At 71.8% G+C, this 110664-nt stretch carries 106 protein-coding genes, 13 tRNA genes and 2 pseudogenes (1 of these 121 cut by a window edge); 57 read left to right on the plus strand and 64 right to left on the minus strand.

What is annotated here, in order from left to right; translation table 11 throughout:
* Positions 1-67: pseudogene (locus ACZ6S4_RS09050) on the plus strand (AAA family ATPase); the annotation flags it as partial.
* A 94-nt stretch (positions 68-161) separates the two neighbouring features.
* On the opposite strand, the gene ACZ6S4_RS09055 reads toward ACZ6S4_RS09050, so the two are convergent.
* The 8 genes from ACZ6S4_RS09055 to ACZ6S4_RS09090 all read right to left on the minus strand — a co-directional run bounded on the left by ACZ6S4_RS09055 (position 162) and on the right by ACZ6S4_RS09090 (position 8855).
* On the minus strand, positions 162-1745 hold the full coding sequence (locus tag ACZ6S4_RS09055; RefSeq protein ID WP_465474374.1) for a regulator: 1584 nt from the start codon (positions 1743-1745) through the stop codon (positions 162-164).
* Positions 1742-2395, minus strand: coding sequence for a cysteine hydrolase family protein (locus tag ACZ6S4_RS09060; protein WP_465474375.1), 654 nt, complete (start codon positions 2393-2395; stop codon positions 1742-1744). Before ACZ6S4_RS09060 ends, ACZ6S4_RS09055 begins: the two co-directional genes overlap by 4 nt.
* Positions 2396-2398: 3 nt before the next feature.
* Positions 2399-3091 (minus strand): biuret amidohydrolase, encoded by a 693-nt coding sequence (biuH, locus tag ACZ6S4_RS09065; RefSeq protein WP_451913033.1) that lies wholly within the window; start codon positions 3089-3091, stop codon positions 2399-2401.
* Positions 3088-4746 carry an allophanate hydrolase gene (locus ACZ6S4_RS09070; RefSeq protein ID WP_465474376.1) on the minus strand — a complete coding sequence of 553 codons (1659 nt, stop codon included), beginning with the start codon at positions 4744-4746 and terminating at the stop codon, positions 3088-3090. Before ACZ6S4_RS09070 ends, biuH begins: the two co-directional genes overlap by 4 nt.
* 31 nt (positions 4747-4777) lie before the next feature.
* Entirely contained in the window at positions 4778-5413 is a 636-nt protein-coding gene (locus ACZ6S4_RS09075; protein WP_465474377.1) for a GntR family transcriptional regulator, read from the minus strand.
* A 64-nt stretch (positions 5414-5477) separates the two neighbouring features.
* Positions 5478-6839 (minus strand): DUF1996 domain-containing protein, encoded by a 1362-nt coding sequence (locus ACZ6S4_RS09080; protein WP_465474378.1) that lies wholly within the window; start codon positions 6837-6839, stop codon positions 5478-5480.
* Between the two features lie 181 nt (positions 6840-7020).
* Positions 7021-7977 carry an ABC transporter substrate-binding protein gene (locus ACZ6S4_RS09085; RefSeq protein WP_465474379.1) on the minus strand — a complete coding sequence of 319 codons (957 nt, stop codon included), beginning with the start codon at positions 7975-7977 and terminating at the stop codon, positions 7021-7023.
* Between the two features lie 134 nt (positions 7978-8111).
* The gene (locus ACZ6S4_RS09090) at positions 8112-8855 is read right to left on the minus strand and encodes an esterase family protein (protein WP_465474380.1); all 744 of its coding nucleotides are present in this window, start codon (positions 8853-8855) and stop codon (positions 8112-8114) included.
* A 147-nt stretch (positions 8856-9002) separates the two neighbouring features.
* On the opposite strand from ACZ6S4_RS09090, the gene ACZ6S4_RS09095 reads away from it, so the two are divergent.
* Both ACZ6S4_RS09095 and ACZ6S4_RS09100 read left to right on the plus strand, forming a co-directional pair.
* Positions 9003-9206 carry a hypothetical protein gene (locus ACZ6S4_RS09095; protein ID WP_465474381.1) on the plus strand — a complete coding sequence of 68 codons (204 nt, stop codon included), beginning with the start codon at positions 9003-9005 and terminating at the stop codon, positions 9204-9206.
* A 230-nt stretch (positions 9207-9436) separates the two neighbouring features.
* Entirely contained in the window at positions 9437-9901 is a 465-nt protein-coding gene (locus tag ACZ6S4_RS09100) for a DUF1707 SHOCT-like domain-containing protein (protein ID WP_465474382.1), read from the plus strand.
* A gap of 754 nt (positions 9902-10655) precedes the next feature.
* Here the strand turns inward: ACZ6S4_RS09100 and ACZ6S4_RS09105 are convergent.
* Together ACZ6S4_RS09105 and ACZ6S4_RS09110 are read right to left on the minus strand one after the other, a co-directional pair.
* Positions 10656-11198 carry a hypothetical protein gene (locus tag ACZ6S4_RS09105; RefSeq protein WP_465474383.1) on the minus strand — a complete coding sequence of 181 codons (543 nt, stop codon included), beginning with the start codon at positions 11196-11198 and terminating at the stop codon, positions 10656-10658.
* 34 nt (positions 11199-11232) lie between these two features.
* Positions 11233-11865, minus strand: a complete 633-nt coding sequence (locus ACZ6S4_RS09110; protein ID WP_465474384.1) for a dihydrofolate reductase family protein — start codon at positions 11863-11865, stop codon at positions 11233-11235.
* A gap of 18 nt (positions 11866-11883) precedes the next feature.
* On the opposite strand from ACZ6S4_RS09110, the gene ACZ6S4_RS09115 reads away from it, so the two are divergent.
* A complete protein-coding gene (locus tag ACZ6S4_RS09115) occupies positions 11884-12237 on the plus strand; it encodes an ArsR/SmtB family transcription factor (RefSeq protein ID WP_465474385.1) in 354 nt (117 codons plus the stop codon).
* On the plus strand, positions 12234-12695 hold the full coding sequence (locus ACZ6S4_RS09120) for an SRPBCC family protein (RefSeq protein WP_465474386.1): 462 nt from the start codon (positions 12234-12236) through the stop codon (positions 12693-12695). Before ACZ6S4_RS09115 ends, ACZ6S4_RS09120 begins: the two co-directional genes overlap by 4 nt.
* A gap of 75 nt (positions 12696-12770) precedes the next feature.
* Here the strand turns inward: ACZ6S4_RS09120 and ACZ6S4_RS09125 are convergent, their stop codons facing one another.
* Positions 12771-13451 carry a VOC family protein gene (locus ACZ6S4_RS09125; RefSeq protein ID WP_465474387.1) on the minus strand — a complete coding sequence of 227 codons (681 nt, stop codon included), beginning with the start codon at positions 13449-13451 and terminating at the stop codon, positions 12771-12773.
* Between the two features lie 135 nt (positions 13452-13586).
* On the opposite strand from ACZ6S4_RS09125, the gene ACZ6S4_RS09130 reads away from it, so the two are divergent.
* Both ACZ6S4_RS09130 and ACZ6S4_RS09135 read left to right on the plus strand, forming a co-directional pair.
* Positions 13587-14531 (plus strand): ATP-binding protein, encoded by a 945-nt coding sequence (locus ACZ6S4_RS09130; protein ID WP_465474388.1) that lies wholly within the window; start codon positions 13587-13589, stop codon positions 14529-14531.
* 61 nt (positions 14532-14592) lie between these two features.
* On the plus strand, positions 14593-15216 hold the full coding sequence (locus ACZ6S4_RS09135; protein WP_465474389.1) for a hypothetical protein: 624 nt from the start codon (positions 14593-14595) through the stop codon (positions 15214-15216).
* A 17-nt stretch (positions 15217-15233) separates the two neighbouring features.
* Here ACZ6S4_RS09135 and ACZ6S4_RS09140 read toward each other — a convergent pair whose 3' ends face one another.
* Positions 15234-16013: an SGNH/GDSL hydrolase family protein gene (locus ACZ6S4_RS09140; protein WP_465474390.1), complete on the minus strand. Its 780-nt coding sequence runs from the start codon at positions 16011-16013 to the stop codon at positions 15234-15236.
* 76 nt (positions 16014-16089) lie between these two features.
* Between ACZ6S4_RS09140 and ACZ6S4_RS09145 the strand changes: the two genes are divergently transcribed.
* Complete coding sequence (locus tag ACZ6S4_RS09145; protein WP_465474391.1) at positions 16090-16512, plus strand: SRPBCC family protein; 423 nt, start codon at positions 16090-16092, stop codon at positions 16510-16512.
* Between the two features lie 162 nt (positions 16513-16674).
* Entirely contained in the window at positions 16675-16815 is a 141-nt protein-coding gene (locus ACZ6S4_RS09150) for a hypothetical protein (RefSeq protein ID WP_465474392.1), read from the plus strand.
* Between the two features lie 30 nt (positions 16816-16845).
* On the opposite strand, the gene ACZ6S4_RS09155 is transcribed toward ACZ6S4_RS09150, so the two are convergent.
* The 7 genes and pseudogenes from ACZ6S4_RS09155 to ACZ6S4_RS09185 form a co-directional block, all read right to left on the minus strand.
* Positions 16846-18123, minus strand: coding sequence for a DUF1501 domain-containing protein (locus tag ACZ6S4_RS09155; protein WP_465474393.1), 1278 nt, complete (start codon positions 18121-18123; stop codon positions 16846-16848).
* Positions 18124-18128: 5 nt separating this feature from the next.
* The gene (locus ACZ6S4_RS09160) at positions 18129-19667 is read right to left on the minus strand and encodes a DUF1800 domain-containing protein (RefSeq protein WP_465474394.1); all 1539 of its coding nucleotides are present in this window, start codon (positions 19665-19667) and stop codon (positions 18129-18131) included.
* A 201-nt stretch (positions 19668-19868) separates the two neighbouring features.
* A pseudogene (locus ACZ6S4_RS09165) lies at positions 19869-21221 on the minus strand (UDP-glucose dehydrogenase family protein); the annotation flags it as partial.
* Positions 21222-21247: 26 nt separating this feature from the next.
* Entirely contained in the window at positions 21248-22804 is a 1557-nt protein-coding gene (locus ACZ6S4_RS09170) for a glycosyltransferase family 39 protein (protein ID WP_465474395.1), read from the minus strand.
* 7 nt (positions 22805-22811) lie between these two features.
* Positions 22812-24893 (minus strand): acyltransferase family protein, encoded by a 2082-nt coding sequence (locus ACZ6S4_RS09175; RefSeq protein WP_465474396.1) that lies wholly within the window; start codon positions 24891-24893, stop codon positions 22812-22814.
* Complete coding sequence (locus ACZ6S4_RS09180; RefSeq protein ID WP_465474397.1) at positions 24890-26479, minus strand: glycosyltransferase family 2 protein; 1590 nt, start codon at positions 26477-26479, stop codon at positions 24890-24892. The genes ACZ6S4_RS09175 and ACZ6S4_RS09180 overlap by 4 nt, the downstream gene beginning before the upstream one ends.
* 411 nt (positions 26480-26890) lie before the next feature.
* Positions 26891-27481, minus strand: coding sequence for a dienelactone hydrolase family protein (locus ACZ6S4_RS09185; protein ID WP_465474398.1), 591 nt, complete (start codon positions 27479-27481; stop codon positions 26891-26893).
* A 64-nt stretch (positions 27482-27545) separates the two neighbouring features.
* Between ACZ6S4_RS09185 and ACZ6S4_RS09190 the strand changes: the two genes are divergently transcribed.
* A complete protein-coding gene (locus ACZ6S4_RS09190; protein ID WP_465474399.1) occupies positions 27546-28130 on the plus strand; it encodes an ArsR/SmtB family transcription factor in 585 nt (194 codons plus the stop codon).
* A gap of 95 nt (positions 28131-28225) precedes the next feature.
* On the plus strand, positions 28226-29209 hold the full coding sequence (locus tag ACZ6S4_RS09195; RefSeq protein ID WP_465474400.1) for a trypsin-like serine peptidase: 984 nt from the start codon (positions 28226-28228) through the stop codon (positions 29207-29209).
* Here ACZ6S4_RS09195 and ACZ6S4_RS09200 read toward each other — a convergent pair whose 3' ends face one another.
* From ACZ6S4_RS09200 to ACZ6S4_RS09215, 4 genes are all read right to left on the minus strand, one after another.
* Complete coding sequence (locus ACZ6S4_RS09200; RefSeq protein ID WP_465474401.1) at positions 29210-29920, minus strand: hypothetical protein; 711 nt, start codon at positions 29918-29920, stop codon at positions 29210-29212.
* A 72-nt stretch (positions 29921-29992) separates the two neighbouring features.
* On the minus strand, positions 29993-31075 hold the full coding sequence (locus ACZ6S4_RS09205; protein WP_465474402.1) for a hypothetical protein: 1083 nt from the start codon (positions 31073-31075) through the stop codon (positions 29993-29995).
* A 64-nt stretch (positions 31076-31139) separates the two neighbouring features.
* Positions 31140-33152 (minus strand): ATP-binding protein, encoded by a 2013-nt coding sequence (locus tag ACZ6S4_RS09210; RefSeq protein ID WP_465474403.1) that lies wholly within the window; start codon positions 33150-33152, stop codon positions 31140-31142.
* A gap of 8 nt (positions 33153-33160) precedes the next feature.
* Positions 33161-33601 carry a nuclear transport factor 2 family protein gene (locus ACZ6S4_RS09215; RefSeq protein ID WP_465474404.1) on the minus strand — a complete coding sequence of 147 codons (441 nt, stop codon included), beginning with the start codon at positions 33599-33601 and terminating at the stop codon, positions 33161-33163.
* A gap of 82 nt (positions 33602-33683) precedes the next feature.
* On the opposite strand from ACZ6S4_RS09215, the gene ACZ6S4_RS09220 reads away from it, so the two are divergent.
* Positions 33684-34274 (plus strand): TetR/AcrR family transcriptional regulator, encoded by a 591-nt coding sequence (locus ACZ6S4_RS09220; protein ID WP_465474405.1) that lies wholly within the window; start codon positions 33684-33686, stop codon positions 34272-34274.
* A gap of 5 nt (positions 34275-34279) precedes the next feature.
* Here ACZ6S4_RS09220 and ACZ6S4_RS09225 read toward each other — a convergent pair whose 3' ends face one another.
* Both ACZ6S4_RS09225 and ACZ6S4_RS09230 read right to left on the minus strand, forming a co-directional pair.
* Complete coding sequence (locus ACZ6S4_RS09225; RefSeq protein WP_465474406.1) at positions 34280-36586, minus strand: glycoside hydrolase family 65 protein; 2307 nt, start codon at positions 36584-36586, stop codon at positions 34280-34282.
* The gene (locus ACZ6S4_RS09230; RefSeq protein WP_465474407.1) at positions 36579-37451 is read right to left on the minus strand and encodes a PfkB family carbohydrate kinase; all 873 of its coding nucleotides are present in this window, start codon (positions 37449-37451) and stop codon (positions 36579-36581) included. Before ACZ6S4_RS09230 ends, ACZ6S4_RS09225 begins: the two co-directional genes overlap by 8 nt.
* Before the next feature lie 108 nt (positions 37452-37559).
* Between ACZ6S4_RS09230 and ACZ6S4_RS09235 the strand changes: the two genes are divergently transcribed.
* From ACZ6S4_RS09235 to ACZ6S4_RS09250, 4 genes are read left to right on the plus strand one after another with little or no spacing between them, the layout of a single operon-like run.
* Positions 37560-38111, plus strand: coding sequence for a pyridoxamine 5'-phosphate oxidase family protein (locus tag ACZ6S4_RS09235; RefSeq protein ID WP_465474408.1), 552 nt, complete (start codon positions 37560-37562; stop codon positions 38109-38111).
* 56 nt (positions 38112-38167) lie between these two features.
* A complete protein-coding gene (locus ACZ6S4_RS09240; RefSeq protein ID WP_465474409.1) occupies positions 38168-39403 on the plus strand; it encodes an MFS transporter in 1236 nt (411 codons plus the stop codon).
* Entirely contained in the window at positions 39400-40176 is a 777-nt protein-coding gene (locus ACZ6S4_RS09245) for an SDR family NAD(P)-dependent oxidoreductase (protein ID WP_465474410.1), read from the plus strand. Before ACZ6S4_RS09240 ends, ACZ6S4_RS09245 begins: the two co-directional genes overlap by 4 nt.
* Entirely contained in the window at positions 40166-40753 is a 588-nt protein-coding gene (locus tag ACZ6S4_RS09250; RefSeq protein WP_465474411.1) for a TetR family transcriptional regulator, read from the plus strand. The genes ACZ6S4_RS09245 and ACZ6S4_RS09250 overlap by 11 nt, the downstream gene beginning before the upstream one ends.
* Before the next feature lie 5 nt (positions 40754-40758).
* On the opposite strand, the gene lexA is transcribed toward ACZ6S4_RS09250, so the two are convergent.
* A complete protein-coding gene (gene lexA, locus ACZ6S4_RS09255) occupies positions 40759-41403 on the minus strand; it encodes a transcriptional repressor LexA (protein WP_465474412.1) in 645 nt (214 codons plus the stop codon).
* Between the two features lie 119 nt (positions 41404-41522).
* Here lexA and ACZ6S4_RS09260 point away from each other — a divergent pair, with 119 nt between their 5' ends.
* Positions 41523-42395 carry a hypothetical protein gene (locus ACZ6S4_RS09260; RefSeq protein WP_465474413.1) on the plus strand — a complete coding sequence of 291 codons (873 nt, stop codon included), beginning with the start codon at positions 41523-41525 and terminating at the stop codon, positions 42393-42395.
* On the opposite strand, the gene ACZ6S4_RS09265 is transcribed toward ACZ6S4_RS09260, so the two are convergent.
* The 9 genes from ACZ6S4_RS09265 to ACZ6S4_RS09305 form a co-directional block, all read right to left on the minus strand.
* Positions 42383-43309, minus strand: a complete 927-nt coding sequence (locus tag ACZ6S4_RS09265) for a hypothetical protein (RefSeq protein ID WP_465474414.1) — start codon at positions 43307-43309, stop codon at positions 42383-42385. The genes ACZ6S4_RS09260 and ACZ6S4_RS09265 overlap by 13 nt on opposite strands.
* Before the next feature lie 115 nt (positions 43310-43424).
* On the minus strand, positions 43425-44672 hold the full coding sequence (gene fdhA / locus ACZ6S4_RS09270; protein WP_465474415.1) for a formaldehyde dehydrogenase, glutathione-independent: 1248 nt from the start codon (positions 44670-44672) through the stop codon (positions 43425-43427).
* 78 nt (positions 44673-44750) lie between these two features.
* Entirely contained in the window at positions 44751-46196 is a 1446-nt protein-coding gene (locus tag ACZ6S4_RS09275; protein ID WP_465474416.1) for a diguanylate cyclase domain-containing protein, read from the minus strand.
* An 81-nt stretch (positions 46197-46277) separates the two neighbouring features.
* Positions 46278-47486, minus strand: a complete 1209-nt coding sequence (gene manD, locus ACZ6S4_RS09280; protein ID WP_465474417.1) for a D-mannonate dehydratase ManD — start codon at positions 47484-47486, stop codon at positions 46278-46280.
* A 1-nt stretch (position 47487) separates the two neighbouring features.
* Positions 47488-48327 carry an ABC transporter permease gene (locus ACZ6S4_RS09285; protein ID WP_465474418.1) on the minus strand — a complete coding sequence of 280 codons (840 nt, stop codon included), beginning with the start codon at positions 48325-48327 and terminating at the stop codon, positions 47488-47490.
* Entirely contained in the window at positions 48327-49235 is a 909-nt protein-coding gene (locus ACZ6S4_RS09290) for an ABC transporter permease (protein WP_465474419.1), read from the minus strand. The genes ACZ6S4_RS09285 and ACZ6S4_RS09290 overlap by 1 nt, the downstream gene beginning before the upstream one ends.
* Complete coding sequence (locus tag ACZ6S4_RS09295; protein ID WP_465474420.1) at positions 49232-50341, minus strand: ABC transporter ATP-binding protein; 1110 nt, start codon at positions 50339-50341, stop codon at positions 49232-49234. The genes ACZ6S4_RS09290 and ACZ6S4_RS09295 overlap by 4 nt, the downstream gene beginning before the upstream one ends.
* 10 nt (positions 50342-50351) lie before the next feature.
* Positions 50352-51566: an extracellular solute-binding protein gene (locus ACZ6S4_RS09300; protein WP_465474421.1), complete on the minus strand. Its 1215-nt coding sequence runs from the start codon at positions 51564-51566 to the stop codon at positions 50352-50354.
* A 27-nt stretch (positions 51567-51593) separates the two neighbouring features.
* Positions 51594-52583, minus strand: coding sequence for a LacI family DNA-binding transcriptional regulator (locus ACZ6S4_RS09305; protein ID WP_465474422.1), 990 nt, complete (start codon positions 52581-52583; stop codon positions 51594-51596).
* A gap of 242 nt (positions 52584-52825) precedes the next feature.
* Between ACZ6S4_RS09305 and ACZ6S4_RS09310 the strand changes: the two genes are divergently transcribed.
* Positions 52826-54346: an FG-GAP repeat domain-containing protein gene (locus ACZ6S4_RS09310; protein ID WP_465474423.1), complete on the plus strand. Its 1521-nt coding sequence runs from the start codon at positions 52826-52828 to the stop codon at positions 54344-54346.
* 58 nt (positions 54347-54404) lie between these two features.
* On the opposite strand, the gene ACZ6S4_RS09315 is transcribed toward ACZ6S4_RS09310, so the two are convergent.
* A complete protein-coding gene (locus tag ACZ6S4_RS09315; RefSeq protein WP_465474424.1) occupies positions 54405-55070 on the minus strand; it encodes a cutinase family protein in 666 nt (221 codons plus the stop codon).
* 200 nt (positions 55071-55270) lie between these two features.
* Here ACZ6S4_RS09315 and ACZ6S4_RS09320 point away from each other — a divergent pair, with 200 nt between their 5' ends.
* Positions 55271-56467: a PucR family transcriptional regulator gene (locus tag ACZ6S4_RS09320; protein ID WP_465474425.1), complete on the plus strand. Its 1197-nt coding sequence runs from the start codon at positions 55271-55273 to the stop codon at positions 56465-56467.
* Here the strand turns inward: ACZ6S4_RS09320 and ACZ6S4_RS09325 are convergent.
* Positions 56457-57242, minus strand: a complete 786-nt coding sequence (locus ACZ6S4_RS09325; RefSeq protein ID WP_465474426.1) for a helix-turn-helix transcriptional regulator — start codon at positions 57240-57242, stop codon at positions 56457-56459. The genes ACZ6S4_RS09320 and ACZ6S4_RS09325 overlap by 11 nt on opposite strands.
* A 117-nt stretch (positions 57243-57359) precedes the next feature.
* On the opposite strand from ACZ6S4_RS09325, the gene ACZ6S4_RS09330 reads away from it, so the two are divergent.
* Complete coding sequence (locus ACZ6S4_RS09330; protein WP_465474427.1) at positions 57360-57779, plus strand: hypothetical protein; 420 nt, start codon at positions 57360-57362, stop codon at positions 57777-57779.
* A gap of 12 nt (positions 57780-57791) precedes the next feature.
* Here ACZ6S4_RS09330 and ACZ6S4_RS09335 read toward each other — a convergent pair whose 3' ends face one another.
* Both ACZ6S4_RS09335 and ACZ6S4_RS09340 read right to left on the minus strand, forming a co-directional pair.
* Positions 57792-57977 carry a hypothetical protein gene (locus ACZ6S4_RS09335; RefSeq protein WP_465474428.1) on the minus strand — a complete coding sequence of 62 codons (186 nt, stop codon included), beginning with the start codon at positions 57975-57977 and terminating at the stop codon, positions 57792-57794.
* A gap of 76 nt (positions 57978-58053) precedes the next feature.
* A complete protein-coding gene (locus ACZ6S4_RS09340) occupies positions 58054-58620 on the minus strand; it encodes an HDIG domain-containing metalloprotein (RefSeq protein WP_465474429.1) in 567 nt (188 codons plus the stop codon).
* A gap of 139 nt (positions 58621-58759) precedes the next feature.
* Between ACZ6S4_RS09340 and ACZ6S4_RS09345 the strand changes: the two genes are divergently transcribed.
* Both ACZ6S4_RS09345 and ACZ6S4_RS09350 read left to right on the plus strand, forming a co-directional pair.
* On the plus strand, positions 58760-60082 hold the full coding sequence (locus ACZ6S4_RS09345; protein ID WP_465474430.1) for a GH1 family beta-glucosidase: 1323 nt from the start codon (positions 58760-58762) through the stop codon (positions 60080-60082).
* Positions 60079-61302 carry an MFS transporter gene (locus ACZ6S4_RS09350; RefSeq protein ID WP_465474431.1) on the plus strand — a complete coding sequence of 408 codons (1224 nt, stop codon included), beginning with the start codon at positions 60079-60081 and terminating at the stop codon, positions 61300-61302. Before ACZ6S4_RS09345 ends, ACZ6S4_RS09350 begins: the two co-directional genes overlap by 4 nt.
* Here the strand turns inward: ACZ6S4_RS09350 and ACZ6S4_RS09355 are convergent.
* A complete protein-coding gene (locus tag ACZ6S4_RS09355; protein WP_465474432.1) occupies positions 61299-63296 on the minus strand; it encodes a hypothetical protein in 1998 nt (665 codons plus the stop codon). The two genes, ACZ6S4_RS09350 and ACZ6S4_RS09355, sit on opposite strands and share 4 nt — an antisense overlap.
* Positions 63297-63488: 192 nt before the next feature.
* Positions 63489-64334: a transporter substrate-binding domain-containing protein gene (locus tag ACZ6S4_RS09360; protein ID WP_465474433.1), complete on the minus strand. Its 846-nt coding sequence runs from the start codon at positions 64332-64334 to the stop codon at positions 63489-63491.
* A 110-nt stretch (positions 64335-64444) separates the two neighbouring features.
* Here ACZ6S4_RS09360 and ACZ6S4_RS09365 point away from each other — a divergent pair, with 110 nt between their 5' ends.
* Entirely contained in the window at positions 64445-66019 is a 1575-nt protein-coding gene (locus tag ACZ6S4_RS09365; RefSeq protein WP_465474434.1) for a methyl-accepting chemotaxis protein, read from the plus strand.
* Positions 66020-66033: 14 nt separating this feature from the next.
* Here the strand turns inward: ACZ6S4_RS09365 and ACZ6S4_RS09370 are convergent, their stop codons facing one another.
* The 3 genes from ACZ6S4_RS09370 to wrbA are packed head-to-tail and all read right to left on the minus strand — an operon-like array spanning position 66034 to position 68428.
* On the minus strand, positions 66034-67404 hold the full coding sequence (locus ACZ6S4_RS09370) for a PQQ-dependent sugar dehydrogenase (RefSeq protein ID WP_465474435.1): 1371 nt from the start codon (positions 67402-67404) through the stop codon (positions 66034-66036).
* Between the two features lie 56 nt (positions 67405-67460).
* Positions 67461-67814 (minus strand): VOC family protein, encoded by a 354-nt coding sequence (locus tag ACZ6S4_RS09375; protein ID WP_465474436.1) that lies wholly within the window; start codon positions 67812-67814, stop codon positions 67461-67463.
* Positions 67793-68428 carry an NAD(P)H:quinone oxidoreductase gene (gene wrbA, locus ACZ6S4_RS09380; RefSeq protein WP_465474437.1) on the minus strand — a complete coding sequence of 212 codons (636 nt, stop codon included), beginning with the start codon at positions 68426-68428 and terminating at the stop codon, positions 67793-67795. Before wrbA ends, ACZ6S4_RS09375 begins: the two co-directional genes overlap by 22 nt.
* A gap of 147 nt (positions 68429-68575) precedes the next feature.
* Between wrbA and sigJ the strand changes: the two genes are divergently transcribed.
* Entirely contained in the window at positions 68576-69451 is an 876-nt protein-coding gene (gene sigJ / locus ACZ6S4_RS09385) for an RNA polymerase sigma factor SigJ (RefSeq protein ID WP_465474438.1), read from the plus strand.
* A gap of 48 nt (positions 69452-69499) precedes the next feature.
* Entirely contained in the window at positions 69500-70375 is an 876-nt protein-coding gene (locus ACZ6S4_RS09390) for an alpha/beta fold hydrolase (RefSeq protein ID WP_465474439.1), read from the plus strand.
* Between the two features lie 11 nt (positions 70376-70386).
* On the opposite strand, the gene ACZ6S4_RS09395 is transcribed toward ACZ6S4_RS09390, so the two are convergent.
* The 4 genes from ACZ6S4_RS09395 to ACZ6S4_RS09410 form a co-directional block, all read right to left on the minus strand.
* Positions 70387-70878 carry an RBBP9/YdeN family alpha/beta hydrolase gene (locus ACZ6S4_RS09395; RefSeq protein WP_465474440.1) on the minus strand — a complete coding sequence of 164 codons (492 nt, stop codon included), beginning with the start codon at positions 70876-70878 and terminating at the stop codon, positions 70387-70389.
* A gap of 18 nt (positions 70879-70896) precedes the next feature.
* Positions 70897-72033, minus strand: coding sequence for a serine hydrolase domain-containing protein (locus tag ACZ6S4_RS09400; protein WP_465474441.1), 1137 nt, complete (start codon positions 72031-72033; stop codon positions 70897-70899).
* Between the two features lie 96 nt (positions 72034-72129).
* Entirely contained in the window at positions 72130-72708 is a 579-nt protein-coding gene (locus tag ACZ6S4_RS09405; RefSeq protein ID WP_465474442.1) for a hypothetical protein, read from the minus strand.
* 26 nt (positions 72709-72734) lie between these two features.
* Positions 72735-72935: a hypothetical protein gene (locus ACZ6S4_RS09410; RefSeq protein ID WP_465474443.1), complete on the minus strand. Its 201-nt coding sequence runs from the start codon at positions 72933-72935 to the stop codon at positions 72735-72737.
* 165 nt (positions 72936-73100) lie between these two features.
* Here ACZ6S4_RS09410 and ACZ6S4_RS09415 point away from each other — a divergent pair, with 165 nt between their 5' ends.
* The gene (locus tag ACZ6S4_RS09415) at positions 73101-73262 is read left to right on the plus strand and encodes a hypothetical protein (protein ID WP_465474444.1); all 162 of its coding nucleotides are present in this window, start codon (positions 73101-73103) and stop codon (positions 73260-73262) included.
* On the opposite strand, the gene ACZ6S4_RS09420 is transcribed toward ACZ6S4_RS09415, so the two are convergent.
* The gene (locus tag ACZ6S4_RS09420; RefSeq protein WP_465474445.1) at positions 73246-74274 is read right to left on the minus strand and encodes an NADP-dependent oxidoreductase; all 1029 of its coding nucleotides are present in this window, start codon (positions 74272-74274) and stop codon (positions 73246-73248) included. The two genes, ACZ6S4_RS09415 and ACZ6S4_RS09420, sit on opposite strands and share 17 nt — an antisense overlap.
* A 78-nt stretch (positions 74275-74352) precedes the next feature.
* Between ACZ6S4_RS09420 and ACZ6S4_RS09425 the strand changes: the two genes are divergently transcribed.
* The 8 genes from ACZ6S4_RS09425 (at position 74353) to ACZ6S4_RS09460 (ending at position 81478) form a co-directional block, all read left to right on the plus strand.
* A complete protein-coding gene (locus ACZ6S4_RS09425; RefSeq protein ID WP_465474446.1) occupies positions 74353-75168 on the plus strand; it encodes a helix-turn-helix domain-containing protein in 816 nt (271 codons plus the stop codon).
* 13 nt (positions 75169-75181) lie between these two features.
* Positions 75182-75664, plus strand: a complete 483-nt coding sequence (locus ACZ6S4_RS09430; RefSeq protein ID WP_465474447.1) for a GNAT family N-acetyltransferase — start codon at positions 75182-75184, stop codon at positions 75662-75664.
* A 73-nt stretch (positions 75665-75737) separates the two neighbouring features.
* Positions 75738-78455, plus strand: coding sequence for a hypothetical protein (locus ACZ6S4_RS09435; protein WP_465474448.1), 2718 nt, complete (start codon positions 75738-75740; stop codon positions 78453-78455).
* 21 nt (positions 78456-78476) lie between these two features.
* Positions 78477-79154, plus strand: coding sequence for a hypothetical protein (locus ACZ6S4_RS09440; protein WP_465474449.1), 678 nt, complete (start codon positions 78477-78479; stop codon positions 79152-79154).
* Complete coding sequence (locus ACZ6S4_RS09445; protein WP_465474450.1) at positions 79154-79459, plus strand: hypothetical protein; 306 nt, start codon at positions 79154-79156, stop codon at positions 79457-79459. The genes ACZ6S4_RS09440 and ACZ6S4_RS09445 overlap by 1 nt, the downstream gene beginning before the upstream one ends.
* A gap of 44 nt (positions 79460-79503) precedes the next feature.
* Positions 79504-79866: a metalloregulator ArsR/SmtB family transcription factor gene (locus ACZ6S4_RS09450; protein ID WP_465474451.1), complete on the plus strand. Its 363-nt coding sequence runs from the start codon at positions 79504-79506 to the stop codon at positions 79864-79866.
* Complete coding sequence (locus ACZ6S4_RS09455) at positions 79863-80372, plus strand: SRPBCC family protein (RefSeq protein ID WP_465474452.1); 510 nt, start codon at positions 79863-79865, stop codon at positions 80370-80372. Before ACZ6S4_RS09450 ends, ACZ6S4_RS09455 begins: the two co-directional genes overlap by 4 nt.
* Positions 80373-80479: 107 nt before the next feature.
* Positions 80480-81478: a hypothetical protein gene (locus tag ACZ6S4_RS09460; protein WP_465474453.1), complete on the plus strand. Its 999-nt coding sequence runs from the start codon at positions 80480-80482 to the stop codon at positions 81476-81478.
* Here the strand turns inward: ACZ6S4_RS09460 and ACZ6S4_RS09465 are convergent.
* A complete protein-coding gene (locus ACZ6S4_RS09465; RefSeq protein ID WP_465474454.1) occupies positions 81424-82467 on the minus strand; it encodes a zinc-dependent alcohol dehydrogenase in 1044 nt (347 codons plus the stop codon). The genes ACZ6S4_RS09460 and ACZ6S4_RS09465 overlap by 55 nt on opposite strands.
* Before the next feature lie 90 nt (positions 82468-82557).
* On the opposite strand from ACZ6S4_RS09465, the gene ACZ6S4_RS09470 reads away from it, so the two are divergent.
* The 16 genes from ACZ6S4_RS09470 to ACZ6S4_RS09545 all read left to right on the plus strand — a co-directional run bounded on the left by ACZ6S4_RS09470 (position 82558) and on the right by ACZ6S4_RS09545 (position 85967).
* Complete coding sequence (locus tag ACZ6S4_RS09470) at positions 82558-83370, plus strand: isocitrate lyase/phosphoenolpyruvate mutase family protein (protein ID WP_465474455.1); 813 nt, start codon at positions 82558-82560, stop codon at positions 83368-83370.
* Between the two features lie 86 nt (positions 83371-83456).
* Positions 83457-83591, plus strand: a complete 135-nt coding sequence (locus ACZ6S4_RS09475) for a hypothetical protein (RefSeq protein WP_465474456.1) — start codon at positions 83457-83459, stop codon at positions 83589-83591.
* A 58-nt stretch (positions 83592-83649) separates the two neighbouring features.
* Positions 83650-83722: transfer RNA gene (locus ACZ6S4_RS09480), tRNA-Trp, on the plus strand.
* 71 nt (positions 83723-83793) lie between these two features.
* Positions 83794-83867, plus strand: a tRNA-Glu gene (locus tag ACZ6S4_RS09485).
* A 15-nt stretch (positions 83868-83882) separates the two neighbouring features.
* Positions 83883-83952: transfer RNA gene (locus tag ACZ6S4_RS09490), tRNA-Gly, on the plus strand.
* A 71-nt stretch (positions 83953-84023) separates the two neighbouring features.
* Positions 84024-84097 (plus strand) — tRNA-Gln (locus ACZ6S4_RS09495).
* A gap of 5 nt (positions 84098-84102) precedes the next feature.
* A tRNA-Leu gene (locus ACZ6S4_RS09500) sits at positions 84103-84175 on the plus strand.
* A 10-nt stretch (positions 84176-84185) separates the two neighbouring features.
* A tRNA-Thr gene (locus ACZ6S4_RS09505) sits at positions 84186-84258 on the plus strand.
* A gap of 9 nt (positions 84259-84267) precedes the next feature.
* Positions 84268-84340 (plus strand) — tRNA-Ala (locus ACZ6S4_RS09510).
* A gap of 30 nt (positions 84341-84370) precedes the next feature.
* A tRNA-Ser gene (locus ACZ6S4_RS09515) sits at positions 84371-84463 on the plus strand.
* Between the two features lie 10 nt (positions 84464-84473).
* A tRNA-Asn gene (locus tag ACZ6S4_RS09520) sits at positions 84474-84547 on the plus strand.
* A 7-nt stretch (positions 84548-84554) separates the two neighbouring features.
* Positions 84555-84626: transfer RNA gene (locus tag ACZ6S4_RS09525), tRNA-Val, on the plus strand.
* 21 nt (positions 84627-84647) lie between these two features.
* Positions 84648-84722 (plus strand) — tRNA-His (locus ACZ6S4_RS09530).
* A 13-nt stretch (positions 84723-84735) separates the two neighbouring features.
* A tRNA-Arg gene (locus ACZ6S4_RS09535) sits at positions 84736-84808 on the plus strand.
* A gap of 5 nt (positions 84809-84813) precedes the next feature.
* Positions 84814-84887: transfer RNA gene (locus tag ACZ6S4_RS09540), tRNA-Cys, on the plus strand.
* 78 nt (positions 84888-84965) lie between these two features.
* A complete protein-coding gene (locus tag ACZ6S4_RS09545; protein ID WP_465474457.1) occupies positions 84966-85967 on the plus strand; it encodes an MFS transporter in 1002 nt (333 codons plus the stop codon).
* Here ACZ6S4_RS09545 and ACZ6S4_RS09550 read toward each other — a convergent pair.
* Positions 85964-86449 (minus strand): permease-like cell division protein FtsX, encoded by a 486-nt coding sequence (locus ACZ6S4_RS09550; RefSeq protein ID WP_465474458.1) that lies wholly within the window; start codon positions 86447-86449, stop codon positions 85964-85966. The two genes, ACZ6S4_RS09545 and ACZ6S4_RS09550, sit on opposite strands and share 4 nt — an antisense overlap.
* A gap of 78 nt (positions 86450-86527) precedes the next feature.
* On the opposite strand from ACZ6S4_RS09550, the gene ACZ6S4_RS09555 reads away from it, so the two are divergent.
* Positions 86528-87562, plus strand: coding sequence for a hypothetical protein (locus ACZ6S4_RS09555; RefSeq protein WP_465474459.1), 1035 nt, complete (start codon positions 86528-86530; stop codon positions 87560-87562).
* A 61-nt stretch (positions 87563-87623) separates the two neighbouring features.
* On the opposite strand, the gene ACZ6S4_RS09560 is transcribed toward ACZ6S4_RS09555, so the two are convergent.
* Positions 87624-90050: an immune inhibitor A domain-containing protein gene (locus tag ACZ6S4_RS09560; protein WP_465474460.1), complete on the minus strand. Its 2427-nt coding sequence runs from the start codon at positions 90048-90050 to the stop codon at positions 87624-87626.
* Positions 90051-90492: 442 nt separating this feature from the next.
* Here ACZ6S4_RS09560 and ACZ6S4_RS09565 point away from each other — a divergent pair, with 442 nt between their 5' ends.
* Entirely contained in the window at positions 90493-93480 is a 2988-nt protein-coding gene (locus ACZ6S4_RS09565; RefSeq protein ID WP_465474461.1) for an AfsR/SARP family transcriptional regulator, read from the plus strand.
* Here ACZ6S4_RS09565 and ACZ6S4_RS09570 read toward each other — a convergent pair whose 3' ends face one another.
* Complete coding sequence (locus ACZ6S4_RS09570) at positions 93481-93954, minus strand: hypothetical protein (protein WP_465474462.1); 474 nt, start codon at positions 93952-93954, stop codon at positions 93481-93483.
* Positions 93955-94085: 131 nt separating this feature from the next.
* On the opposite strand from ACZ6S4_RS09570, the gene ACZ6S4_RS09575 reads away from it, so the two are divergent.
* On the plus strand, positions 94086-97361 hold the full coding sequence (locus ACZ6S4_RS09575; protein WP_465474463.1) for a TIR domain-containing protein: 3276 nt from the start codon (positions 94086-94088) through the stop codon (positions 97359-97361).
* Here the strand turns inward: ACZ6S4_RS09575 and ACZ6S4_RS09580 are convergent.
* From ACZ6S4_RS09580 to ACZ6S4_RS09595, 4 genes are all read right to left on the minus strand, one after another.
* Complete coding sequence (locus ACZ6S4_RS09580) at positions 97358-98542, minus strand: RNA polymerase sigma factor (protein ID WP_465474464.1); 1185 nt, start codon at positions 98540-98542, stop codon at positions 97358-97360. The two genes, ACZ6S4_RS09575 and ACZ6S4_RS09580, sit on opposite strands and share 4 nt — an antisense overlap.
* A gap of 17 nt (positions 98543-98559) precedes the next feature.
* Positions 98560-98916, minus strand: a complete 357-nt coding sequence (locus tag ACZ6S4_RS09585) for a YciI family protein (RefSeq protein ID WP_465474465.1) — start codon at positions 98914-98916, stop codon at positions 98560-98562.
* Positions 98917-98981: 65 nt separating this feature from the next.
* Positions 98982-99410 carry a DUF6069 family protein gene (locus tag ACZ6S4_RS09590; RefSeq protein ID WP_465474466.1) on the minus strand — a complete coding sequence of 143 codons (429 nt, stop codon included), beginning with the start codon at positions 99408-99410 and terminating at the stop codon, positions 98982-98984.
* Between the two features lie 97 nt (positions 99411-99507).
* Complete coding sequence (locus tag ACZ6S4_RS09595; RefSeq protein ID WP_465474467.1) at positions 99508-100194, minus strand: DNA alkylation repair protein; 687 nt, start codon at positions 100192-100194, stop codon at positions 99508-99510.
* Positions 100195-100317: 123 nt separating this feature from the next.
* On the opposite strand from ACZ6S4_RS09595, the gene ACZ6S4_RS09600 reads away from it, so the two are divergent.
* Entirely contained in the window at positions 100318-101187 is an 870-nt protein-coding gene (locus ACZ6S4_RS09600) for an AraC family transcriptional regulator (RefSeq protein WP_465474468.1), read from the plus strand.
* 3 nt (positions 101188-101190) lie between these two features.
* Here ACZ6S4_RS09600 and ACZ6S4_RS09605 read toward each other — a convergent pair whose 3' ends face one another.
* Together ACZ6S4_RS09605 and ACZ6S4_RS09610 are read right to left on the minus strand one after the other, a co-directional pair.
* The gene (locus ACZ6S4_RS09605) at positions 101191-102036 is read right to left on the minus strand and encodes an alpha/beta fold hydrolase (protein WP_465474469.1); all 846 of its coding nucleotides are present in this window, start codon (positions 102034-102036) and stop codon (positions 101191-101193) included.
* A 21-nt stretch (positions 102037-102057) separates the two neighbouring features.
* Entirely contained in the window at positions 102058-102345 is a 288-nt protein-coding gene (locus ACZ6S4_RS09610; RefSeq protein ID WP_433721002.1) for a hypothetical protein, read from the minus strand.
* Between the two features lie 157 nt (positions 102346-102502).
* Between ACZ6S4_RS09610 and ACZ6S4_RS09615 the strand changes: the two genes are divergently transcribed.
* A complete protein-coding gene (locus ACZ6S4_RS09615) occupies positions 102503-104212 on the plus strand; it encodes an alpha/beta hydrolase (protein WP_465474470.1) in 1710 nt (569 codons plus the stop codon).
* 139 nt (positions 104213-104351) lie between these two features.
* Here ACZ6S4_RS09615 and ACZ6S4_RS09620 read toward each other — a convergent pair whose 3' ends face one another.
* A complete protein-coding gene (locus tag ACZ6S4_RS09620) occupies positions 104352-105095 on the minus strand; it encodes a DUF2306 domain-containing protein (protein ID WP_465474471.1) in 744 nt (247 codons plus the stop codon).
* 128 nt (positions 105096-105223) lie between these two features.
* Here ACZ6S4_RS09620 and ACZ6S4_RS09625 point away from each other — a divergent pair, with 128 nt between their 5' ends.
* A complete protein-coding gene (locus ACZ6S4_RS09625) occupies positions 105224-105886 on the plus strand; it encodes a TetR/AcrR family transcriptional regulator (RefSeq protein ID WP_465474472.1) in 663 nt (220 codons plus the stop codon).
* The gene (locus ACZ6S4_RS09630; protein WP_465474473.1) at positions 105883-106851 is read left to right on the plus strand and encodes a DUF1152 domain-containing protein; all 969 of its coding nucleotides are present in this window, start codon (positions 105883-105885) and stop codon (positions 106849-106851) included. Before ACZ6S4_RS09625 ends, ACZ6S4_RS09630 begins: the two co-directional genes overlap by 4 nt.
* A 9-nt stretch (positions 106852-106860) precedes the next feature.
* Here the strand turns inward: ACZ6S4_RS09630 and ACZ6S4_RS09635 are convergent, their stop codons facing one another.
* From ACZ6S4_RS09635 to ACZ6S4_RS09650, 4 genes are all read right to left on the minus strand, one after another.
* Positions 106861-109626, minus strand: coding sequence for a helix-turn-helix transcriptional regulator (locus ACZ6S4_RS09635; RefSeq protein WP_465474474.1), 2766 nt, complete (start codon positions 109624-109626; stop codon positions 106861-106863).
* Positions 109593-109787 carry a hypothetical protein gene (locus ACZ6S4_RS09640; protein WP_465474475.1) on the minus strand — a complete coding sequence of 65 codons (195 nt, stop codon included), beginning with the start codon at positions 109785-109787 and terminating at the stop codon, positions 109593-109595. Before ACZ6S4_RS09640 ends, ACZ6S4_RS09635 begins: the two co-directional genes overlap by 34 nt.
* 142 nt (positions 109788-109929) lie before the next feature.
* On the minus strand, positions 109930-110544 hold the full coding sequence (locus tag ACZ6S4_RS09645) for an NAD(P)-dependent oxidoreductase (RefSeq protein WP_465474476.1): 615 nt from the start codon (positions 110542-110544) through the stop codon (positions 109930-109932).
* 28 nt (positions 110545-110572) lie between these two features.
* On the minus strand, positions 110573-110664 hold the 3' end of the coding sequence (locus tag ACZ6S4_RS09650; RefSeq protein ID WP_465474477.1) for an inositol monophosphatase family protein. It continues 694 nt past the right edge of the window; only the last 92 of its 786 coding nucleotides appear in the window; its start codon lies off the right edge, out of view; the stop codon is at positions 110573-110575.

The raw sequence follows: 110664 nt of genomic DNA on the forward strand, positions 1-110664 counted from the left end.
CCCGCCCGGCACCGGCAAGACCACCCTCGCCCACCTCGTCGCCGGGACCACCGATCGCACTTTCTTTGCCCTCTCTCCCCCCCCCCCCCCCCCCCCCCCCCCCCCCCCCTTCCTCCCCCCCCCCCCCCCCCCCCCCCCCCCCCCCCCCGGTCGGTGGTTGGTCAGACCGGGCTGGGTTCCGGGCGGGGTGTGGGTACGTCGCCCTCGTGCAGGCGTTCGAGGGCGAGCTCCTCGGCGTCCGGCACCCGGGGTGCGGGCCTGGTCAGCGCGAACAGCACGCACACCACGGTCAGCAGCAGGTAGCCGAGGCTGACCTGCCCGTCGGCGTTCCGTTGGACCTTCTCCGCGTGGATCAGGCCGACGAAGGTCAGCACCGCGCCGGTGCCGGAGAAGATCGCCGCGTGCCAGAAGCGTTTGTCGATGATGAAGGCGACGATCGCGCCCAGCACCAGGCCGGCCAGGATCGCGCCGGAGCCCAGCGTCTTCAGGCCGTCGTAGACCACGCCGGCGCCGGCCAGGGTGCCGATGCCGACGTCCGCCGCGGTGGTGCCGGCCGCCGACAGCACGTTGTCCATCTGGCCGGTGGCCCAGCTCGCTATGTTCGGGATCAGCGCGGCGACCACCGCCGCGGCGTGCGCCCGGGGTGTCGCCTGGAACGCCTGGGCGCCGATCAGCAGGCCGATGTAGAGCAGGATCGGCACGATGGCCGCGGTCGGGAAGATCGTGCCGAGCAGGCCGAACATCCCGAAGAAGCAGAGCAGCGCGATGACCACGCCGGTCGCCATGGAGTAGCCGGTCCGGCCGCCCGCCGCCTTCCAGCCGGGGTGACCGACGTACACGGCCGGCGGGAACGGGGAGCCGAGCACCGAGCCGATGACCGCGCCGCCGCCGTCCGCGAGCAGCACGCTGCGCAGGTTGTAGCGGTCCCCGGCGGTGGCGGCGCTCTCCACGTTGGTCATCGCCTCGGTGAAGTTGTAGACGCCCAGCGGGATCGCGGTGGCCAGCAGCGGCGCCATGTCGCGCAGGCCGTCCACCAGCAGGCCGAACTTCAGGTGCGGGAAGGCGAACGCGATGTCCTTGGCGGCGGCGGTCACGTCCGGCACCGACATCGCCCCGCCGATCCAGCCGATCGCGCTGCCCAGCAGCAGCGCCACCAGGCCGATCGGCAGGTTGCCGGGCAGCTTGACGTCGGTGAGCAGGCCGATCAGCAGCAGGCCGAAGACCGGCAGGGCGATCCACGCGGCCTTCCACATCTGCCCGGCCGGGTTCATCGAGATGAAGGTGATCGAGATGCCGGCCAGGGTGCCGAGCAGGGCGGCCCGGGGTGCGTACTTGCGGATGTACGGGCCGACGAACGCGCCGATCAGCACGATCACCCCGATGATGAACGCCCACGCGATGCCGGCCGTCCACGCCTGGATCGGGTCCTTGGTGTTGAGGTAGATGGGCAGCATGATCACGAAGATGACGATGAACATGTGCGGCACGCTGGGTCCGTACGGCATGGCGGTGACGTCGCTGCGGTTCTCCTTCACGGCCAGCCGCCGGGCCAGGTAGGTGTAGTACATGTTGCCCAGCACCAGGGCGATGCCGAGCGCGGGCAGGATGACGCCGAACACGTCGCCCGGGTCCATGCCGATCACGCCGATGCACAGGCCGGTCAGGGTGAGCACGTTGACCAGGACGTTGACGCCGAAGCCGAAGAACGCGTTGGTGTCACCGCGTACCCAATAGGGGAGTTTCATGGCTGCTCCTCAAGAGTGACGGATGTCGAATCCGCGACCCAGCCGAAGATGCCGCCCTGGGCGGCGATCATCTGCAGGCCGACGCGCTGGAACTCGGGGAAGTAGGAGCCGACGCAGTCGGCCAGCACGAGGCACTCGTAACCGCGGTCGTTGGCCTCGCGGACCGTCGTGTGCACGCACACCTCGGTCGTCACGCCCGCGACCAGCAGGCTGCGGATGCCGCCCTTGTCGAGCAGCTCCTGCAGCTCGGTGGCGTAGAAGGCGCCTTTGCCGGGCTTGTCGACGACGGCCTCGCCCGGCGCGGGCTGAAGTTCGTCGATGATGTCGTGGCCGTACTCGCCGCGGATGAGGATGCGGCCCTTCGGTCCCTGTTGGCCGATCTTGCCGCGCGCGAGTTTGGCCGGTGGGCAGTCGGACAGGTCGGGCAGGTGGCCCTCGCGGGTGTGGATGACCGGCAGGCCGGCCGCCCGCCAGGTGGTCAGGAACGCGGCCAGCGGGGCGATCGTGCGGCGCAGCTGCGAGACGTCGTTGCCGAGGCTCTCGCCGAAGCCGCCCGGCTCCAGGAAGTCCCGTTGCATGTCGATGACGAGCAGCGCCGTGCTCTCCGGGTCGAAGGTGAAGGGGCCGGGCGTTGCCTCGACGGTCGGCACGGCTCAGCCCTCCGTGGCGGCGATGACGTCGTCGGAGGTGGCGACGCAGCCGAAGACACCGCCCTGCATGGTGACCATGTGCAGCGCCGCCGCATGGTTGCCCGGGTCCGTGGCCCCGGTGCAGTCGGACAGGATCAGGCATTCGTAACCGCGGTCGTTGGCCTCCCGCATGGTCGTGTGGACGCAGACATCGGTGGTGATCCCGGTCAGGATCAGGTGCGTGATGCCATGGGTACGCAGCACCAGGTCCAGATTGGTGGCGTAGAAGGCGCCCTTGCCGGGCTTGTCGACGATCACCTCGCCGGCCACGGGCGCGACCTCGGGCACGATCTCCCAGCCCGGCTCGCCCTTGATCAGGATCCGCCCGCACGGTCCCTGTCCGCCGATCTCGGCGCCGATCTGCGCCGAGCGCCATCGCTTGTTGGCCGGCAGGTCGGAGAGGTCCGGGTCGTGACCCTCGCGGGTGTGCACCACGAGCATGCCGAGATCCCGTACGTGGGCCAGCAGGCGCGCGGTGGCGGGCAGCCCGGCCCGGGTCAGTGCGATGTCGTAGCCCATCGCCTCGACGTAGCCGCCGGGGCCGCAGAAGTCGGTCTGCCAGTCGATGCAGATCAGCGCGGTGCGCTCGACCGGCACCGAGCCGTCGTAGGGCCAGAGGTAGGGGGCGGCCTTGACCGGGCCGATGATCGCCGTCATGTGTCCTGCCTTTCCGATGCGGTGCGGTGGACCCGCCAGCCGCCGCCGGCGGTGATGTCCTGGGCTGCGCCGACCGCGTAGGCCTCGCACAGGAAGCCGGTCGCCTCGGTGCCGTCGGCCAGCGCGATGCGGCCGAGCGACAAGGGGGCGGGGATACCGGCGAGCAGACTGCCGACGGTCGCGGCCGGCAGCTGCCAGAGTTCGATGTCGATCGCGCCGCCGGTGTCGTCGCGGACCAGCCCGGGCACGCCGGACGGCAGGCGGTAGAGGCGGTAGCAGGGCGCGGTACGGGCGGCGCCGACCAGCGTCGCCCGCCGCTCGGTCAGCTCGTGGTTGCGCGGTTCGCCGCTCAGGTGCAATCCGACAACGGCGATCGTCATCAGGTCGTCCGCCCGGGTGATCGTCTCGGCGAGCAGCGCCAGCGTCTCGTCGCTGAACGCCGGGCCGAACAACGTCAGGCTCGCGGGCCGGCCGTCGGCGGTGAACCCGTTCGGGACCGTGACGGCGGCCAGGTCGAGCAGGTTCGCGAACTGGGTGTAGCGACCCAGGTCGAGGTTCCGGCCGATCGGGTCGGCCGCGATCTCGGCGTGCGTGTACGTCGTGGCGACGGTCGGCAGCACCAGCACGTCGACGGTGTCCCAGAGCCGGTCCGTCCACGCCTGCAGCTCTCGCAGCCGGTGCACGCCCCGCCACGCGTCGGCCGCGGTGAAGCGCCGTCCGCTCTCCAGCACCTGGCGGGTCACCGGCAGCACCGCGTCCGGATGCCCGTCCAGGAAGTCGCCGAGGTCGGCCAGCCGCTCGGCCACCCACGGCCCGCGGTAGAGCAGGTCGCCCGCCTCCAGCAGAGGCGCGATGCCGACCTCACGGACTTCGGTGAACCGGCCCAGCCCGGCCGCGAACGCCTTCTCCTGCCCGGCGTCGCCGAAGAAGTCCAGCGAGCTCGCCGTGGCGATGCGCAGCTCGGCCGGGTCGCGCAACGGCCGGCTTCCGGTACGCCCCCACGGGTCCCCGTCGGACAGCCCGCGCGCGACCCGCAGCACCGCGACCGCCCGGCTGACGTCGGGCGCGAAGATCGAGACGCAGTCCAGGGAGCGGCAGGCCGGCACCACTCCGAGCGTGCTGAGCAGGCCCCGGGTCGGCTTGAGGCCGACGATGCCGTTGAGCGCGGCGGGCACCCGGCCGGAGCCGGCGGTGTCGGTGCCGAGCGCGAAGTCGACCAGTCCGGCGGCGACGGCGACGGCCGATCCGGAGCTGGAGCCGCCGGAGATCAGGCCGCCGCCGAAGACGCTCTCCGGTGTGCCGTACGGTGACCGCGCGCCGGTCAGGCCGGTGGCGAACTGGTCCAGGTTGGTCTTGCCGACCAGCAGCGCCCCGGCGTCGAGCAGCCGTTGCACCACGGGTGCGGTTTCCCGGGGCCGGTAGGCGAATTCCGGGCAGGCCGCGGTGGTGTCCAGCCCGGCGACGTCGATGTTGTCCTTGACCGCGAAGGTCAGTCCGGACAGGGGCAGGTCGGCGGGAACGGTCGCGGCTCGGGCCCGCAGGTCGGCCTCGTCGACCGTGCTGATCCAGACACCGTCGTCGCCGCGTTCCCGGATGCGCCGGAAGACATCGTTCATTCTGTCGATTGTCGACCGTTTCGTTTCGGCCGACTCCACCTCGTGTAACGGGCGGATTTCCTTGCGTGATCTAGGGCAGATAGGTGCGGGCGCCGTGCCCGTTCAGTGCCGCGATGATGCTTTCGGGATCCCCCTGCTCGACCGCGGCGAGGAGCCGCTCGTGGCGGTGCACGCCGTCCGAGGGCTCGGCCACCTCCGCCTCCCGGCGCAAGTTCACCGCCATGTAAAGCTGGAGGCGGACCAGCACTGACTCGTACAGGGTGCAGAGCTGGCGGTTGCCGCCCAGCGCGACCACCTCGACGTGGAAGCGGCGGTGCGCGTCGGCGATGGCCAGCCGGTCGCCCGCGTCCGTCGCCTTGCTCATGACCTCCAGCGCGGCGTGCAGCCCGGACAGGTCGGCACCGGGCCGGATCGAGGCGACGGCGTGCCGCTCCAGCACGTCACGCACCTCGTAGAGCTCGCGGACGTCGTCGTCGGAGAGGGTGGCCACCCGGACGCCGCGGCGCGGGATGTGCTCCACGAGACCCTGCTGGGCCAGCAACCGCAGCGCCTCGCGCAGGGGTGCCCGGCTGATGCCCAGCCGGCGGGTGAGCTGCTCCTCGACGAGGCGCTCGCCGGGATCGGTGCGGCCACTGAGGATCTCGCGACTGAGCCGGTCGAGGGCGAGGTCGACGAGGCTGTGACTCTCCAGCTCACCGTTGCCCACAGCACGAGTGTGCCAGTACCGGCACGCCCGGTGACACCGGGCGTGCCGGCCACCGCCGTACGGCTCAGAAGTCGCCGGCGGTGTTGCACTTGGCCCGCTGGACCACGCAGTTCTTCACCCGGTGCCCGAGGGCGTCGTTGTCCCAGGCGAGGAACGCGTCGCCGTGCATCGAGGAGGCCATCTTCGAGGCCAGTTCGAAACCGTCGGCCGTGCCACTGGTCGGGTACGCGATCAGGAACGAGATGGACGGGATCGCCACCGGGAAGTTCCCGCCGCACCGGCCGTCATAGGTGTACGCCACGTGCGCCTTGTGGGTCGGGCTGTCCAGGTGCACGCCGTCCCAGCAGTCCGGGAACACCAGCTGGAACATCAGCGTCGCGCCCGGCGCGCAGAGCGGCCAGTTGCCGTCCGCGCTGCGGCCGATCTCGCCGCCCGCACCCGCGCAGTAGAACTGGTTGACCGAGCCCGCCGGGGTGGGGGCCTGCAACCGGGCATCGCCGGCGATCATCCGGAAGCCCTGCGGGAACGGCACCGTGGCGGCGGGGTCGCTCAGCCGGGAGCCGTAGTAGACCACCACGTCCTTGGGCTCGACCACGCGGCCGCGCTCGTACAAGGTGGGGATCCAGTACGCCGAGAGGTCCTCGGCCGGCTTGCAGCTGGTGCCCGCGTTGCGCAGCAGGGTGGCGGTCGTGGTGTTCGCGTCGGTGCTGCGGTTGCCGATGAAGCTGTGCATGTGCGAGGCGCCGGCCATCCCGGGGAAGACGATCGGGTCGTCCGGCTTCGAGTGGCTGTACAGGCAGGACGCGTTGAACTCGGGGACCCGTACGGAGTTGGCCGGCACCGGGCGTGGGGCCATGGCCCGGAACGCGGCGAGCTGGGCCTGCCAGGCGGCCTGGTCCATGGTCACCCAGCCGGCATTGCTCTGCGCGCCGTCGCCGAACGAGAACCAGTTGACGTTGACGAAGTCGCCGCCGGCGGTGTTGCGCATGACGGCGTACACCGTCTGCGGGCCGGTCGGATGGGTGGACGCCGTGGTGGTCAGGGTCGTCCAGTTCTGCCAGCCGCCGGTGGCGGTGATGGCGAAGCGGGCGAGCAGCGGGCCGGTGGCCGAGCCGGTGTGCAGCTCGACGCTGCCCGAGCCGGTGGCCGAGGAGACCCGGGCCGCGACACTCAGCGTGCCCGCTGGGCCCAGGTCCACCCCGTCGTAGCGCATCCAGTCGCCGTCGGCCAGGTAGGACGCGTTCTGACCACCGCCGCTGTCGGCCGTGGCTTCCAGCTGCACGCCGGACTGGGCGGCGAAGGCCTCGGCCTGCACCACGGTGGTGGCCGCGGTGGCGGTGCCCGCCGCCGTGACGGCGAGGGCTCCGGTGAGCAGGGCGGTCAGGGCGGCCCCCAGCAGGGCGCGGCGCTTCCTTGATCGGTCCATGGGCATCCTTCGGGTCGGTGCCGCCGGCTGCCCGAGGGGGATCGGCAGATCGACGGCGGTCGTTCGGGTGTCCGAAGTATCCCGTCGGGAAGCGCTTCCCGATAGTTTCCGCAGCGAGTGTGGGCACAATGTGCGGAAAGTCGATCAGTTTCGGGAAGCGTTTACTCGACCCGGCCCTACCTCAGGGCAGCAGATCATCCAGGACGGGCGGCTTGGTGAAGATGCCGTCCGCCCGGCCCAGCGTGGCCAGCCGCTCCAGCGAGGGCCGGTTGATGTCGTTGGGCCAGCTCGGCAGGATCATCGCGGTCCGGACCACATCGTTGATCTTCGTGTACGTGCCGACCGTCGCCCGGACCTCCTCGGGGTGACCCGCGGCGTACTGCAGCGACTCGTTGACCGCTGCGGCGAAGTTCTTCACCAGCTCCGGGTCCTTGTCGATGACCGCGGTCCCGGTGAAGTACATGGCCACGGTCAGGTCCGGGGCGGTGTCGACGTAGTTCGACGCGATCACCTGACCGCCCTGGGTCAGCACCTCGGAAAGCTGCGGCTCGACCACCCACGCCGCGTCGACCTGCTGGTTCTGCAACGCGGCGGGCATTTCCGAGAACGGCATCGCCTGGAACTGGATGGTGGCCGGGTTGCCCTTGTCCTGGCGTACCGACTGCCGCACGGTGGTGTCGCCCAGGTTCTTCAAAGTGTTGACCGCGACCCGCTTACCGGCGAGGTCCTTCGCCGAACGGATCGGGCTGCCGCCGGCCACGACGACCGCCGAGAAGTCCCGCCCCGGACGCCCGGTCGAGGCGACCCCGTTGGCCACCGCCTTGAGCGGCGCGCCGTCGGTCTTCGCCGCCATCAGCGAGGTCACGTTGCTGAAGCCGAACTGGTATTTACCCGCGAGCACACCCTTGACGATCGGGGCGCCGCCCTGCTCCGGCACCAGCGTCAGATCGATGCCCCGGCCGCTGAAGAAACCCTTCTGCTTACCCAGGTAGATCGGCGCGACGTCGACGATGGGGATGACACCGACACTGACCTTGGTGCCGACGCCGGCCTTGTCCGACTTCTCGTCGTCCGAGCTGCAGGCCGCCGCGGCGAGCAGGGTCGCTGTGAGAGCGACAGCGGCGAGGATCCGGCGCATGGTGAGTCTCCTGGAGGTATGCGGGCGCGGGTGGGCCCGGGAGACCGTACCTCGCAGTAGGCTCCCACGGGGCGGCCGGAACGGTCAGAGGTCGGCACCGACCCGGCCGATGGGCCGCTCCGGCGAATCGCCGCTCAGCAGAACCGGGGCAGATGGTGGGCCAGCTGGGCGCGCCACGACGGCCAGTCATGCGGTACGTCGGGACCCCAGAGGTCGAGCTCGTGCCGCAGCCCCTGCGCGGCGAGCAACTGCGCCATCCGCTGAGTGGACCCGAGGGCGCCGGTGGTGTCCTCCCATTGGCCCTGCCCGCACACCAGCAGCGCCGACACCCGCGACCGCAGCCACTCCAGGTGCTCACCGTGCAGATTGGCGACGTAGTCGACGGGGCTGTTGAAATAGACGGCATCGCCGCGTTCGCCCCAGCTGCGCCAGGCGGCCGGCTCGTAATTGCCGGAAAAACAGAGGGCGAGCGGGAACAGATCGGCCCGTTTCAGGGCGAAATTCAAGGCATGGAACGCGCCCATCGAACACCCGGCCGTGGCGATCTCGACGGCGTCCCCGGAATCGGCCCGCACGTGCGGCACCACAGCATCGACGACCCAAGACTCGTACGAGGCATGCCGGCGGGCCCGCTCCTCGAGGGGCAGGTAGTCGGCAGACCACGTGGCGGCGTCGAAGGAATCGACGCAGTAGAGCTTGACCCGGCCGGCATCGATGAGGTCACCGACCGCGGCGACCATCCCGTTGTCCGCGAACTCGTACGCCTGACCCAGCTCGGTGGGGAAAACCAGCACCGGCCGACCGAAATGCCCATAGACGGCGACGGTGCCGGAGGCGCTGCTCGTCGGGGAGTCGAGTTTCACGGAGTAGTGACGCACCCCGCCGATGTTCCCTGGTGGGCGCGTGGTCACACCCGCGGGTACCCCGCCCGTGTCGGCTGTCACGTAGGCATCCGGCCCGGGTGTCGGTAAGGTGGCCTTAAAGCGCTTTAAAAAGCTCCCCTTCGGCTAGATGAGGAACGTGCCATGCAGCTTGCTGCCAAGATCCACGCTGATTTGTCCCGGTGGCGGGTGGAGCGGTCGGCCCGCCGGCGGCTCAGTGCTGAGCTTGCCGCCTTCAGCAGTGCGTCCGATCGGGTTGAGTTGGAGCAGGTGCTTGACCGGCACAGCAGTGAAGAGGCTCGCGAGGTGCGGGGGATTCTGCTCCGGCAGGACGCTGTGCGCTTCTGACGGCTTTCGGTTTCGCGCTGGCTCCCACGCCGGCCCCTATGCGGTGGCCTCCACGCGGCGGGCGCCCACTGATCGCAGCCATGGCCTGCTGCGGAGGTGACGCCGCCGGGACGCCCGGCCGAGGCCGCCGTGCGGCCGGGTTTCGGCAATCGGGCGACCTGCGTGGCAGCAGGGAGGCCTCCTGGAGCAGGGTGCCGCCCGGTGTGGGATCGGATCGCTAGGCTGTCGCCGTGACGGGCCCTGACGACGGCGATCCAGGCATCGGCGCGTCCGCGCCGGATCTGCTGGTCGGCACTCCCGAGCGCCACTCCGCACAGGGGGCGCTGGAGGAGCACATGCTCGCGAAACGGCTCGATCCGGCCGACTACGAGCAGCGTGTGGAAGCGTCGAAGCTCGCCCGCACCCAGTCGGAGCTGTTGCGGCTGTTTGCCGACCTTCCCGCACCTCATCCGATGCTGCCCACGGCGGCGGTGCCGGCGGCTGAAGCGGATGACGAGACCCCTCCGCCGATCTTCCTCGCCGGCTGCCTGATGCTGGCGCTGGGTCTGCCTGTGGCGGTGGTGCTGGGTTTCGCGTACGGGATCTGGTGGGTGCTCGTCGTCCCCGTTGTGGTGACTGTGGCTATGGCCTACATCGAGCACCTACGCACCGGGGGTCGGAAAGCGGTGTCGGACAGCTCGCCGGAGAGTGCTTGAGTCGCTGTTCCGCTGAGTTGATTACGTGGCAGCTTCACCGGGGAGCTCGGGGCGGTGGTCTTCGGTTCTCGCCGAAGGCGTTGCCCCGCGGCTCACCTTAGTGGCCGCCCCGCGGCTCACCTCAGCGGCCGCCCCGCGGCTCACCTCAGCGGCCGCCCCGCGGCTCACCTCAGCGGCCGCTCTGCGGCTCGCCTCAACGGCCGCCCCGCGGCCCGCCTTCTGCCGCTTTCCTGGCCGCCTCCTGTCCCTCCGTTTCCCCTAATAGTCCTCCGGCCGCCTTCCGGCCCGCCTTCCGGCCCGCCTTCGGGCCCGCCTTCCGGCCCGCCTTCGGGCCCGCCTTCCGGCCCGCCTTCCGGCCCGCCTTCGGGCCCGCCTTCCGGCCCGCCTTCCGGCCCGCCTTCCGGCCCGCCTTCCGGCCCGCCTTCCGGCCCGCCTTCCGGCCCGCCTTCCGGCCCGCCTTCGGGCCCGCCTTCCGGCCCGCCTTCGGGCCCGCCTTCCGGCCGCCATCCGGCCGCCATCCTCGGGGCTTCTGTCGGCCGCCTTCCGGCCGCCATCCTCGGGGCTTCTGTCGGCCCGCCATCTTCGGGGCCCTCTGCCAGCCCGCCATCTCCAGAAGCGTCTGCCGGCTCGCTTCGCGGGCCGTCTATCGGCTTGCTTGCCGGGCCGTCTATCGGCTTGCTTGCCGGGCCGTCTACCGGCCGTCCTCCGCGCCGCCCTCCCGAGTCCGCCATCCGAACCGCAGGCGGCGAGTCGATCAGGCCTGCCGAGCCGCCCCGTCCGCTGACGGCGAGCCAAGCTCAATCGTGACCGGTCCAACCGCCCCCGCCACCACACGCCGCGGCGCCCCGGTCCGGATGATGATCAGCAATGAGAGCCCGGCCAGCCCGAGATTCCCGACCACCGCCACCGCGAAGACCGCCCACGCCGCGGTGGTGAACTCGATGTCGCCGATGCCCGCAGCGAACACGATCGGCGTCAGATACAGGATCACGTCCAGAATGAACAGTCCGCACAGCAGCCGTACCGGCCATCGGAAGCGGGCGGGGTCGCTCTGCAGCGCGAGCCCCCCGAGGATCGCGGCCACCACGGCCGCGACCGTCACCACCGCCTGCACGAAGAGCGCCTCGCGGCGGGCCATGTATTCGCCGGCGACCGTGTCCACGATGCCCAGCACCGGCCCGAGAGTGAAGGCGCTGAGCACCCACGTCGCCCCGCGTAGCAGCACCCCGACTATCGCCCCTGCGTAGAGCATGGCTGCTGTGCCGGGCTCGGTGCCGTCGTGCTGCCCCGCGTCCATGCGGGCAAGCTAGCATCCACCGCCCAACCCGGGGTCAGATGCGCCGGCGTGGGTCGTCGGTGTGCAGCGTGTCCGTCGTCGGTGCTCCCGCCGGCTCGTACGTGTGGATCGCCAGGCCGCTCGGTGTTGTCTCGTGGTGGGTCAGGCGCAGGCCGGCCGGCGTACCGCCGTCGGGGAACAGACGGCGACCTGTGCCGACCACCACCGGGGCGATGATCAGCCGGAGCTCGTCGATCAGGCCGGCCGCCAGCAGGGACTGCGCCAGCCGGGAGCTGCCGTGGATCTGGAGCTCGCGGCCGGGCTGCTGCTTGAGCTCGGCGACCTGGGTCGCGACGTCGCCGGACAGCACAGTGGCCGGCGCCCAGTCGCCGGTACGCAGCGTTCGCGAGGCGACGTACTTCGGCTTGCTGTTGAGCTGGCGGGCGACCTCGTCGTCCGGGTCGGTGGCTTTCGGCCAGTCCCGGGCGAACGCCTCGTACGTCCGCCGGCCCAGCAGGAAGCCGTCCGCCTCGCGGATCCACTCGGTGACCAGGCGCATGAACGTCTCGTCCAGGTGCGGCACGAACCAGCCGCCGCTGGTGAAGCCGTCGGTCGTGTCTTCGTCCGGCCCGCCCGGACCTTGGCTCACGCCGTCCAGGGACAGGAACTGCATCAGGCTCAATCTCATGAGGTAACGTACTACCACATGGTTGTAGATGAGGTCGAGCCGCAGGCGTTGGACGCCGTGTTCCATGCGCTCGCCGACAGCACTCGGCGGGACATCGTGGTGCGCACGTTGCGCGACGAGTATTCGGTTTCGGCGCTGTCCCGGCTCTATCCGATGACCTTCGCCGCCGTGCAGAAGCACGTCGCCGTGCTGGAACGCGCCGCCCTGGTCACCAAGCGCCGCAGCGGCCGCGAGCAGCTCGTCACCGGCAACGTCGACACCGTACGCCGCGCCGCCCGGCTGCTTGATCAGCTGGAGCTGGTCTGGCGTGACCGGATGGACCGGTTCGGCGACGTTCTCGCCGAGGACCCGAACCCCGGAGATTCCGCATGACCGTCACCAGCGTCCACAAAGATCCGCAGACCCGCACGATGACCCTCACCGCCGAGTTCACCGCGAACGCCACGGGGGTCTGGCAGCTCTGGGCGGATCCCCGCCGGTTGGAACGGTGGTGGGGACCGCCGACGCACCCGGCCACCGTGGTCGAGCACGACCTGCGGGCGGGCGGCAAGGTCACCTACTTCGTGACCGGTCCCGACGGGGAACGGCGGACGGGCTGGTGGCAGGTGCAGGCGGTGACTCCGCCGGACGGCCTGGAGTTCGAGATGGGTGACCCGGACATCCCGCCGCTGCTCGTCCGGGTCCGCATCGAGGAGCAGCCGGCCGGCCGCACCCGCATGGTGATCGTGACGACCTTCCCGTCCGCCGACGCGATGGACCAGCTCATCGGCATGGGCTTCGAGCAGGGCCTGTCCACCGCGGTCGGCCAGATCGACGCCGTCCTGACCTGAGCCGCCCGGCAGCCAAGCGCCCGGGCGGCCCCGGCAGAATCGGCCAGGGAGGGCGCCCGGGCGGCCCCGGCAGAATCAGCCAGGGAGGGCGTCCGGGTGGCCGCGGCGGGAGCGCAGCCACGGTCCCAGGCCCTGATCGTCCTCGGTCGCGATGAAGGCGCTGCGGGCGTTGAGCAGCGCCTCGTCCGTGTGGCCCAAGCACCCCCAGACCGTCTCACCCCACGAATCGGCCAGCTTCACCTCGGCGGGCTGCTCGCACGGGGTGCCGTCCGCCAGACCGACCTGGCAGGCCGACGGCGCGCCGCCGCGCCGGCCGATCGCCTCGGCGGCCTGCCGGATCAGGGTGCTGCGGGCGGCCTCGTCGGTGTTCCGGGCCCGGTCCGCCGGCGTCCCGGTGCGCTGGGCGAAGACCACCACGTTGCCGTCCGGGTCCTTGGTGCGGGCTTCGCCGCCGGGTGCGTGGCTGGGGTGGCCGATCAGCTCCACCGGGTGCCCGGCGGCCTCGAATCTTTCCCGTACGGCGGCCAGATCATCCACGTACAGGTAGATGAGCAGCGGCAGCTCGGCCTGGATCACCGGCGGCTGTACGCAGGCCAGCAGCAGCGTGTGGCTGCCGCTCTGCAGGTACGACCAGAGCCCGCCGTTCTCCTCGCCGCTCTGGGTCTCGGTGTAGCCGAACATCGCATAGAAAGCCTGGGCCTGCTCGACATTGCGTACGTAGCAGACCGGTACCGCCGCTGACACCACACCGTTCATACCGGGCAAGATACCCAGCGCACCACGATCGGGGTCGGACCGACGGGTGGAATCGCCTCCGGCCGGGCGTCGACCCGCACCGTACAGGTTATCGTGCTTCGATCCGCGGGGGCTCCGTCAGGACAGGAGTGCGGGTTGGACTGGTTGCTCACGCCGGTGGGCGCGGCGTCGGCTGCCGCGTTGCGCGCCGAGCTGACCGCTTTTCTGCGCCGGCACGCGGAGGACCCGGCCGATGTCGACGACGCCCGGCTCGTGGTCTCCGAGCTGGTCGGCAACGCCGTGCATCACGCCGGCGGCCCGGTGTGGGTCAGCCTGGACTGGTCGCAGGCGCGGCCGTTGCTGACCGTGCACGATCTCGGTCCGGCGTTCGAGCTGGGTGAGCTGTCGCTGCCGGAGACCGCCAGTGAGCGGGGCCGGGGCCTGTGGCTCGTCTCCCAGCTGGCCAAGGACCTCGACGTGGTCGCCAAGCGCGGGCAGGGCAAACGGGTGCAGGCGGTGCTGGCGCTGACCCGGCGTACCGAGGTGTCGTTCGATCCGTTGCGCCGCCGGCTCAATCCGCTGCCCGCCGCGGACGAGGCGGGACCGGCCGGATTCGGCAAGGAGGCGTTCCTGCGGGCGCTGGTCGTCGAGCTGGCCCGGACCGCCGAGGCGGATCAGGGGCCGGCCGCGGTCGAGCAGCTCGTCGCGCAGGTCGGTGCCACGGTCGGCGGGCAGATGGAGGAGGAGTACCGCCGGGCCCGTACGGTGACCGGCCGGCTCACCCCCGAGCAGGTCGCCGACTGCTATCTGCGGCTCAAGGGGGCCATCGACGGCGACTTCTACGTCATCTCCACCGGCCCGGACAAGATCGTGCTGGGCAACCGGCGCTGCCCGTTCGGCGACACCGTGCGGCAGGCGCCGGCCCTGTGCCGGATGACCTCCAGCGTGTTCGGCGGGATCGCCGCCCGCAACCATGACAACGCGGTGGTGCTGCTGGACGAGCGCATCGCCGTCGGTGACCCGGAGTGCCGGGTGACGGTCCTGCTCGGTGCGGCGGCCCGGAACAATCCGGGCGGGCACCACTACCGGGCGCCTTCGTAACGACCGCTGCGCTGCCCCGCCGGTGCCGATCGGTTCGCGGCCGTTGGGTATAACCGGGGCCATGGACGTTGAGGAACTCGCGCGGCTGGTGGGTGAGGTGCCCGGCACCCAGGTCTCGGTCGAGGCCGAGGTGCTGGTCGTGCGGGTGCCGGCGATCGGGGACGAGGCCCGCGTGGCGGCGGGGGACGTGTTGAGCCATGACGTGACCACCGGGCCCACCGGTCAGCCCGTCGTCGTCCTCGGGGTACGCCACGGGCACGAGGAACTCCCGCTGATCGTCACCGTGGACGACATCGTGTTCATGCCGGCGTACGCGGCCGACATGGTCGAGGACCCGCTGATGGCGGTTCCGGCGACGCCCGACCTGGTGGCGTACTCGGAGATGCACCGGGACGTGCGCGCGCTCGGCAAGGCCATCGACGATCCCGACCTGGAGCTGGAGCCGGAGGTCCTGGGGGCCACCCTGCTGGTGCATCGGTGCTTCCTGGCCGGGGCGGTCCGGGTGGGGCTGTGGCCGGTGCGGGTGGCGGCCTGGTGGGAGTACATGTGGGCTCGGGTCGGCAAGGAGCTGCCGATCGGGCCGTTCCGGCCGGATCCGCAGTGGGACCGCCTGATGGCGGCCGTGACCGAGGCCCGCCGGCACGCCGCCGCGGCCAAGGAGACCGAGGCCCGCGCGGTCCCGTGACTTTCCGCTGGAGGGGGTCAGGGCAGGGGGCTTTGAGCGGCCGGCTCGATGAGCTCCCAAACGGGGTACTTCGGGTCGCGGTTGTCGCCCGACGACCGGCCGCGCAGCCGGCGCTGGATCCAGGGCAGGACGTGCTCGCGGTAGTACCGGGCGTTCTCCACCATCCGGCGCCGCGTCCCGGCCGCGCTGCCGGCCGGCTCGGGCGGTTCCGCGTACCCGAGCGCGTGCAGGACCAGGCCGGCGACCCGGCGGTGGCCGGCGCTGTTGAGGTGCAGCCGGTCGGCCGACCAGTACCGGTGGTCGCGGATCTCCTCGTCACCGAAGGCGTCGACGAAGGTGACGTCGTGCCGGGCGCAGAGCTCCCGGGTGGCCGCGGTCAGATATTCGCCGCGCCGGCGGATGGTCCGGCCGAACGGCAGCTGCGCGGTCGGGTCCGCGCCGCTGAGCACCACCGGGCGTACGCCGGCGTCGATGCAGCGCCGGACCGCCTGCTCGATCATGGCCACCAGCTCGGCCAGGTCGACGCCCGCGCGCATCATGTCGTTGCCGCCGCCGTTGAAGGTCAGCAGGTCGGCGGGGGGTTGCAGGGCCAGGGCGGCGTCTAGCTGGGTGGTGACGATGGGCCGCAGCAGCCGGCCGCGGATGGCCAGGTTGGCGTACTCCAGGGTCTCGCCCCGGGCGGCCAGCCCCGCGCTCAGCCCGGCGGCGACCAGATCCGTCCAGCCCCGCACGGTGCCGTCCGGCAGTTCGTCGCCCATGCCCTCGCTGAAGCTGTCCCCGATCGCGACGTACCGCATGGCACCGCCCTTCCTGTCGACTCTCGAGAAGGCTAATGGCATGAAGACGGGCGGACGGGGAAGGGCTACCGGGGTGATGGCTGAACAGAGCGACGCAGACGGGACCGTGCGGGTCGGCGGCTCCTACGACTTCACCGCGCCGGCGGAGGTGGTCTTCGGGGTGCTGACCGATCCCGACCGCATCTCCCGCTGGCTGCCGCGCGGCATGAACACCGAGTCGGCCGGCCGGGACGAGGTGCGGGTCCGGGTGGGTGCGCAGGTCCACCCGTACGGTGTGAAGGTGGTCACCGACCACCTTGAGCTGCAGTGGCACTCGTTGGACAGCACCGGCCCGCACGGCACCGCCCAGGTCGACGACGCACCGGCCGGCGGCAGTGTGGTGCGGGCCGAAGTGGTCGTCCCCGCCGGGCTCGCCGACGACCAGCAGGTCCGCGAGCTGCTCGCCGAGACGATGGTCCACCTCCAGCGCGACGTCAGCGACAACTTCAACGCCGGCTGACCGCGCTCTGTCCCAGGTGCAGGTCGGCGTGGCCGGGCACTACGACTTTCGTCGCAGAGACCGGCCGGGCGAACCCCGCTCAGTGGCGATGTGGCGGTAGCCGCCCGGCCGGGATAGTCGTCTCATCGCGGCGCGCGGCGCCGCCGAGGCGAGGAGCGGGCGATGACGGACAACAGTTACGCGCGGCGGGAGACCGGCGCGCGGGTGGCGATCATGATTCTCAGCGACCCGGCGGTGCTCCGGATCGCCGTGCTGGCGGCCGGCGTCTCGGCCCTGCTGCTGGCCATCGCCGCCGCCCTCTGAGCAGCACGGACCATCCGAGCAACACCGGGCTCACCGGGTCCGGAAGACCCCCGACGTCGTGGTGCGGACGTTGGGGAAGACCGAGCGGGTGTTGGCCAGGCCGCAGCGCTTGTGCAGCACCTCGCCGATGACCGCGCGGTAGTCGGTGGTGACGGCGAGATCGCCGTCGACCAGGTAGCGGTCCGCGAGGCCGGGCCACCGGCCGTGCACCTTGCCGCCCACGACGCCGCCGCCGAGCAGCATCATCGCGTTGCCGTAACCGTGGTCGACCCCGTTGGAGCCGTTCTGGCGGACCCGCCGGCCGAACTCGCTGACTGTCACCACGGTGACCCGCTTCATGCCGGTCGTCCCGAGGTCGGTGGCGAAGGCGGCGAGGGCCGCCGCGAGCTGGGCCAGCTTGTCGTGCATCCGCTTGCCGGGTACGGCCGCACCGAGGTTCTCGTGGATGTCCCAGTCGCCGGAGTCGACGCAGGCCGCCATCAGACCCGCGTTGCCCTTGATCAGCCGGGCCACGTCCTTCAGCGCCCGGCCCAGCGTGTCGTCCGGGTAGACCGCGCCGTTGGCCGGTTGGTACGCCTTGGCCGCCAGCGCCTTCGTGGTCGCCAGCGAGCTCATCACCTGTCCGGCCGGCTGACCCAGCAGGGCCGGGGCCCCGGCGTAGAGCGTCTTCAGGGTGGCGGCCATGGGCTGGCCCGCCTGGTCGCCGTACATCGAGAAGTCGTTGATGGACTTCATGCCCAGGGCGGGGACCGGCCCGGCCAGCGTCCGGGACGGCATCATGCTGCCCACCGAGACGCCGTGGAACGGGCTGGTCGCGCCCAGGCCGCCCAGCATCCGGTCCAGCCAGCCGGTGCGCACCGAGGTGCCCGGCGCGGCCCGTTCCAGCTCCTCCATCGCGGAGAAGTGCGAGCGGTTCGGCTCGGGCTGGCCGACGGCGTGGACCGCACCGAACGTGCCGGCCTTCCAGAACGGCAGCAGCGGCTGGAGCGCCGGGTGCAGGCCGAACCGGTTGTCCCCGCCGAGCAGCTTGGCCTTCGGCACGGCGATGTCCGGCCGGGCCGCGTAGTACGCCGGGTCGCCGGCCGGCACGATCGCCGACAGGCCGTCAAAGCCGCCCCGCAGCGACAGCAGCACCAGGGTGTCCCCGGTGTACTTGCCGGCGGCGAAGGCCAGCTGGGTGGAGATCTGGTCGCCGGCCAGTCCGGCGAACGCCCCGGCGGCTCCGGCCGCCAGCGCCTTGCCGAGCACACCGCGGCGGGTCATGGTGGTGCGCTGGTCGTCCGCGCAGCCACAGATCGGTCCGGTCATCGTCGTCACCTCACCGCGAAGTAGGGAGAGTTCAGCATCAGGGCCACCAGCTGCGCGAAACGCCAGCCGGCGGCGGGGTCGGCCGGCTTGAGCGCCGAGGCCGGGGTCTTGCCGAAGTAACCCGCCAGCGCCGTCGTGTCGGCGGCCGGCAGGGTGCGGCCGAACAGCCGCCGGGCGAGTGCGTCGATCAGCGCGCCGTAGGTCGCCGGCAGCGCGCCGACGAGGTCCTTGGCCAGGTCGGCCGGCCGCTGGAACTCCTTGGGCCGGTAGCCGGCGACGATGTGCAGGTGGGCGTTCCACCGGGCCAGCATGCCGCCGGGGGAGGTCCACGCCGCGGCCACGTCGGGGTAGCCGTTCGGAGGCGCCCAGGACATCGGGGCCTGGCCCAGTGAGCCGATCAACCAGTAGAGCGATTCGATGCCCGCGGTGCCGGTGGCGTCCGGGCCGTAGCCGACCGCGCGCACCGTCGCGACGATGTCCTCGTACGGCGTGCGCACCTTGGCCCCCACGGACGCCTTGAACTCCGCGGAGGTGAACAGGGCCCGCAGCACCGGGACGATCGCGGACTTGTGGTCGAGGTAGACCCGCACGAGCTTGTCCACCAGCTTGGCGGGCGGGTTGTCGGCGACGAAGCGTACGCACAGCTTGGTGGCGATCTGCTCGGCGGTGGCCGGGTGCAGCGCCAGATAGTCCAGCAGGGCCAGGGCTGCCGCCTCGCCCCCGGCCGCGGTGGTGTTGGCGTGCCGGAAGTCGATCACCTTGACCGGGCCGGTGGCGTGCGCGTTGGCGCTGTACTTGTAGTTGCCGGTGTCCCAGTCGACGGTCAGCCCGGTCAGCAGCCGGGCGGCGTTCTTGACGTCGGACTCGGTGTAGCCCAGCCCGACCGTGTGCAGTTCGAGCAGCTCGCGGCCGTAGTTCTCGTTCGGCGCGGTCTTGGTGGAGAAGCGGTTGTCGAGGTAGGTGAGCATCGCGGGGTGCCGGGCCGAGGCCTTGAGCATGTCGGCGAAGCGGCCCAGCGCGTACGGCCGGATCACGGTCCGGTCGTAGTCGTGCCGGTTGTCCCAGACGTCGGCGGAGGGGTTGGTGACGTTGAGGTGGTTGGACCAGAAGTCGACCATCATCTCGAACAGCTGCCGCTCGCTCCAGATGGCCCGGCTGGTGGCCGCGAAGCCGAGCTGGAGCATGGTGTCCCAGCCGTACCGCATCGCACCCGTGCCGACCTTGGCGCGGAGCTCGTCGATCGAGAGCCGGATGAGCGGGAAGCGGGTCAGCAGCGCGTCGCACGCCGGATCGGCGATGCCGGCCGGGTCGAGCTGTCGGTCGAGCCAGGCCGAGGCGCCGAGCCGGCGGATCTCGGCGACCGAGGCCGCCGTGGGTCCGTAGGTGGCGCGGCGCAGCAGGTGCAGCTCGGCGTCCGCCGCGACGTAGGAGGTGGTGGTGCGGGTGGCCGCGGCGGCCTCAGCCGCTGCCGGTACGGCTGCGGTGAGGCCGACGGCGGCGGCACCGGCCGCGGCGCCGGTCACGACGCGGCGGCGGCTGATCAAGTTCTTTGCCCGGGATGCCGTCACACAGGTTGGTTCGGTCAGACCTCTCGGTCCCTTCGCCAACCCGGCCGATGGCTACCGAGCTGCAACGGACCTGGTCGCCGGCCGCGGGATCGACCACCGGCCGGCCGGGCTGTCGTGGTCGAGCGCGGTCCAGTTCGTGGCTGTCCGGGCCTCCGGGGCCGGAGTGGCGGCGCGACCGCCCAGTCCGCGGTACTGCCAGCCGGCCGCGGTCCAGGCCGCCGCGTCGAGGCAGTTCCGGCCGTCGATCACCAGCCGGGTGGCGGCGAGCCGGCCCAGCCGGACCGGGTCGGCCGTGCGGAACTGCGGCCACTCGGTGAGGACGCAGACCAGCTCCGCGTCCCGGACGGCGTCGTCCAGGCTGTCCTCGAAGATCAGCTCCGGCTGGGCCAGGGCGGCGTTGGCCAGGCCCGCCGGGTCGTGGACGTGGACCTCCGCGCCCGCCCGGGCCAGGGCTGCCGCGATCGCGAGCGCGGGCGAGTCCCGTACGTCATCGGAGTGGGGCTTGAACGTCGCCCCGAGCACCGCGACGCGGGCGTGGCCGAAGTGCGGCCCGGCCGGGCCCGGCGGGCAGTCGAGCAGCTCGGCGGCCAGCTGGAGCACCTTGCTGCGGCGGCGCTGGTTGATCAGGTCGACCTCGTGCAGGAAGCGCAGGGCCTCGCCGGCGCCGAGTTCCTGGGCGCGGGCCTGGAACGCGCGGATGTCCTTGGGCAGGCAGCCGCCGCCGAAGCCGACGCCGGCCTGCAGGAAGCGGTTGCCGATGCGCGGGTCGTAGCCGATGGCCCGGGCCAGCTGGGTGACGTCTCCGCCGGCGACCTCGCAGACCTCGGCCATCGCGTTGATGAAGCTGATCCTGGTGGCCAGGAACGCGTTCGCGGCCATCTTGACCAGCTCGGCGGTGGCGAAGTCGGTGACCACCACCGGCACCTCACGGTCCTCCGCGGCGGCCAGCTCGAGGATGCCCCGGTGCGCGGCGTGCAGCATGCCGTCGGCCCACTCCGACCGCAGGCCGGCGACGATCCGGTTGGGCCGGAGCACGTCCTGGACCGCGAAGCCCTCCTGCAGGAACTCCGGCGACCAGGCCACCTCGATCCCCAGCTCCCGGTCGGTGTGCTTGGCGACGAGCTGCTCCACCCACTCGGCGGTACCGACCGGGACGGTCGACTTGCCGACGATCAGCACGCGGCGGGTCAGGTGCCGGGCCAGTCCGGTGACCGCCGCTTCGACGTACGAGAGATCGGCACCCGTGCCGCCCGCCCGTTGCGGCGTGCCCACGCAGATGAAATGCACGTCGCCGAAGTCGGCGGTCTCCTGGTACGACGTGGTGAAGCGCAGGCGCCCGGCGGCGAGGTTACGCCGCAGCAGCTCGTCGAGACCCGGCTCGTGGAACGGCACCGCGCCGGCCGACAGGGCGGCGATCCGCGCCACGTCGACGTCGAAACCGAGCACCTCGTAGCCCAGCTCGGCGAAGCAGACGGCGTAGGTGGCGCCGAGATAACCGGTGCCGACAAAGGTCAGCCGCGGTCGCTCCATCAGTTCTTCCTTCCTCGGGTACGGCGTCATCGCGGGTCCTTGCGGTCCAGCACGAAGATCCGGATCTGCTCGAAGCTGCGGTACTCGCTCAGGGTGTACGCCGTGAGCAGGAAACCCTGGGTCGGACCGGGCATGCCGTCCATCGGGTCGAGGTTGGCCGCCGTCGTCGACACCAGCCAGATCCGCCGGGTGTCACCGACGCACGGCCCGGGGTCGGTGCATTCGTGGGCGCCGAAGGTGCCGTTCTCCTGCGATGGGCGATCGACCAGCACGTCCCGCAGCAGGCCGAGGCGCCGCACCTCGTAGTCGAAGGCCCGGCGGCCGTTACGGGTCGTACCGGCGTAGGCGATGCCGTCACCGGGCTCGGCCACCGTGGCCAGGGCGGCGGCCGCGCTGCGGAAGTCGGGCTCGCCGTAGACCGGGCTGTGCCGGGCCGCCTGCTGTCCCGGTCCGCTGACGAGCAGCACCGCGGCCACCACCAGCAGGCCGCTCAGCGACAGCAGCCCGGTGGACCCGGCCCGGCGGGTGAACCGGGCCAGGGAGAAGCCCAGGGCACCGGCCAGCAGCGCCCACGCCGGGACGGTGAAGAGCAGGTAGCGGTGCAGGAAGAGATGCAGCACCGGGAAGGTGACGTAGCAGAAGAGCGGCGGGAACAGCGCCCAGCTCAGCAGCAGGACCACCGGTCCCCGATGGCGCGACCAGAGCAGCACCGTCGCCGACAGCGCCGCCACGCAGACCACGAGCGCGACCTGCCAGGAGCCGAAGATCCGCTCGGGCAGGTTGGTCAGCGCCGCGGCGTCGGCCTTGATCCAGGCGATGACGCTCGACTGTTGCGAGCCCTTGGCCGCCAGCGGCAGCGCGGCGGTCACCGCGATGAACGCCCCGGCGAACCAGCGCAGCAACCGCAGCTCTCCGCTGACCCGGAAGGCCCGCCACATGAACACGGCGTGGGCCAGCAGCACGGTCAGGGTCACGATGTGCACGAGCCCGGCCAGGACGAGGCCGACGCCGTACCAGATCCAGCGCCGCCAGGTCGGCCGCTCCATCGCCCGTAGCAGCAGCAGCGTCGCCAGGGTGGCGAAGCCGATGGCGAACGCGTACGGGCGGGCCTCCTGGCCGTAGCGCGTCGCCGCGGGCAGCCCGGCGACGATCAGCCCGGCGGTCAGGCCGGCCCCCGTGTCGAACAGCCGGCGGCCCAGCACCGCGACCAGCGCCGCGGTGGCGGCCATGGCGAGCGCGGACGGCATCCGCAGGCTGGTCTCCGAATCGCCGAAGACGTCGATCCAGAAATGCAGGACCAGATAGTACGGCGCCACGACCGCGTCCACATTGGCCAGCAGCTTCGCCAGGTCCCGGAAGCTGAGAGTAGCGGCGTACCAGCTGGCGTACTCGTCGTTCCACATGCTCCGCGAGCCGATGCCGACCACCGACAGGGTGAGCGCGAGCAGGGCCGGCGGCAGCGCCAGTGCCACCGTGCTCAGGACGGACCAGCTCCGCACCACGGGCGGCGGTACGTGCCCGTCCGGTCGGCGCTGCCCGACGATCCGGCGGACGGCGGGGGACAACAGTTGCGCGTCGGTCATCGCTTCCTCATTCGGCCAGTGCCTCGTCCAGGACGCCCGCGAGCTGCTTCGCGTAGACGGACGTCAGGTGGTTGTCGTCGCGGTAGACGACGGTGCCGCCGATGACGGCGGGGCAGATCCTGGGCGTGCAGAACCACGCGGTGGAGTCGACGACCCGTCCGCCGTGCGCCTGCACCAGGGCCCGGACGATCCGCTGCCGGGGCAGGAACAGGGACCGGAACACGTCGAGATGGCACTCGTTGACGGCGTTCGGGTGGGTCGCCAGGCACCGCGGCACGTCGTAGTGCGTGACCGGGGTGTCCGGGATGACGACCGGCAGCGCCCCGGCCCGCTTGATCCGGGTGACCGTGGCGGCCCAGGCCGAGGCCCAGTCCTGGTCGGGACCGGCGCTGGCTTCGACGCCCAGCGGGCCACCCTCGCGGTTGCGGGCGGACATGACCACCACGGCCGGGCGCAACTGCTGGATCCGGTCGAGGGCCCGCAGCCGCCACTGGTCGCATTCCGCGTACGGAACGGTGGTGCCGAGTTTGTTGACCTTGCCGAGGGCGGGTCCGCAGTCGGTCTTCGTGAAGACCACGAGTCGCCAGCCCCGCTTGTGCGCGATCGTGTCGACGGCGTCGAACCACTGCTGGGCGTGCGAGTCACCGAAGAGCACCATGACCCGGCTGCCGGTCACGACGCCGTGCCGCTCGCAGCCCCGGCCGATGTTGTCGGAGACGAACCGGCTCGCGGGTGGCACCAGGCATCCGCCGTCCCGGGGCGAGCTCGACGACGCCCGCGCGAGGGCCGGCGTCAGATCGCGGGGGAGGACCGTCGGGATGATGCTGTCCCGGATGATCTTCTGCAGCTGCGGGACGGTGGCCCTGCCCGAGGCCAGCACGTCGGCGGGCTTGCGGGCGGCCGCCGTACCCGTGGTCCGCGTGCTCGGCAGATGCGGCGCAGCCAGCGCGAGGGCCACGGTCGCCGCGGTCAGCGCGCCGCCCAGGGCGAGCGCCCGGCCGGGGCGCTGCCGCAGGCCGCGATGCTGGTGGATGCGGTTCTCCACGGCGGCCACCGACATGGCCGCCGGCACCAGCGCCGCGACCACCACGGCCACCTCGGCCGCGGTCGTCAGCGGGTGACCCAGCACGTACGGGGCGAGGACCAGCAGCGGCCAGTGCCACAGGTACCAGCTGAACGAGACCCGGCCGAGCTCCTGCACCGGCTTGAGCCGCAGCAGCCGGCGGGCGCCCCAGGACGGGCGGGCGCAGCCGCCGGCGATCGTCAGCCCGGTACCGACGACGGCCACCAGGGGATCTCCGGATGCGACCGCGGCGGCCACCGTCCCCAGCCCCAGCCAGGTGAGCACGGCCGCGAGCGTGGCGGGCAGACCCGTGAGTCGCTGCGCGCCGAGGGCGATCAGAGCGCCGGCACCGAACTCCCAGAGCCGGGCCGGCAGGCCGTGGACGGTCCACGGGTTCGCCGCCGGCTCCAGCCAGAGGGCCAGCGAGGCGGCGCTCAGCACCGTCAGCAGGAGTGCGGCCGACAGCACGCTGGGGCGGCCACGGCGGGCCCAGGCCAGCGCGACCACGATGAGCAGCACCGGCCACACCAGCGCGAACTGGACCAGCAGGGACAGTGGCCCGAAGTGCTGCAACGGCGACACGTCGACCGGCACGGCGTCCTGGGTCGCCAGCCGCAGGTTCATGGTGGCGGTCGCGGCGGCGACGGCGTCCCAGGAGACCGTCGTGCGGTTCGCGGCCGGCATCCAGTGCCAGGCGGCGCCGAGTGAGCCGAGCACCACCACGGTCGCGGCCGGCACCATCCGGGTCGTGCGCCGGGCGTAGAACCGGCGCAGCGACAGCCGGCCGGTCTGCCGCAGCTCCCGGAACGCCCCGGTGGTGAGCACAAAGCCGGAGATCACGAAGAAGAGGTCGATGCCGACCCCGCCGCCGCTCAGGCCGGCCACGCCGACATGACAGCCGACCAGCAGCAGGACGGCGAGCGCACGCAGGCCCTGCACGTCACGCCGGAAAACCGGCCGATCGGGTGCCGGCACCGGCTGAGCCCCCGGACGGGCCCGTTCGAGAAGTCCCGCGGTGCCGGTCATGACGCCACCACCGGGGCGTAGGCGGGCATCTGGCGGGCCCCCGGAATCAGCGGATCGGCGTCCGGAGTGCCCGGCGCGCTCGGGTGCCGTTGCGGGGTGGACCGCCCGCCGAGCAGCAACGGCCAGACGAAGTACAGCATCGGGCCGGCGAACAGCACCGTCGCCCAGAGCTGGTCCAGGCCGTAGTGCACGACTCCCAGCACGATGCCCGACCAGGTGAGCAGCTGGGCGGCGATGAGCCAGATCCGCAGCAGGCGCAGCACCCGCTTGGCGGTCGACGTGCGCTTGGCGGCGCCGGTCGGGACCCAGGCGGCGGTACGGCCGCGCAGGAAGTCGAACAGGGCCAGGGCGTGGCAGAAGCCGATGAGCATCTGGACCCGTACGACGGCCGGTGACCAGCGGTAGTCGGTGACCCGCGGCATCAGCGTCGACCACACGAAGATGGTGCCGATCAGCGGCAGATAGTTGAGCGGCCGGATCTGGTCGGGGAAGCACCACAACATCAGGAAGCCCGGCAGCTGGCTCGTGAAGGCCGCGACGGCGGTGGTGATGTAGTAGAGGAAACCGGTCCAGAAACAGAGCTTCTGCTTGACGGTGAGCGCCGAGCGGTGGAAGTCCGGATCGGCCAGCAGGCTCATGCTGCCGGTGCACCAGCGGTACTGCTGGTTGGCGAAGCCGTCGAAGTTGTCCGGGCAGACGCCCTTGGCCAGATTCACCGGCACATAACGCGTCCGGAAACCGGCCTTCGCCATGTTGACTCCGGTGTGGACGTCCTCGCTGTGCCCGATCTGCGCGAAACCGCCCGACGCCCGCAGCGCACTGCGGCGGTAGACGGCATTCGTGCCCACACAGATGGCCGCATCGACCGCGTCGCGGGCCGGCTGAATCCAGCGGTAGAACATCTCCTGGGTCGCGCCGGCCGAGCGCTGCAACCAATTGAAGTGCTCCTGCTGGACATCGAAGAATTGCGGCGACTGGACGATCCCGACGGCCGGATCGTCGAAGTACGGCGCCAGTTCGCGGATCATGTCGGCGCGCGGGGCGAAATCGGCGTCGAAGACATGAATGAGATCGCCGGTCGAGTTCTCGTATCCGTGGCGGAGGTTTCCGGCCTTCTTCAACTCACCGCGGTTGGGCCGGGAAAGGTAGCGGAAGCCGTACTGCGCGGCGAGCCCGGCAACCTCGTCGCGGCCCGAGTCGTCGAGGACGTGCACGGTGAGCAGGCCCGGCCAGTCCAGGGCGGCGACGTGGCGGTAGGTGTTGTCCAGGATGGCGAGCGATTCACCGGCGGACGGCAGGAAGACGTCGACCGCGGGGTACGCCGCCGGCCGGTACTCCGCCACCAGGGCGTCATGCTCGGCGCGGGAACTGCGGCGCTTGCGGGTGCTCGACAGCAGGCTGATGAGCACGGCTACGACCTGCAGAGCGATCAGCTCGTAGAGCAGGCTGGTCCACATCGAGTTGGCCGCCAGCCGGGCCAGGCCGAACATGACGCCGGCGAAGGCCAGCAGGAACACGCAGAAGATCCAGCGGCCCTGGCGTCCGTAGTAGAGATACTTCTCGTGATCGGAGGGCGGCAGTGGCACGTACTCCACCACCGCCTGGGGAGAGGTGCCGGCCCGCGAGCCTCTCTGTTGCCGAGTCTGTGCGACTACCACCGGTAAAGGCCTTCCGTATGTGATGACGGAGCCGACTCGGGGATAGAGCCATCGAACGACCGACGACCGCAGCTGAGCCGGCGGTCATCAGTCGATCACCCGGAAACAGAGCCTGAATGCATTTTCGCCGACGTTCACCGGACCCGTACGGGTTAATCCGATCGGTCGGCGATAAAGGCACCTGTCGTGGTGCGGTACGGCGGTGCGACCTCCGGTGGATAGCTGACCTGCAAAGACTTCCTCGGTGTCATTCAGTGACGGCAAAAAAACGAAAAAGAGACGGGAGGGTGGTGGTGATGTATGTCACAGTGAGCACTGTCCGATGTGTTCAACAATTTGTCACCCGAGCCGATCGAGAAACTCCACCGAGCGGCGTACGACCAGCGCCGTCGCGTCCGCGTCGGAGGACGGCAGCGAGCTGTCGGTGAACAGGTGCCGGTTGCCGGGGTAGACGAACAGCTCGGCCAGCTCGGGCCCGGCCGTCGCGACCAGCTCGCGGGCAGCGTCGAGGTCACCCTCCAGGGCGAAGATCGGGTCCTGGTCCATGCCGTGGATCTGCACCGGCACGCCCGCCGGCCACGGCCCGAAGGCCCATTCGCCGCTGATCGGCACACAGCTCTCGTAGAGCAGGGCGCCGCGGGCGCCGGGGCGCGTCTGGGCGTACCGCTGGGCCTGGGCCGCGCCCCAGGAGAAGCCCGCGTACACCAGGGGCCCGGACAGCTCGGCCACCGCCCGGTCGGCGCGCTCATCCAGGAGCTGGTCACCGACGCTCCTGACGAAGGCGACGCCCTCCTCGACGCTCGCCGGTCGCTCGCCGTCGAACAGCTCGGGAGTGTGCACGGTGTGCCCGCCGGCCCGCAGGTGCTCGGCGAACGCGAGCACCCCGTCGGTCAGACCCTGCACGTGGTGGAACAGCACGACGTCGGCCATCTCTACACTTCCCCTCATCGGACGACAGCGCTCGAATGATCCACGATAGTAGAACGGTCGAACTTTGTCGGTCAATGAACAGATCCCCGACTACGACCTCGACGAGATGGTCGTGGTCACCGCCCCCGCGCAGCTCCGCGCGCTGGCCGACCCGCTGCGCAGCACCCTGCTGGAACTGGTGCTGGAGCGGGCCGCGACGGTCACCGAGCTGGCCCGGGCGGTCAGCCGCCCCAAGGGCACGGTCGCGTATCACGTGAACCTGCTGGTCGACGCCGGGCTGCTGCGGGTGGTCCGGACGCGGCGGGTACGGGCCATCGAGGAGCGCTACTACGGCCGGGTCGCGCGGACCTACTACATCGGGGCGCTCAACAGCCCCGAGGACAAGCAGGTCGTCGCCGCGATCAACGGGCTCGCCGAGGCAGCGGCCGAAGCCGCCCCGGCCCACGAGGCCGACGAACTGCGGTGCCTGCTCGTGCACGCCCGCATCCCGATCGAGGAGGTCCGCAACTTCTGGGCCGAGGTCCAGGAGGTGGCCCGCCGCTTCGCCCAGATCCCGCGCTCCGGCGACCAGGCGTACGGCTTCGTGGCCGGTCTCTATCCCACCGACGCCCCGACCCTGCCGGACGCGCGTTCCACCACGAAGGACTGATCCTTCCTCTTTAGACCATTCTGTGGGCTTTCGTGACCGTAGGGTGGCCGATTGCCGGGCGCGCGAGGTGCTCCGGCGATCCGAGGGAGTGACGCATGACCCGTCTGGCCGTACCGCTGGCTGTGCTGTTGGTTCTGGGGGTGGGTGCCGGACCGGCCGGCGCCGCGGCGGTGAGCCCGTCGAGCGAACCCGTCGAGTCGGCCGCGCTGATCAACGGGCGGGTGGTCCGTGACGCCGCGACCGCGCAGCGGCTCATCGACGCCTACTGGACGCCGGAACGGATGCGGACGGCCATCGCGGTCCCCGACCCGCGCGTCATCGAGGACCCGGCGCTGGAGCAGCGGGACCGGCCGGGCAACGTCGGTCGCCCGCAGACGGCGGTGCGGCCGGCCGGGCCGTCGGCCGCCGGCGGCACCAGGAGTACGGGCCGGGCGGTCAACCCCTCGGCCGGCGTGGGCAAGGTCTTCTTCACCAAGTCCGACGGCAAGAACTACGTCTGCTCCGGCAGCACGCTGAACAACGAGACCCGCAACCTGGTCTCCACCGCCGCGCACTGCATCCACGGCGGCAAGGGCGGCGTCAACCACGAGAACTGGATGTACGCGCCGCTCTACGCCGCCGGCAAGACCCCGTACGGCAAGTTCGCGGCCAAGTGGTTCCACGCCACCAAGGGCTGGACCCAGCACAGCTACCACTGGTGGGACTTCGCGTTCGTCAACGTGTGGCCGCTCGCCGGAGTACGCCTGGTCGACAAGACCGGTGGCAACGGCATCAGCTTCAACCAGAGCAAGTCCATTCCGGTGACCGTGCTGGCGTACCCGTCGAAGGCGCCGTACGACGGGCAGAAGCAGGTCTCCTGCGTGACCAGCCTGCAATGGGCGGCCGCCGCGCAGGTCAAGGTCTTCTGCGGGCTCACGCCGGGGGCCAGTGGCGGCCCGATGTTCCAGAACTTCGACACCACCATCGGCTTCGGCTTCACCAACACGGTGGTCGCCTACGTGTGGAAGAGCCGCAACTACGGGCCGTACTTCGACAGCGACGTGCTGACCGTCTTCAACCGGGCCCGCAACAAGACCTGATCAGGCGAGCAGCGACTCCCGCATCGTCCGGCCCGGGTTGAAGGCGCCGGCGATGCGGTGCTCGGTGGAGGCGTACACGTCGACGGTGTTGTTGCGGCGCATCAGCTCCCGGACCGGCGGCGGCAGCGGCGGCGGCTCGTCCGGCATGGCCGCGCGCAGGTCCCGGGCGGTCGCGATCAGCCGGTCGGCGAGCGCGGCGCCGTCCACGTCGACCCGCACCCGGCCGTACTCCCAGCCGGCGACGGTGAGGTCGAGCACCTCGAACACGTGCGCCAGCAGCGGCTCGGGGTCGGTCACCCGTACCGTCCGGCGGGCCTGCGCCCCGAGCACCGTGACGGCCGCAGCGACCTGGACGTACGGGTGCAGCCCGCCCGGCAGCTCGAACAGCGACCACCGCAGCTCCGGCCCGGCCGTCTGCCACAGCGGCCGGTAGTTGCGGCGGTCCACCGCGAACCCGCGGCCGGTACGCCGGTAGAGCTCCCCGGCCTGGGTGAACAGATCCCCGTAGGCGGCGTCGGCGAACTCACCCAGGATCCGGACCGCCACGATCAGCCCGTCATCGTCGGTCAGCAGCCCGGCAACCGCCTCGGCCTGCGCACCGAAGGGCGCGGGCACATGCGCGCCGAACCGCTGCCGGACGTCGTGCAGCAGCGCCTCCTGCCGGGCAGGATCCTGCTCGACCCGCCGCTTGCCCAGCTGGAACCACCGCATGTCGCCTCGTCTCCGCAGTCACCTGACGAACGCGGCAATGCTAATGGAACCCACCCACCGGCCCGGCCGCCGTCAGGTGCCGCGGACGGTGAACGCCTTCGAGCTGCCGCCCACGGCGTAAGCGTCACCCGGTGCGTAGACCCGGTACGAGTAGCTCGCCTTGCCCGACGGCGTGGCCACCACGGTGTACCGGCCGCTGGCCCGGACCCGCCCGGTGTTGACGTTCTTCCACGCCCCGCCCGTGTAGCGCTGGAGCCGGATGACCTTGCCCTTGTTGAGTGGGGACACCGAGCCGGTGACGTCGACGCTCGATCCGGCCGGCACAGCGGTCCTGGCCGGTTCGGCGCTGACCTTGTACCGGGTGTAGCGCAGGTGGGCGGCGTCGATGGCGATGATCGTCCGGTTGTCGAGGCCGCCGCCCGACGTCCTGGACGTGCCGGGCACCCAGACGCAGTGCAGCGCTCCCGCCTGGTTGGCGGGCACCGTGCGGCGGAACGTCCCGGTCGAGCCGGTGCGGCCGTCCACCCGGAAGCCGTTCTCGACGCAGCCGTTGTCGTTGCCGATGACCAGGGGTGCGTTCGGCCATGGCCGTCCGGTGTCGGTGTCCCAGACCCGGACGGTCATCACGATCGGCTTGCCGCGGGTGGCGGGCTCGGGGAACGTCATGTCCACGCCCGGCCGGTGCGAGCTCGTCACCTGCATGGTCACCGGGTCGATGACCGTGCTCGGGTCGATGTCCAGCAGGTTCCATTCCTTGTCGTAGGCGGCGACGTGCTTGACGCGCACCGCCCCCTGCCAGGCGCTCGTAACGGCCACCTGCGCCGTCCAGATGCCGTCCTGCGGTGTGCCCTCGGTGAGGGACAGCTCGGCGAAATTGTTGGGCGTCGCGGCGAGACTGACATAGGGGAAGCTTCCGCCGACGCCGTCGCTGGTGGGTTCCACGCCGGTCTCGTCGGTGAGCCGCACCCGGACGCCGACCATCACGGTCTGCAGGCCGGAGACGGTGACCGCCGTACGGGAAAGCTCGATCGATTTGAGCTCCGGCGGTGTGGTGTCCGCCGCGGGAGCGGCGCCGGCGGGGCCGGCCGGCACGAGCACGCCCGGCACGAGCAGGGCCGTGGTGAGAGAGATGGCGAGGAGCAGATGTCGGCGCATGACTGTCACGTCCTGGAGTCGTGCATCACCGGCGGCAGACGTGCCGCGTGTCCACAACGTACGCCTACCGCACGACCTGTGTCCGCCCCCGGGGAAACCGGACGGTGACAGTGGTTCCGGTGGGCTGGTTCGGGGCCAGAGTGATGGTTCCGTGGTGGCGTTCGACCAGGACCCGGCTCAGCGTCAGGCCCAGCCCGGCTCCGGGGATGCCGGCCTGATGGGCGTTGCGGCCCCGGTAGAGGCTGCGGAACATGCTGGCCTGCTCGGCGGCCGGGATGCCGGTGCCCCGGTCGGTGATGGTCAGCACCGCGAGGTCACCGTCGGCCATCAGCGTGACGGTCACCGTGGAGTCGTCGGGGCTGAACTTGACGGCGTTGCTCAGCAGGCTGTCGACCACCTGGCGCAGCCGGTGCGGATCGCCGGGCACGGCCAACCCGGCCGGTACGTGGACGTCGACGGTGATGCGGTGCTCCCGCGCCACCGGGGTGATCGCCTCCACGCCGGCCGTGGTGATCTCGGCCAGGTCGACGTCGACGCTCGTCAGCCGGGCGTGACCGGATTCCAGGGCGGCGAGGTCGAGCAGCCGTTCGATCAGGCTGTGCAGCCGGCCGTTGTTGCGTTCGATGACCTCGATGAGGTTGCGGACCTCGCCGATCGTGGTCTCGTCGGGGGACTCGGCGATCAGGTCGGTGTAGGCGCTGATGGACGTCAGCGGCGTGCGCAGCTCGTGACCGACCAGCGCGATGTATTCGTCGGTGGCCGCGGCCAGGTGTGCGGCGAGTTCCTCGGCGCGGCGCCGTTCGAGGTAGGCGCCGATGGTGCCGGCGATGCCCCGCAGCAGCACCGCGAGCGCCGGTTCGGGCTCCTGCGGGCTCCAGGAGAAGAACGTCAGGACGCCGTTGACCTGATCACCGCTGCGCAGCGGCACGGCCCCGGCGGCGCGGTACTTCGAGGCGGCGACGACCTGCGGCAACAGCGGCGAACCGGGGGCGTGCACGTCCGGGACCCACAGCAGGTCGCCGCGCTGCCAGCAGAGCCCGGCCAGCCCTTCGCCGCGGGCGATGGAGTCCGGCATCGGCATGGGCGTTGCGTTCTCGGCCAGGAACGCGGCGGCGGGCCGCAGTACGTCAGCGGCCGGATCGACCAGCCACAACCGCAGGTAGGGCCAGCCGACGCCGGTGCCGACGGCCCGCAGGATCTCGTCGCCGAGGGTGATCGCGTCGGGGCTGCGCGACAGCACGTCGAGCACCTCGGTCGTGCAGTCCTGGAAGCGCCGCGCACGGTGCTCGGCAGTGACGTCGTGCACCGCGGCGACCGCCCCGGCGACCGCGCCGGTCGCGTCGCGGATCGGCCGCGCGTTGATCGAGAGCCAGTGCTCCTGCCCGCCGGCGTCGCCGGCGAGCACGAGCGCCCCGCGGACGTCTTCCCCGGCCAGGGCGCGCAGCAACGGCATCTCCCCGGTACGCAGCAGCGTGCCGTCGTGGTGGCGCAGCCGGGCACGCCGCGTCCACTCCTCCAGCGGCACCGGCTCGCCCGGGACACCGTCGCCGCCGAACACCTCGTCGAATCCCGGGCTGCGCACCGTCAGCCGGCCATCGATGTCGCACGTGACCACTCGGACGTCGAGGCCCTCCAGCAGCGCTTCCACGAAGGGCGGGTCGGCCGGGCCGGGTGGGGCGGGCCGGGCCGCGGCGCCGCCGGTGCCGGGCGTGGCGTCTGCGCCCAGGTGCCGGCGCAGGGCGGAGGTCAGTTCCTGGACGCTGAACGGCTTGGTCATCACCGTGCTGGCGCCCACCGAGGCCAGTTGCGGGTCGCTGGGTGGCAGATAGCCGGTGAGCAGCATGATCGGGATGTCGGCGAGCGCGGGGTCGGCCCGCAACGTGCGGCAGAACTGCACGCCGTCCAGATGCGGCATGTCGACGTCCGTGACGACGAGATCGGGCCGGCGCCGGGCCACCGCGGCCAGGCCGGCACGACCGTCCCCGACCACGGTGACGTCGTGCCCGAGCCGCCGCACCACCTCGGCGACGAGCCGCTGATGATCAACGTTGTCCTCGGCCAGCACCACCATTGCCATGCCTCATTCTAATCGGGCAAAAGCGAGGAAGGCCCCGTTTTCGGGCTACCGCGCAACACCTCCATCAGCGGCAGCGGATCGAGGTAGTCGCGGTACGACACGATCTGACCGTCCCGGACCCGCAACACCGCGATGACCGTCTGCCGGAAGGGTGCGCCGGTCGTGACGACGGTGCCGTAGGCCTCGTACTCGACGATGATCACCTCCGGGTCGGTGGTCTCGTGCAGCACGACGTCGCGGTATTCGTCGAGCCTGATGAAGGCCTCGGCCGCCGCGGTCAGGTGCTGCCTGATCGCCGCGCGGCCCCGCACCTGTGCGGGCATGCCCGGCGGCCGGAACGGCCACTCGATGAAGCCGTCGGGGGCCATCAGCCCCACGAAGGTCTCGACGTCCAGTTCGCGGCCGGCCCGCAGCACCCGGTCGACGATCTCCCGCGCCGGGCCGGTCATGGCTTCCCCCTCCGCCGGCGAGCATTGATTCAACGACCGTAGAACGAAACACCGACTCAGTCAACGTTCGTAGAATGAGCGGGTGAGCGAACCGGACGCCAAACCGACCCGCGCCGAGCAGCGCCGCCGGACCGAGGAGAGGATCCTCGCCGCGGCTCGCCGGATGTTCGCCGACGTGGGCTACGACCGCACCACGATCCGGGCGGTGGCCAAGGACGCCGGCGTCGATCCCGGCCTGGTCATGCACTACTTCGGCTCGAAGGACGAGCTCTTCGCGCGGGCCGCGAGCATCCCCACCGACGAGCTGCCCGCCGGCAGCGCCGAGCAGCTGGCCGAGGCGTTGCTCGCCTCGCTGGCCGGGCGCCTGGACAGCGAGCCGGTGGGCTCCCTGGCCGTCCTGCGCTCCATGCTGACCAATGCCGACGCCGCCGAGCGCTACCGGGCCGCGGGGGAGCCGCAGCTCAGCAAGATCAGCGCCGCGATCCCGGCCGCCGACGCCGACCTGCGGGCCGTCCTGCTCAGCGCGATCGTGCACGGCGTGATCATCGAGCGGTACCTGCTGCGCCTCGGCCGGCTCGCGGACGCCTCCCCGGAGCAGATCATCGACCTGCTCCGGCCGTGCTTCCAGCTGCTGGCCACGGCACCTCCGCAGGATCAGCACCGGCCCGGATAGCCGCCTCAGGCCTCCAGGGCGTCGCGGCGGCGCTGCGGCGGGCGCGGTGACGGCGGCGCGGCCCGGTCCTCACCGCGGGGGATCGGCCGGGTGACCGGGTCGCCGTCCACGGTCAGCGTCTCGCCGTGGTGGGTGATCTCCACCGGCGGCCCGCTCACCTCGTACGTCGCCTCGGCCGGGGTGACCGTGACCCGCAGGCTGCTCTCGCGCCAGCGCAACCGGAAGCACATCCGGGGCAGATGCTCCGGCAGCCGCGGCGCGAAGCTCAGCCGGCCGCCGTGGTCGCGCAGCCCGCCGAAGCCCATCACCAGCGCGATCCACGAGCCCGCGCACGCCGCGATGTGCAGGCCGTCGCCGCTGGACTCGCCGCCGCCCCGCAGGTCCAGCAGGGCCGCCTCGGCCAGGTAGTCGTGGGCCAGCTCCAGGTGCCCGGTCTCGGCGGCCAGCACCGCCTGCGCCGGCGCGGACAGTGACGAGTCGCGGACCGTACGGGCCTCGTAGTACGCGAAGTTGCGGGCCTTCTCCTCGGTGGTGAACGCGTCCGAGCGCAACGCCATGGCGAGCACCACGTCGGCCTGCTTGATCACCTGCTTGCGGTACAGGTCCAGGTACGGGAAGTGCATCATCAGCGGGTAGTCGTCGTCCTTGGTCTGGGCGAAGTCCCACTCCTGGAGCTTGGTGAAGCCCGCCGCCTGCTCGTGCACCTGCCGCACCTCGGAGTAAGGCAGGTGCAGGTTGTCCGCGACCTCGCGCCAGGCGGCCAGCTCGTCGGCGCCGACGTCCAGGTCGTGGGCCTGCGACGGGAAGCGGGCACAGGCCTCGGCCGCGCCGCGCAGGTTGTGCCGGGCCATCAGGTTGGTGAAGATGTTGTCGTCCATCAGCGCCGTGTACTCGTCCGGGCCGGTGACCCCGGCGATGTGCCACTCGCCGTCGTCGGCCACGTGTGCGACCCGGCACCAGAGCCGGGCGGTCTCGACCAGGATCTCCAGCCCGTCCCCGGCCAGGAAGTCGTCGTCGCCGGTGGCCGCGGCGTAGCGCAGCACGGCGTCGGCGATGTCGGCGTTGACGTGCAGGGCCGCCGTACCGGCCGGCCAGTAGCCGGAGCACTCCGCGCCGCTGATCGTCCGCCACGGGTACGCGGCGCCGGCCAGGCGCAGCTCCCGGGCCCGGTCCCGGGCCGCCTCGAGGGTGCCGTGCCGCCATTGCAGGGCCAGCCCGACACAGGCCGGGTGGGTGTACGTCAGCACGGGCAGCACGAACGACTCGGTGTCCCACAGCGTGTGGCCGTCGTACCCGTTGCCGGTCAGACCCTTCGCCGCGATCGGGTGCGGTCCCGCCTGGGCACCGGCCTGCAGCACGTGGAACAGGCCGAACCGGACGGCCTGCTGCACCTCGGGGTCGCCGTCGAGCTCCACGTCCGCGGCCGCCCAGAACTCGTCCAGATACGCCCGCTGGTCGGCCACCAGAGCGTCGAAACCGAGCGACATCGCCGCATCGCGATCCTGGCGGGCGCGGTCCGCCGACGCCTCGGCGCCCCACGCGTATGCGAGGAACTTGTCCACCCGCAGTGTGCCCTCGCCGGTGATCGTGCAGCGGATCCGGTCCGGCCCGCTGGTCACCGTCTGCGTGCCGGTGGTGTGGTGGCTGACGGCCGAGGCGACCGCGAGGTCACTGCGCCGGGTGCGGTGCTCCAGGACGTCGTCGCTGTGCCGGACCGGCCGCAACGCGTTGTGCAGAGTGGTCGCGGCCCGCGGGTCGTCGCGCTGCTCCGGCTGCTCCTCGTTGGCCAGCAGGTCGGACTCGACGCGCAGCCGCACGCCGGGTCCGGCGGTCACCTCGTAACGGATCGCGGCCACCGACGGATGCGGGAAGGAGACCAGGCGGGTGCTGACGATCCGCACGGCCGTGCCGGCCGGAGACACCCAGGCGACCTCGCGGCGCACGGTGCCGGCCCGCAGGTCCAGCACGCGTTCGTGGGAGACGAGCTCACCGGTACGCACATCGAACGGCTCGCCGTCGACGGACAGCCCGATCAGTTTGCCGTTCGGCGCGTCCACGATGGTCTCGGACAGCTCCGGGTAGCCGTAGCCGGCCTCGGCGTGCTGCAGGTCGCGCAGCTCGAAGAAGGAGTTGAGATAGCTGCCCGGCATGCCCCGGGGCTCGTTCTCGTCCAGGTTGCCGCGCAGTCCGATGTGCCCGTTGGCCAGCGCGAACAGCGATTCGGTGTGGCGGAGCCCGGCGGTGCTGAGCGAGTCCTCGGACAACCCGGTCTCGCGGACGCACCAGGGCTCGGCCGCTGCGAGGTCAGCCACGGGCGGCCGTACCGGAAAGGTCCGGGCGGCCGCCGGCGTGCCCGACGGTGGCGCCCGAGGCCGCGGTCGCCCGGCGGGCGGCTTCCGGGTACGGATCACCGCGCAGCAGCGACGCGGTCAGCGCGGCGATGAACGCGTCCCCGCCTCCGGTGGTGTCGACCACCTTGTCATCGGTGAGCGGGACGTGCACGTCCCCATCGGCCCAGACGAAGAGGTTGCCGTCGTCGACCGCGACGGCGATCAGCCGTGGCCCCTTCTCCAGCAGCTTGCGCGCCGCGTCCCGCATGTCCTCCGGCGGTACGCCGAGCAGCAGCTCCGCCTCCTTGTCGTCGGCGCGCACCACGTCGGCCCGGGCCAGCAGGGCGTCGTCCGAGGTCGCGCCGTCGAGCACCACCAGCCGGCCGGCCTCGTGCCCGATCCGGGCGGCGGCCGCGCACACGTCGGCGGGCTGCTGGAGCTGGACGAGCACGGCGTCCCGCTGCCGGATCGTGTCGGCGCGGTCCTCGACGTCGGCCACGGTGAGCAGCGGCAGGTGCTCGATGTAGCGGTACTCCGTACCGGAAAGAACCTCGACGATCAGCCCGGTCAGCACGCCGCTGCGCCGCACGACGGCCGAGACGTCGATGCCGTCGCGCTCGGCCTGGCCGAGCAGGACGTCACCGATGGCGTCGTCGCCGGCCACGGCGACCAGCGTCGGCCGCACCCCGAGCTGGGCCAGCCCGACCGCCTGGTTGGCGCCCTTGCCGCCGAGCTGCTCGCGCCGGTCGGTGGCGTCGGCGGAGGAGCCGGGCCCGGGAAGATCATCGACGGACAGCACAAGATCCCGGGCGAGCTGACCGACCACGGCCGCAGTTGGTGTCGTCACGGACCGTCTCATACCCGGAACAACGCCGGTTGCACGAACCGGCGGCTGAGAGGCAGCTGACAATCCCGCCCGGGGCGCGGGCGGGCCGACGGCTGGGAGCATGGCGGTATGAAACTGCATGACACCATCGACAGCCGGTTGCGGGAGTTCATCGTCAGCCAGCCCATGTTCTTCGTGGCCACCGCGCCGACCGGTGCCGACGGCCACGTCAACGTCTCGCCGAAGGGGATGGCCGGCACCTTCGCGGTGCTCGGCGAGCTGCGGGTGGCGTACATGGACTTCCACGGCAGCGGGGCCGAGACCACCGCGCACCTGCGGGAGAACGGCCGGATCACGCTGATGTTCTGCGCGTTCGACGGCAAACCCAACATCGTGCGCCTGTACGGCACCGGCCGGGTCGTCACGGCCACCGACCCCGGGTACGCGGAACTGCTGGCCTCGTTCGCCGCCCCGCCGGATCTGCACGGGCTGCGGTCCATCATCGACGTGGCCGTGCACCGGGTCAGCGACTCCTGCGGTTACGCCGTGCCCCTGATGACGTACGAGGGCGACCGTGACCTGCTGACCCGCTGGAGCTCCCGGCGCAGCGACGAGGAGCTGGCCGAGTACCGCCGGCGCAAGAACAAGGCGAGCATCGACGGCCTGCCCGCCTTCGACTGAATCCGCCGGGATATCCGGGTGCGGCCCGGCGGCGCCGGACGTAGGGTTCCCGGCTTGTGGGCAGAGCAGCGGAGATCCTGGTCCCGGCGCGCCTCGGTACGGGCTTCCGCTGGCTGCTCGCGTCGTCCTGGTCGACGAACCTCGGCGACGGTATTGCCACCGCGGCCGGCCCGCTGCTGCTCGCCTCGCTGACCCACGACCCGTTCCTGATCTCGCTGGCCGCCATGCTGCGCTGGGCGCCCCCGCTGGTGTTCGGTCTCTACGCGGGTGTGCTGGCCGACCGCCACGACCGCCGCCGGGTGGTGATGGTGGCCAACCTCGCCCGGGTCGCGGTGCTCGGCGCGCTCACCGTCACGCTGGTCACCGGGACCATCTCGGTCGCCGGGGCGCTGGTGGCGCTGGGCCTGCTGGCCACCGCGGAGGTGTTCGCCGACAACACCGTCACCACGCTGACGCCGATGCTGGTGCACCGGGACGATCTCGCCCTGGCCAACTCCCGGCTGCAGACCGGGCTGCTCACCCTGGACCAGCTGATCGGCCCGTCGATCGGGGCGGTGCTGTTCGCCGCCGGGGTGGGCTGGCCGTTCGCGGCCGAGCTCGTCCTGGTCACCGCGGGCGTGCTCCTGGTGTCGAAAGTCGTGCTGCCGCCGCACGGCCGCACCGCGGACCGGATCCGCGGCGACGTGCGCCGCGACATCGGCGAGGGTTTCCGGTGGGTGCTGCACAACCCGGCGGTGCGCACGCTGGTGCTGACCATCATGATCTTCAACGTCACCTTCGGTGCCGCCTGGTCGGTGCTGGTCCTGTACGCGACCCAGCGGCTGGGCCTCGGCGCGATCGGCTTCGGTGCGCTCACCACGGTCATGGCCCTGGGTGGCCTGGCCGGCACGGGGATCTACGGCCCGCTCACCCGCCGCGTGAGCCTGGGCAACGTCATGCGCGCGGGACTCGTCCTCGAGACGGTCACCCACCTGGCCCTGGCCCTTACCACTTCGGCGGCCGTCGCGTTGCCGATCTTCTTTCTCTTCGGCGCGCACGCGTTCATCTGGCACACGACCTCGATCACCATCCGCCAGCGCGCGGTCCCGTTGCCTCTGCAGGGCCGCGTCACCAGCGTCAACACCATCGGCCTGTACGGCGGGCTGGTGGTCGGTTCGGCCATCGGCGGCACCCTGGCCACCCACTACGGCGTGACGGCACCGTTCTGGTTCGCGTTCGCCGGCTCGGCGGTCTTCGTCCTGCTCCTCTGGCGGGAGACCAGCCGCATCGCGCACACCGATGACGCGCAATGATCGCCTGCGGCAGCGCCCGCGCCGAAGCCACCCGCGCCCGGATCGACAGCGCCGCCCCCGGCACCGGCGTCGACCTCGTCGCGGCCGATCTCGCCGACCTCGACCAGGTCCGCCGGGCCGGCGCCGACATCGCCGGCCGGCATCCGCGGATCGACGTGCTGATCAACAACGCTGGGCTGCACGCTTTCTCGGCGCGCACCACTCCGGCCGGTCTCCCCGAGATGATGACCGTCAACTATCTGGCCCCCTGGGTGCTGACCGAGGCGCTGGGCGCGACGCTGATCGCTGCCGCACCGGCCCGGATCGTCACGGTCGCATCCGAGGCGTCCCGCCGGCACGGCACCCTCGACCTGCCCGCCGATCTGACCGACACCACACCGTTCAACGCCCGGGAGTCCTCCCTCAGGTACGGCCGCACCAAGCTGCTCGACATCATGTTCAGCAACGAGCTGGCCCGCCGCCTGGCCGGCACGGGCGTGACGGCCAACGCGCTCGACCCCGGCTTCAACGTCACCGGCCTCGGCCGCGAGGTGCGCTTCGCGGGCGCGATCGAGCGAGTCCTGAAGGCCCTGCGGGTGGGTGATCCCCGGCGCGGCACGGCCGGCGTCGTCCGCCTGGCCACGGACCCGGCCCTCGCCGGCCGGACCGGCGGCTACTACTCCGCCAAGACGGGAAAGGCCTTCACGGCGGTCGCGCCGGCCGGCGACGCCGCCGCCGAGCGGGAGTTGTGGAAGCTCACCGCGGAGCTGGTGGGCAGCCCCGATGCCGGCTGAGTCGGGCCGTCCCGGCCTGCGGGAACGCAAGAAAGCGCAGATCCGGGACCGGATCCGCGCCCAGGGGCTGCGGCTGTTCGCCGAGCAGGGGTACGCCGCGACGACCACCGACCAGATAGCCGCGGCCGCCGACATCTCGCCGAGCACGTTCTTCCGCTACTTCGCCGGCAAGGAACGCGTGGTCCTGGCCGACGACCTCGAAGCGATCATGCTGGCCGCTCTCGCCGAGCAGCCCACCCACCTGCCCCCACTCACCGTGTTCCGTCGGGCCGTCGACGCCGGCCTGGCCCGCGTCGGCAACGAGGAGGAAGAACAACGCCGCCGGCTCGTCGACACCGTGCCCGAGCTGCGTCAGGCGGAGCTCGACGAGCTGGCCCGCGTCGTCACGGTGCTGGCCGAAGCACTCGTCGCCCGGCTGCGACCCGGCCCGGACGACTTCGAGGCGCGGGTCTTCACCGGCGCACTGACCGGGGCCATCCTCGCCGCGATCCGGGCCGGAGCGACCGGCAGCACGGCTGTCACGCGCGCGGTCGGCTATCTGGAGACCGGCTTCCCCCTCGCCGGCCGGGCCTCGTGAGCCGGTCAGACCCGGCGCAGCACCGAGACCACCTTGCCCAGCACCACCGCGCGGTCACCGTCGATGGTCTCGTACGCCGGGTTGCGCGGCTCCAGGAGCACGTGACCGCCCCGGCGGCGGAAGACCTTGACGGTGGCCTCCTCGTCGATCATCGCGGCGACGATGTCACCGTTGTAGGCCTCGCTCTGGCGCCGCACGACCACGATGTCCCCGTCGCAGATCGCCGCGTCGATCATCGAGTCGCCCCGTACCCGGAGGCAGTAGAGCTCGCCCCGGCCGACCAGCTCGCGGGGCAGCGTCAGGGTCTCGTCGAGGGTCTCCTCGGCGAGGATCGGGCTGCCGGCGGCGATGGACCCGACCAGCGGGAGGGTCACCGTCGTCGCGTCGCCCTCGGCCCGGGCCGGCGGTTCCAGGAACATGCGGACGTCGATCGGGCGGGTGCTGGCGCCACCCCGGCGCAGGAAGTCACGTTCCTCCAGGATGCGCAGGTGGCGGCTGACCGACGACGTCGAGGCCAGCCCCACCGCGTCGGCGATCTCGCGGGTGGACGGCGAGTAGCCGTACCGGGTCGCCCAGTCCCGGATGACGGACAGGATCGCTCGCTGCCGATCAGTGAGTGTGGACGTGTCGAGGTCCTCAGCCAGTAGCACCTCACGATCTTGACCTATCCGCCTCACCGGGGGCCGTCCGGCACGCCCATCTGGCCGGTCCGGGCCGCTGAACGGCGGGGTAGGGTCGGTGCGGGCCCGGGGGCCCACGGAGGTGGATCATGGTGCGGGTGACCCGTCGACTCGCCCTCTGGCAGGCAGATCTCGACGGCGGCGTCTGCGCCGCCCCCGAGGAATGCGTCGAGACCTTGCAGGACCGCGCGGCCATCCCGCTCGTGCTCGAGCACCGGGAGCACGGTGTGACGCCCGCCCGGCAGGTCTTCGAGACCGCCCTGCGCCAGGACGTCGAATGGCAGTTCGGCGACATCGTCTGGCCGGCCGACCTGCGGCCCGGCGTGCTCGTCACCGTCTCGTGGCAGTCCGCCAAGGACGAGATCGTCGTGCGGACGGCTCCGCTGGAAGAGCCGATGCGGGTCGACGGCGTGAACTACTACCACGAGTACGACCCCAGGGTCGTCACCCGCGAGTTCGACGCCGGCAAATCGAACCGTGGCCAGGTGCTGCACGCCGTACGCAAACTCGGCCGCGTCTTCTCCGACGGCAGCGCGGTTCTCGCCGAGTCAGGGCTGGCCGCGCACTGCGGGCTGGGCCGGGGCGCCCGCGGCACGTTCCTGCTGCGCAACGCCGTCGACCAGCTGATCCGCGAGGGCTACCTGACCCGGGTACCGGGCAGCGTCGACAAGGCGGGCTATCCGTCCTATCCCGCCGTCGAGGGCCAGAAGCCGGCCGAGATGCTGTTCTACGCGCCGCTGGTCGAGCCGGCGCCGTACCCGGGTGATCCGGACTTCGCCGAGGGTGAGGGAGCCGACCGCCGCGACCACTGGGTCAACGGCTTCGTCCGCAGACTCCCGCCGGGCGCGCAGCCCTCGGAGAAGCAGGTGACGCTGCACGAGAAGGCGGTCGAGAGCGAGCAGGTGCCGGCCAGCCCGCTCGCCCCCGGCTACACCTTCGTGAAGAAGCATCACCGCACCTGAGTCCGCGCGGTCCGCTGGTGGATCCACCACAGGGCAAACGTGGCCGCGAGAGCGCCGATGGTGAGGTCGTAGCGGCCGCCGAGCCCGATCACGGCGTCGAGCATGAGGAAGAACGCGAGGATCCCGGTGACGACCCACAGCCCGTCGCCCGTTGTCAGGCGGCGGATCAGCGGGACGGCCAGCGCTATCGGGAGCAGGGCGGCGGCTGTGCCGATCGGCCAGCTGATGCCGGTCGACGGGACGGCGTAGACGAGGACGAAGTGGGCCGCCGTCGCAGTGAACGCGATGAAGCCGACGAGGCGAGGCCGGGGCGGGCAGGAGCCCGGAGCCAGCCGGCGGGGGAGACGTGGTGTCAGGAACGCGCACCCGGCGAACAGGACGCACAGGCCGCCGGCCGCGAGCAGTTGACCGGCCGGCTCGCGGGCGAAGTCGGCGTAGGTCAGCACCGGTACGGCCAGGAGAGACAGCGCGGCGACGGCCAGACCGGGGCGGCCGACCCACGGCTGTTGCCGGGTAGCGGGGAAGACCTGTTCGACGAGCAGGACCGACGAGCAGATGCTGACCCCGACGTGGAAGGCGGTCAGATGCGCGGCGATCAGCAGGTTGGTGTGCCAGACCTCGCTGTAGGCGCCGACACCCACGCTGTCCCAGTACCGCGGATCGAACCAGAAGCGGTCGACCAGGGCCTCCTCGTAGACGGCGTACGCGGCGGCCAGCAGGCACAGACCGGGCAGGCCCAGCCGGTGGCGGCAGGTGAGCTCGCGGCAGATGAGCGCGCCGCAGCCGTACAGCGCAATCATCACCGGGAGCCGCCACGGCTGGATCAGGTCGAGCGGCGGCGTCGCCGTCGACAGCGTCTCGCCGAGAAACGGAGCTGTCAGCAGCAGCGCGAGAGCGGGTTTGCGCGCGGTCACGCCTACCAGCGGACCATCGACGGCGGGATCCGGGCTGCCGACTTCCGGCTACGACCGCCTGCCACAAGTCGGGAGCGGGCGGGCCTCTCGGCCCGCTCGCTCCCGGTGCCCGGCGTCAGTTGGCCCGGCTGCTGATCGTGCCGTGCGGGTCGAGGACGTACTTGCGGGCCGCGCCCTGGTCGAACTCCTGGTAGCCGCGCGGGGCCTGGTCCAGGGGGATCGGGGTGGCGTTCACGTTCCTCGCGATCTGCACCCGGTCGTGCAGGATCGCCATCATCAGCTCGTGGTTGTACTTCATCACCGGGCACTGGCCGGTGACGAACGAGTGCGACTTGGCCCAGCCCAGCCCGAGCCGGATCGACAGCGAGCCGTGCTTCGCCGCGTCGTCGACGCCGCCCGGGTCGCCGGTGACGTAGAGGCCCGGGACGCCGATCGCCCCGCCCGCGCGGGTGAGGTCCATCAGTGAGTTGAGCACCGTGGCCGGCATCTCGGTCTGCGCGTTCTCGCCGTGCCCCCGTGCCTCGAAGCCCACCGCGTCCACGGCCGAGTCGACCAGCGGCTGGCCGATCGCCGGGGCGTCGCGGCCGAGGATCTGCTGCACCTGTTCCGCCGGGTCGCCCTGGGACACGTCGACCGTCTCGCAGCCGAAGCTGCGGGCCTGGGCCAGGCGCTCCGCGTTGAGGTCGCCGACGATGACGACCGCCGCGCCCAGCAGGAACGCCGACGTCGCGGCGGCCAGCCCGACCGGGCCCGCGCCGGCGATGTACACGGTCGATCCGGTCGTCACGCCGGCGCTGACGCAGCCGTGGTAGCCGGTGGGGAAGATGTCGCTCAGCATGGCCAGGTCGAGGATCTTCTCCATCGCCTGGTCCCGGTCGGGGAACCGCAGCAGGTTCCAGTCGGCGTACGGCACCATCACGTACTCGGCCTGCCCGCCGACCCAGCCGCCCATGTCGACGTAGCCGTACGCCGATCCGGGCCGGTCCGGGTTGACGTTGAGGCAGACGCCGGTCTTGCGTTCCTTGCAGTTGCGGCACCGGCCGCAGGAGATGTTGAACGGCACCGAGCAGATGTCGCCCACCTTGATGTACTCCACGTCCGGGCCGGTGTCGACGACCTCGCCGGTGATCTCGTGCCCGAGCACCAGCCCTTCCGGTGCGGTGGTGCGTCCCCGGACCATGTGCTGGTCGCTGCCGCAGATGTTGGTGGCAACGGTCTTGAGAATCGCGCCGTGCGGCGTCCGGCGGCCGACGTTGGCCTTGTTGACGCCCGGACCGTCCTTCATCTCGTACGTGGGGTAGTCGCTGTCTCGGACCTCGACCTGACCGGGACCCTGATAGACAACCGCTCTGTTGCCCGTCATGTTGTGCTCCGTTCCTGCTCGCCCTTGCCTGTGGGCCGGACCTCCCATGCTTCTCGCGTCGTAGGTCAAAAAGAACCATCAATATGTACGAGACATGCCGATAGTCGCATCAGGCGCATACGTGGCGCCCTTCTCCCGGTACATGGTCGCGTCGGCGGCGGCCAGCAGGGTGTCCGACGTGGGGTGCTCGAGGTCCGCCGCCGAGGCGTGCCCGACGCTGACGCCGATCCGCAGGTCGTGGCCGTCGTGATGCAACGGTGCCGCGACGGCGCTGCGGAGACGTTCGGTGACCGCGCCGACGTCGTCGACCGCGGCGGAGACCACCACGAACTCGTCGCCGCCCAGCCGGGCCACGGTGTCGGTGTCCCGTACCGTCGCGCGCAGCCGCCGGGCCACCTCGATGAGCACCAAGTCGCCGGCCGCGTGCCCGTACCGGTCGTTGACGGGTTTGAAGCCGTTGAGGTCGAGGAAGTGCACCACCGGGCCGTTCCCGGCCCGCTGCCGCAGCGCGGCGGTCAGCCGGACATGCAGCTCCTGCCGGTTGACCAGCCCGGTGAGCTGGTCGTGGGTGGCCCGGTGGGCCAGCGCCGCGCGCACCTGCTCCTGCTCGCGGACCACCAGGGTGAACCGGATGAGCACGATGACGGTGAGCATGACCATGGCGCTGAGCATGGTGACCCGCTGGATTGCCTGGTCGTCGATCCGCATGTCGTTGATCGAGGGGAGCGCCAGCAGCGAGACGCCCAGGAACACCACCCGGGCCGGGTGCAGGCGCTGGGCGTCGGCCTTGGCCACGCCGGCGGGGTCGTCCGCGTCGCGGTGCCAGAGGGCGGCGGCCAGCATGGCGTTCGCCAGCAGCAGCACGCTGTCCAGCCGGGCGGTGTCGAACTCCGGGAACACCGGCGAGACCACCGAGATCGTCACGTCGCCGGCGAAGGTCACGACCAGGGCCGCGATCAGATACCGGGTCGAGGCGGTGCGTTCGCCGGGGGAGAGCACCACCAGCGCGCCCGCCGCGAACAGCAGCACGTCGCCGAACGGGTAGAAGACGCTGAACAGCACCGCGAGCGACATCGTGTTGCCGGTGACCTCGGGCGCGACCATGAACTGCCAGAACAGCGCAGCCACCACGGTGGCCATGGCCAGTACGTCCAGGGCGGCCTCGCGCAGGCGCCCGGGCGCGCGGAGCCGGACCAGCACCACCATGCCGGCCGCCAGCAGGGGATAGCCGAGCACCCACAACACGTCCGGGGCCGACACGTCGCCCAGCTCGCCGAGGCGCCAGACCAGCACCGAGTAGAGCAGGTCACCGCCGAGCCAGGCGGTCAGCGCGGCGGCCATCAGGGCGTGGGCGGTCCGGTCCCGGCCGGTCCGCCCGCGCACCCCCAGCCAGGCCAGTGCGACGAAGGACACGAAGGCGATCGTGTACGTGACCTGCGCCGTCACCGACCCCGGCAGCAGCACCGTGGGCAGCCCGAAGAGCACGGCGAGCACGGGTACGGCACCCGCGGGCAGACGCTTCACAGAACTCTGATCGGCCGCGAGTCACGCGGGCAAAGCGCTGGACCGCGCAGGCCGGGGAGTGGTCCGGTTGCGATCAGGGGCTCACCAGCTGTGCAGGGTGCCGTCCTCCAGGCGGTTCACCGGCAGGGAGGCCGGCCGGTACGGGTACCTCGCGGCGAGCTCCTCGTCGATGTCCACGCCGAGCCCCGGCTCCTCGGACGGGTGCAGGTAACCGTCGGCGAAGCGGTAGCTGTGCGGGAACACCGCGTCGGTCTCGGCGCTGTGCGGCATGTACTCCTGCAGCCCGAAGTTGGGGATGCTGAGATCGAGGTGCAGCGCGGCGGCCAGGCAGACCGGCGACAGGTCGGTCGCGCCGTGCGAGCCGCTGCGCACGTGGTACAGGTCGGCCAGGTCGAAGATGCGGCGCAGGTGGGTGATCCCGCCGGCGTGCACGACGCTGGTCCGGATGTAGTCGATGAGCTGCTCGGTGATCAGCTGGCGGCAGTCCCAGATGCTGTTGAAGACCTCACCGACGGCCAGCGGGGTGGTGGTGTGCTGCCGGATCAGCCGGTAGCCCTCCTGGAGCTCGGCCGGCACCGGGTCCTCCAGCCAGGTCAGCCCGTACGGCTCCAGCGCCCGGCCCAGCCCGGCCGCCTCGATCGGCGTCAGGCGGTGGTGGGCGTCGTGCAGCAGGCGCAGGTCGGGGCCGAACTCGGCGCGGACCCGTTCGAAGACCCCCGGCACGTGGGCCAGGTAACGCCGGGTCGACCACACCGCCTCGGTGGGCAGTGCGGACCCGGCCGGCTCGTAGTTGCGCGGGTCCGCGGTGACGCCGTACGTGCCGGTGAGGCCGGGCACCCCGGTCTGCACCCGGACCGCCCGGTAGCCCGCGCCGACGAGCCGGCCCACGTCGGTGAGCACGTCGTCGACGGTCTCGGCCGCGGCGTGGCCGTACACGGTGACGCCGTCGCGGCTGCGCCCGCCGAGCAACTGGTACACGGGCAGCCCGGCGACCTTGCCCTTGATGTCCCACAGCGCGGTGTCCACGGCGGCGATCGCGCTCATCGTCACCGGCCCGCGCCGCCAGTACGCGCCCTTGTACAGCAGCTGCCAGGTGTCCTCGATCCGCGCCGCATCCCGCCCGAGCAGCAGCGGCACCACGTGCTCGGCGAGATAGGCGGCCACGGCCTGCTCGCGCCCGTTCAGCGTGGCGTCGCCGACCCCGGTCACGCCGGCGTCCGTCACCAGCTTCAGGGTCACGAAGTTGCGCCCGGGCGACGTCACGATCACCCGCGCCTCGGCGACGCGCATCTCAGTCCCCCTCGTCGCGGACCCGGGCGACCAGCTGGGTCGGGTTGACGAAGCGCAACGCGAGCACCAGCAGCACCAGCATCATCGACGTGTAGATCACCGCCATCGCGTCGATGGACTGCTGGGCCCGGATCCCGGCCGCCGACATCGAGTAGTACAGGGCGACGACCAGCGTCTGCGAGTCCGGCCCGGCGGTCAGGAAGGTCAGCTCGAACATGCCCACGGTACGGACCAGCACCAGGATCGAGGCGGCCAGGATGCCGGGCACCAGCAGCGGCGCCAGGATGCGGGTGAAGACCTGCCGGGTGCCGGCGCCGCACATCCGCGCCGCCCGTTCCACGGCCGGGTCGATCTGCTCGATGAACGGCGTCATGGTCAGGATCACGAACGGCACCGACGGCACCAGGTTGGCCAGCACGACGCCGGAGAGGTTGCCGGCGAAGCCGTACTTGTAGAGCACGGTGGCCAGCGGGATGCCGTAGGTGATCGGTGGCATCAGGATCGGCAGCAGGAACAGGAGATAGAGCAGCCGGCGCCCGGGGAAGCTGCGGCGGGCCAGCACGTACGCGGCCGGCACGCCGATCAGCACCGAGATGCCGACCACCAGCGCCGACACCTCCAGGGTCACGATCAGCACCGGCAGCAGGGTGAACTCGTCCCAGGACTGGGCGTACCACTTCGGGGTCCAGCCCACCGGCAGCCAGGTGTCGAACCACTGGGTGCCGAACGAGCTCACCACCACCGAGCCGATGACCCCGGCCAGGAAGACGAAGAAGGCCAGCACCACGCCCCAGACCAGCCACGCCATCGGGGTGGCCACAATCGCTCGCCGGGCGGCCATCAGCCTTTGCCCCCGGCCGTCGATCCGGTGTAGAGCAACGCCCGCCAGCCCAGCACCGCGGCGATGACCAGCAGCTCGACCACACCCATGAGCACGGCGACCGCGGACGCGAGCGGATAGTCGTAGCGCACGTACGCGGCGTCGTACGCGGCGATCGACATCACCCGGGTCGTGCCGGACGGGTCACCGACCAGCACCGCCGACGGGAAGACGCTGAACGCCAGCACGAACGTCAGGCAGAACGTGGTGGCCAGCCCGGGCGCGAGCAGCGGCAGCGTGATCCGCCGGAAGCGCTGCCAGCGGCCGGCGCCGAGGGTGGCCGCGGCCCGTTCCAGGGTGGGGTCGATGCCCGACAGGTACGACAGCACCAGCAGGAAGGCGAACGGGAAACCGGTGATCACCAGCGAGAAGAAGACACCCCAGTAGTTGTTGGTGAGCCGTACCGGCGCGTCCACCAGGCCGGAGCTCAGCAGGGTCCGGTTGAACCAGCCGGTCGGGCCGAGGAAGTTGAGCAGGCCCTGGGCGGTGAGCACCGTGCCGAGCGTGATCGGCACGACCAGCAGGGTGGTCAGCAACCGCTTGCCGCGGAACCGGCCCCGCATCCGGTACGCGATGGGCACCGACGCCAGCACGTTCAGCAACGCCGCCGGCAACGACAGCTGCAACGTGGTGAGGATCGTGTCCCGCAGGTACGCGTCGGTGAAGAACTCCCGGTACGCCCCCAGCGCCCCGCCCTCCGTGGGCTGGAAGGACAGGCCCACGCCGTACAGGAAGGGGTAGATGAAGAGGACGAGCACGAAGAGCGCCGCCGGGATGAGCAGCAGCAACTGCCGGTCGATGCCGCGCTCGGCGAGGCGGTGCCGCAGCGCCGGCCGGGCCCCGCCCGTGGCGGCGTTGATCGCGGTCATCGCGGGTCCGCCGGGAAGACCAGCAGCCGCCGGGGCTCGACGGTGACGGTGATCCGGTCGCCGACCGCGGGCCGGTCGACGGCCCGCAGGTTCAGCGGGATGCCGCCGGCGGTCCGTGCCTCGACCGCCACCTCGCGGCCCTGATACTCCACGACCTCGACGACGGCCGGCACCCCCGTGCCGCCTTCCGGACCGATCCGCAGGTCCTCCGGCCGGATCCCGGCGATCACCTCGCTGCCCGGCGCCGGTTCACCGACCGGCGTGCCGGTCAGCTGCTGCCCCTCGATCTCCACGGTGATGCCCGCGCCCTGCCGCGCGCCGGCCCGCACCGGCAGCAGATTGCGGTAGCCCATGAAGTCGGCGACGTGCCAGTTGGCCGGCTCGGTGTGCAGCTCCTCCGGCGTGCCGATCTGCTGCACCCGGCCCGCGCGCAGGACCACCAGCCGGTCGGCCAGCGACAGCGCCTCCTCCTGGTCGTGGGTGACGTAGACGGTGGTCAGCCCGAGCGACTGGTGCAGGCGGCGGATCTCCGTCCGCATCTCCAGGCGCAGCTTGGCATCCAGATTGGACAACGGCTCGTCCATCAGCACCAGGGACGGCTCCAGCACGACCGCGCGGGCGATCGCCACCCGCTGCTGCTGACCACCGGAGAGCTGCCCGGGCAGCTTGCCGGCGTGCTCCTCCAGGTGGACCAGCCGCAGCGCCTCGTCCACCCGGCGGCGGATCTCGGCCCGCGGCACCCGCCGCATCTGCAGGCCGAACGCGATGTTCCTGCGGACCGTCAGGTGCGGGAAGAGTGCGTAGTTCTGGAACACCATGCCGAAGCCACGCCGCTCGGGCGGCAGCACGTCCAGCCGGGTCTCGTCCTGCCAGATGCTGCCCCGGGTCAGCGGCAGCAGCCCGGCGAGGCAGTTCAAAGCGGTCGACTTGCCGCAGCCGGACGGGCCGAGCAGCGCGATGAACTCACCCCGCCGGATGGTCAGGTCGAGATCGGCCAGCGCCGCCTGCCCGCCGAAGCTGCGGCTGACCCCGTCCAGGCGCAACGTCTCGAAGTGGCCCGGACGCGTCGCCGGAGTGCTCGCCCGGCTCGTCGCCGCGGCTGTCATGATGCCTCGCTCACTTGGCCACCTTCGCGCCGCCGATCTCGCGGTCCCACCGATCGAAGGCGGCGACCAGTTGCTTGGAACCCAGCGGCACCTCGAGCGGGTTGCCATCGATCAGGCCCGCGTACTCCGGGCGGCCGAACTCCTCGATCGCGGCCCGGCTGTCCGCCGGCGCCATCGCCAGGTCGACGTCCTTGACCGCGGGACCGGGGTAGAAGTAGCCCTTGTCGTACGCCTTGGCCTGCTGCTCCTTGGTGAGCATGTGGGCGAGCAGCAGCAGGATGGCCGACTGCTTGTCGGTCGACACGCCCTTGGGGACGACGGCGTAGTGCGCGTCGGTCACCCAGTGGAAGCCCTGCAGGGTGCCGATCGCCGCTTCCTTGGGCACGGTGCCCAGCACCCGCGGGTTGATGTCCCACCCGGTGGTCGACACGATGATCTTCGCCGAGCCGTTGGCCAGGTTCTTCATCGTCTCGCCGGTGCTCGACGGGTAGAGCGTCACGTACTTGTTCAGCTCGGCCAGGTAGGCCCAGGTCTTGTCCCAGCCGCCGGTCGGGTCCTTGGGATCGGAGTCGCCGAGCAGATAGGGCAGGCCCATCAGGAAGGTACGGCCGGGGCCGGAGTTGGACGGCCGGGCGTACTGCACCGCGCCCGGGTTGGCCTTGGCGTAGGCCAGCAGCTCCGGCGCCGACTTCGGCGGGTTCGGCACCTTCGCGGGCAGGTACTCGATCAGCGGACCGGACGGGTAGTAGGTGACGGTCACCCCGGAATCCCCGGCCAGCTGCTGCATGGCCGCGGCTCCGGGCAGATATTCCTGTACGCCGGGCAGCCGGTCCCGGTACTTGGTGAGCAGCGGGTTCCACAGGCCCTGCTCGATGCCCGCGGAAAGGCCGTCGACACCGGTCAGCACCAGGTCGATGTCGACCCGGTTGGCGTTCTGCTGGGCCTTGACCTTGCCGACCAGCTCGGGCGCCGGCGACTTGGAGAACGTCACCTTGCTCACCACGCCGGAGTTCTTGCTGACGAAGTCGTCGATCATGGGTTGGGTGAGCTGCAGGTTGCCGGCCACGTCCAGGATGTTGAGGGTCACCGCCTTGCCGGGCTTGGCGGGCACTTCCCCATCGGCGTCCTGGGCGGAGCCGCCGGAGTCCGGGGCGCTGCAGGCGGTCAGCAGCAGCAGGGCCGCGGTTGCGGCGGTGACAGCGCGTCTACGGGCGAGTGGTGGCATCGGAAGCCTTCCTCGAGGAGATGAGTCTCAGGCGCTCGGCGCGGGGCCGGTGGAGCCCCGGACCATCAGTTGTGTGCCGAGCTCGCGGCGGGTGCTGCCGAACTTGTCCGGGTCCTGCAACAGGCCCAGCAGCAGGTCGACGCCGGCCCGGCCGCAGCTCTTCATGGGCAGGCCGACGGTGGTCAGCGAGGGGTGCACCATCGCTGACAGGGCGATGTCGTCGAAGCCGAGCACGCTGATCGCGGCAGGCACCGCGATCCCGCGCGCGTTCAGGCGGCTGAGCAGACCCAGCGCGATGACGTCGTTGTAGGCGATGACGGCCGTGACCCCGGCGGCGAGCACTTGGTCGGCGGCGGCGACCCCGCCGTCGAACTGCGGCTGGACCGGACCGACCTCGACCAGCTCGGCCCCGGCTGTGGCGATGGCCAGGCGCAGGCCGCGCACCCGTTCCCGGTTGGACCAGGACGCGCGCGGCCCGGCGACGTACGCGATCCGCCGGTGCCCCAGGGCGGTGAGGTGGGTGACGGCCTGCCGCATGCCGTCGACGTTGTCGAAGGTGATCGCCGGGAGGCGGCCGACCCGGCGGTTGAGCAGGACGACCGGGGTCAGTGCGGCCACGCCCCGCAGCTCCTGCTCGCTCATCCGCGGCGAGCACAGCACGATCCCGTCCACCTGTTTGGCGAGCGTGCGGACCAGCTGGGCCTCGGCGGCCGGGTCCTCGTCGGTGTCGGCGAGGAAAACGGCGTAGTCGGCCTCGCGGGCCCGGGCCTGGATGCCCTTGACGACGCCGGGGAAGAACGGGTTGCCCAGGTCCGGCACGATGAGCCCGAGGTTGCCGGTGCGGCCGGTGATGAGGCCGCGGGCGGCGCGGTTGGGCGAGTAGTCCAGCTCGGCGGCCGACCGCTGGACGCGTTCCCGGGTCTCGGCGCGCACCAGCTCCGGTGTCGAGAGGGCGCGGCAGACTGTGGACGGCGACACCCCGGCCGCCCGGGCCACGTCCTTGATCGTCACCGCCATCGGTTGCCTCCGCATCGTCCGGGGACTGGAGTGCTGCGGAGAGTGTGAAATCCTTTGCGGAGCGTTGTCAATAGATGACCGTCGACGTTTACGGACGCGGCTGAAATCGTTTGCGGTACGTTCCCGGCCGCCGCCCGGCGACAGTAGGGCGTGCCACTCGGACGATGGCAATCCGGCGGCTCATTGGTTAGGGTCACTTCGATGGGTGGCCGCGACCCATCCGCACTTCGGGGGAAGGTGTCGTGAGGCTTTCAGCTCTGTCGGGTGTGCTGTGCGCAGCAGCCCTGGTCACCGCGTCGCTGTCTCTGCCCGTCGCCGCCACCGCGGCTCCCGCCGCCGCCAGGGCCGCCATCCCGTCGGCGCCGTGCGTCCCCGGCGGCGTCACCGCGGCCGACCGGGCCGTAGCGCAGCGCCTGCGGCCGGCGATGACCGGCCGGCGGCTCGGCCCGGCCCTGACCGGATACAACGTCTCCTGCGCCCGATCCATCGTGCGGCACGTGATCGGCCGGGGCCTGCCCGCCCGGGCGGCGGTGATCGCGGTGACCACGGCCATCACCGAGAGCACGCTGCACAACTACACCCTCGCCGTCGACCACGACAGCCTCGGCCTGTTCCAGCAGCGCCCGTCGATGGGCTGGGGCAGCCCCGAGCAGCTGCTCGACCCCGGCTTCGCCACCGGCGCGTTCCTCGACAAGATGCTGCGCACCCATTCCGCCGGCAGCTGGCAGGCCGGCGACATCGGCCAGATCAGCCAGCGGGTGCAGGTCTCGCGCTACCCCGCGGCGTACGGGCCGGAGGCCAACGACGCGCGGCTCATCGTCGGCCAGCTGTGGACCAGCTCGACCTCGACCGGCACGAGCGGCACCGCCAAGTCGCCGACGAAGTCCACGCCCAAGAAGCCGGCCGGGCCCTTCAGCAAGGCCCTGCTGCAGTCCGTGCCCGGTCTGCCCGGCACGTTCGACGACCGGCACCAGGTGCTGCTGGCCGACTGGAACGGCGACGGGCGCTCCGACCTCGTCGTGCTGCAACAGTCCGGCACGACCAGCGGCGCCACCGAGGTGCGCATCGTGAGCGGCGCCAGCGACTTCCAGCACCTGTTGTTGCACACGGCCATCCCGCTGGGCCCGACCGACGCCCGGACCGCTTTCGCCATGACGGACTGGAATTTCGACGGCCGCCCGGATCTGGTGGTGACGCAGAAGTCCGGCACGGCGAGCGGCCGTACGGAGGTCCGGGTCCTCGACGGCGCCTCGTTCCTGCGGCGTTACCTCCAGGAGACTGCCACCGTGCTCGGCCCGAGCGACGACTGCTACGCGTTCGCCGTGGCGGACTGGAACGCCGACGGGCGCGTGGACGTGGCCGTGATCCAGAAGTGCGGGACGAAGAGCGGCCGTACGGAGGTCCGGGTCCTCGACGGCGCGGCGAACCTGCAGCGTTACCTGCAGGACAGCCCCACGCCGCTGGGCCCGACGGACGCCCGCCACACCTTCACCGTCGCGGACTTCAACGGCGACCTCAACCTTGACCTGGTGGTGACCCAGAAGTCCGGGGCCAAGAGCGACCGGACGGTGCTGCAGATCCTGGACGGCGCCTCGCAATACCGCAACCTCCTCGGCAAGCCGATCACCGCGCGCGTCTCCACGGACGACCGGCACAGCCTGTCGGTGCTGGACTGGAACAGGGACGGCCGGCTCGACCTCGTCGTGGTGCAGAAGTACGGCACCGCCGCCGGTCGCACCGAGGCGAAGATCCTCGCGGGCTGACGACGATGGGCCCGGCCACCGGGCCGGACCCATCACCGTCGCCGCTGCCGGCCGGGGGCTACAGCCGGTCGACCGCGAAGTCGGCCGCCTCGTCGGCGTCGTCGGTGTAGCTCAGGTGGGCCAGCACGCTCGCGCCCAGGGGATCGCAGACCACGTCACGGTTCGCGCAGATGTCCAGCGTCCGGTCCGCGTAGACGCCGGTGATGCCCCGGCCCAGCTTGCGCAGCGGGTAGCCGAAGACCATGACCGCCGCGACCCGCGGCTGCACCGCCGCGGGAATGGTGGCGACGACCGGCCCGCCGACGCTCGCCCCCGCGGAGCTGATCCCGAGCGAGTTGCCCACCACGTTCGCGCCCTGCGAGTAGCCGACCAGGACGAACCGCTGGTCGGGGCAGGCTTGCGCCTGATCGGACACGTGGCTGACCAGCGCCCGGTTGCCGGCGGTGGGTGACGTCGGGCTGACGCTCGCCGGGTAGTCGACCGCGTGGCTGGTCAGCGTCGTGCTGGACGCCCGCCGCTGGATCGCCGCGAACACCGGGTCGCCGACGATGAGCCCCAGCCGGCCGGGCTCACTGGTGCCGCGGGCGACGACCACGTCGACGTCCGCGCACGCCGCGGCGGCCGCCGCGGGACCGGCCGCGATCACCGCACCGCCGGCGGCGAGCAGCGCGGCGGTGAGCAAGACGCTGACGCGTCCCCGGCCGCCGGGAAGGGAAAGGCGCATGTGGATCACCTCTGCTTCTGGTGAGGGCTGGTGGAGGCCCGAAGCTAACGAGGCGCCCGACTCCGCTGATACTCACTGACCTGCTCGTATCGGCGCGGGCAGTTATCAGCGCAGTGCGCATCCGCGGGTCCCCGGCGGCATCCGGGCAGCGGTGTTACCCGGGGGTAGCCACTACGCGCGAGATAGGCGAACATCGATTCATGCGGGTGATTCGTGACGCGACGATCATCACCGGGCCGGCGGGCAGCACCGAGGCGGCGACCGTCGCGCGCCTGCACGCGGAGGTGCTGGGATCGGCGGCCGAGATGGTCCGCGAGATCCAGGAGCAGGTCCCCGAGTACGCGACCTCCGACGAGCGCGAGGCCCGGGCCCTGCGGCGCGGCGTCGATCTGGCTCTGCGCCGCTACGTCGAGCTGCTCGACCAGCACGTGGGCCGCGGTGGGCCGGGCCGGGACTGGCGCGAGATCTACCGGGCGGTGGGCGCGAACGAGATGCGGGCGGGCCGCAGCCTGGAGTCGCTGCACGCGGCCGTACGGATCTGCGCACGGGTGGCGAGCCGGCGGCTGCGGGCCTTCGCCGGGCGCCACGCGCTGCCCCCGGCCGTCGTGGCGTGGCTGGCCGAGGCGATCTTCGACAACATCGACGAGGTCGCCCGGGCCTCGGCCGAGGGCTACGCGCGGGCGCAGGAGGCCGAGGTCGGTGAACTCGACCGCCGCAAGCGCCGCCTGGTCGAGCTGCTCATCGCCGACCCGCCGCCCTCGCAGCGGGCGCTGGCCGCCGCGGCCGCCGCGGCCCACTGGCACCTGCCGGGCCGCCTCGCCGTCGTGGTCGTCGCCGCCCCCGGGCCACTGACCCAGCCACCGATGCTGGCGCCGGAGATCCTGTCCGTCTTCGACCACCTCGAACCGTGCCTGATCGTGCCGGACCCGGAAGGCCGGGCCCAGGTACGGGCGCTGGTCAACGGCCTGGCCCGGCACTACGCGGCGGTGGGACTGCCGGTCGAGCCGATGGACGCCGGCAAGTCCCTGCGCTGGGCCCGGCTGGCCCTGGAGCTGTCAGCCAACGGCCGCATCCCGCGCCGGCGCATCATCTGGTGCGCCGATCACCTGGCCACCCTGGCCGTGTTCCAGGACGAGGCGCTGCTCGCCGCGCTGGCCCGGCGTCGCCTGGCCCCGCTCGACGGGTTGCGCGAGGACAAGCGCCGGCTGCTCGCCGAGACCTTGCTGGCCTGGCTGAGTTTCAACCAGAACGCCAACGAGGTGGCCGGCCACCTGCACGTCCACCCGCAGACGGTGCGGCACCGGCTGCGCCGGCTGACCGAGCTGTTCGGCGACCAGATCCGCGACCCGCGGCTGCGCTTCGAGCTGGAGCTGGCGCTGCGCGCGTTCACCACGTGACGAGCTCGTGCAGCGCGCTGCTGGTGGCGGCGTCCGCGGGCAGGAACGCCTCCAGCCGGAGCTCAGCCACGGTGACGTCGGTGGCGGTGCCGAAGTGGGTGAGCGTGGTGATGAGCCGCAGCTCCGGGTCGGCCGGGCCGCCGACGCGCAGGCGCAGCGGCACGGCGAAGCCCAGATGGTCCGGTGTGGACGACCGCGGGGGAGCGAGGCCGGTGAGCTCGGCCGCCAGGTGTCGGAGCTGCTCGGTCGGATTGCGCAGGCTTTCGGCCCGCACCCGGTCGACGACGTGCCAGGCCCACTGGTCGAGGTTGACGATGCGCGGTGCGAGGCCGAGCGGATGCAGGAGCACCCGGGGAACGCTCACCGGCGGCTCGAGCAGCCGCGGATCGACGCCGCGGGTGATCACCTCGAAGCCCGCGTTGGCCGAGACGAGGTCGCCGTGGCGGTCGACGACCACGGCCGGGTACGGCAGGTGGCCGTGCAGGATGCGTTCCAGTGCCGTCCGGACCGGGGCGAGCAGCGGATCCGCCAGATCACTCTGCGGGTAGGCGGGCGCGAAGCCGGCGGTCAGCAACAGCGCGTTGCGTTCGCGGATCGGCACGTCGAGGGACTCGGCCAGCCGGATGATCATCGACCGGCCGGGCGTCGACCGGCCGCTCTCGATGAAGCTGACGTGGCGCTGCGTGGTCCCCGCGCGTACCGCCAGCTCCAGCTGGCTGACGCGCCGGCGCCGCCGCCACTCGCGCAGGGCCCCGGCGGTCGATTCGCTGATCACAGCTCCTGTGTACCGGTTGCAGTACAGATCAGCGATTCCTCGCGGGGAATTGCCGGGGTGCCGGCGCCGCACCACAGTGGTGGTCGCACACCGCATCACCGCGACCGAGGAGCAGCCATGACCGGCCTGGACCTGACGACCTTCACCGACAGCTATGTCGCCGTGTGGAACGAGCCCGACGCCGGGCGCCGGGGTGCCGCCGTACGCGCGTTGTGGTCCGACGACGCGGTGCACGTGCTGCAACCGCCGCAGGAGATCCGGGAGGCCGCTGCCGGGCTCGGCTTCGACCGGCTGGTGCTGGAGGCCCGTGGGCACGACGCGCTGGAACGGCGGGTGACGCGGGCCTACGAGGAGTTCGTCGCGCCGGGCTCCTTCAGCTTCCGCGCCCGCGGTGACGCGGACCGGCTGCACGACCTCGTGAAGTTCCGCTGGGAGATGGTCGGTGCCCCTGGCGAGGTGGCCGCGGTCGGGCTGGAGATCCTGCTGCTCGGCGCGGACGGCCGCATCGTCAGCGACTTCCAGTTCATCGAGGGCTGAGGACGGCCGCCGTCACCACAGCCCGGTGACCTTGGCCAGCCCGCCGCCGGCCGCCGCGGCGGCACACGCGACCAGCAGCGTGGTGCACAGCCGGTTGGTGAGGTGTTTGTTGGCCGCGGTGGGCTGGTCCAGCAATGCCACCACGACACCCCAGGCAGCGGCCAGGGCCCCGATCACCAGGCCGACTGATGTACTCACCGCCTCAGCCTGCCCTGACCGCGTCGAGCCCGGCCCAATAGCCGATGACATGACGGTAAACAGCGGACCCTGTCGATCAGCCCCGTACGCCGGCCAGGGCCAGCCGGTGCTCGACCCGCTCGGCAACCCCGCGCAGGTGCGGCAGCCGTACGTGGTCCACCAGCGCGTTCCACGACGCCGGACCGTGCCGCCGCAGCATCTCCTCGTGCCGCCGGCCGGTGGTCACCCGCCTGCCGTCCGGGCCGACGGTCTGATCGGCATAGGTCAGCGCGTCCGAGACCAGCCCACCGTCGTCGGGGTAGGCGGCGAGCTCCGCCGCGAGCCCTCGGGCGGCGGCGACGAATCTGGCCCCCGAGTGCTGCGCCACCAGGCCGACGATCGCTGCCGGCCAGGCCAGCCGTTCGAGGTGGCGGGCCCCGTCGAGGGGATGGAAGCCGGTCACCACGGTGCGCTCGGCGTAGCCGATGTCGTGCAACCAGGCGGCCGCGACGAGCACGTCCCGGTCGATCTCCAGGGGCTCGGCGAGCTGGGCGGCCCGCGCGGCGACCCCCGCGGTGTGCCGCCAGCGGTTGCCCAGCGGCGCCAGCAATTCGTACGCGAGCTCCTCGGCGGTGTCGGGGAGCGTCGACAGTCCTGCGCGCATGGCTAGATGCTAGGGACCTGGACATGAACGGCAGTTGTCCAGGACAAGACCTCCTGCTGAATCCGGTCGCGGCGACGACTTACCAACCGCCCCAGCGGTCACTAATATGAGCTCCTCTCACTTCTGAGGAGTCGTGGCCATGGATGCGCTGCCCAGCTTCCCGTCGAGCTTCGTGTGGGGCGTCTCCACCGCGGCCTATCAGATCGAAGGCGCCGTCAGCGAGGACGGGCGCGGCCCGTCGATCTGGGACACCTTCGCCCACACGCCCGGCCGGGTCCGCGACGGTGACACCGGCGACGTCGCGTGCGACCACTACCACCGGTGCCCCGAGGACGTGGCGCTGCTCGGCGAGCTCGGCGTCGACGCGTACCGGTTCTCGATCGCCTGGCCGCGCATCCAGCCGGACGGCGCCGGGCCGGTCAACCCGAAGGGCCTGGATTTCTACGACCGCCTGGTCGACGAGCTGGTGGCCCGGGGCATCGCCGCGGTGCCCACGCTGTTCCACTGGGATCTGCCCCAGGCCCTGGAGGACGCCGGCGGCTGGCTGAACCGCGAGACCAGCTACCGCTTCGCCGAGTACGCCGCCGTGGTCGCGGACCGGCTCGGTGACCGGGTCAGCCGTTGGATCACGCTCAACGAGCCGATCGTGCACATGGCCCAGGGCTACGCCTTCGGCACCCACGCCCCCGGCCGGGAGCTGATGTTCGACGCGCTGCCGGTCGCCCACCATCAGCTGCTCGGGCATGGTCTCGCGGTACGGGCTCTACGGGCGAACGGGGCGGCGGAGGTGATGATCACGAACAACTGCACGCCGGTGGTGCCGGCGAGCGACACGGAGGCGGACCTGGCTGCCGCGGCGGTCTACGACGGCTTCCACAACCGGCTCTTCCTGGACCCGGTGCTGCTGGGCGAGAATCCACTGCTGGACGGCGCTCCCTGCGTCCGGGACGGCGACCGGGAGATCATCGCGACGCCGCTCGACGCGCTGGGCATCAACTACTACAACCCGACCCGGGTCGCCGCGGCGCCGGAGGGGTCGCCGCTGCCGTTCGAGATACTGCCGATCGAGGGCGTCCCGACCACCGCGTTCGGCTGGCCGGTCGTCCCCGGCGGGCTGCGCGACCTGCTGGTCGGACTGCACGACCGGTACGCCGGCACGCTCCCGCCGATCTACATCACCGAGAGCGGCTGTTCCACGGTGGACGAGGTAACCCCGGACGGGCGGATCCACGACACCGCCCGCATCGACTACCTCGACGGTCACCTGCGCGCGCTGCACCAGGCGATCGGCGAGGGCGTCGACGTGCGCGGCTACTTCGTCTGGTCGCTGCTGGACAACTTCGAGTGGGCCGAGGGATACCAGCAGCGGTTCGGGCTGGTTCGCGTCGATTACGACACTCAGCGCCGTACCCCGAAGGACTCTTTCGGCTGGCTGCGGGCCGCCCTGCGGGACCAGAGATGACCGCGCCCGCCGCGGCGGTGGAACCGGCGCGGGTGGGCGCCCGCTGGATCGGCCTGCTGTCGCTGGCCAACCTCGGGCTGTGGATGGGCTACTTCGGTCCGCTGCAGGTGCTGCTGCCCAACCAGGCGCAGGACCTGGGCGGGATCGACAAGACCACCGCGCTGGGCATCATCACCGGAGCCGGTGCGCTGGTCGCCGTCCTGGTCGGACCGATCGCGGGCGCGCTGTCGGACGCGACCACGGCCCGGACCGGGCGGCGGCACACCTGGATCGCCTCCGGCGCCCTGCTCGGTTGCGTGGGCCTGGCCCTGCTCTCCGGGCAGCGCACCCTGATCGGGCTGACCCTGTGCTGGTGCGTCGCGCAGGCCGGCCTGAACACACTGCAGGCCGGGCTCACCGCGATCGTCCCGGACCGGACCCCGGTACGGCAGCGCGGCCTGGTCTCCGGCTGGGTGGGCCTGACCCAGTCGATCGGCGTGGTCATCGGCGTCCTGCTGGTCACCCTCGTGGCCGGCGGCTACTTCCTGATCGGGTCGCTGGTCGTGCTCACCGTGGTGCCGTTCCTCCTCCTCACGGCGGATCCGGCGGTCCCGGCCGGCGCCGCCCCACGCATCACCCTCCGCGGCCTGGCCGCCGTCTTCCGCTTCGATCCGCGGGCCAACCCCGACTTCGCCTGGGCCTGGGCCACCCGCTTCCTGGTGCAGCTCGGCAACGCCATGGCCACGCTGTACCTGCTGTACTTCCTGCGCGACCGGGTGCACCACAGCAGCCCGGAGGACGGGCTGCTGCTGCTCATCCTGGTCTACACCGGCACGACGGTGCTGACCGTGGTGGCCGGCGGCATCGTCTCGGACCGCACCGGCCGGCGCAAACCTTCGGTGATCGTGTCCGGCTACGTCATGGCAGCCGCGGCCGGACTGCTCGCTCTCTGGCCGACCTGGACCGGCGCCCTGATCGCCGCCGCCGTGCTGGGCCTCGGCTTCGGCGTCTACCTCTCCGTCGACCAGGCCCTGATCACCCAGGTGCTGCCGTCCGCGGAGGACCGGGCGAAGGACCTGGGCATCATCAACATCGCCAACTCGGCGCCGCAGGTCCTCGGCCCGGCCCTGGCCTTCCCGATCGTGGCCTACCTCGGCGGCTACCCGGTCCTCTACCTGGTGGTCGCCGCGGTGACCGTGCTCGGTTCAGTCCTGGTCACCCGGATCCGCTCGGTCGACTAGCCTGCCGCGATCGCCTGCTCCCACATCCGGGTGTAGGCCTCGGCTCCGCTCATCAGCTGCTGCCGCAGCAGGGGTCCGTCGCTGCCGGCATGGCGGATGAGGTCGGTGGTCCAGTCCGCGTAGAGGCCGTACTGGGCCACGCCGTCGGTGTTGAGGTCGAAGGTGCGCGAGCCGTAGACCTGCTTGCTCACCGTGGTGCCGTTGGGTGCGGTGAACGGGTAGGTCAGCGGGTCGGTCCCGCGCGGCGGCGCCTGCGGGCCCAGGCCGTTGACGTCGCTGCCGAAGCCGTAGCCGGTGATCGAGGCGCCGTGCGGCAGCGCCTTGTTCGCGCGCCACTCGGCCAGGAATCCGGGCTCGCCCTCGGCCGGGTCGGCCGCGAAGGCGTACGAGGCCACGAAGCCGCCGCGGGCCACGATCCGGTCGACCAGCGCCCGGTCCGCCCACGTGTGCACCGAGGTCACGCCGGGGTAGCGGGCCGCGTCGACCAGGTCGAGCACGGCCTGCGCCGTCTTCACCCCCATGTGGTCGACGTGGATGATCATGCCGCGGCTGATCATCTGCTGGATCAGGTACGTGCCCAGCGCGGTGAGCCCACGGGTGTTGCAGATCTTGCCGCTCGGGTAGACCGGCAGGATCGCGCCCGCCGGCAGGCCGAGCGGTCCCAGCTTGAGCAGCTCGGCGAAGTCGTCGCTGACCAGCGGCTGTTCGTTGTCCGAGGGGCCGGTGCAGCTGGTCGCCGTCCACCAGTGGCCGGTGGAGAGCAGGTTCGCCACGTTGAGCGCCGCCCCGGTGACCCCGGCGTCGAACCGGGTGCCGCCGAACGCGTTGTCGAACTTGTGCACCGGGTACAGCCCGGAGACGCCGAACGCCTGGAGCTCGTCGAGGCCGGCGTCGATGTCGGCCCGGGTGCACTGCGGGACGTCCTTGATCTCGCGGCAGCCGAAGACCTCGGAATTCTCCACGCCGACGAGCACGGCCAGCTTGCCCTGGGCCGCGATGGCCCGGACCTGGGCCGGCGTCTTGGCGATCCGGAACCAGCCCTTGCCCTTGCCGCCGTGCTGGGCGTCGATGTAGTCCTGCATGGAGGACAGGTACGTGGCCTGCACGCGCAGCTGATCCATCTCGTCACAGGAGGTGTCGCGGTACGGGAACAGCTCGCAGATCACCCGGTTGGCCACCAGCAGCGCGTTCAGCACCCGCTCGCCGGAGCGCCAGGCCCGTTCGATGCTGCGGTAGTACGACTGCTCGTGCAGCAGCGAGTTGTGCTGCGGCCAGTCGCCGAAGGTGGGCCAGCCGTCCTCCGCGGAGTTCACCACGTCGGTGCCGCCGATGATGCCTTCGAACAGCGCGCCCACGTTGAGGCTCGCGTGTGAGGAGCAACCCGCCAGGGCGTCCCGTACGCCGCCGGGGGCCCACGCCTCGCCGCAGTGCAGCCGCCCGCCGAACGCGGCGCCGGCGGTGATGTGCGCGTGCGCGTCGATCGTGCCGACGAGCTTGCCGCCGCTGTCCACGCCGGGAGCGGCGGTGCCGGCGACGCCCGGGTCGACGTCAGGTGGGGTGTAGCAGCCCGAGGCCGAGGAGAGGGCGACCGTGTGGGAGCTGCCGCCCGCGCCGAGACTCCACAGGAACGAGCCCATGATCTGGCCCGTGGCGGTGTTGGTGAAGCGGTACTTGTCGCCGCTCACGGTCACCGTGTAGTCGGCGCGGTCGCCGTACGCGTCGCCGGCCAGGATGAAGCCCGCGACGCTCTGGTAGGCCGGAGCCCCGGAGGCGTCGAAGAGCTCGTAACGGGACAGCTGGGTCGCCTCCAGCCGGAAGGGCGTGGCGGAAGAGGCGGAGCCCGTGAAGCCGTAGCCGGCCGAGCTGCGCACCACGTAGCCCAGGGCGCGGGAGCCGTCATAGACCTGGAGCGCGGCGCAGGTGCCGTCGAGGGCGTCGGCGGCGGCGGTGATCGGCGCGGCGGCGGCTGCGGTGGGGGAGACCGAGAGAGCCACTGCCGGTAGGAGAACGGCGAGGGCGAACGCGAGGGGTCGGCGGTGGAGGGGGAAAAGAGGCATGGGGGCACCCGCTTGACTCACGCTGGACACGCTCCAGCAGCGCGAACGTCAGCAAAGACTGTGCCCGACGTCGATGTCTGTCAAGGTGAGTGCGAGAAACATTCACTTTGTCCGATGACGCTGGAAGGGTCACGCGCCGCCGTTGATGGCCCCCGTACGCAGGGCGCCCTCCTTGACCTTCCACTTGGCCAGCAGCTCGTCGTAGGAGCCGTCCTTGATGAGCGCGTACAGGGCGGTCTGCACGGCCGTGGCCAGCTCCTTGCGGTCCTTGGCGATGCCGATCCCGTACGGGATGGCCTCGATCTGGGGTCCGGAGAGCTCGAGGGCCGGCATCTTCTCGACGTCGAGGGCGGCGATCGGGAAGTCGTTGAGCGCGGCCTGGGCCTTGCCGTCGCGCACGAACGCCGACGGTGTGTCGGACAGGACGACGGTGAGCTTCTTCCCGCCGCAATCCTTCTTCTGCGCCTCGGCCATCTCGACGAAGACGGTCTCCGGCTGGGCGGCCACCCTGCGTCCGCACAGCCCGGGCATGCCACCGATGTCGCCGACGCCCTTTCCGACCACGATGGACGTGCCGGCGTTGAGGTAGTTGACGAAGTCGGCCTTCTTCTGCCGTTCCGCGCGGTCGAACATCGACGACATGGAGAAGTCGATCTTGTGGCCCTCGACCTGGTCGAGCAGGTCGCCGAAGCCGACGTTGCGCCACTCGACCTTGAGCCCGAGGCGCTGGGCGATGGCCTCGCCGAGCCCGACGTCGAGCCCGGCAAAGGTCGGACCTTGCATGAAGGTCATCGGCTCGAAGGTGGGATCGGTGCCGCCGATGAGCACACCCGACTGCTTGATCGAGTCCGGCAGGGCGGCCCGGGCCTCGGCGAGCCGGTCCACCGGCCGGCCGACCTCCGCCTCGGTGTCCGCGCAGCCGGCCGCCGTCGCCAGGGTCACCGCGACGCTCAGCAACAGGGGAACGATTCTCATGAGACCTCCTGGACACGCCTAAAGGTTTGTTCGGCGGTGATCCCGCCGGCCTGAGCAGAAGATGCCCGGTATGAGGGTATTTCGGATAATCTGCGGGTGAGGAGGTCCCCGTGACGTTCACCATCCGGCGTCAGATCGCCGCCCTGGCCGTGGCCGGCTTCGTCCTGGTCATCGTGGCCGGCGCGATCGGCTACCGCGGCACATCGGCCATCGCCGCCCAGCAGGCCACCGCGCGCAACTCGGCTGCCGCCCTGCAGGCCGTCCAGTCCGCGGACCTGGCCCGCGCCCTGTTCCGGGGCAACGTGCTGGCCGCCCTGGTGACCAACAACGCCACCGAACGCCAGACGGTACTGGACCGCCTGGGCGAGAACGTGGCGCAGGCCCGGGCCGGCATCGACGACGTGATCCGCTACGCGCCTCAACTGCGGGCCCAGGCCGACGGCGCGCTGCCGGTCCTGGACCAGCTGATCGCCTCCGGGCAGCGGATGGTGACCCTGGCCAGCCGGGTCGCCTCGGACCCGACCCGCTCCGGGGCACTGGCCGCCCGGCCCGCGTACGACGAGGTCGACGCGAAGGCGGCGCAGACCCTGGACGCACTGAAGGCGGCGATCACGCTGCGGGTGAAGCAGTCGTACGACGAGGCCAACGCGGTGGCGACCAGCGCGAAGCTGCTCACCCTGGTCACCGGTCTGCTGGCGGCGATGGTCCTGGGCGGCGCGGCGCTGCTGCTGGCCCGCCGGATCGCCCGCCGGATGGACCACTGCCTGTCCGCGGCCCGGTCGATCGCGGCCTACGACCTCACGGTGGACGCCACCCTGCCCGGCGGCGACGAACTGGCCCAGCTCGGCGGCAGCCTGAACGCGATCGTCGGCTCGCTGCGCCAGGCCCTGATCGAGATCGGCGGCAACGCGGGCTCGGTGGCCGCCGCCTCCGAGGAGCTCACGGCGACCAGCCGCCAGCTGTCCCAGGGCGCCGGGACGGCATCGTCGGAGGCGGCCGAGGCGAGCCGCGACATCGGCCTGGTGACCTCGAGCGTCGAGGAGACGACGGCGGCGGCCCGCGGGCTGGAGACCTCGATCCAGGACATCACCACGGCCGTGACCGAGGCCGACACGGTGGCCAAGGAGGCGGTCGAGCTGGCCGTCACCACGAACCGCACCATCGACCGGCTCCGCAGCTCCAGCGAGGAGGTCTCCGCGGTGGTCAGCATCATCACCTCCATCGCGGAGCAGACCAACCTGCTGGCCCTGAACGCGACGATCGAGGCGGCCCGCGCCGGTGAACAGGGCAAGGGCTTCGCCGTGGTGGCCGGCGAGGTCAAAGACCTGTCGCGGGAGACGGCGTCGGCGACGGGCGACATCGCGGCGAAGGTGACGGCGATGCAGACGGACACGGCGGGGGCGTTCGAGGCGATCACCCGGATCAGCGAGGTGATCGACCGCATCGACGAACTGCAACGCTCCATCTCCACCGCGGTGGACGCCCAGACGACCGCGACCGAGCAGATCGTGTCGAGCATCGCGGCGGCGGTGACCTCGGCTACGGGCGTATCGGACTCGATCGGCCGGGTGGCCGACACGACCACCCTGACCCACGAGGCAGCAACCCAGACGGAAGCGGCGGCCGTCGAGCTGTCCCAGCTGTCGCAACAGCTACGAATGGTCTCCGACAAGTTCCGCCACTGAGCAGTGGCCGGAGCTCAGCCTGCGGTGACGCGGTAGATGGCTCCGGCGAGGTCGTCGCTCACGTACAGGGCTCGGTCCGGGCCCTGCACCGCCATGACCGGGCGGCCCCAGCGTGAGCCGTTCTCCAGCTGGAAACCGGTCAGCAGCGTCTGCTGCGGGCCCAGTGTGCCGTCGCGCCAGGCGAAGAACGACACCTCCGGCGGCCGGGGCGGGTTGCGGTTCCAGGAGCCGTGGATGCCGGCCAGGGCGCCCGGCCCGTACTCTCCGGCCAGGCCCGGCGACGTGGCGAAGCTCAGTCCCAGCGGGGCCGAGTGCGCGCCCATGCCCTGCTCGACCGGGGGCAGCGCGGCGCAGTCGAGCTTCGTGCCGCCCGGGTTGTTCTGGACGTCGCGGACGAACGGACGCCGGGTGTAGCTCAGCGGCGAGTCCTTGGCGCCGGGCTCCAGGTCGGGCTCCGGGTTGCAGTACGGCCACCCGAGGTCGCGTCCCTGCGTCAGCCGGGCCAGCGGCTCGAACGGGTGGTCGTTCACGTAGTCCTGCATGACCCGGCCCTCGTCCGAGTCGCCGTCCCCGTCGTAGTCCCGGTCGTACGGGTACTCGATGTTGTCCCGGTTGTTGACCGCCGTCCACACCGCACCGTCGGGGTCGACCGCCAACCCGGTGCCGTTGCGCACCCCGCGCGCGAAGACTGTGGGCGTTCCGCCGCTTGCCGGGGCCCTCAGGATGGACGCCCGCTCGGGGGTCGCGTCCCGGTCCTCGGCCGACACGTTGCCGGTCGAGCCGACCGAGACGTAGAGGGTGCCGTCCTTACCGATCGCCACGCTCTTGAGCGCGTGCGCGTAGGCGCCGCCCAGGTCGGGGCTCTTCGCGTCGGGCAGATTGTCGATCACGACCCGCTTGCCCGACACCGCGCCGGCGGCGTAGGTGAAGGCGTCCACCTGGTCGCTCTCGGCCACGTAGAGCGTGTTGCCGGCGAAGGCCAGCCCGTGCGGCTGGTTCAGCCCGCTGATCAGGGTGCGCTGCACCGGCGCCGCGTCGCCCGGGCTCGGGACCAGCTCGACGACATCACCGGACTTGGGGCGCGACACCAGCAACCGGCCGTCCGGCGTCCAGGCCAGCAGCCGGGCGCTGGGCACCCGGGCCCAGACGGTGACGGTCCAGCCGGGTGGAGCCTGCAACGACCGGCTCTGGTCGAACGGCGCCGAGCCGGTGCCGGCGAGCGGGCGTACGGTCGTGCTGACCAGCGCCGGAACCTGCGCGGAAGCCGGCGCCGACGACACCGGCACGGTCGCGCGGGGCGCGGCCTCGGCGGGCGTGGCCGCCGGCTGGTCGGAGGAGCACGCGGCCAGGACGAGCGCCAGGCCACCGGCGACTGCTGCACGCACGACCGTCTTCATGGTGCATCTCTACCCACTGGCCGCGCCGGCACGCAACTTCCAGGTCAGTCGCGATGTGCCACGATGTTGAGCACGTTGCCGTCCGGTGCCCGGACGAAGAAGCGGCGTACGCCCCACGGCTCCGTGGTCAGCGGGTGCACGATCTCGTAGCCGAGCCGCTGCGCCTCCTCGTAGGCCCCGTCGACGTCGTCGGTCTGCACAGAGATCACCGAGTCCTCGGGTGCGGTGGCGTCGCCGCTCACCAGCTGCACGTTCGCCCCGCCGTCGGGGGAGGTGTAGCGGGCCACCCAGCCCAGGTTGAACTCCTCGGTGCTCAGGCCGAGGAAGCCGGTGTAGAAGCCCTTCGCCGCCTCGATGTCGGGCACGGGAAGGTTGGTCATGATGCGTCGGGCGCGCATGTGCTCCTCCTGCCGGCGCCGGCTTTGAGCGAGGCGGCGGTCTCGACCGCACGGAGAGCCTGGTGCCGGGCTGCCTGCAAGGCTATGTCACCGGGCGGGCCGTCGCCCGCGACGTGCGAGGTGCCGTACGGATTGCCCGACCGGAACTGGACCGGGTCGGTGTAGCCGGGCGGCACGATGATGCCGCCCCAGTGGTAGAACACGTTGCCCAGCGCCAGCAGGGTGGACTCCTGGCCGCCGTGGGCGGTGTTGGAGGCGGTGAAGGCCGAGTAGACCTTGCCGGCCAGGCCGCCCTGCGCCCACAGCGGCCCGGTGCTGTCGATGAAGGCCTTGAGCTGGGCGGACACGTTGCCGAAGCGGGTCGGTGTGCCCAACAGCACGACGTCGGCCCAGGCCAGGTCGTCGAGGCTCGCCTCGGTGAGGCCGGCGGTGTCCCGCAGGTGCCGGCCCCAGGCCGGGTTCGCGTCGATCGCCTGCGGCGGGGCCGACTCGGCGATCCGGCGCAGCCGCACCTGGGCGCCGGCTTTCTCCGCGCCTTCGGCGGCGGCCTGCGCCAGCGCGTGCACGGTGCCGGTGGCGCTGTAGTACACGATCGCGGCGTTCACGGATTCCATGATTCGTCTCTCCCGGTCGGATGAGCGTTCCGGTGCAGAGGTACGACGACAGAGCACCGCAGAATGTGAGGTGGCCCGCCGGCCTCACAATCCGGTGCGGTGTCTCGTCGGACCGGTGCGGAGGCGACGATCGAAGGAGCCGGCGGAATGAGCGAACGGCGTCAGCTGATCAATCTCGCGTACCGGTTGCTGGGCTCCCTGGCCGACGCCGAGGACGTGGTGCAGGAGACCTACGCCCGCTGGTACGCCATGCCGGCCGCGCAACAGCAGGCCATCGAGTCCCCCGGTGCCTGGCTGACCAGGGTGGCCGGGCGCATCTGCCTCGACCAGCTGCGTTCGGCGCGCTCGCGGCGGGAACGCTATGTGGGCGAGTGGATCCCGGAACCGCTGCCCGACCGTACGGGGATCGGCGGGCGGCCCGGCACCGCCACGGCCGATCCGGGCGACCAGGTCACCCTCGACGAGTCGGTCAGCATGGCCTTCCTGGTCGTGCTCGAGTCGATGACCCCGGCCGAGCGGGTCGCGTTCATCCTGCACGACGTCTTCCGCTACTCGTTCGCCGAAGTGGCCGAGATCGTCGGCCGGACGCCGGCGGCGTGCCGCCAGCTGGCCTCCTCGGCCCGCCGCCGCCTGCCCGCCGCACCCGCGCCGGCGATGCCGACGGCCCAGCAGGCCGGCCTCGTCCGGGCCTTCAAGCGGGCCTGGGAGACCGCGGACATCAACGCCCTGATCGGCCTGCTCGCGGCGGACGCCACCGCGATCGGCGACGGCGGGGGACAGGTCCGTGCCGCGCTCGAGCCGGTGCAGGGCGCCGAGCAGGTCGCGCGGTTCTTCGCCGGCCGGGCCGGTGCGATGCCCGGCATGATCGTGCTGGAGCGTACGGTCAACGGCCGTCCCGGCCTGGTGGTCCGGCTGGACGGGGTCACCGTGTCGGTGATGGCGTTCGACGTCGCGGACTCCCGGATCAGGCACATCTGGGCCGTCCTCAACCCCGACAAGCTCCGCCTGTGGACGGCGGACTGATCCACAGGTAGCCCACCCGGAAGCCCCGGGCGGCCGTATTGTCGCCGGATGACGCAGACACAGACGCACACCCTCGCCGTACCGGGCGCTGACCTGGTCTACGACGTCCGCGGTCCGCTGCCCCCGGCCGGCGGCCGGCCCGCACTGCTCATGATCGGCCAGCCGATGACGGCGGAGGGCTTCAACGCCCTGTCCGGCCACTTCACCGACCGTACGGTCGTCACCTACGACCCGCGCGGCCTGGGCCGCAGCACCCGCAAGGACGGACGCTCGGACCACACCCCGCAGCAGCAGGCGGCGGACCTGCATCTGCTGATCGAGGCCCTCGGCGCCGGCCCGGTCGATGTGTTCGCCAGCAGCGGCGGCGCGGTCACCGGACTGGAGCTGGTCGCGACGTACCCCGGCGACGTCGCCACCCTCGTCGCGCACGAGCCGCCGATCAACGCGGTGCTCCCCGACGCCGCGGCCGCCGAACGGGCCCGGGCCGGCTTCCACGAGGCGTACCAGGCCAAGGGCAACGGCGCGGGCATGGCCGCGTTCATCGCGATGACGTCGTGGCAGGGCGAGTTCACCGACGCCTACTTCGCGCGGCCCGCGCCCGACCCGGCGATGTTCGGCATGTCCACCGACGACGACGGCACCCGCGACGACCCGCTGCTGTCGAAGAACTCGTGGGCGATCAGCGACTACCGCCCGGACGCGGCGGCGTTGACCGCCGCCCCGACCCGGATCGTGGTCGCGGTGGGCGAGGAATCGGCGGGCACCTACACCGCGCGTACGGCGCTGGGCGTCGCGGCGCTGCTGGGCCAGGAGGCCACGGTCTTCCCGAGCCATCATGGTGGCTTCATGGGCGGCGAGTTCGGCTACGCGGGCAAACCGGAGGAGTTCGCGGCGAAGCTGCGCGAGGTGCTGGACGCCGGCTGACCGTCGCCGCATCAGCCGAGTGCGGCGACCAGCCGTTCACCGTCCGGCCAGGGACCGTAGCCGCTCGCCGTGTCGAGGTGGCCGGCGTCACCGGCATCGACGAGCTCCGCACCCCAGTCCGCGGCGTACCGCTCGAACTGCGCGAAGGTCGAGTACGGATCGGTGCGGCTGGCCACCACCGTGCTGCGGAACGGCAACTTCGCGCGCGGCACGACGCCGTCGATGTGCGGTGGCGCGACCAGCAGGGCGCCCCACACCGGACCGGTATGGCGGCCGGCCCAGGTGACCGTGGTGATGCAGCCGGCGCTGTGGGCGATCAACACCGCCGGCTCGTCGTCCGCCATGACGGCCGCGTGCAACGCGGCCACGCGGTCCTCCAGGACGAACGGGGGCCCTGGCGGTTGCGGCGCCCACTGATAGTCGGGGTGCGCGTCCGCCCAGCGCACCATCCAGTGCTCCGGGCGCGGTCGGCCACGCCCGGGGACGAGCAGGTGTCGAGCCATGAGCCGATGGTAGAAGCGCTACGGCTGCGCTGCGTGTCCGGAACAGATGGCGTGGTCGACGAACGCCTCGACCACCAGGTCCAGGTCGCGGTTGAGGCCGGGCGTGACCGCGACGGTCACCTGACGGCGACCGTCCGGCGTGGAGAAGGACCAGGCCTGGTACGCCAGGGCGTCGCCGTCGTTGCCGTACACCGGGATGCCGCAGGCGGTCGTCCGCCAGGACAGCCCGAGCCCGTACGGCCGCGCCCCCTCGACACCCTGCGTCTTCATCGCGTCGAGCAGGTGATCGGGCAGCAGACGCCCCCGAAGCAGGGCAGCGAAGAACCGGTTGAGATCCCGCGTCGTGGAGATGATCTCGCCGCCGGCGTTCAGCACCGACGGGTTGGACTCGGTGTAGTCGACCAGCCGCGTCACGCCGTCCCGGTCGATCGGCACGTAGCCATGCGGATGCGGACCACGAATCCACGGCGAGGTGCCCGGCACCGAGGTGCCCCGCAACCGCAGCGGCCGGATCACCCGGCGCTCGATCTCCCGGCCGTACGGCCGCCCGGTCACCTCCTCGACCATCTGGCCGAGCAGCAGATAGCCGGTGTTCGAGTACGCGAAAGCAGAACCCGGCGGCTCGAACGTCACCGGATGGGCGAGCGCCTGCTGCACCATCTCGGCCGCGGTCCGGGTCCGCCACCGGTCCTCGAGGAACTCAGGCCGCGGCGGCAACCGCAGCGTACGCAGATAGTCGAACAACCCGCTGGTGTGGTTGAGCAGGTGGCGCACGGTGATGTGATCGCCGTCGGGGACGATCCCGGGCAGCCACGCCTCCACCGGGTCGTCCAGCCGCAGCCGGCCCTCGTCGACGAGTTGCAGAACGACGGTGGCAAGGAAGGTCTTGGTGATGCTGCCGGCCCGGAACCGGCCGTTGACCGGAACCGGGCGGGTCGTGCCCACTTCGGCTACGCCGCTGGTGCTGCGCCAGGTGCGGTGCTGATCCCGTACCTCCGCGAAAGCGCCCACGGCGCCGGCGGCCACGACATCATCGAGCCGCAGCTGCAGATCGGCCCGATCCGGACCGGGCGGCCCGGCCGCGACAGCGGCCGGCGCGGCAATCACCGCCAGCGCCGTGGTGACGGTGACCAGCGACCGGAGCATGCGTGTCATCCCGACCTCCCCGTGAGAGTCCCAAGCGGAGCCTGACGCAGCGACGGCAACGATCACATCGGGGAACGCCCTTGGTGGAGCGCCCGGATCAGGCCTTCAACTGACGCCGGCGAGATGATCGGCGACATCGAATCGGGTGCCGCAGGCAGGACAGGGCACTCGGCCGAAGAGATAGGTGAGGGAGGTCGCCACTGCCTCATGGTCTGCCTCGACGGCCTCGGCGTGCAGGCGGGCCGCCAGGTCGGAGGAGAGCCCGGGCTCGATATCGCCGTCCTCAGAGGTGAGTGCGATCAGCAGTTCCTCGTCGCATTCCGGGCATTGCAGGTCGACCTCCCCGGCGTTGAGGCGGTCGAGTTCCTTGCCCCAGAGGTCGTCACCGTCGAGGGCGAGCACGGCCTGTTGCAGGTAGACGAAGACGCTGTCGGTGACGGTGCTCCGCATGCGATCCACGGCGAGCGCGCGCAGGGCAGCGATCTCGGCGGCGTAGGTGACGCGCTCGGCGTCACTCGCATCCACCGCGATGGAGCCGGCGATGGTCAGTGCCATGTCCCGTCGGTCTTCCGGGAAAGCGGCACAGGTCTGCGCCAGCCAGGGGAGGAGAGCGGCGCTTTCCCGCGGCAGCGCGTTCCAGGCGGGCGAATCCGGGTCGGCCGCGGCGGCGTCCAAGTCGGTCACGGGGAAAGCTTCGCACTTCCGCGCTGTCACAGCGGGGCCGGGTGGATGCCCGTCCCGTAGACGTATGGCAGGCCGGCCTTCGCGATGACGCGGGCGGCGTGCGGCAGGACCGGCCGGGAGCCGATCTTGTCGACGGCCATCCGGCGGATGACCCGGTTGAGCTTGCCGGAAGCACTGGTGACGGCGGCCCACTGCCAGGCGCCGGGATCTCTGAGTTCCGGTATCACCGCGGCCCATGCGGAGGCGCGTTTCTCCGTGTTGTGGTTGGTGTGGCTCCACCGCAGTCGTCCGCGGCATAGAAGTCCAGATTCGGCACCGCCCCACTATGCCGGACCAGTGCCGGCGCGGCTGCTGGATAGGTAGTCGCACTCAGGTCACTCGGTTCCGCGCAATTGACGGCGATCACGAATCAGATCTCCGTGCTCGCCGATCAGGGATCGGGCCGGACCTATGATCAGGTCGAGCTGGCCCACCCGCAGGTCTTCGCCGCAGGTGGTCAGGCCTGGGTCGCTCTGGAAGGCCGCTGCGGCAAGGCCATCATTCCGACCCCGTGACATCAAGCCGCACGAGCATTTTCCCGGTGTTGGCGCCGTTCAGCATTCCGAGGAACGCTGCCGGGGCCTGTTCCAGCCCGTGTACCACGGTTTCTTCCGTACGCAATGACCCGTCCCGCAGCCACCCGCTCGCCCGCCCGATCCATTCCGGGAAGCGGTCGAAGTACGAAGTCACGAGCACCCCGCGCAGCGTCAGCTCTTTCCAGTACGCCTCATACAGATTCTCCGGCCCAGGAACCGGCCCGGTCGCGTTGTAGGAACTGACCGCCCCGACCAGAGCGAATCGCGCGCCGGAGCGGGCGGCGCCGATCGCCGCGGCCAGGTGGTCGCCGCCCACCGTGTCGACGTAGACGTCGATGCCTTCCGGCGTCGCTCGGGTGAGCTGCTCGGCGATCGGTGCCGCCTGATAGTCGAGCGCCACGTCGAAGCCGAAGGTCTCAGTCAGTTTCTTCGCCTTGTCCGGCCCGCCGGCCGACCCGATGACCGTGCCCGCGCCCAGCAGGCGGGCGAGCTGGCCTGCCACGCTGCCGACCGCGCCGGCCGCGCCCGACACGAACACAGTGTCGCCGGGCCGGACCGGCGCCGCCTCGGTCAGCGCCGCGTACGCCGTCAGCCCGGTGGTGCCCAGCACCCCGAGATATGCCTGCGGCGGCACGGACGACGTGTCCACCAGCGTCGCGCTCGTGGCGTCCAGGACGGCGTAGTCGCGCCAGCCCAGGAAGTGGGACACCGTCGCGCCGGTCGGGATGGTGGCCGCCGTTGAGTCGATCACCTCGCCGATCGCGCTGCCTTCCAGAGCGGCGCCCAGCTGGAACGGCGGCAGGTAGGACGGTTTGTCGGCCATCCGTCCCCGCATGTACGGGTCGACCGACATCCACGTGTTGCGGACCAGGATCTGCCCCTCTGCGAGCGGCGGCACCGCGGTGCTGACGAGGGTGAAGTGCTGGTGGCCGGGTGTGCCGACGGGCCGGCCGGCCAGCCGGATCTCCCGGCCGGTGAGGTTCTTGTCCATGCCGGTCAGCCTGCGACCCCCGCCACGGCGTAGCCAGAGTCCTGGGTTGGGTACCCACCGGATGGCTACCCTGGCGCAGTGGACACCCGTGCGGAGTTGACCGGCTTTCTGATGTCGCGCCGCGCCCGGCTGCAGCCGGAGACCGTCGGCGTGCCGCGTTACGGCGAGCGGCGGCGCGTGCCGGGGCTGCGCCGCGAGGAGCTGGCTCAGCTGGCCGGGGTGAGCGTCACCCACTACACCCGGCTGGAGCAGGGTCACGGCCACAGCGTGTCGGCCGAGGTGCTCGATGCGGTTGCCGGTGCGATGCGGTTGACCCGGGACGAGCGGGAGCATCTGAGCAATCTCGTCCACCCGCCGCGGGTCGAGCCCGGGCCGGTCGACCCCGAGGTGCGCGTCGACCTGATGTGCCTGATCGACGGGATGAGCCATACGCCCGCGTTCGTGCACGGCCGGCACGGCGACATCCTGGCCTGCAACGGTACGGCCGCTCGGCTGCTCGGCGAGCCGGCGTCCGATCGGGGCAGCTGGCCGCAGCTGGTCTTTCTCGACGGGCCCCTCCGGTCCATGCTTCTCGACCCGGGGTGGGAGCTGCTGGCTCGCCGGCACGTCGCGTACCTTCGCTTGAACCTGGGCCGTTATCCCCACGACCGTGCCCTGGCCGGGGTTGTCGAGTCGTTGCACTCGTCGAGCGCTGACTTCCGCCGGCTCTGGGCCGAGCACGAGGTGGCGGACTGGGCCGACGTCACCTGCCGGCTGCGGCATCCGGTGGTGGGCGACATCGAGATCGCCGTCGGCGTCATGAAGGCGACCGGGAAGCCGGACCAGTGGCTCGTCACCTTCACGACCGAGCCGGGCTCGTCCTCGCAGGAGGCGCTGCGCCGGCTGGCGGCCTGACGGAGAGGTTGACATGACCACGACAGAATTCACGCTGCGGGCGGCCGGCCCGGATGACATCGAATCCATTGCCGTGGTGTGGCATGCCGGCTGGCCGGACGGTCACCTCGGTCATGTGCCCGAGCAGCTGGCCCAGCACCGGCAGCTCGACGACTTCCGCCGCCGGGTCCCCGACCGCCTCGCCGGCACCGTGGTGGCCACGATCGACGACCGGGTGGTCGGCTTCGTGATGGCTCACGACGACGAGGTCGAGCAGCTGTACGTGGCGGCCGAGGCCCGTGGCCGGGGCGCGGCGGACGCGCTGCTGCGCCGCGGTCAGGAGCTGGTATCCGCCAACGGCTTCGGGCGGGCCTGGCTCGCCGTGGCGACCGGCAACGCGCGGGCCCGGGCCTGCTACGAACGCGTGGGCTGGACCGACGCCGGCCCGATCGAGTATGCCGCGCAGACCGCGACCGGGTCGATCGCGGTCTCCTGCCACCGTTACGAATCCGGCTGAGTCCGTTACCTGACTGCCGTTCCCGCGAATTGACGGATAGTGAAGGGCTTGGGTTCGCGGCAGGAGGACGGGCATGGTCCCGCAACCGCACGGCAGAGTCGTCGAGATCCGGGTGCACGGCGTCAGCGGTACGCCGATCGAGTCGGTCCTCGACGACCCTTGGCCGCGCCAGGTCGCCGGTGACGACGCCGGGCGCATCTTCCGCCGTACCGCCACGCATCCGTCCGGCCGGGTGATCGAGGGCTATCACTGGGGTCGGTACACCGCGGGGTCGCCGTCGCGGGCGCTGTGGCTGCTGCTGGTGCCGTTCGCGCTGGTGAACGTGGCCCGGTTCGCGCTGTTGATGCCCGAGCGGCGACGCACCCGGGACCGGGCGGCCGACGGCGTCATCCGGCTGCTCGGCCTGGTGCTGACCGTGACCATCGTGGTGACCACCTGCTATCTGGGCTGGAACGTGCTGGCCCGGCAGTGCGGCCCGGGTGCCTGCTCCGGCGGGTTCTGGCTGCTGGACTGGTACGCCGGCCGTTCCCCGGGCGTCCGCGAGCTGGTCGGCGCCGTGCTGCCGGGCGTGGTCCTGCTGGTGTTCTGGCAGTTCGACCGGTTGTCGTTCCCGCACGACCCGCCGGGCATCGCGCGTTCGCAGCGCCGCGGCAGCAACGGCGACCTGGGCGATCCGGGTTTCTGGCGCGGCGCTTCCGCGCAGACCTCGTGGCAGCGGGCCGCGCACGTGTGGACCGGCTGCGCCACCGCCGGTCTGCTGGCGCTGGCCATGCTCGGCCGCCCGGGCGATTGGGCCGGCGAGAGTCCGGTCTTCACGGCGGCGTGCGGGATCGTGGCCGCCGTTCTGGTCGCCGGCCTGGTCAGTGGCGTCTGGCAGGTGATCCGCAATGCGACGCCGGACGAGAAGGAGGCTGTCCCGGACGGCCGCGACCCGGTGGCCCTGCGCACGGGGATGCGCGCGACACGGTGGTCCACCGCCGGAGCCGCGCTCGCTGCTGTCGTGCTGGCCGCCATCGGATTGGACCACGTCACGCCGGTGGCGCCCGAGGGTGTGGGCGCGACCTTCTCGGCGGTCGCCAACGGCGTGTTCGCGCTGCTCGGCGCCGTGCTGCTGGTGCTGCTCGGGGTCTGTGCGCTGCTCGCGTACGGGGCCGGCGGGCGCGAGTTGCGGCTCGGCGGGGGCGAACGGCCGGCGATCCCGGTGTCGTTCCGGCCGTTCTACTTCGGGATGGGTGGCTGGCTCGGCGCGGCGCTCGGTGCGACGGCTGGGATGGGTATGAGCGCGGCAGCGGTGTTCTGGACGGCCCGGGCACTGGGGGAGCCGGTGGTCGACGGCGCGCGGACGCAGCCGCAGCAGATCGAGATCGCCGCCGTTTACTGGATCATGGCGGCGGTCTGGGGCGCGCTCGCCCTGGTGCTCGCGGTGGCGTTGCTGCCGATGGCCGCGTGGCTGTTGCGCCGGCGGACCTGGTGGCTGCTGGTGCCGGCGTTGCTGGCGGCATTGGGTACGGCGGCCTGGGCAGTGCTCGCCCACCCCGGCCCCGACGTGCTGTCCCGGCAGGCGGAGTGGCTCATCGCGGGTCTCGCGCTGGTGCTCGCGGTCGCCTTCGTGGTGTTCTTCACCGGCCGCGACAGTTTCCGGCGCCTGCTCTGCGAGGACTACACCAGCAACGAGAACCTGATCCGGGCCCAGGCGCGGGTGGCCGGCCGCTGGCGGATCGCGATGATCCGCTACCGCTACCACCACGTCATCGGCTTGCTGGCCACGCTCGGCGGGTTCGCGGTGATCGTCTCGGCGGGGGCCTGCGCCTGGCTGCTGGCCGCGTACGACGAGCCGCCGCGGGCGTTGATGGGCAACGCGACCGGCCCGCTCGGACAGCTCGGCGTCGTGGTCGTCTCGTTCGGCGCGACCGCGCTGGTGGTGCTCGGACTGGGCACGTGGCGACGGCCGGGGCTGCGTACCACGGTCGGGGTGATCTGGGATCTGCTGTCGTTCTGGCCGCGGGTGGGCCATCCGCTGTGCCCGCCGCCGTACGGCGGCCGGGCCGTCCTCGCGGTGGCCGGCCGCGCCGCGCAGTGGGCCGACCGCGGGGTGCCGCGCGGCGAGCAGGCCGACCAGGTTGTCCTCTCCGGACACAGCCAGGGCAGCGTGATCACGTTCGCCGCCTGCGCGGTCATCCTGAACCAGGCGGCCGGCCGGTCCAGCCAGGGCGGCGAGGCGGACGACCTGAACTTCGCCCGGGCGCGGGTCACTGCCGGGCGACTGCACATGATCACGTACGGCTCGCAGTTGCAGTTTCTCTATGCCCGGTTCTTCCCGTCCTACCTGGGGTTCGCGCAGCTCCACGAGGTCGGCACCGGAGGGCTGCGGCAGCGCTGGCTCAACGCCTTCCGGTGGACCGACCCGCTGGGCGGCCCGGTGCTCTCCTGGCAGGTGCCGAAGGGGCGGGAGAAATTCGGTCCGGACCTGACCGAGTGGCGCACGATGGGCTGCGGGCCGGACTGCACCGAGCACCAGGCGGTCGTACGCTGCGGCTGCTTCGAGCCATGCCCGGAGCCCTCCGCCGGCTGCCCGGAACCGCGCTACTGGACGGTCGGCGCGGACCTGCGCCTCCGGGACCCGGCCACCATCGTGGACTCACCGGACGTACCCCGGCTGGCGGCCCGGGGACACAGCGGCTACCTGTCCGATCCGGCGTACGAGATCCTCCTGCAGGATCTGCTCGACGGCGCAGTGCCGGCCGGCCACTGTGCGCAGAGCCGCTCCCGCCGGCGCGCTGTGAAGGTGTGAAGACGAAGGCACACTGGGCGGATGACGCCGCTGTATCGGCAACGGATGAAGCAAGCGGTGCGGTACGCCTGGATGATGCGGTTGGCGCTGCTGACCACGGTCTTCGTCGCCGCCTGGGTGCTGCTGCACGAACGGCTCTCCTGGGCGTTCCTGGCCGCCCTGCTGATCACTGTGGTCTGCCTGTTCCCGTCGATGCTGGTGCCGCTGCCGTGGACCCGGATGGGTCTCCGGTACGCGATAACCACCGGCCTCGCCGCCGAGCGGGACACGTACCTGGAGCTGGCGGCCAAGTGCGGGGCGGCCGGCGACCACGCGGAGCAGATCTCGATCCTCCGGGCATGGGCCGAGCGTGCTGATCCGGAGGCGTACCAGCTGCTGCTCACGGTCCTGGCCGAGCATGGGATCCCGGCCGACGTGTCGGGTCTGCGCAAGAGCGTTCTCCGGGGTCTGCCGGAGGAGAGCGCGCTGTTCAAGCCGTGGCCGGGCCTGGACGGTCCTGGGCTGCTCGGGCAGGCCCAGGATGCTCGGCGGACCGGCGACCCAGGGTGCTCCGAAGTCTGGCGCTGCTCCTGGACGCTGCCGGGATGCCGGACCCGGAGGTCTGGCGCCGGCTGGTCGATGCCCGGGCGACCGGGTTCCATGGGCTGCTGGCCCGGCATCTGGCCGCCACCGGCCGGCTCGACGAGGCGGTCGAGCTGATGCGGGTGGGCCCGGACGGCACCCGCCCGAACTTCCGTGAGGTCAAGGAGTTCCTGCGCGAGCGCGAGCTGGACAGCCGGCTGGAGGACGAGGCGCGGCGGGTGTGGGACGAGCTGCGGATGACCGAGGCGCTGATCGAGCTCCGGCAGCTGCTGACCGAGCAGGACCGCCTCGACGAGCTCGCCGCGTTGCCGGAGCCCACGCCGCCGAGGTCCTCGGGAGGCGCGCCGCAGGGCCGGTGGCCTGGGTTCAGCGCGAACCTCACCATGCCGAGCTCGGGCTATCAGGGGCCCACCTTCACGTGAGCCCGTCCTTGCCAAACGCGTAACACACTCGTTACGCTTTCGCGGTGGACGAGGTGGCGGCGGCTATCGCCGATCCGGTGCGCCGCGACATCCTGGTGATGTTGCGGGAGCGGAGTCTGCCCGCGGGGGAGATCGCCGACCGGTTCGCCATCAGCCGGCCCGCCGTGAGCCGGCACCTGCGGGTGCTGCGGGAGAGCGGGCTGGTCCGCGACACGCTCGTCGGCCGCCGGCGGCTCTATGAGCTCGACCCGTCGCGGCTCGCCGGGCTGATCGAGTGGCTCGACCAGTTCACCGCGGCCGCCGGCTGGGAGCGCCGCTTCGACGCACTGGAGACCGAGGTCTACCGCACCCGTCGCGAGCGCCGCCGAGGCGGACCGACGGACCGACGACAGGAGAACACGGCATGATCAGCTCACCCACCGGCCGGCTCTTTCCCACCGCCGACGGCGGCGATCTCGTGGTCAGCCGTACGTTCCGGGCCCCCATCGAGGACGTGTGGGCGAGCGTGACCGAGTCCGACCGCACCGCCCGCTGGTTCGGCGCCTGGACGGGCGACGCCGCCCCCGGAAACACGATCAAGGTGCAGATGGTCTTCGAGGAGGGGGCGCCGTGGTTCGACTTCCGGATCGACGCGTGCGAGCCGCCGCGGCGGCTGGCTGTGTCGATGACCGATCAGGCCGGCAACCGGCAGGTCGAGCTGCTGCTGTCGCACAGCGAGGGCCGGACCGAGCTGCGGCTGGTGCATCGCCTGGACAATGTCGCCGAGGCCGGCGAGATGGGTCCCGGCTGGGAGTACTACCTCGACCTGCTGGTGGCGGCCCGGGACGGCCTGCCCACCCCGAGCTTCGACGACTACTACCCGGCCATGAAGCCGTACTACGAGGGCCTGCTGACCCCCACCGACCCGGCCTGACCGCTGATCTTTCCTGAACCGCGCTGACAGTCATCGATCCGAAACGGCCTGAGATCCGTATCACTGTCAGGGCCGGATGCAGGGATCCGGCGAGCGGAGGCGCCACGGTGAACGGCAGACATGGCAAGGAGCCGCCGCGGTCCGGACCGTCTCCGGACGCGCCCGACGACGCCCGGGACTGGTTCGAACCGCGTGCCGCCGTGACCGAGCCGACGCAGGTCCTGCCGCTCGTCACCGCCTCGCCGCCCCGGCTGCCGCCGCCCATGGTGGTCGCGCGGGCGGTGATCGTCTACCAGGAACGGCCGCGGCGGCCCTGGCGGCTGTGGGTCTTCACCGTGGCGATCGTGGCGCTGACCATCGGGGTCGTGCTCGGGCAGACAGCCGCGTTCGACCCGGTCTACCGGCCCGCGGCCGGTGCCCAGGTCGAGCCGCTCCCACCAGGGGTGCCGACTCCGTCCGGGCCGCTGCCGAGCACGCTGGAGCAGCCGTGGCCGGACGCCGCCCATCGGATCACCACGCCGCTCGGCTCCGTGCGGGCGCGGCGCCTCGAGGTGGCCGGGGCCTCCGCGGTGCTGCGCATCCGCGGCGCCGACCTCGGCGAGAACCTGTTCGACATCGCGACGACGGACCGCAGCGCGGTGCCGAGCCTGACCGAGAGCAAACAGGGCTCGCGGCTCGAACTCACCCCGACCACCGAGCCGGGGACGGTCGGTGCCGAGCTCCAGCTCAACACCAAGGTGGCGTGGACCCTGAAGCTGGCCGGTGGCTCGGCCGAGCAGACCATCGACCTGCGCGCGGGCGTCGTGGCGGGCATCGAGATCGTCGGCGGGACCACCCAGCTCGTCCTGCAACTGCCCGAGCCGAAGGGCACCGTAGGAGTCTCGGTCAGCGGTCCGGTCGGCGAGCTGGTCGTGCGCACCAAGGCCGGCACCCCGGTCCGGCTCCGCCTGCGCGGCGGCGCCAAGACCGCCACCGTCGAGGGCAGGAAACCCCGCAAGGTCAAGGCCGGCGGCGCGCTGACCCCGGACGGCTGGTCGGCCGCCAAGAACCGCTACGACGTGGTCGCCGCCGACCCGGTGACCTCGGTCAGCTCGGCGGCATTCTGACCGGCGGCGTTCGGATGGATCAACACCTTCAATCCGGTACGGGCGGCAGCGGTGCTCAGGGCCGTGGTGACCGCGCTCAGCGGGAACACGTCCGAGACGATCGGCGCCAGGTTGACGAGGCCCCGCGCGGCCAGCTCGATCGCCCGCGGGTAGACCTCGCCCATCCGGCGGGCCATGACCAGCGTCAGCCCCTTGCGGCGGGCCAGCCCCGCGCTGAACGAGGTGCGGTCGCCGTCGGGAATGCCGACCAGCACGACGCGGGCGCCGGGCTTGGCGAGCCGCAGCGCCGCGTCCACGGCCGCATCCGACCCGGAGACCTCGAAGACCACGTCCGCGAGGCCGGCCCCGTCGGCCGGCTCCGCGCCGAACGACGCGGCCACGGCCATCCGGTGCGGCAACGGCTCGGCGGCGAGCACCCGGGTGGCGCCGTGCCGGCGAGCCAGCTGCACCAGCAGCAGGCCGATCGGTCCGCAGCCGACGACCGCCACCGTCGACGCCATTCGCAGGTGGGCGAGGTCGAGGGCGTGCAGCGCGACACCCAGCGGCTCGAGCAGGGCACCGTCGTCGTCGGAGAGGTTGTCCGGCAGCGGGTGCAGGCGCTCGGCCGGCCAGGTCAGGAACTGCCGCAGGCCGCCGTCGCAGGAGCCGTGCCCGGCGAAGACGACAGTGGGGCACAAATTGCCGTACCCGTCCCGGCAGGGCTCGCAGATGCCGCACGGGATCGCCGGATCGATCGCGACCCGCCGGCCGTCGTCCGGTCCGCCGCGGATCACACCGGCCATCTCGTGACCGAGCACCAGCGGCCGGGCCAGCACCGCGTCGCCGATCCCACCCTCGGTGAACCAGTGCAGGTCGGAGCCGCATATGCCGACCGAGGTCACCTCGACGAACCGCGCGTCGGCGCTCCCCGGCGAGGGACGGTCCTCGAGGTGCAACCGGACGTCCCCGGCGCCATGCAGACGGGCCACAAGCATGCTCAGCTCGGTCACGGATCGACGCTAACACCGTTGGAGGGGATCGCGACTTGCCGATGAACCCGTCATGATCGGCGGCATGAACGACGCCGCGGTGCCCCGCCCATGACCGCCGCCGACCTGCGCGCGATGCTCGCGGCCGACCACCTCACGCACGTACCGGGCGTCTGGGACCCGGCCAGTGCCGCGCTCGCCGTCCGGGCCGGGCACCGGGCCGTGCACCTGTCCGGGCAGGCGATCGCGGCCACCATGCTGGGCCGGCCGGACCTCGGCTACACCCCGGCGACGCAGATCGCCGACCGGGCCACGACCCTGATCCCGGCCCTCGAAGGTGTGCCGCTGCTCGCCGACGCGGACATCGGCTACGACAGCCGCAATGACGCGGTGTGGACCGCGCTGTCCTACCAGCGGGCCGGCATCAGCGGACTCGTCCTCGACGACGGCCAGGACGCCGGCCGGTCGGCCGACCGGATCGCCGCGCTGGTCGCGCAGGTGCCCGGCATCGTGCTGGTCGCCCGGGTACGCGGCCGCGGGCTCGCCGAGACGATCGAACGGTGCCGGGCGTACGCGGGCGCGGGGGCGGACGCGGTGCTGCCGGAGGACATCTCCGAGGCGGACGATCTCGGTCGATTGCGCGCTGCGCTTCCCGCCGTACCGCTGGCTGTGAACCGATCCGAGAGCGCGAGTGGCCGCGGGCGCCTGACCGGCGCGGAGCTGGCCGGGTCGGGGGTGCGGCTGGTGCTGCACCCGCTTGCTGCCGTGCTGGCGGCGCTGCGGGCGGCGTCGCTGACCTATCGCACGATCGCCGACGAGGGGGACGCCGGGAACGTGGACCGGATGCCGCTGGCGGCGCTGGCCGCGGTGACCGAGCGGCCGGCCCCGGGCGTCACCCCGCTCATCGACAAGATCGATACCTGAGGCCGGTTAATGGGTTGTCCATCCCGCTGGGGCGGGCCTACCGTATGGATCAACACCGAACGCACCGAGATGGTCAGGAGACCGAGATGTTGTGGCAGCCCTCGCACACCGCGCACCGGCTCACGCCGTGCCGCGAGGCTGCCGTCGCCCTGACCGGGCGGCCCGGTGCGGTCAGTGAAAGCAGCAACGGCAACCAGGAATCGGGCAGGCGGCGCGACTAGCGCACCTCGGCACAGCCGCCGCCCACCCTGCCGGGTCGGGCGGCTTTTTCGTATCCCTACGGGTGTAGCTCAATCGGTAGAGCAACGGCCTCCAAAACCGTGCGTTGCGGGTTCGACTCCTGCCGCCCGTGCTTCCCCGCCCCGGCCCCGGCCGGCGGCAACGGCGCTTGAAAACTCCACAGCGGATGACAGAAACAGGGAACGCCCGTGAGGCTGAGGGAGGTAGACCACCGGACTCTCAATCCGGAGGACCGGGTTCGACCCCCGGACGGGCGACAGTACTTGTTCGACGCGGTTGTAGCTCAGTGGTAGAGCGCGACGTTGCCAACGTCGAGGTCCCGGGTTCGAGCCGGCAGCCGCTCCGGAACACCCTGGGTCGCGCGCTTTCCGGCGCGGCGACCGGCCGGCGGGGCCGCGACCCCGCCGGCCCTCTGCGGGCTGGTGCAATCCGGCAGCACGCCCGGCTCTGAACCGGGAGGTTGGAGGTTCGAATCCTCCGCTCGCAGCTCACGCCCTCGTAGCCCAACGGCAGAGGCCCGACGTTGAGGACGTCGCCAGTGCGCGTTCGAATCGCGCCGAGGGCACGCAAGACAGGCCAGTGGAGCACGACAGGTCGTGCACCCGTTTCGTAATCGGGAGGTAGCGGGTTCGAGTCCCGCCGCTGGCTCGGAACCCTGGGCTCGTAGCTCATCTGGTAGAGCGCCCGTGTCGCAAGCGGGAGGTGGCCGGTTCGACTCCGGCCGGGTCCACGCAAGAAACCACCGCGGGCGGGTGGTCCTGGAGAGCTGGCCGAGTCCGGTTGAAGGCAGCGGAGTGCTGATCCGCCGCAGGGGCACCAGCCCCTGCCGAGGGTTCGAATCCCTCGCTCTCCGCGCTGCACGATCCGGCGTCGCCCAATCGGCAGGGCAGCGCACTGTTAATGCGTACAGGTGAAGGTTCGAGTCCTTCCGCCGGAGCCGTCCCGCCCGTATAGCTCAGCGGGAGAGCGCCGCCTTCACACGGCGGATGTCCCAGGTTCGATCCCTGGTGCGGGCACTGGCCGAACAGGCCGAAGTTGTGGCTGTAGCTCAGTTGGCCCAGAGCGCCGGGTCGTGGCCCCGGAGGTCGCCGGTTCGAATCCGGCCAGTCACCCTCACGTTGATCTGCCCTCGTAGCTCAGCGGACAGAGCACCGGATTCCGAATCCGGGGGCCGCTGGTTCGATCCCAGCCGAGGGCGCGCACGGTCGGATGCCCGAGTGGTCAGGGACCCGTCTGCAAAACGGGATACGCCGGTTCGAATCCGGCTTCGGCCTCCAGCCTGTCATCCGCTGTGGAGAGGGATCCGTGACCGCTGACCTGGGCACGGTTTACGTGCGGTGGACGTGGTGGCGTTGGTGTTCGAGGTTCCCGCGGGGGTCGTCGCCGACACTTTCAGCCGTAAGTGGTCGCTGGTGGTCTCGCATGTGCTCATGGGGATCGCCATGCTCACCACCGCGCTGGTCGGCGACTTCCTGTCATTGCTGTTCACGCAAGTGCTGTGGGGGCTGTCGTGGACCTTCGCCAGCGGAGCGGACATGGCGTGGATCAGCGACGAGCTCGATGATCCGGTCCGCGTGCCGACGGTGCTGATCCGCGCCGAGCAGGCCCAGCTCACCGGGACCGTCGCCGGGCTCGCGGGCGTCGGCGGGCTGGCCTGGCTCACCGGGCCGACCACGGCGATGATCTTCGCCGGCGCAGCCATGTCGCTCCTCGGCCTCTACGTCGCCGCCTTTCCCGAGCGCCGTTTTGTTCCGGTGCCGGCGAAACGGTGGTCGGCGGCCCGGTCGATCCTGGCACGCGGGTCGGCGCTGGTCCGCGCCAGCCCGGAACTGGTCGCCGTGTTCGCCGCGACCTTTCTGGTCAGTGGTGTGGCCGACGCTTTCGGGCGGCTGTACCCGTTGCGGCTGGTGGCTCTCGCGCCGGCGGTCGATCCGCTTCTCTGGTTCACCGGGCTGGGCGTGCTGATGTGTCTCGCGGGGGTTGTTGCCCTGAGCTTCGTGCAGGCCGGGCTGGGCGGTGCGCACCCCTATGTGCTGGCCTGCGGGGTCGCCGCGATCGGCGTCCTGGGCCTGGCGTTCGCCCCGGACGCGTTCAGCGGCAGTTTCGCCGTACTGCTGGCCGCGGGTGCGTTGCCGCTGACCCGGACCTTCGGCACCCTCCGGGTCAACGCCCGGACCGCCGGGGCGGTCCGGGCCACGGTGCATTCGCTGCTCGCCCAGGCCGAGTACGCGGGGAAGATCGTCTGCGGCCTCGCGATCGCCCTCGTCGCCGGCCGGACCGGGATGCTCGTGGCCCTGACGGCGTGCGGTGCGCTGCTGGTCGTCGCCGGGTTCCTGGTCCGCCGGCGCAGCGCTTAGGAGGGCGGGGCAGTCGGCTTGGGGGAGTACTTGTCCTTGCACTCGGCCACGGTCAGGCAGGCGAACACGAGCTGGTCGACGCCGGACAGGCTCTTCACCGGGCGTTCGTCGTCGCGGAGCTTGCGGACCGCGGCGATGTCGGTCATCCGCACCTCGAAGCTCTCCGGCAGGTTCTCCGGCTCGATGCCCGCCACGTCGGACGGATCCGCCGAGAACATCTGGTGCATCTTCTCGTACGCGGCCTGCTTGTCGGTGAACGTCAGGCCGGTGAAGCCGGGGAGGGCCCGCAGCGCCGCCTCGACCTCCGCGCGCTGCGCCGGGGTCGCCTCGTTCTTGAGGATCACCGAGAAGGACGCGTTCTCGTCCAGGATCTTCTGGATCTGCTCGTCCCGCGACGGCCCCGCCTCATCGCCGAACAGGCCGCACCCGGCGGACCCGCCCGCCGCCAGCAGAAGGACAACAACGATCTTCAAGATGCGCACGGCGAGTAATGCTAGTGCGGCGGGCAAGGAATCGACGCTTGTCTGGATCAATTCGACGTGCGCTGCGACGATGGGGCGATGGGGGAGCGGTTCGGATTCTGGCGGCGGCCGCGACTGCCGGGCAGCAGGCACTGGCTGTCCTATGTGTACGCCGCGATCGGCGCGCTGCTGCTGCTCGCCGGCTTTCTGCTGCTCTATCCGATCCGGCACGTCGACAACTTCGCCACCGAGCTGCGAATCAGCATCGGGTCGAACATGCTCGACCTGGTGCTGGCCGTGCTGGTGCTGCAGCCACTGGTGCTCTCCCTCAACCGCAACGCGGTGAAGTGGCGCAACCGGCTCGACTACCGCGAGGTGATCAGGCGCATCGAGCGCTCCACCGACCAGGTGGACATCTGGAAGTACTGGACCGGGCTGCTGGAGCCGCGGCTCGAGCGTACGTTCGCTCTCGCCGTACGCGCGGCTCTGGAACGTGGGGTGCACTTCCGGATCATGCTGACCGATCCGTCGTGCCCGGACGCCGCCGAGCGGGCCCGGCAGGTGAGCCCGACCGACGCCGTAGCTCTGATGCGCCAGAACATCGCGCAGCTCGACGCGATCGTGCGGGACCTGCCGCCGCGGTCGGCCGAGCTGTTCCGGGTCCGGATCAGCTCCGCCGGTCCCGCGCACGCGATGTACCGGGTCGACGACTGGCTCTCCTACGGCCTGTTCCGCGACCGCCGGGTGAGCGAGAACTACCAGCGTGAGGTCAGGGTCCGCAGCGACCTGGGCGGGCTGGCGCTGGAGGCGTTCGACAACCGGTGGAACGGCACCGGCCTGCAGACCATCACCGAGCACTACCGGATGTGCCTGCGCTTCACCGTCCCCGACGAGGTCGTCGAGCATCAGCTCCGGTACGTCGTCCACGACGGCGAACACTGGGTCAACGTCAATCCGTTCGCGCTGCCGCACGCCTTCCACCCCGACCACGAGGTGTCCGTGTGCGGGGACGGCCGGCAGCGGTACGCCCTGGACAAGGCCGGTGCGCAGACGCAGGAACGGGTGGCGGACCTCTACGCCGCCAAGTACGGCCCGGACCAGGGTCCTGTCCTGCTCCGGATGATCAGCCGCTGACCGGTCCGGACACGACGGTGCCCGGGCGGGACGCCCGGGCACCGTGTGACGCCTCAGTGGATCACGAGATGCGGATCTTGGCTGAGGTGCCGTTCTCCTCCAGTACGCGGATCTTCACGCCCACCGCGGGGAGCTTGACCCCGTGGTTGGGCAGTTCCTCGTAGAAGTACTTCTTGGTGTCGTCGAACAGCGGCTGCGCCGCCTGCCCCCGCAGGTACGACGGCTGGCCGTTGATGTGCAGCGTGAACGAGTCGGCCTTGCGGAGCCCGAACGGCGCGTCGTAGACCTGGATGCGCGCGCTCCACGGCAGGCCGTCGAGCCGGTACTGCGGCTGTGGGTGGGCGTCGATGTAGAGGTTGCGGCCCTGACCCGGATGCCAGTTGGTGTCGTTGTCCACCTGCGACCGGTCCCAGTAGGAGATCAGCACACCCTGCTGGTACGAGTAGTGCTCGACCCAGTCCGGTTTCGTGTTGAGGAAGCCGAAGTTGTACGGGCCGGTCTTGAGATAGCGATCGTAGGAGACGTACGTGCGGTGGCCGGCGATGTAGTAGTTGTCGTAGTCGCCGGTGGAGCTGGTGCCCACGGTGCTGAAGCCCTTCAGCGTCCACGGCGTGGTGCCCTCGGCGTCGTCGCTGAACAGCACCGTGCCACCGTCGGTGACCTGGATGTTGTCGGCGAAGAAGCCACCGGCCGAGAAGCCGCCGTCGGTGCGGTAGTAGAGCTGGAGGTAGACGTTCTGGCCCGCGTACGCGTCCAGCGGCACGGACACGTCCACCCACTGGTTGTCGGTGCTGCCGTCGATCGCCGGTCGCGGCGGGTTGGCCCCGTCCCGCCCGAACGGCTGCCCGTTGACCGTGCCGTCGAGGGCCGTCCACCGCTGACCGTCGAGCGACGCCCGCACGTACAGGTAGTCGAAGCCTTCCTCGATGTTGTAGCGGGCCTTGAACGACAAGGTCGGATCGGTCGCGCCGGTCAGGTCGAACTGCCGGGTCATCGAGTTGCGCAGGTCGTCGGCGTTGCCGGAGAAGTACTGCCGGGAGCCGGAGAACGGCGCGCCGAACTCGGTGGTCACCCGTTTCTTCGGCAGCACCACGACGGCCGCCTGCGCCTTGTTGCTGTTGTACTCCTGTGGCCCGAGGGTCAAGGTGCGCTTCTGCTTCGCCACCACCGTCTCGTAGTCGAGCCAGCCGAGCTGCAGCTTGTTCCACGCGCCGAGGTCGCCCGGGCGGGTGCCCAGCGGCTCGCCCTTGCCGTTGAGGCGGCTCTGCGCCATCAGCGTCCAGTACTCGTTGTTGTTGGTGCCGCCGGTGAGCACGTTGTAGTCGTCGGGCAGGCCCAGGTCATGGCCGTACTCGTGGACGAAGACGCTGAGGCCGCCGTTCTCCGGCTGCATCGTGTAGTCGCCGATCCACAGGCCGGTGTCGGCGATCTCCGTGCCGCCCAGCAGGTTGCCGGCCGGGCCGCGGTCACCCTCGTCGTCGCCGTACGCGAAGGCGCGGTGGCTCCAGATGGCGTCCTCGGCCTGGTACGGGTCACCGTCGGCCTCGTCGCCGCCGGCGTGCACGATCTGGAAGTGGTCGAGGTAGCCGTCCGGCTCGTTGAAGTTGCCGTCGGCGTCGAAGTCGTACCGGTCCCACTGGTCGAAGGTCTTGAGCTCCGCGGCGATCTGGGCCTTGGTCCGCCCGCGGGCCTCCTGGTCGGCGACCCACTGGTTGGCGGCGTCCCGGACCAGGTCGTAGGAGGTGTTGCAGACGTTGCTGGAGCAGACGTTCGGGTCGTCGCCGTTGGCGTCGGTCGGGTCGTCGCCGGAGCGGCCGTACCGGGCCTCGTTGTACCTGACCTTGACCCAGTCGGTGACCGTGCCCTCCACGCTGTACCGGCCGGAGGACTGCGTCTGGTAGTAGGTCTTGACCGACTCGACGTTGCGGCCCTCGCCGAAGTAGAGGTTCTGGTAGTGGTCGCGGTTGTAGTCGGCCTGCCAGACGGTCGTGTTGTCGACAGCCCGGTTCGGCTCGGGGATCTGGTTGTGCACCGGACCGTCGAAGCGCTGCGGTCCGGGCGTGCTCGGGTCGGTGTCCTGGTCCGGGAAGCGCGGGTCACGTTCGTCGCCGAACTCGGCCAGGATGACGAAGATCCGGTCGGTCTGCTCCCGGGCCAGCTCGACGTACTGGTCCCGGTTGTCCTTGGCGCCGCGGCGGTTGCGCGCCTCGCCGCCGAAAGCGCCACCGCCGGCGGCCTGGCCGACCTTGACGACGGTGCTGCCGTTGCGCTTCTCCAGCTTCGCGCGCCCGGACAGGACGTCACTGACCGCCTTGTCCCGCAGCGTGCGGCGCTTCTTCTCCAGCGGGCTGACCAGCTCGTCGCTGGCCACGCCCGGTTCGTTCTTCGACGGCACCGCCGCCGCTGTATCGGCTGGCGGAGCCGCCACCGCCGCCGGACTGAGCGAGACGCCCACCCCGGATGCCAGGCTCAGGCTCAATAATCCCACCAAGGCTTTTCGCACGGACGAACCTCCGCGATCGTCATGCCGCCCCCGCCGATCAGGCAGGACGGGCCGGATCGAATGTGGACCTGTACAAGGCCTGTGAAGGAACGTAGACATCGACGAGTTCGGAAGGGAAGACCTCGGCCGGGTCGGCTGCGCGGCGCTGCCCGGCCAGAGCAACAAGCGACTCGTCGGCTATACCGGTACACACACGGTCAGCCCGGCTTTTGTCGCAGGGCAGGTCGCCCGTCGCTCTTGGTCTCACCTCAACGTCCCGATTCCCCCGTACGCGCTGCGTAACCGGGCGAGGGCGACCTGTTCCCTGCAACGGATCCAATGGTCGTCGGCGGACCTTGTGCGAAGCATGGGAGACTGGTCAGGTTCCTTGTAGATTTCTTGAATCCCCTGGTGGGACGCGTTCGGGCGAAGGGTGTGCTGAGGTCAGTTGGCGGCGGAGTTCGGGGTGCTCGGCGCCGTGGAGGCCCGCGTCGGCGGCCGGCCCGTCGAGCTCGGGCATGCTCGGCAGCGCTCCGTGCTGGGCGTGCTGCTCGTCGAGGCCGGCCGGCCGGTCACAGTCGACCAGCTGATCGACCGGGTGTGGGGGGCTGACGCCCCGCAACGGGCCACCGGCGCGCTTTACAGCTATCTGTCCCGGTTGCGGCGGGCCGTCGCCGATGCCGCCGAGGTGACCATCGAGCGCCGGGCCGGCGGATACGTGCTGACCGTCGATCCGCAGGCGGTGGATCTGCACCTTTTCCGCCGGCTCGTCACCCAGGCCCGGGCGGCGGACTCCGACCGGTCGGCCACCGAGCTGATCGAGCAGGCCCTCGGCCTGTGGCGCGGTGAGCCCTTCGCCGGCCTGGACACCCCGTGGCTGAACGGGATGCGGCGGCTGCTGCTCGGTGAACGGTTCGCCGCCGAGCTCGACCGCAACGACGTGCTGCTCCGGCTGGGCCGGCACGGTGAGCTGCTGCCCGCGCTGGCGGCCGCTGTCGCCGAGCATCCGCTGGACGAGCGGCTCGCCGAGCAGTCGATGCTGGCTCTGTACAGGTGCGGCCGTCAGGCGGACGCCGACGAGCAGTACCGGCTGATCCGGCGGCGCCTCGCCGACGAGCTCGGCAGCGATCCCGGCGCCGGGCTGCGCCGGCTGCACGAGCGCATCCTCGCCGCCGACCCCACCCTGGCCGCCCCGGCCGCCGACACCCCGGCTGCGGCGGTTCAGGTCGCCGCGCCCGCGACGGTGCCGGCCCAGCTGCCCGCGGACGTGCGCGCTTTCACCGGCCGTACCGGTGAACTGGCCGCGCTGGACCGCCTGCTGGCGCCGCCCGAGGGCGACGAGCCGCCGCTGACGGTCGCACTGCTTTCCGGCACGGCCGGGGTCGGGAAGTCCGCCCTGGCCGTACGGTGGGCGCACCGCGTACGGGAGGCGTTCCCCGACGGCCAGCTGTACGTGAACCTGCGCGGTTACGACGCCGAGCAGCCCGTGGCAGTCGCCGACGCGCTGGCCGGTTTCCTGACCGCGCTGGGCGTACGGGGTCCCGAGATGCCGCTGGGCACCGACGAGCGTGCCGGCCGCTACCGGTCCGAGCTGACCGGCCGCCGGATGCTCGTGCTGCTCGACAACGCCTCGTCGGTGGAGCAGATCCGGCCGCTGCTGCCCGGCACCGGCTCGTGCCTGGTGCTGATCACCAGCCGGGACTCCCTGCCGGGCATGGTGGCGGTCCACGGCGCCGAGCGGGTCAACCTGGATCTGCTCCCGCTGGCCGACGCGGTGGGCCTGCTGCGCCGGCTGATCGGTGCCCGGGTGGACCGGGAGCCGTCCGTCGCCGCCGACCTGGCCGCGGCCTGCGCCCGGTTGCCGCTGGCGCTGCGGATCGCCGCCGAGCTGGCCGCGGCGCGCAGCGATGTCTCGCTGGCCGAGCTGGTCGCCGAGCTGGGCGACCATCAGCTGCGGCTGGATCTGCTCGACGCCGGCGGCGATCCGCGGGCCGCGGTCCGGGCCGTGTTCTCGTGGTCGTATCAGAATCTGCCCGCTGACGCGGCGCGGGCGTTCCGGCTGCTCGGCCTGCATCCGGGCGACATCGTGCACGTCGCGGCGGTGGCCGCGCTGACCGGTACGGACGTGGGGGAGGCGCGGCGGCTGCTCGGCGTGCTGGTCCGGGCCAGCCTGGTCTACATCGGGCGGGGCGGGCGGTACGGCATGCACGACCTGCTGCGGGCGTACGCCGCGGAACTGGCGACCGAGCACGACCCGGCGCCGGCGCGGAAGGCCGCGCTGACCCGGGTTTTCGACCATTACCTGGCCGGTTCCATCGCGGCGATGAACGCGCTGCACCCGGACGACCCCGCGGCCGGCGGTGACCCGGACGCGGCCCGGAGCTGGATCGAGGCGGAACGGCCCAACCTGGCCGCCGCCTGCACGTACGGTGCCGCGCACGGCTGGTACCGGCACGCCGTCACCATCGCGGCGACCATGTTCCGTTACCTCGACGCCGGCGGCCCGGTCGCCGAGGCCGTCACCGTGACCGCGGCCGCTGTGTCCGCGGCCCGGGCCCTCGGTGACCGCGAGGCCCAGGCCCGGGCGCTGTCCGATCTGGGCCGGTTGCACCGGCGGCAGGGCCGGCTCGACGAGGCGGCCGAGACCTACCGGCAGGCCCTGCTGCTCTACGCCGACCTGGGCGAACGTGCCGCCGAAGCGGTGGCGCTGCGCAACCTGGGCAGCGTCCACTGGCGGCTGGGCGACTACCGGCAGGCCGCGGAGCACTATCGGCGGGCCTGGACGCACTACCGTGAGCTGGGCGACGAGGCCGGGCAGGCCGACGCCTCGGTGCGGCTGGGCCTGGTCGACGCCCGGCTCGGCGACGAGGCCCAGGCGGCCGGACGTCTCCGGTCGGCCCTGGAGCTCTTCGCGCGGCTCGGCGACCGGTTCAGCGAGGCGTACGTGCTCTCCCTGCTCGCGCGGCTCACCCAGCAGCCCGCCGACCTCGAACGGGCCGGCGTCCACCTGGAACAGAGCCTCGCCGCGGTCCGGCAGGCCGGCGACCGTACCGCGGAGGCGTACGTCCTCACCGACCTCGCCGCCGTGTACGCCCGGGTCGGACGGCTCACCGAGGCGGCCGGTCAGCTGCGGCAGGCTCTGCTGCTGCACCGCCGGATCGGGGACCGGGCCAGCGAGGCCGAGGCGCTCAACGACCTCGGCCAGGTGCTGCGCGCCGCCGGTGACGACCAGGAGGCGCGGCACCAGCACGACCAGGCGCTGCTGCTGGCGCGGGAGATCGGCGACCGGTTCGAGCAGGCCCGCGCGCACGACGGCATCGCCGCCACCGACGTCACCGGTGGGCCGCACCGCGAGCTCGCCCGCGGCCTCTTCGGCGAGCTGGCCGTGCCCGCCGCGCCGAGCCTCGAAGTGCCGACGGCGACTCCCGGCCGGTAGTCACACCCGGAGCACACCGTCGACCCAGAGCACGGTGACCGGGCATCCACGGGTCCGGGCATACGTGACGATGTCCGCCGTGCCGCCGAGACCGCGGGCCGGCCGGCCGTCCCAGACCGCGAAGAGATGGTCGCAGCGATCCACCAGGGCCTGACCGGCGGCGAGATACGCCTGCTCGCTGGGCTCCGGATAGGGCATCGTGGTGACCGTCGCCGCCGCCCGCCTGAGCTCGGTGAACCGGGCCCGGCTGCCGGCCCCGCTCAGCGAGCAGGCGTAGCCCTCACACGGCAGGATCACCTCGAGGGTGCCGCCGGCCGCCAGCACGTGGGCGGCGAACAGCTGGTCGGCGCCGTCGGCGAGGTTCGACAACCCGTACAGCTGCGCGCCGGCCGGGAGGACCCGGCGCCAGTGGTCCTCCGCGCAGTCAACGATCTCCGGCGGGAGAATCTGATGACCGGTGACACCGAACCGCACCCCGACCCCCGTACGAAGGCTCGTCGACCTGTAGAAGCACCATGACGATACGGTCTCCCGCCTTTTCCCGGGGGACGCCGGCATGGACAATCTGTCGTCGCTGGACGTGCCGACTGCCGGGGGACCGTGTCATGACCTTCAATGGGTTCATTTCGTACAGCCACGCCGCGGACGGGCGTCTCGCGCCCGCCGTGCAGCGTGGTCTGCACCGGTTGGCGAAGCCCTGGCACCGTCGGCGCGCCCTGTGGATCTTCCGGGACCAGACCGGCCTGTCGGTGACCCCGGCGCTGTGGTCGTCCATCCAGACCGCGCTGGACGGCTCCGAATACTTCGTGCTGCTCGCCTCGCCGGAGGCCGCCGGATCACCGTGGGTGAACCGGGAGATCGAGCACTGGATCGCCACCAAGACGGCGGACCACATCCTGCCCGTGGTGACCGACGGCGAATGGCAGTGGGACACCGAGCGGCACGACTTCACCGAGGACTCCACGGCGGTGCCCGCGGCGCTGCGCGGCGTGTTCGACGAGGAGCCGTTGTTCCTCGACCTGCGCTGGGCGCGCGGCAGCGAGCACCTCAGCCTCCAGCATTCCCGCTTCCGCGACGGGATCGCACAGCTGGCGGCCCCGATGCACGGGGTGAGCAAGGACGAGCTGGAAGGCGAGGACGTCCGGCAGCATCGCCGGGCGCGGCGGCTGCGCTCGGGTGCGGTGGCGACGCTGGTGCTGCTGACGATGCTGGCCGCGGTGACCGGCATGTCGGCGGTGCGCAACGCGGAACGGGCGCGGTCCGCGGCGGCCGAGGCACTGCGCCAGCAGCAGGTGGCCGAAGTGCAGCGCGGCAGTGCCGAGCGGTCCGCGCAGGAGGCGCTGCGGCAGCAGGAGCTGGCCAAGCAGCAGCAGGATCTGGCCCAGCAGCAGCGGACCCGGGCGACCGACGCGACAGCCGCGGCGGACGAGGCCGAACGCCTGGCCCAGGAGCAGCAGAAGCTCGCCGACGCGGCGGCCGCGGAGGCCCGGCGGCAGCAGCGGCTCGCCGACCGGGCGGCGACCCGGACGCGCGAGCAGCAGCGCCTGGCCAAGGAGGCTGCCGAGCGCGCGCAACAGATGGAGCAGGAGGCGCGGCGGCTCGCGAAGGTCGCGCAGGAGCAGCGGCGGCTGGCCCGGGAAGCGGCCGCGGAGGCCGACCGGCAGCAGGCCAAGGCCGACGAGCAGCAGCGGATCGCGGTCAGCCGGCGACTGATGATCCGGGCCAAGGCGTCGATCGTCGACGACCCGAAGACGGCCCTGATGCTCGGCGCGGCCGCCCACGAGCTGCGGCCCGACGCCGAGAGTCACAAGGAGCTCGCCGGGGTCATCACGGCGACGAACTACGCCGGCTCGATCAGGAACACGACCTGGACCGCGTACGCGAAGGACGGCGTCCTGGCCGCGCTCGGCAGCGACGGCCGGGTGACGCTGTGGAATGTGACCGACCGGCGGAACCCGTCGATGCTCGCCACGCTGGGCGAGCGGGCCGCGAAGGGCGGGTCCCTGCTGTTCAGCCCGGACGGCAGGACGCTGGCCGTGGTGGGCGCGCAGGACAAGGCGGTCCTGTGGGACGTGGCGGTCCGGTCGCGTCCGGTCCGGCTCGCCACGCTGGCGAACGAGGGCACGGTCCGCTCGCTGGCGTACAGCGCGGACGGCAAGACCTTCGTCACGGGTGACCGGTCCGGGATCACCAGCCTGTGGGACACCAGCGATCGGACCGAGCCTGAGCTGATCACCAGGCTGGACGGCTTCGTGCCGTACCCGGTGGAGGATCTCGCGTTCAGCCCGGACGGGCGCACCCTGATCGTGGACAAGGGCCGGTTCGTTCCCGTCTACGACATGACCGATCCGCTGGATCCGATCGCGCTGCGCGGGGTCGTCGGCTTCGGCGGATCCCCGATGGTGTTCACCCCGGATTCGAAGAAGCTGATCATCGGCGACTTCGACGGCACGGTCGCCTACTACGACATCCAGGCGCGCCGGGACGAGATCCGCGACGGGATCCGGGCCCTGGACGACGATCCGCAGCCCCCGGACATGCCGCCCGACGAGCCGGACTGGGGAGCGTACGACCGCATCCCCAGCCTCGGCGGGACCATCAGCGCGATCACCCTCAGCCCGGACGGGCGGATGATGGCCGCCGGTGACGAGGACGGGACGGTCACTGTGTGGGACGGCCGTACGGTGATCTCCAGCATGCGGGCCAACGCCGGGATCCGGACGCTGGCCTTCGGCCCGGGCGCCGGGACGCTCGTCACCGCCGACACCTCGGGCAACGCGACCATGTGGAACGTGACGCCCCGGTCCGCCCCGGACCGGCTGGCCGCGCTCGCCGTCGCGGGCGGCTCGAACCGGGCCACCGTCTTCCGCCCGGACGGCCGTACCCTGCTCGCCGCCGGCTCCGACGGCCGGGCGAGGACGTGGAAGGTGACCGACCCGGCCCGTCCCGTCCCGGGTGCGGACGTCACCGTCCACAGCGGAGCTGTCCGATCGGTGGCGTTCAGCGCGGACGGCCGCACGGTGGCGGCGGTCGGATCGAAGGACGGCCGGCTGACGGTCTCCGAGGTGGCCCGGCCGGACCGATCGGTGACGCTCACCGTGCTGCCGGAGTACGTGCTGGGGACGAACGCGATGGCGTTCAGCCCCGACGGGCGGACCCTCGCCGTCGTCGCGGACAACACCGCGATGATGTTGTGGGACCTGACCGACCGGAAGCGGCCGGTCCTGCGGGCCACCCTGGGCGGCAACAGCTTCGGTACGGCGTTGGCGTTCAGCCCGGACGGGCGGACGCTGGCCGTCGGCGGCGAGGACCGCACCCTGACGCTGTGGAGCGTGGCCGATCGCAGCCGCCCCGTCCGGATCGCCGCGCTCACCGGGCACAGTGATTTCGTGCAGTCGGTGGCGTTCACCGCGGACGGGCGGACGCTGGCGAGCGCCGGCTTCGACTCCAGGACGATCTTGTGGGACGTCACCGATCGCGTCCATCCGCACCGGCTGGCCATTCTGGGCGGCCACTTCCGGGGAGTCGAGTCGGTGGCCTTCAGCGCGGACGGGCGCACGATGGCGACCGGGGGCCGCGACAACACGGTGAACCTGTGGGACACCGCGAAGCCGGCCGAGCCGATCCGGGTCGCCACGATCCCGTCCGGCCTCGGGGGTGAGGCCCGCGAGGTGACGTTCCGGCGCGACGGGCAGACGCTGGCGGTGACCGGGCAGTCCCGCGACACCGTGACCGTCACGCTGTGGAGCTACGCGAAGCTGAACAGCCTGCGTAACGACCCGGCGGGATACGCCTGTGCGATCACCGGCCGCGGCCTCAGCCGGAGCGAGTGGGCCCGGCACATTCCTGAGCTGGCCTACCGCCGTACCTGTGCTCCCTAAGGGCCGAGGCCGGCTCGCCGGTCCTGGAGGAAGGCCCGCTCGGTCTCGTTGCCGGCCAGGGTGATGGCCTCGTCGTAGGCGGCCGCGGCCTCCCGCACCCGGCCGAGCCGGACCAGCAGGTCGGCCCGGGTCGCGGGCAGCAGGTGATACCCCGGCAGCTGGAGGTGCTCCAGTGCGGCCAGCGCCAGCCCCGGCCCGTGCACCTCGGCCACCGCGACCGCCCGGTTCAGCGCGACCACGGGGGTCGGCGCCAGCGCCTGCAACTGGTCGTAGAGCGCCAGGACCTGCTGCCAGTCGGTGGCCGGGCCGTCGGTGTGCACGGCGTTGATCGCCGCCTGGATCTGGTACGGGCCCGGCCGGTTGCGCCGCAGGCACCGGCGGACCAGGTCATGCCCCTCGGCGATGAGCGCCCGGTTCCACAGTGACCGGTCCTGGTCCGGCAGCAGCACCAGCTCACCCGCGGGACCGGTACGGGCCGGCCGGCGTGCCTCGGTGAGCAGCAGCAGGGCGAGCAGGCCGACGACCTCGAGCTCGTCCGGCATCAACGCGGCGAGCTCGCGCGCCAGCCGGATCGCCTCGGCGCACAGGTCGGTCCTGATCAGCGATCCGCTGGTGGCCGTGTACCCCTCGTTGAACATGAGGTAGAGCACGGTCAGCACCGGCGGCAGCCGGTCCGGGAGCTCCTCGGCACCCGGCACCCGGTACGGGATGCCGGTGTCGCGGATCTTCTTCTTGGCGCGCACGATGCGCTGGGCGATGGTCGCCTCCGGCATCAGGTACGCCCGGGCGATCTCCGGCACCTCGAGCCCGCCGAGCAGGCGCAGGGTCAGAGCGGTCCGCGCGTCGGGGGCGAGCGCCGGGTGGCAGCAGGTGAAGATGAGTCGAAGCTGGTCGTCCTGCACCGGTCCCACCTCCTGGGGTTCGTCCGGCTGGTGCAGCAGCAGTGCCTGGGCGTGCCGTGCCTCGCGGGTGGATTCCCGGCGGAGCCGGTCGATGGCCCGGTTGCGGGCGGTGGTCACGATCCAGGCGCCCGGGTTCGGCGGCAGGGTGTCCCACTTCTCCAGGGCCACCGCGAACGCGTCCTGGACGGCCTCCTCGGCGAGGCTGATGTCGCCGAGGAGGCGCACGAGCGTCGCCACGCAGCGGCCGTACTCCGCCCGGTAGACGCCGTCGATGTCCATGCCGGCGGGCCGCCCGTTCAGCTCTCGGGCTCGTCTTCGAACGGCCGCACCTCGACCGGGCCCATGCAGGCCGCGGAGCACTTGGCGGCCCAGCTCAGCGCCTCGTCGAGGTCCTGGCACCGCAGCACCCAGAACCCGCCGAGCTGCTCCTTCGTCTCGGCGAACGGACCGTCGGTCATGGTGGTGCCGCTGCTGTCGGCCCGCACGACGGTCGCGCTGTCGGCCGGCAGGAGACCCCCGCCGAAGACCCACGCGCCGGCGGCCTGCAACTCCTTGTTGACCTTGTCGACCTGGGAGTAGGCCTGCTGCATCTCCTCCGCCGACGGGGTCGGCGCGCCCTCGACCATGTGTACGGCGAGCATGTACTGCTTCATGATTCTTTCCTCCGGTGAATAGACAGCTGGAATGGTGACAGAAGCTGGGGGTGCGTGTCGCCGGATCAGGCCGGCAGACGCCGCGCGATGACCGGGATGACGATCGCGGCGGCGACCAGGTGGGTGAGCATGAGCAGCGCCTTGGTGCCGGGCGCGGCGTCCACGATCACGTCCGGGACCAGCGAGAGAACGGTCAGCACGACGGTCGTGCGGACGAAGGCCCGCCGCGGGTGCCGGGCCGTACGCGCCAGCACCGCGGCCAGGATCACGCCGACCAGCGAGAACACGGTCGTCAGCACGCCGAAACCGGAGACCGGGATCGGCGCGCCGCCCACGTCGAGGCTGACCCCGGCCGCGTCACCGGCGGCGGCGACGACCATGGTGGCGGCACTCGCGGCCGCGGTGGCGGCGACCCCGAACCCGATCAGGGCGGCGACGTCGGAGCCGGCGGTACGGGTCGTCGTGGTGGCGGTCGTGGTGGCGGTGGTGGTCATGATGCCCTCCGGGCGGTCCGCGGGGCCGGCTCCGTGCCGGCCTCTCATCAGGGCTACGAAAAGGGCCCGCCCCGATCGACGACTCCGCCGAAGATTCTCAGAACTTTTCTGCCGGGCCTGATTTTTCCCGGCGCACCATCTCGGTGATCCAGATCGGCGCGAACGGCGACGTGCAGTTCGGTGGCGTCGGGTAGTCCTTGAGCACCTGGAGCCGCTCGCCGATGTCGATCGCGCGGGCGCGGTGCCCGGCGTGCTCGATCCCGATCTGGGCCAGGCAGTGGTTCATCGCCCACTGCAGGCGGTCGGGGGCGTCCTTCATCCCGGCCTCGATGATGTCGAGCAGCCCGCCGAGATCCAGGCCGGCCGGCTTCTTCGCCACCCGTTCGGTGGTCAGCGCCCAGCCGGCGCTCGCGACCACCGGGTCCGGATCGGCGAACCAGGCCAGGCGCAGCTCCTCGGCATGCGGGCTCTTCTTGACCACGTAGTTGACGAGCCAGTCGTGCACCTTGGGCGTACGCGCCCGGCGCACCATGACGTCCAGCTCGTCCCGTCCGAACGCCTTCGGCCGGCAGATCAGCAGGGCCAGCAGCTTCGCCGCGGTGTCGTCCGTCTCCCAGAGCTGCCGCGCGAGGTCGTGCTGGACCTTCAGCCGTTTCGCCACCGCGCGCAGCTTGGTGAGGTTCACCCCGTGATCGTCACCGTGTCTCTCGTTGACCGCGCGGACCTTCGGGTCCTCGAGCGCGGCCAGCTCGGCCAGCACCTCGTCCACTGTCGTGTCAGCCACCTCGGCCTCACCTCCTCACCTGGGGTGTCAGCCTACGAGGCGGGGCGGATGATCGGATCGGACGCCGATGATCGGGCGCCGCCGGGACGCCGCGGGCCAGGATCGATCTCGAAGGGAGGCCTCGTGATCGCGGCACTCAACCGGCTGGTCGACCTGGTCGAGCACCACCTGACCGGGGAACTCGACGTCACCACGACAGCCAAGGAGCTCGGCACGACCGAGTACCACCTGCGCCGGGTGTTCTCGTCGCTGGCCGGCATGCCGCTGTCGGAGTACGTGCGCCGGCGTCGCATGACGGTCGCCGCTGCCGACGTCGTCAGGGGCGAGGACGATCTGCTGACCATCGCCGTCCGGCACGGGTACGGCTCCACCGAGGCGTTCGGCCGGGCGTTCCGGGCGGTCCACGGTGCCGGCCCGGGTGACGTCCGGCGTCACGGCGGCCCCCTTCGCACACAACCACAGCTCAGGTTCCGCCTGACCGTCGAAGGGAGCATCCCCATGCACACGAGCATCGTCGACCGGCCCGCGTTCCGGCTCGTCGGACACGCCGCCCGGGTCCCGCTGCTGCACCGGGGCGTCAACCCGCACATCCAGCAGCACATCGCCGCGCTGCCGCCGGAGGAGCACGGCCGGCTCAAGGCCCTCGGCGACACCGAGCCCGAAGGCCTGCTGCAGGTCACCGACGACCTCGGCCCGGACAGTGCCGAAGGCAGCGAACTCACCTACCTGCACGGAGTCGCCGTCTCCGAGGACACCGCGGTGCCCGAGGACCTCGACGCCATCGGCGTACCGGCCGGCAGATGGGCGGTCTTCCGCACCGCCGGCCCGCATCCGACGGCATTGCAGGAGGCCTGGGCCGCGACCGCGACCGAATGGTTCCCGTCCAACCCCTGGCGGCTCCGGCCGGGCCCTTCGATCGTCGCTGTCCTCGAGCGCGCGGACGACTTCAGCACGGCGACCTGCGAGCTGTGGCTACCGGTCGAACCCGCCTGACCCCTACAGCGCGAGCATCGCCGCGGCGACCTCGTCGGCGGCGGCGTCGGGGATCTTGGTCGCGGCCCGGTCGAGCACGAGCAGCCGGGCGCCGGGGATCTCGCGGGCGAGGGCCTCGGCGTTGCCGAGTGGGAAGAACGGGTCGCGGCGGCCGTGCACCACCAGCGTCGGGATCTTCAGCTCGGGCAGACGTTCGCGCCAGCGCGGCCCGCAGTCGAGCTTCGAGAACACCATGGCCAGCTGGTTGGCCATCTGCACGGCGGGCCGCGGGTCCGGCGTACGGTCGAAGATCCGCTCGGCGGTCGCGCGGGCCGCGGCCGGGTCGTCGCCGAGGATCTCCGCGCGGGCGGCGGCGCTCTGCGCCACGGCGGCGCGGTCGGACCAGTCCGGCAGCGGCAGCGCGAAGGCCCGGCTCATCGTCGCCGCGTCGTGGTCGGGCAGGTCGTCGTCGACCGGGCCCGGGGCCCCCGGCCGCGTGCCGGCCAGGGTGAGGGCCGAGAAGGCGGCCGGGTGGTCCAGCGCGGCGACCTGGGCGACCATCCCGCCGACGCCGATGCCGGCCAGCTGCGCCGGCCGGTCGTCCAGCCCGCGGGCGAGCGCGGCGGCATCGGCGGCAAGATGGCGCAACGTGTACGCCGGCGCGTCGGGATCAACCGTCGACGACGCACCGGAGTCACGCAGGTCGTAGCGCACGACATGACGTCCGCCGCGCGCGAGGGCCGAGCACAGCGAGTCAGGCCAGGAGAGCATGGTCGTGCCGCCGGCGAGCAGCACGAGGGGGGCCGCCGCATCACCGAAGTGCTCGATCCCGAGCGTGACGCCGCCGGGCGTACGGAACGTGGAATGCATGCCCAACTCCCCGCCCGCCGATCAGAACGGGGGCGCGTCCTCGCCCATCAGCGCCAGCGTGACGCCGCCTTTGCCGGTCTTGAGGCTCTGCACCACGACCTTGCCGGTGCGGCCGTCCGGCAGCTCCAGCGTGAAGGTCTTGCCGATGGCGTTCTTGGGGCCGTAGCCGGCGTCGTTGGCCGGCCGGAAGTCGCCCGCCCACGGCGGGATGCCGCCTCGGCGGCTGGGCTCGGCGAAGAGCGCGGCGGTGCCGGGCGTCCTGGTGCCGTCGGCGGAGACAAGCGTTGAGGAACTGCGAAAGGTAGCCATATGCGCTCAGGGTATCGCGCGCAGGCCCCCGCGTGGGGAACACCACCGGCCCGAACGCCGTGGAGCAACAGATGATCACTCAGCGTGGCATCGACGCCTTACTATGCCGGGGGTCGCGGCACCGCCGCCGCGAGCCACCGTCAGAAGGGTCGTCCGTATGTCATCGAAGACGCACCGACTACTGACCGCAGCGCTGGCCGGCATCGTGCTGGCAGGCGTCGCCGCCGCACCCGGGTCGGCCGCCCCGGCCGCCGCCGAGCGCACCAGCACGGCGGAGAGCCGGCGGGTCGACGCCGTGCCCACGCCCAAGCTCGGCTGGTACAAGTGTTACGACATCGCCGAGTGTGCGACCGCTCAGCTGCCGCTCGACTACGACAAGCCCAAGGGCGCGACCACCGAGATCGCCATTCTGCGGATCAAGGCCAAGGACCAGAAGCGCAAGATCGGCAGCCTGTTCCTCAACCCCGGCGGCCCGGGCGGATCGGCGACCGACTTCGTGCAGTTCGCGCCGTACTTCCTCAGCGACTCGCTGCTCCAGCGCTTCGACATCGTGGGCGTCGACCCCCGCGGCATCGGGGCCAGCGCGAACCTCCGCTGCTTCAAGTCGGTCAAGGACCAGACCGCGGTCCTCGATCTGCTCAACGTGCCGTTCCCGGTCACGAAGACCGAGGAGCAGCGGTACGTGCAGGGATCGAAGCGGCTCGGTAAGGCCTGCTCCACCACCGGCCGGCCGCTCGCCGGAGCGATGTCCACCGCCGAGGTGGCCCGCGACATGGACGTCATGCGCCGCGCCGTGGGTGACCGCAAGCTCAACTACCTGGGCTTCAGCTACGGCAGCGCGCTCGGCCAGTACTACGCGAACATGTTCCCGGACCGGTTCCGCGCGCTGGCCGTGGACGGCGTGCTCAACCCGATCGACTGGGTCGGCAACACCCGGCAGATCCTCGACGAGCGGCTGCGCTCGTCCGACGGCGCGTACCGGGCGCTGATCGAGATCCTGAAGCGCTGCGACCGGGCCGGTGAGAAGTTCTGCGTCTTCGCCGACGGCGACCCGGTCAGGAACTTCGAGACCATCGCCCGCCGGCTTCGTGCCGAGCCGCTGGAGCTGCCGGACGGCGCCGGCGGCACGTTCACCGTCACGTACGCGGTCTTCGTCAGCGCGATCCTGGGCTCGCTCTACGGCGTCGACGCCGGCCAGGTGGTCACCGAGATCGCCGCCGAGGTGTGGGCAGCACTGAACGCGGGTTCGACCGCCGCACTGACCGAACGGGCGCGGGCGGCGAAGGCGACCAAGCGGGGGTACGACTTCCCGTACCAGAACGGCTTCGAGGCCAGCAGCGCCGTCATCTGCACCGACGGCCGGCACCCGGCGAACGCCGAGCTCTGGCCGGCCGCCACTGCCCGCCGCGACCAGCGGGCGCCGTACTTCGGCCGGGCCTGGGGCTGGATCGACAGCCAGTGCGCCCACAAGACGTGGACGGTCCAGGACGAGGACGCCTACCGCGGGCCGTTCACCAAGCGGACCGCCGCCCCGGTGCTGGTCGTCGGCAACTTCTGGGACCCGGCGACGAACTACCAGGGCGCCGTCTCGTCGAGCCGGCTGCTGCCGAACTCGCGGCTGCTGTCGAGCAACAACTGGGGCCACACCGCGTACGGCTCGGGCGTGTGCGCCACCACCGCGATCGACAACTATCTGCTGACCGGAACGCCGCCCGCCAAGGGCACGGTCTGCACGGACTCGGTGCAGCCGTTCACCGAGCCGCTGCCGCCGCCGGGCGAGGCCACCACTCTGTCCTCGCCGACCGGCAAGCAGCGCCCGCCGGTCGCCACGCTGATCCCGGAGTCGGTGCTGACCCCGGCGATGTGACCGCCCGTGGGCGGGGTGGCTGCGGCCGCCCCGCCCGCGCGGGCCGGCGCTGTCAATGCGGCTCCGCCACAGAGAACGGCAGTCAGCACGATCGAGGCGACGACATCGATCAAGCGCCGGCCGAGGTCGGTCGCGGCGCTCATGCCTCGGCCGTGGCCCGGGTCATCAGGCGCGGCGTCGGTGACGGTGAGAACCGCAGTCCGGGAAGATTCCGGCGGCGGATCAGCAACTCGGCCACGACGATGTTGGGCAGCCAGCACAGGAACGGCACGGCGGCATAGGCATTGCCGAGCAGCTGGTCGATGTCGGTCTCGGCGCCCCGCCCGGCCAGCAGCTGGACGCCGATCAGCACGCCGAGCCAGAGCCGCAGGGTGGGCGCCGCGAACGTCAGCGCGAAACTGCGGATCATCCAGGCCTGGTGACTGGCCAGATCACCGCCGCGGACGGCCCGGTAGGCGCGGTAGGACGTCCACGCCCAGAGCACCGCGAGAGTGCCGAAGCCGAAGAATCCCACGAACGCCGCGGAGCTGTAGAACGCCATCACCAGGCCGGAGACCGAGCCGAGCGCGACGGAGACCAGGTAGGTCCGCCCGATCCAGCGGTGCACGGCGCGGTAGCGGCGCCGGATCACCTTGGCGAACTGGAACGGGCCCACGGCCAGGGCCAGGCCCGCCGAGACGATGTGCAGGTAGAACGCGACCTGGACCAGGGCCGGCCGCTGCGCATAGGTCGACGCCAGGCCGACCTCCCTGGCCGCGAGCGCATCGAGGCTGCCGGCGGCGTACTGGCCGACGAAGAATCCCGTGATCGCCAGCGAGGTCAGCGTCACCACGGTCCAGCTCACCCGGGAACCGTGCCGCCGCCGGGCCACCGGTCGGGTCATTGACGAATCCATCCCCAGCCACCTTTCGCATCGTGCGACCTCAATCTGGACAGTGTGAGTATTGCGGTGGGTGACTTCGACTGTCAACCCTCGCGGAGCGCTCCGGCGGCGCGTGCCAGGATCTGGCCATGGTCGAGAAACGCCCTCGTAAGCGGGCCACCTACCACCACGGCGATCTCCGTGCCGCCCTCATCGGGGCCGGGATCGATCTCGCCCGCGAGGGCGGCCCGCAAGCACTGGTCCTGCGGGAGGTGGCCCGGGTCGTCGGGGTCGCGCCCAACTCCGCCTACGGTCACTTCCCGACCCTGACGGCGTTGAAGAAGGCGGTCGCGCAGCGGGCCCGCGGCGACATGGCCGTGGCCATGCGGGCCCACCTCGACGGCGTGGCCCCGGCCGAACCCGATGATGCGCGGCAGGCGGCGACGACCTACCTGCGCGAGGTCGGCCGGGCCTACGTGCACTACGCGCTGACGGAGCCGGGACTGTTCCGCACCGCGATGGGCGGTGATCCCACCGGGATCCGCGTACCCGCGGAGCCCGCCGACACGTCCGGGGACGAGGACGACCGGCCCAAGCCCAAGGTCTTCCTGGAGCGCGCGCTCACCCGGCTCGTCGAGGCGGGCTGCCTGCGTCCCGAGGACACGGGTCGAGCGGTGACGGCCAGTTGGGCTACCGTGCACGGCTTGTCCATCATGCTGCTCGACCTGCTGCCGCAACTGACCGCCGAGGAGAAGGAGACGGCCATCGACGACGCCCTCGCTGTCCTCGTCGCGGGACTGGTACGCCCGTGATCGAATCCGGCACCTCGTTGACCACCCCGCCGTTGTTCGCCGCGCTGGCTCCGGCCCGCAACGTCCTGATCGCCGGGGCCGGCGGCGGATTCGACGTGTACGCCGGCCTGCCCCTGGCCCTGGCCCTGTGGCGCAGCGGCGTCCAGGTGCACCTGGCCAACCTGTCCTTCTCCGAGCTCGTCCTGCTCGACCGGGACAGCTGGACGGCCGAGAACGTCGCGGTGGTGACGCCCGACTCGGCCAGCACGGACTGGTACTTCCCCGAGCGGACACTGGCCCGGTGGCTGGCGGATCAGGACCTGCCCTCGACGGTGTACGCGTTCCCGCCGCTCGGGGTCGAACGCCTGCGGGACGGCTACCGGCACTTGATCGACCAGCTGGACATCGACGCGGTGGTGCTGGTCGACGGCGGCACCGACATCCTGTTGCGCGGCGACGAGAGCAACCTCGGCACACCGGTGGAGGACATCACGAGCCTCGCCGCGGTGGCCGGCCTGGACGTGGCGGTGAAGCTGGTGACCTGTCTCGGCTTCGGGATCGACGCCCACGACGGCGTCAACCACGTCGAGGTGCTGGAGAACCTCGCCGCCCTCGCCCGGGACGGCGGTTATCTCGGGGCACTGTCCATCCCCGGCGCCAGCCGCGAGGCGGAGCTGTACCGCGATGCTGTCGCCCATGCGCAGGCCGCCACGCCCGAGCGGCCGACGATCGTCCACGGCCAGATCGCCGCGGCCACCAGAGGCGACTTCGGCGACGTCCAGTTCACCCGGCGCACCAGCGGCAGCACCCTGTTCGTCAATCCGCTGATGGCCATGTACTTCACCGTCGACCTCGACAAGCTCGCCGCCCGGTGCCTGTACATCGACCGCCTCGAGAACACCTGGGGCCGGCGTCAGGTGACCGGCCGGATCGAGCAGTTCCGGGCCGAGATCTCGCCCCGCATCCCGCGCGTGTATCCGCACTGACCACCCTGGTCAGTGCCGCCCGACGAGGTCGCCCACCTCCGTACGCGACGGGACGCCCAGCTTGCGCAGGATGTTCGACACGTGCACGGCGGCGGTCTTCGGTGAGATGTAGAGGCGCCGGGCCAGCTCCGTGTTGGTCAGCCCGTCGCTGATCAGCACGGCCACCTCCCGTTCGCGGGGTGTCAGCGCGGCCGGGCCGGTCACTGCCGGTGGGGCGTCGACCGGGGCCATGCCGAGCCGGGCGCGTACCCGGGCGAGCTGGTCCACCCGCCAGCCCCGCCACCCGGCCAGCAGGGAGGCGGCCGCCTCGGCCTGCGCGGTGGCCTCCTCGCGCCGGTCCTCCGCGAGGAGGCAGCGGGCGGCGCCGACGCGGACGCTGCCGCGGTTGGCCGGCCCCAGGATGTGGGCCTCGGTGATGGACAGGTAGCCGGTGAGCGCCTCGGCGTGCCGGCCGCGCGCCTCGGCGAGCTGGGCGTCGACGAGGGTGCGGTAGGCGTCCCACACGTCCTCGTCGAGCAGCGCGGCGGCCATCCGGTCGAGCTGGTGCGGCGGCAGGCCGATCTCCAGGGCGGCGGAGATCAGGTCGTGGGCCTGCTCGCCGCTGCGCCAGGTCTCGCCGGCGAAGGCCGTGATCAGCTCGTCCAGGGCCCCCTCGGCGCGGGGCCGGTCGGCGCGGCGGCAGGCGAGGTTGAACGCGAGGCCGGGGATCGTGGTCGGCGGGTTGTCGGTCAGGGCCGCCAGGTCGGTGATGAGCTGCTCGACCCGGTCCAGCTCGCCGGCCTCCAGGTAGAGCCCGGCCAGGAAGACCCCGTGGTAATCGGCCCAGCGGCCCCGGCGCCGGTAGCCGCGGTCCTGCTCGCGTCCGCTCTCCAGCGCCGCGATGGCGGCATCCAGGTCGCCGGCCCGGATCGCCAGCCGGGCCCGGCCCTGGAAGTACGTGGCCACCGCGAGCGACTCGAAGCCGGCCCGCTCGGCGTCGATCCGCATCCGTTCCAGGGTCTCGGCGTGCTCGGCCGGTGAGGTGGGCGGCTCGCCGTGCACCAGGTTGTTGAGGGCGCGGGCGGCCAGCACCCACTCGCCCGCCTTCTCGGCCTCGTCGACGAGACCGGACAGGATCTCCCGGCCCTCGGCGGCGGTCTGCGGGCGCTCGGTGAGGGTCGAGCCCTTCTCCAGCAGCGCGGCCAGGCGTACGGCCGGCAGGTCGAATTCGTCGGCCAGGGCCAGGGCACTGCCGGACCAGTACAGCGCGGCGTCGGCGTCGTCGCGCAGGTACGCCGACTGGGCGATCGCGGTCATCGCCCGGGCCTGGTCGGCGCCGGGCGGCAGCTGGGCGATCAGCGTCTCGATGTCCTGCGTCAGGGTGCGCATCTCGTCGGTCTCGCGCGACTCCCAGGCGATGCGGACCAGCAGGTACAGCGACTCGGCCCGGTCGGTCGAGGTGCCGGCGAGGTCCCGCCAGCGCCGGCCGTAGCGCAGGGCGTCGTCCAGCAGTCCGGCCAGCCACGCGGCCCGGGCCGCGGCGGCGAGCAGCTCGGTGTCGTCGGGCACCTCGTCGAGACCCATCTCGGCCAGCTGCAGGGCCTGGTAGGCCGAGCCGATCGAGAGGTAGAGGGCGGCGCCGCGGCGGGCCGCGGCGATCATGTCGTCGTACCGGCCGGCGCCGCGGGCGTGGTGCGCCACCATGGCCGGGTCGGCCCCGCCGTCGTTCGCGATCAGGCCGGCGTCGCCCTTGCGCAGCAGCACGTCGAGCGCCGCCTCGTGCAGCCGGCGGCGCTGCCGGCCGAGCATCTGATCGGCGATCGCCTCGCGCACCAGGGCGTGCCGGAACGCGAACTCGTCCTCGCCCGACTCGACCAGGACGCCGCTGGTGACCAGGTCGCGCAGCGCGGCGATGAGCTCGTCCTCGCCGGTACCGGTCACGTCGGCCAGCAGGTCGAACGAGATGCGGTGGCCCAGCACGGTGGCCGCCTCGACGATGCGGTGGCTGAGCGGGTCGAGGTCGTCGACCTGGCGGCGGAGCACGTCGGCCAGGCTCCACGGCAACGGCTGCTCGACCAGCGCCTCCACGTCGTACCCGGGCAGCGCGCGCAGCAGCTCCTCCAGGAAGAAGGGATTGCCGCCGGTGCGGTGGTGCAGCGCCGTCGCGGCGCGCAGCGGCGCCGGCGAGCCGGTGGCCGCCGCCAGCATCGCCGCGGTCTGCGCGGGGGTGAGGCGGTCCAGCCGCACGTGGGTGACGGCGTGCCGGCGTTCCGTGCGGGCCAGCAGTCCCGCCACCGGCTGGCGGCGGGTCACCTCGTCCGGCCGGTACGTCCCGATGAGCAGCCGCGGCCCGCGCTGGTCGGCGATCCGCTCGAACAGCGCCGCGCTCTCCGAGTCGGCCCAGTGCAGGTCCTCGAAGACGATGACGGCGGGGGAGTCGCCGATCAGGTCGGCCAGGATCGCCAGCCCGATGTGCAGGCGCTCGACCGGGCTGCGCCGCGGGTCCGCCAGGGTGGCCAGTTGTTCCTCGTCGATGTCCGGGTGGCCGTCGATGGCGTCGAGCAGCACCTCGTACGGCCGTGACAGCGAGCCGGGCTCCGCCTGGCCGACCAGCACCACGGTCTCCGCCGGCACCCCGGCCAGCAGCTCGTGCACCAGCCGGGTCTTGCCGATGCCGGGCTCGCCGGCGATGAGCGCGACCGCCGGCTCACGCGCCGAAGCGAGCCGCGCCAGGCGGCGCAGCTCGCTCTCCCGCCCGATCATCACCGGGCTGGCACCGCCGCGGATGGTTCGCACGACGCCAGGGTACCGGTGGGACGGCCGCGGGCGACCGCGGCTTTGCGGGCCCGGCGGGCCCGCCGGGCGCTGCGGAGCAGGCGCCCTTGCTCCGCCTCGGCGACCAGCTCACGGTGCCGGTCGTGGGCCAGGTCCAACAGGATGTCCGGGTGCATCATCATGGCTTTTCTCCTCGTCAACCGGTGATGGATCAATCCTCGGCCGGCGGGGGAGCTGTCACATCGGACACGATCACCTATCTTGGCGGTCGCCCTGGTTCAGGCGGGGCCCGCGAGCCGCCTAGGCATACCTAGGGACCTGCTCTCAGGTGCTGCTGATCGTGACGGTCTGTCCGGGGAACTGTCCCCGTACCGCCTCCTCGACCATGGCCGCCGCGACCGTCGCCCGGCTCACCCGGCCGGGGAAGAACCGTCTTGGGGCCTGATCCAGAGTCAGGGTGCGCCGGCCGGGGGCGAGCGGGCCGTCGGTCAGCATGCCGGCGTGGAAAACGGTCCCGCCCGCGGCGATGATCGTGGCGTCGGCCGCCACCTTGTCGGGGACCTCGTCCCGCAGGAAGACGCTGAGCAGGGTCCGGGTGAGCGGGCCGGCGACGTCGGCCGACGGGCCTGTGCCCAGCGCCCCGAGCCAGACGACCCGGGGGACGCCGGAGGCGGCGACGGCCTTGGCGCCGGCGGTGAGCACCCCGGGCGGATCGCCTTTGACCACACCGAGCCCGGACAGCAGTACGTCGGATCCGGCGACGGCCCGCGCGATGGACTCAGGGTCGTGCACGTCGGCGGCGACCGTGGTGAGCCCGGGCCGTGCGGGTACGCGTCCGGGCCGCCGGGCGATGGCCGTCACCGCCAACCCCTGTTCGAGCGCGGTGGTGACCAGCAAAGTCCCGGTGGCGCCGGTGGCGCCGAGTACGGCAATGCGCATGGCAGTCTTCCTCGATCACAGTGGAGGGTCAGAGCGTGCGTTGCAGGACGTCGAGGGCGGCGGCGTGCACACCGGGCGCGGCGGCCACGTAACCGGTGCTGGTGAGCTCCCACGGCTTGC

It is taken from the genome of Actinoplanes sp. NPDC051405 (genome assembly GCF_055586185.1).

Coding starts and splice junctions, on each gene's coding strand:
- ACZ6S4_RS09055 (WP_465474374.1), bottom strand. CDS start 1,745: ATGAAACTCCCCTATTGGGTACGCGGTGACACCAACGCGTTCTTCGGC.
- biuH (WP_451913033.1), bottom strand. CDS start 3,091: ATGACGGCGATCATCGGCCCGGTCAAGGCCGCCCCCTACCTCTGGCCC.
- ACZ6S4_RS09080 (WP_465474378.1), bottom strand. CDS start 6,839: ATGGACCGATCAAGGAAGCGCCGCGCCCTGCTGGGGGCCGCCCTGACC.
- ACZ6S4_RS09085 (WP_465474379.1), bottom strand. CDS start 7,977: ATGCGCCGGATCCTCGCCGCTGTCGCTCTCACAGCGACCCTGCTCGCC.
- ACZ6S4_RS09095 (WP_465474381.1), top strand. CDS start 9,003: ATGCAGCTTGCTGCCAAGATCCACGCTGATTTGTCCCGGTGGCGGGTG.
- ACZ6S4_RS09105 (WP_465474383.1), bottom strand. CDS start 11,198: ATGGACGCGGGGCAGCACGACGGCACCGAGCCCGGCACAGCAGCCATG.
- ACZ6S4_RS09110 (WP_465474384.1), bottom strand. CDS start 11,865: ATGAGATTGAGCCTGATGCAGTTCCTGTCCCTGGACGGCGTGAGCCAA.
- ACZ6S4_RS09115 (WP_465474385.1), top strand. CDS start 11,884: ATGGTTGTAGATGAGGTCGAGCCGCAGGCGTTGGACGCCGTGTTCCAT.
- ACZ6S4_RS09120 (WP_465474386.1), top strand. CDS start 12,234: ATGACCGTCACCAGCGTCCACAAAGATCCGCAGACCCGCACGATGACC.
- ACZ6S4_RS09125 (WP_465474387.1), bottom strand. CDS start 13,451: ATGAACGGTGTGGTGTCAGCGGCGGTACCGGTCTGCTACGTACGCAAT.
- ACZ6S4_RS09135 (WP_465474389.1), top strand. CDS start 14,593: ATGGACGTTGAGGAACTCGCGCGGCTGGTGGGTGAGGTGCCCGGCACC.
- ACZ6S4_RS09140 (WP_465474390.1), bottom strand. CDS start 16,013: ATGCGGTACGTCGCGATCGGGGACAGCTTCAGCGAGGGCATGGGCGAC.
- ACZ6S4_RS09145 (WP_465474391.1), top strand. CDS start 16,090: ATGGCTGAACAGAGCGACGCAGACGGGACCGTGCGGGTCGGCGGCTCC.
- ACZ6S4_RS09150 (WP_465474392.1), top strand. CDS start 16,675: ATGACGGACAACAGTTACGCGCGGCGGGAGACCGGCGCGCGGGTGGCG.
- ACZ6S4_RS09155 (WP_465474393.1), bottom strand. CDS start 18,123: ATGACCGGACCGATCTGTGGCTGCGCGGACGACCAGCGCACCACCATG.
- ACZ6S4_RS09170 (WP_465474395.1), bottom strand. CDS start 22,804: ATGACCGACGCGCAACTGTTGTCCCCCGCCGTCCGCCGGATCGTCGGG.
- ACZ6S4_RS09175 (WP_465474396.1), bottom strand. CDS start 24,893: ATGACCGGCACCGCGGGACTTCTCGAACGGGCCCGTCCGGGGGCTCAG.
- ACZ6S4_RS09185 (WP_465474398.1), bottom strand. CDS start 27,481: ATGGCCGACGTCGTGCTGTTCCACCACGTGCAGGGTCTGACCGACGGG.
- ACZ6S4_RS09195 (WP_465474400.1), top strand. CDS start 28,226: ATGACCCGTCTGGCCGTACCGCTGGCTGTGCTGTTGGTTCTGGGGGTG.
- ACZ6S4_RS09200 (WP_465474401.1), bottom strand. CDS start 29,920: ATGCGGTGGTTCCAGCTGGGCAAGCGGCGGGTCGAGCAGGATCCTGCC.
- ACZ6S4_RS09205 (WP_465474402.1), bottom strand. CDS start 31,075: ATGCGCCGACATCTGCTCCTCGCCATCTCTCTCACCACGGCCCTGCTC.
- ACZ6S4_RS09210 (WP_465474403.1), bottom strand. CDS start 33,152: ATGGCAATGGTGGTGCTGGCCGAGGACAACGTTGATCATCAGCGGCTC.
- ACZ6S4_RS09215 (WP_465474404.1), bottom strand. CDS start 33,601: ATGACCGGCCCGGCGCGGGAGATCGTCGACCGGGTGCTGCGGGCCGGC.
- ACZ6S4_RS09235 (WP_465474408.1), top strand. CDS start 37,560: ATGAAACTGCATGACACCATCGACAGCCGGTTGCGGGAGTTCATCGTC.
- ACZ6S4_RS09245 (WP_465474410.1), top strand. CDS start 39,400: ATGATCGCCTGCGGCAGCGCCCGCGCCGAAGCCACCCGCGCCCGGATC.
- ACZ6S4_RS09250 (WP_465474411.1), top strand. CDS start 40,166: ATGCCGGCTGAGTCGGGCCGTCCCGGCCTGCGGGAACGCAAGAAAGCG.
- ACZ6S4_RS09260 (WP_465474413.1), top strand. CDS start 41,523: ATGGTGCGGGTGACCCGTCGACTCGCCCTCTGGCAGGCAGATCTCGAC.
- fdhA (WP_465474415.1), bottom strand. CDS start 44,672: ATGACGGGCAACAGAGCGGTTGTCTATCAGGGTCCCGGTCAGGTCGAG.
- manD (WP_465474417.1), bottom strand. CDS start 47,486: ATGCGCGTCGCCGAGGCGCGGGTGATCGTGACGTCGCCCGGGCGCAAC.
- ACZ6S4_RS09285 (WP_465474418.1), bottom strand. CDS start 48,327: ATGGCCGCCCGGCGAGCGATTGTGGCCACCCCGATGGCGTGGCTGGTC.
- ACZ6S4_RS09290 (WP_465474419.1), bottom strand. CDS start 49,235: ATGACCGCGATCAACGCCGCCACGGGCGGGGCCCGGCCGGCGCTGCGG.
- ACZ6S4_RS09295 (WP_465474420.1), bottom strand. CDS start 50,341: ATGACAGCCGCGGCGACGAGCCGGGCGAGCACTCCGGCGACGCGTCCG.
- ACZ6S4_RS09300 (WP_465474421.1), bottom strand. CDS start 51,566: ATGCCACCACTCGCCCGTAGACGCGCTGTCACCGCCGCAACCGCGGCC.
- ACZ6S4_RS09305 (WP_465474422.1), bottom strand. CDS start 52,583: ATGGCGGTGACGATCAAGGACGTGGCCCGGGCGGCCGGGGTGTCGCCG.
- ACZ6S4_RS09315 (WP_465474424.1), bottom strand. CDS start 55,070: ATGCGCCTTTCCCTTCCCGGCGGCCGGGGACGCGTCAGCGTCTTGCTC.
- ACZ6S4_RS09320 (WP_465474425.1), top strand. CDS start 55,271: ATGCGGGTGATTCGTGACGCGACGATCATCACCGGGCCGGCGGGCAGC.
- ACZ6S4_RS09330 (WP_465474427.1), top strand. CDS start 57,360: ATGACCGGCCTGGACCTGACGACCTTCACCGACAGCTATGTCGCCGTG.
- ACZ6S4_RS09340 (WP_465474429.1), bottom strand. CDS start 58,620: ATGCGCGCAGGACTGTCGACGCTCCCCGACACCGCCGAGGAGCTCGCG.
- ACZ6S4_RS09345 (WP_465474430.1), top strand. CDS start 58,760: ATGGATGCGCTGCCCAGCTTCCCGTCGAGCTTCGTGTGGGGCGTCTCC.
- ACZ6S4_RS09350 (WP_465474431.1), top strand. CDS start 60,079: ATGACCGCGCCCGCCGCGGCGGTGGAACCGGCGCGGGTGGGCGCCCGC.
- ACZ6S4_RS09360 (WP_465474433.1), bottom strand. CDS start 64,334: ATGAGAATCGTTCCCCTGTTGCTGAGCGTCGCGGTGACCCTGGCGACG.
- ACZ6S4_RS09375 (WP_465474436.1), bottom strand. CDS start 67,814: ATGCGCGCCCGACGCATCATGACCAACCTTCCCGTGCCCGACATCGAG.
- wrbA (WP_465474437.1), bottom strand. CDS start 68,428: ATGGAATCCGTGAACGCCGCGATCGTGTACTACAGCGCCACCGGCACC.
- sigJ (WP_465474438.1), top strand. CDS start 68,576: ATGAGCGAACGGCGTCAGCTGATCAATCTCGCGTACCGGTTGCTGGGC.
- ACZ6S4_RS09390 (WP_465474439.1), top strand. CDS start 69,500: ATGACGCAGACACAGACGCACACCCTCGCCGTACCGGGCGCTGACCTG.
- ACZ6S4_RS09395 (WP_465474440.1), bottom strand. CDS start 70,878: ATGGCTCGACACCTGCTCGTCCCCGGGCGTGGCCGACCGCGCCCGGAG.
- ACZ6S4_RS09400 (WP_465474441.1), bottom strand. CDS start 72,033: ATGACACGCATGCTCCGGTCGCTGGTCACCGTCACCACGGCGCTGGCG.
- ACZ6S4_RS09420 (WP_465474445.1), bottom strand. CDS start 74,274: ATGGACAAGAACCTCACCGGCCGGGAGATCCGGCTGGCCGGCCGGCCC.
- ACZ6S4_RS09430 (WP_465474447.1), top strand. CDS start 75,182: ATGACCACGACAGAATTCACGCTGCGGGCGGCCGGCCCGGATGACATC.
- ACZ6S4_RS09435 (WP_465474448.1), top strand. CDS start 75,738: ATGGTCCCGCAACCGCACGGCAGAGTCGTCGAGATCCGGGTGCACGGC.
- ACZ6S4_RS09440 (WP_465474449.1), top strand. CDS start 78,477: ATGACGCCGCTGTATCGGCAACGGATGAAGCAAGCGGTGCGGTACGCC.
- ACZ6S4_RS09445 (WP_465474450.1), top strand. CDS start 79,154: ATGCGGGTGGGCCCGGACGGCACCCGCCCGAACTTCCGTGAGGTCAAG.
- ACZ6S4_RS09455 (WP_465474452.1), top strand. CDS start 79,863: ATGATCAGCTCACCCACCGGCCGGCTCTTTCCCACCGCCGACGGCGGC.
- ACZ6S4_RS09470 (WP_465474455.1), top strand. CDS start 82,558: ATGACCGCCGCCGACCTGCGCGCGATGCTCGCGGCCGACCACCTCACG.
- ACZ6S4_RS09475 (WP_465474456.1), top strand. CDS start 83,457: ATGTTGTGGCAGCCCTCGCACACCGCGCACCGGCTCACGCCGTGCCGC.
- ACZ6S4_RS09555 (WP_465474459.1), top strand. CDS start 86,528: ATGGGGGAGCGGTTCGGATTCTGGCGGCGGCCGCGACTGCCGGGCAGC.
- ACZ6S4_RS09575 (WP_465474463.1), top strand. CDS start 94,086: ATGACCTTCAATGGGTTCATTTCGTACAGCCACGCCGCGGACGGGCGT.
- ACZ6S4_RS09580 (WP_465474464.1), bottom strand. CDS start 98,542: ATGGACATCGACGGCGTCTACCGGGCGGAGTACGGCCGCTGCGTGGCG.
- ACZ6S4_RS09585 (WP_465474465.1), bottom strand. CDS start 98,916: ATGAAGCAGTACATGCTCGCCGTACACATGGTCGAGGGCGCGCCGACC.
- ACZ6S4_RS09590 (WP_465474466.1), bottom strand. CDS start 99,410: ATGACCACCACCGCCACCACGACCGCCACCACGACGACCCGTACCGCC.
- ACZ6S4_RS09605 (WP_465474469.1), bottom strand. CDS start 102,036: ATGCATTCCACGTTCCGTACGCCCGGCGGCGTCACGCTCGGGATCGAG.
- ACZ6S4_RS09610 (WP_433721002.1), bottom strand. CDS start 102,345: ATGGCTACCTTTCGCAGTTCCTCAACGCTTGTCTCCGCCGACGGCACC.
- ACZ6S4_RS09615 (WP_465474470.1), top strand. CDS start 102,503: ATGTCATCGAAGACGCACCGACTACTGACCGCAGCGCTGGCCGGCATC.
- ACZ6S4_RS09620 (WP_465474471.1), bottom strand. CDS start 105,095: ATGACCCGACCGGTGGCCCGGCGGCGGCACGGTTCCCGGGTGAGCTGG.
- ACZ6S4_RS09625 (WP_465474472.1), top strand. CDS start 105,224: ATGGTCGAGAAACGCCCTCGTAAGCGGGCCACCTACCACCACGGCGAT.
- ACZ6S4_RS09640 (WP_465474475.1), bottom strand. CDS start 109,787: ATGATGATGCACCCGGACATCCTGTTGGACCTGGCCCACGACCGGCAC.
- ACZ6S4_RS09645 (WP_465474476.1), bottom strand. CDS start 110,544: ATGCGCATTGCCGTACTCGGCGCCACCGGCGCCACCGGGACTTTGCTG.